A 111972-nucleotide genomic window follows, 5' to 3' on the forward strand; every position below is an offset into this window, starting at 1 on the left:
TAACCGGAGTCGACTGTCTGCTCGATGAGGAATACGAGTCCTGCCGGCGACCCGGATATCGAGTGGAGCAGAACCTCGGTGGTTTCCTAACGTATGCAGGGATCGTCGAGGGGCGCCTCTCGCGGCCTCAGCCGCCGCGAGAGAGCGTCCACGGCGATGTTCAGCATGGCGGTGACTAGCAGCAGGAAGAAGGCCACGTCGAACATCAGGTAGTCGAAGCCCTCCTCGATGTAGAAGCCCAGGGTGGCGATACCCAGCATGCCGAGTATCGCCGTTTCGCGCAGGATCACTTCGGCACGGTAGTAGAGCAGCGCCAGCAGCCCCGGATAGACCCGCGGCAGCAGTTCGTAGGCCAGCCGCCCGCTGGCGGGAAGCCCCGGCATGCCGGGCGTGATGGCGTCGGCATGGCGTGCCACCAGGAAGGCAATCAGCGCACCGTTGTGCAGTGCCAAGGCCAGCCAGGCGGGCAGCAGCGAAGGGCCGAGCAGCAGCAGGAAGACGAACGCCAGCATCAATTCCGGCGTCGAGCGCAGGAAGATCAGCACGCCATGGCCGGCCAGACGAGTGCCGCGGTTGCCGAAGTGGCGGCTGGCCAGCGGCCATAGCACGAGCGCTACCAGTAGCGCCCCCACGGTACCCAGCAATCCCAGCAGCAGGGTGTTGCCGATGGCCGGCCCCAGCGCGGGGATTCGCGCCAGCCACCCGACGAACCCCGCCCAGTCACCGGCAAGCAGCGCCGCCGGCCAGATATCCTCGGAGACGAAACGCCACAGCAGCCCGCCGTCGACGCTCGGCCAGGGGCCCAGCAGCCAGGCGCCGCCCAGCAGCAGCAGAGGAATCAGGCGCTTGTGGCCCCACCAGGGCAGGCTTGCGATCAGCAGGTAGAACAACCACAGCAGGGCGCCTGCCTCGTGGTAGCGCCCTTCGCGAAAGGCGGTTTCGAGATGGAAGCCCAGGGTCGGCAAGCCGACGAAGCCGAGCAGCACGCTGGCGCGCAAGCCGCACTCGAAGCGGTAGCGGGTATAGGCGGCAAGCTGGGCCCAGGCCAGCGGCAGCTCGGCGTAGACGAAGCGCGCCAGCCGTCCACTCCCGGGTGGCAGGGCATCGCGCGGCGCGCGTGGGGTCTGCTCGAGGATCTCGGCATAGACCTTGGCGAAGATGCCGGCGTAGGGAATCGCCAGTGCCGCCAGGGCAGTGAGCGCCGAGAGCCCGAACACCTGCAGGAACAGCAGCGCCCAGAACAGCTCGTGGATGGCGCGCACGAAGGCGCAGCCGGCACGCACCAGGCGCGAGCGGGCGAACAGCAGCGCCAATGGAAAGCCCAATATCACACCGGCCAAGGTGCCCCACAGCGCCACGGCCACGGTGAGACCCAGCGCCGACAAGGGCGACTCCAGCGCACCCCAGGCGGGCCAGGCCAGGCCCGCTACCATGCGGCCGAGCTCGCCCCAGGGGTCGCGGGTGTGGATGGCAAGATCGGCGAACGGCACCAGTAGCACGGCCAGTGCCACCAGGCCCAAGGTGTGGCGGGCGAGGCGCCGGCCGGGCGAACCACCGCGCCACCAGCTCGGTGCCAACTCGCCGTGGCGCTGTGTCAGGCCATCCCTCACGGCCGCCCCCGGGCACAGGGCAACGCATCGGCGCTCGGCCCGACTGCACCATTGCCTTGCACTGCCTGGCTGGCGCCTGACCTGTCGGCATCGGGGTAGAGCGTGTCCAGATCGGCCAGGGTGAGCTGGTCGGCTGGTGCATCGATCACCAGGCGGCCGTCACGCAGCCCCCACACGCGGTCGAAGTGAGTCAGTGCCAGCTCACGCTGGTGCAGGGCGACGGCCGAGGTGGCATGGCGGTCGTCGATCAGGTCCAGCAGGCGCAGCGCCTGGTGGGGGTCGACGCTGGCTACCGGCTCGTCGCCGAGGAACAGCGGGCGCGCCTGGTAGAGCGCGCGGGCGATGGCCACTCGTTGGCGCTGGCCACCGGAGAGCTCACCCACCGGCCGGCGCAGCAGGCCGGCCAGGCCCAGCTCGTCGCACAGCACCGCCACCTCGCGCCAGGGGCCACGCAGGGGGCGCACCAGGTTCCACAGGTTGGCCAGTGCCGAGTGCTCCGGCAACCTAGCCATGAAGACGTTGTGATAAACCGCAAGCTGCGGCACCAGGCCATGATGCTGCGGGCACCAGGCAACCTGGCGGCCGAGCCTGGCACGCAGCTCGCCGAGCAGCGTCGACTTGCCGGCACCGCTCTGGCCGAGCAGGGCCACCCGCTCGCCTTCGTAGAGGGCGAGAGACAGATGCGGCAGGACGATGTGTTCGCCATGTCCCAAGTCCTCGCCATCGAAGCGAACCAGCGGGCGACGTTGCTCTCCCTCCATCAGCGCAGCAGGCCGAGCGCTTCGGCCACCTCCTCGATGGGGGCGTAGAGCTCGTTGTCGGCGGGGATGAACGCCTCGCGGGGGAAGGTGGCGAGCAGCTCCGGGTCGTCCATCTCAAGGAAGGCGGCCTGGACCTTGTCGGTGAAGCCCTCGCCGAAGCGCTCGTTGGCGTCGCCACGCAGGGTCCAGTTGTAGTCGGGATAAGATGGCGTGGCCCAGATCACGCTCACCTTGTCGGTATCCACCCGGCCGTCCTCCACGGCGGCTTCCCATACCGTGTAGTTGACCGCGCCGATGTCGTAGGTGCCGGCTTCTACCAGGGCGATGGTGCGCGAGTGATCGCCGGAATAGCCCACCCGGGAGAAGAAGTCCTCGGGGGCGGCATTGTCGAAGCGTTGGCGGAAGAAGTGCTCCGGCATCAGCCGGCCGGAGGTCGAGGTGCGTGAGCCGAAGGTCAGGCTCATGCCTTCGAGGTCGTCGGGCAGTTCGTCGGCGCGCGCAAGCCCTGTGGATTCATGGGCGATGAAGTAGCTGACGAAGGCATTGTCCTCGCTGCCCTGGGCCAGCGCCTGGGAACCCGGCACCAGGCGGCGCGCCTGCACCCCGGAAAGCCCGCCGAACCATGCCAGCTGCACCTGGTCGTTGCGGAAGGCGGTGACTGCGGCGCTGTAGGACTTGACCGGTACGTACTCCACCTCGACGCCGAGGCGCTCCTCCAGGTAATCGGCCACCTTGGAGAACCGCTCCACCAGGCGCGCCTGGTCCTCGTCGGGAATGGCGGTGAAGCGGAAGGTCTCGGCAACCGCCCCCTGAGCGAACAGGGTGAAGACGATGGCGGCCAGGGGAATGGCAGAGAGAGCGATCCGGCGCATGGGGGCTCCTTGCGTGGGGATGAGGTGGAGGCGCTATTGTTGTAGGCCTGCGCAGCGCTGGCAAGTCTGCTGCTGCATGAGCCGCTGCTTACGGCCAATGACTCTTGGTGATCGCCAGCCGGGGAAGTGAGCGGATGCCAAGCCTGCGCTCATGACTACAGATGCTCAATGTCCAGCCATCGTGTTGCCACTGCCATGCCTGGATTCCACCACCGGGAAGCAACCGAGCAAGCCTCGTTTCCAATACGCTAGTTGGCGGCAGGCCCGAGAGACTGTCGAGCTTGAACAGGGCCTCGTGCAGTGTCCAGGCACGATAGAACGCCTTCAGCGGGTTGGCCGCCTCGAGTATGGCATGTCGTACTCGAGCTTCAGGCAGAAGGTCGACCAGCTCCGCCAGGCGAGCCCCATGCCTGGGGCGAGAATGCTCGATGTCGATGCCGACCGGCACCGTGGCCAACCCCGCAACGACGCGTCGGCCACGATGGCTGAGGCAGGCCTGCCAGGGGAGAGGCAAAGACGAATGTCGTGGTGCCCCGTGGCCTCTGGGCGACCAGCCATCCACGGGGCAGTCGAAGCCATGGCGTGCAGCGAGCCGGGAGAGCGATTCTCTTCCCAGCCGCGACAGGAAAGCCCCGCTGCTGTCAGCGGGGGCTTGTGCCAGGAGCAGATCGAGACGAGGCGTCATTCCGCTCCGTTCAGGGTGACGACATCGCCACGCAAGGCCACTCCCGCCATGATCGCGCCGGCATGACATTCGTATTCACTGCGCGATGCCATGGATTGGCGCTTGTAGTAGCTTTCGATGTTGATCACGGCATTGCCACCTTCGGCCTTGACGCGGTCCTGCAGGCTGATCAGCGCGGATAGCATGACCCATTGACAGGCTGCCTCATCGCTCTTGTTGAAGGCATTGGTCTTCTTGTTGGTGACGAAATTACCATGCTGGGTAATGACCTCTCCATGTGGAGCATCGGCAAAGTAGAAGCGGATGTTGGGATCGAGTTGCTCCCTGGCCGCGGGGCTATTCATGGCCTCTTCAATGGAAAGCATGAGCGTGGTATCGCGTGCATGGCTCGTCGTGGCCAACAGCAGAGCGCCGAGCAGCATAGCGAATGAAATCAATCCCCTGGTCATTTTAGCGTTCCTTCTTCTTGGTTGGTTTATGTGTCGGGGTAGTACGGCACCGTGGGTAGCAAAGAATAGTGCCATCATGGCCAGCGCCGGAATATCAACGAGGTATTGATGCCTCCGAAGGCGAAGTTGTTGCTCATCACGTACTCGCAGTCGATGCGTCGTGCTTCGCCGCATAAATAGTCGAGATCCGCGCAAGCGTCGTCGGGTTGCTCAAGGTTGGCAGTGGCATGGAACCAGCCTTCGCGCATCATCTCGATGGCCACCCAGGCTTCCAGTGCGCCGCAGGCGCCCAGCGTATGGCCGGTAAAACTCTTGAAGGCGCTGATCGGCAGCCTGGAGCCAAACACGGCATGCGTAGCGTGGCTTTCAGCGATATCGCCACGATCGGTGGCGGTGCCGTGGGCACTGACGTAGCCGATCTGATCCGGCTCCACCCCCGCGTCATCGAGGGCCTGGCGAATGGCTCGTTCCATCATGCCGGCGTCGGGCTGGGTGACATGGCGGCCATCGCTGTTGGTGCCGAAGCCCACCAGCTCGGCGTAGATGTTGGCACCGCGCGCCATGGCGTGTTCGAGTTCCTCGAGGATCAGGGTGCCGGCACCTTCACCGATCACCAGCCCGTCGCGCTCGGCATCGAAGGGGCGTGGGGAGGTGTGAGGGGCGTCGTTGCGGGTACTGGTGGCGAACAGCGTATCGAAGACGGCAGCCTCGGAGGCCGATAGCTCCTCACAGCCGCCGGCGATCATCGCCGTCTGGCGGCCGAAGCGAATCGCCTCATAGGCGTAGCCGATGCCCTGGCTGCCTGACGTACAGGCACTGGAGGTGGTATGGATACGTCCGCGCACGCCGAGGAACACACCGATGTTGACCGGTGCGGTATGGGCCATCATGCGGATATAGGAGTTGGCGTTGAGGCCGTCGGTCGACTTGTTGATCAGCATGTTGCCGAAGTCGGCCACGGCGTCGGGCTCACCCGCCGATGCACCGTAGGCAATTCCCATCTGGCCGCTACCCAATAGCGGGGAGGCGAATAACCCTGCATCTTCCAGCGCCAGCTCGCTGGCTCGGGTGGCCATCTGTGCGCCCCGGCCCATGCTGCGCAGGGTTCGCCGGTTGTAGTGGTCAGGGAGGCTGAAGTCAGTGACCGGCGCCCCCAGGCGGGTGTTGAGCCCCTCGTATTTGGACCAATCGTTCATGTGACGAACGCCGCTCTCCAGACGCGCGAGGCGTGTCCTTATGCTTGGCCAGTCATTGCCGATCGGTGAGAAGCCGGCCATGCCGGTGACCACCACCCGGCGACCGAGGCCATCCTTGCGCAGCATATCGTCTGGCATCAGCACATCCCTCCATTGACGGCGAAAACCTGCCGGGTGATGTAGCCGGCGTCGTGCGAGCATAGGAAGCCTACCGTGGCGGCAACTTCCTCGCTGGTGCCGGTGCGACGCATGGGAATCAGCTTGAGGGCTTCCTCGATGACCAGGTCATCGGTCATGTCGGTGTCGATCAGCCCCGGAGCGACGCAGTTGACCGTGATTCGCCGCTTGGCCAATTCCACTGCAAGAGCCTTTGTCGCACCGATCAGGCCGGCCTTGGCAGCGCTGTAGTTGACTTGGCCACGATTGCCCATCAATCCCGATACCGAGGACATCACCACGATACGACCTGGCGCGCGACGGCGAATCATCGGCATGACCAAGGGTTTGACCACGTTGTAGAAGCCATCGAGATTGGTGTGGATGACGCTGTCCCAGTCCTCGTCGGAAAGGGCGGGAAAGGCCCCATCGGCAGTAATGCCGGCGTTGCAGACCACCCCGTAATAGGCGCCGTGCGCTTCGACATCGGCTTCGATGGCCTGGCGTGCGGCTTCACGGTCGGCGACGTCGAAGCACAGTACGCGGGCATTGCGCCCCTGGGTGCGAATGTCGTTGGCGACCGCTTCGGCAGCCTCCTTGCGTTGTCGGCAGTGCAGCACGATATCGAAACCATCCCGTGCCAGACGCAGGGCAATGGCACGACCGATGCCGCGGCTCGAGCCGGTGACCAGAATGGTGTCGGTCATGGGTTGCTCTCCTGTTGAGTGGCTTCCAGCGCGTCCCGTGACTCGGGCTGAAAGACGTTTAGCGTCGCGGTGGCGAGCTGTTGGCCCTCGCCATCGAGCAGTCGCCCGCGAAAGGCGCCCAGTCCGTTGTCGGAACGAAAATCGAGTTCGACTTCGATGCGGATCGGTTGGTCGAACGCGAATTGCGGTGTCTGGCAGCGGTAGCGTCGGGTACCAAGCAGGAAGCCAATTTGCGGTGTGCCACCGACTTCTATGGCCTGCACACCGGCCCAGGCGGCAACGGCTTGGGCGAGCCATTCGAGCCCTACCCAGCCGGGGATCCCATCGCTGCCGGCAAATAGGTCATCGCGGCGGGGAGTGACTTCGGCATGCAGGTATTCGTCACCCACCTCGAGCAGTGAGTCGAGCAGGCACATGCCATGGCGATGCGGTACGTATGGAGCAATGTCGCAGGGTAGCTCGAGCTTTGGGGAGGGCGGGGAATCAGTCATCACAACGCTCCAACAGTAGGGCGATATTGTTGCCACCGAAAGCGAAGGCATTGCTGAGCGCCCGACAACCGTCGTGTCTCCCGGCCGAGGCATAGTTCAGTGGCGGCAGCTGCGGATCGAGCTGGCCATCGTTGACATGGGGCGGCAGCCGGCCAGCGTCTAGGGTCATCCAGCAGAAGGCTGCTTCCAGTGCGCCACAGGCCCCCAGGGTATGACCGGTCAGGGCCTTGGTCGAGCTGCATGGCAGCGTGTCGCCAAAGAGCTGGGAGACGGCCAGGGCTTCCATGCTGTCGTTCTGCCGGGTTGCGGTACCGTGCAGGTTGAGGTAATCGATGGCCGTGGCTGGGAGCCGAGCCATGCCCAATGCCGCCTGGATGGCGGAGATGGCGCCCTGGCCGTCGGGACGCGGTGCGGAAATATGGTAGGCATCGCTTGTCTCGCCATAGCCGCTGAGCTGGATGCCACCGGTTTCGGCAGTGACCAGGAACAGTGCCGCGGCTTCGCCCAGGTTGATGCCGTCACGATTGATCGAGAAGGGTTGGCAGGGAGCATCGCTGAGCGCTTCGAGGGAGGCGAAGCCATTGACGGTCAGGCCGCAGAGGCTGTCGGCGCCGCCAGCGATCACCGCATCGCAGGCGCCACTTGCCAGCAGGCGTTTGGCACTGGCCAGGGCCCGCGCGCTCGATGTGCAGGCGGTGGATAGGGTGTAAACCGGTCCATCGAGGCCGAGCCACTCGGCGACGAAACAGGCCGGAGAGCCGATTTCATGGCGTTGATAATGAAAGTCGGCGGACCAGTCGCCTTCTCTCCGGCGCTTGGCCAAGGCAACTTCGGTCTCGCCGATACCCGAGGTGCTGGTACCGAGCACCACCCCGATGCGCGCCTGGGGACAACGTTGGCGAAAGGCATCGAGTGTCGGCGCGAGCCGTTCCAGTGCCGCGGCCAGCAACAGGTTGTTTCGCGAGCGGTGTACCGCCGGTAAGCGGCTGGCATCGGGCAGAGGGCTATTCACTCGTCCCAGCGGCAAGGGGCGGCCAGGGGTAAAGGCATCGTCGTGGACCAAGCCGCGGCGACCGCTGAAGAGAGCATCGGCGATCGTCTCCAGGTCGTCGCCCAGCGGGCAGACCAGCGCCGGGGGCAAGAGACGGCAAGGCTGTTCTTGTATGGGGCTCAATCGGCTGGGCATGTGGTGGCCGTGCGCTCGGTTGCGTCGTCAAGGGGTGCGATATACAGGCGATAATCACCCTCGAAATCGTCGATGATACGGCATTCGGCACTGCCGATGACGTGAGCGATGGTTTGGTTCCGGTAGCGGATGGTACGCTCCTTGCCGTCCTCCGCCAAAGACCAGCCGGTCCCACCGAAGGCCTGAGTCAATGCCGGCGACGGCCACAGGCTCCAGGCCAGACGACTGGCCAGCCACTCCGCCGAGAACGGTGGATCGAACGATGCATCGGCCAGGAAGCGTGCCCCCTGGTCGTCCTGGACCAAAGTCAGTAGACGCTGCCCTTGTGGGCTCAGCAGGGCCAGGCGCAATGATCGTTCGTCGTGGCGCAAGACACCGATCAATTCGTGGCGTTGGTCCTGTTGCAGAAACGTCAGGCGCTGCATGCGCGTGCCCATCTCGGAAAGGGCGGCCAGCTCGGGCGGCGGCGCATCGACGGGCCGGCCGGCACAACCGACCAGTAGCGCAAGGGCGGCGATCAATGGCGCCCGGTACAGAATGGAGCGTCGCACCTAGCCCACCTCACTGATGGTGGAGGGGACATCGCCGCTGCATGCCTCGGCCAGGCTGTTCAGACGGCGGCGGCTGGCGGCGACGAAAGGGTTGTTCTCGTCCCAGGCATAGCCGGCAAGCACCGAACTGATCATCGCGCGAATGCGCGGCGTTTGCCGTTCATTGAAGATGATGTGTGGCAGGCGCCCGTCGTACCAGGCATCGACGAACTCGCGGAAGGTAGCCACACCACGTCTTAGCGGCCGTTCGAACTCTTTGTCCCAGTCGACGGTTTCTCCGGCGAGCTGACGCTCGACCAGGGGAGCGGCACGTAGTGCCGAATCCAGTGCGATGGTAACGCCCGAGGAAAAGACCGGGTCGAGGAATTCACCGGCATTGCCCAGCAGGGCAAAGCCGGGGCCGTGCAATCGCAGGACATCGGCGGAATAGCCTTCCAGGCGGCCTATGTCACGAATCGCCTCGGCATCGGATAGCAACTCGGCAAGCCGGGGTTCGGCATGGACGAAATGCCACAGGCGTTCATCATCGTCGTTGCCAGCGGCTTCGAGCGTCGCCCGGTCGCCGACCACGCCGAGCGAGGCGCGCCCATGCCGGAAGGGAATCAGCCAGTACCAGACTCCCGGATGCGTGGGGTGCAGGCCGATCAGGATCTTCTCGCGGTCATATTGCGGACAGTCGATGCGGTCCTCGACGTGGGTGAAGAGGGCACAGCGCGATTCCAGGGTCGAGGGCTGGGCAAGGTCGGCGAGTCGTGCCAGGACGCGACCATAGCCGCTGGCATCGAGCACGAACCGGGCACTGAGCGAACGCCGCTCGCCACTGGTGTCGACCAGTGTCAGGCTGGGCCGCTCGGCATCGGCAACGAAAGCCTCGACGCGGGTGTCGAATTCGACCATGGCACCGGCCTGGCGCGCCCCCTCGATCAGGCGCTGGTCGAAATCGGCACGTTCGACCTGCCAGGTAGTACCGGGACCGGGGGTGAACTTGTCACGAAAGTCGATGGCGGTGTTCCGGCCGCGCCAGGTGAAGGCGGCACCGTTCTTGGGCTGAAAGCCACCGGCCTGTGCTGCCTCGAGCAAGCCGCAGGCCTCGAGATGGACCATGCATTGCGGCAGCAGGCTTTCGCCAATGGAAAAGCGTGGAAAGCGGCTGCGCTCGATGACCCGGACATGCAGGCCACGTCGAGCGAGCCAGGCGGCCGCGGCGGCTCCGGCAGGGCCTGCGCCGATGATGGCGACATCGGTAGTGTCATTCGATTCCATGCAATCATGTCTCCTGTTGGCCATCACGGCTGTGTGCGGGCGCGGAAATGCGCCGATCGGTCTCCGCCCTGGCGAAGGGCACCAGGGCCCAAGTCGCGGTGAGCCCGATGAGGCAGGTCAGGCCCAGATAGTGCAATGCCGGCGTGGCGCTTAAGGACAGCAAGCCGAAGGCCAGCAGGCTCGACGCGCAGGACAGGCTGATCGCCAGCCAGGCCGCCGGGCTGTCGGGGTGCTCGGTGCTGAAGATACCTGCGTCGAGGCCGATACCCAGTACCAGCAGCAGCCCCAGTAGATGAAACAGCGTCAGGCCGATATTCAGCGCGCTGAACAACGCCAGCGTCGTGACTACCGCTCCCAGTGGGGGCAGCAGTACACGCCAGGCCCGAAGCCGATAGCGCCAGCCGAACAGTAGCGCCAACCCCACTACGGCGACCGTCAACCATAGGGCGATCTGATCGCGCAGCCGTGCCAAATGCTCCGATAGGGTTGCCACCCGATCCTGATAATGGACATGTGCTGATGCCGCGAACCGGCCGAGCGCTAGGTGAGCGACCCCATCGGCATCGCCCAGTGCGATCAGGGCGGCCAGTTGGGGAGCCTCATCACCAGACGTGGATACTTCGCCAAGCCACAGCCTGTTATCGGCACGTCCCGCCGGCATCTTTAGCCAAATGTCGAGGGTCAGCTGCGGCACCGTGCGTAGCGGTTCGAGGGCGGACTCCCTCAGTGCCGGGGGCAGTCCGGCCTGGGCGATCAATTCGGGTAGGGCGGTGGCATAGGTCTGGCGCACCCGTTCCAGGTTGGCTCGCTGGGTTGCTGGCGAGGGTACCGCCTGGGCGAGATGCCGATAGTGGGACAGATGTCCCTGTGCCTGCAGCTCCGCGAGGGGGGCTTCCAGGGCTTCCAGTCGCTCCAGCAACTCGGCTTCGTGATCGGCGGTGACGACCAGGTAGCGGTTGCCGGACGGGCGTTCCAGCAAGGCCTGTACGCGCTGCTGCTCGGCGATCAGCCCGACGGGCGAAGGGTTGAGCTGGCGCAGGTCGTCGTTGGCTGCCAGGCGTGTGAGAATCAATAGCCCCGCGCCTAACCCCAGCATGGCCAGCAGGCACCAGCGATAGGGCGCTCGAGATGGCAGACGCAACCTGTTCAGCCGAGTCGCTAGGTTTACTGTCACGGGATGAGGACGCGGGGAGAACCACGGTAGCCACAGCCGCACGGTCAGCCACGCGCCGATCAATCCCAACGCGGCGAAGGTGGCCATCTGGCGCAGCCCCGGCATGGGGGTGGCCAGCTGGGCGAGATAGGCGGCCAGGCTGGACACCAGACCCAGCAGTAGACCGGGCCAGAGGCGTGCCAGCGGTTGCTTGGGCGTCAGTTGGCGAGCGCACTGCAGGTGCAGGGCGTAGTCGACCGCGATGCCGATCAAGCTGGCACCGAACGCCAACGTGAGCAGGTTGAGCGTGCCGAACAGCAGCCAGGTCAATGGCAGTGCGAACAGCACGCCGCAGGCGACCGGCAGCAACAGGCTGGCGAGGATCGCAGCGCTTCGAAACGTGACCCACAGCAGCAAGCCGATACCCAGCAGCGAGCCCAGCCCGATGGTGGAGATTTCCCGTTTGGCCTGTTGCGCCCCCGCGGCGGCATGGAATACCAGGCCGCTGCGCAACAATTCGGCCTCGGGGTGAGCATCGCGAAAGCTAGACAGCGCCGTGACAAGCCGCCGTTGCAGGGCCATGTCGTAAGGGCTGGCGGAGAGCTGGCCGCTGACGATGAACCAGTATTTCCCGCCCTCACTGATGGCAGGCAGGCCATCGATCAGGCGGACCGGAGTATCGAAGCGCTGTTCCAGCCAGGCATCGAGCAGGCCGAAAGGATCGCGCCGCGGATCGGCATCGCTGCCGGGGGTGAACAGCCGCGTCAGGCCGCGCCGCACCCAGGCCTCGCTATCGGCGCTGGCGAGGGGCTCGGCCAGCAGGCGATAGCGGTACGGCGCCAAGGCGCTGTCGGGCCGTTCCAAGTCGGTATCATCGAGGCTGCTGACGCTGGTGGAATCCCATAGACGGGCCTTCAGGTCGCTGATCAACTCGCTTGGGGACTCGCCACTGACCAGCAGCACGAAGCGATCCTCGAAGGCCTGTGTCAGGCGCTGTTCGGCCCGTTCGATCAGGCCCGCCTGGCGGGTTTCTGGCAGTAATGCGGTGATGCGCGTATCCAGTGGCCTCCCCTGGCTCAATAAACCGGCCAGTAGAATGGCGCAGCCCAGCAGCAGCCCGGCCCAACCCCAGGCGGCGAACCATTCGACTCGATTGGGACGTTGCGCATCGCTCACGGTGAAGCGTTACCCTCGTCGCGCTCTTCACAAGCGGTCGGTGTCAGGGTCAGGTCGAGTCGGTCGCCGTCGGTGAACTCGAGCTCGACCCGCTCCACCTGCCGGGAACCGCTCACCCGCAGTTGCGTGAGTCGTTCGGCAACCGCCGTCTCGTTGGGTGTCAGGTTGGCCTGCCACTCTTCCAGCTCGCCGCTGAGTTCGATCGTAAAGTGCCGCTCCAAGGCCCGCCAGTCGCCGGACACGAGACCGGAAAAGACCGGGGCGACGACCTGGAAGCCGCGCGGCAGATCGTCGTTGTCTTCACTCAGGACCACGCGATCATTCACTGGCGCGGTCGTCTGCCAGACGAGGCCATCTTCGTGGCGTTGGAAATGGCCGCGGCTATCCAGTCGTGTCTCGAGATCGGCCAGCCAGCGAGACTGCTCGAAGCGGCCGCATTGCGGGGCATGAGCGGCCAGGCGTTCGGCAAGCGCAGCGTCATTTGGTGTCGCCCCCACCGCGGCGGGAGCGGTCAGGCATAGGACGACACACATTCTCTGTGAGAGGCGCATCACGGATTGACCTCCTGCCAGGCGAGCAGTCGCTCGACCAGCGGCGGTGGCGATACCAGGCGCATCTCATGGTCGTCCAGCCCTACTGCGACCTGTACGCTCCAGGCCCGGGTCAGGCGCTTGCGCGACTCGGCATCGCGGATGGTGTAGTCGATCTTGAGTCGATGTTCCCACTCGCTCATGCGTGCTTCGATGACGATCCGCTGAGCGAAGGTTATCGGGGCGGCATAGCGCAGGCGCAGGTCGATCACTGGCCAGGCGAACCCCGAGGCCTGCATCTGTGGATAGTTGTAATCGATGGCATCTAGCAACTCGCAGCGGGCGATTTCCAGATACCGTACATAGTGGCCGTGCCAGGCCACCTGCATCATGTCGACATCGTGGAAGGGGATCGTCAGCTCGGTTTCGCAGCGCGGCAGCGGGCGGTCATCTGGCGTCATACAGGCTCCAGCGGCGTTGGCGAATCAGGTTACACAGGGTGCGCAGTTCGGATTCAAGGGCGCGATCTTCGCCCAAGGCCGGAAAAATCTCCCGACAGGCATCGAGAAAGCCGGCCAGGCGCTCGGGAAGCGGGGGCGCATCGGCAAGACGACCGCGCAGTTCGACGGCCTGGCAGGTGGCGTGCAGCGTGGCGGCGGCGACCTGTTCGACGAGAGTCAGTACACGCAGGGCATCGCGAGCGGCGATGGTCCCCATGCTGACCTTGTCCTGGTTGTGGCATTCGGTGGAGCGCGAGAAGACGCTGGCCGGCATGGTCAGTTTGAGCGCTTCGGCAGTCCACGCCGAAGCGCCGATCTGCACGGCCTTGTAGCCATGGTTGAGACTGGCCCGCTCGGGTGTGGCACCACTCAGGTTGCTGGGCAGGCCATGGTTGAAGCGGGAGTCGACCAGCAGCGCCAACTGGCGGTCGAGCAGGTCGGCCAGGTTGGCGCAGGCTTGCTTGAGGCTGTCCATGACGAAGGCGACGTGGCCGCCGTAGAAATGGCCACCGTGCATGACCTTGCCGTGCTCGGCATCGATCAGAGGATTGTCGTTGGCGCTATTGAGCTCGTTCTCGAGAAACTGGCGCCACCAGGGCAGGGCGTCTTCCACCACGCCGATCACGTGCGGCGCGCAGCGTGTCGAGTAACGGTCCTGCAGACGGGGTGAGTTGCGTGGCGTTGCGGAAGCATGCAGGTCGTTGCGCAGGCGCTCGGCCACGCGATTCTGGCCGGGATGCGGCTTGGCGGCGAACAGGTCGGCGTCGAAGTGATAGGTGTTGCCGTCCAGCGCATGGACCGACAGTGCCGTGATGCGTGTGGCAAGCTGCGCCAGATAGGCAGCCCGGGCGAAGGCGAACACGCCCAGCGCGGTCATCACTGCGGTACCGTTCATCAGTGCCAGGCCTTCCTTGGGTTTCAGCCGATAGGGTGCGAGGCCACGTTCGGCAAAGACCTCGGAGGTCGCGCGGCGTTGGCCTCGGTCGAACACTTCGCGCTCGCCACAAAGTACCGCAGCCAAGTACGACAGCGGCGTCAGGTCGCCGCTGGCCCCCACCGAACCCTCCTCGGGAATGACTGGCACGATATCGTGCTCGAGCAGCCAGGCCAGGCGTTCCAGGAGTTCGATGCTGACTCCCGAGACGCCGCGGCACAACGATACCAGGCGCACCATGACCACGGCTCGCGCGGCTTCCACCGACAGCACCTCGCCCAGGCCACAGCCGTGGAAGGTGTACAGCTGGCGCGGCAGTTGCTCCAGGTCGCAGGCCGGCACTTCGCGGGTGCAGGAGTCGCCATAGCCGGTGGTGACGCCGTAGACCACGCCATCTTCTTCCAGCAGGCGCTCGAGAAACGCATTGCCGCGGGCGATGCGCTCACGGAATTCGGCCGCTGACGACAGCACGACGCGACGGTGGCCTTCGGCAACGGCCAGTACGTCCTCGAGGGTGACGGTCGAGCCATCCAGCGTGAGCGGTTCGCTGGTGATGGGACCGGCAAGCGGGTCATGGAGAGTCGTCATGAAGGTATCCAGTGTCGTTCATCCAGAACGGATAGAAATTGAACCATTGCAGGGGATGTCGCCGAACGCGTTCGGCCAAGTGGTCGGCATGGCGCTGCATGGCGTCGGCGATCCATGCTTCGCGCTGGCGACGTGGCAGTTCCCCGGTGTCGTCGAGGGCTTCGAAGTCGATTCGGAACCTGCCGTCCTCGCGTACGCAGGCGAGGGTATACAGCGGGCAGCGCAATAACGTGGCAAGCCAGAACGGACCTTCGGGAAATCTGGCGCGATCGCCGAGAAAATCGAGACACTGCGACCGCCCCTCCGACAGGGAAAGACGATCGGCGGCGATGACCACATAGCCGCCGGCGTGAATGCGTTCGGCCAGCGCCTGGGCGGTGGCCGGCGTGATCTCGCTGACTTCGAGCACATGCGGGCGGGGTCGGCCTGTGACGCGCTCCAGCAGTGCATTGAACTTGCGCGCATTGCGGGTATGCATCATCACCGTCAGCTCGAGTCCGGGGTGCCGTTCGGCGAGGGCATTGACCACGTCGAGGTTGCCGTGGTGAGCGACCAGGATCAGGCCGCCCCGGCCGCCGTCGATGGCGGCACTGAACCGCTCGAAGCCCGTGCCGGTCAGGCGCTCGTCGGCGATATCCCCGCTCCACGCCGCGACCTTGTCCATCAGCGCATCGCCGAAGGCGAGAAAGTGGCGATAGCTGTGCCACCAGCGGACGAGCGGTCGTTGCCCGAGATGAGGATAGAGGCGTTGCAGATAGGACTGGGAAGCCTGTCGTGCCGTGGCATGCGCCAGGAAGTACCACAGCATGACCGGCCACAGCACGAGCCGGAAGGGCCAGCGTCCCAAGTGGCGCTGTATCGCCACCATCAGGGTCATGCCGGCGATGGTGCCGCGCTCACCGATCTGGGCCCAATGGCGATTCATGAGCCCACCTCAGCGGGTTGCCTTCGCAGACGTCGAGCCAGGAGGTGGGGCAGGCGTAGCAGCATGCCGAAGAACAGGCGGGTATGCATCATGGAGATCTGGCGATTGTCGCGCCACAGCGCGAAGTGGCTTATGCCATCGCGAGGGTAATGCACCCGTACCGGGCGCTGCGTCAGGGCGCCGCCAGCCCAGTGCCAGCGCACCAGTACCTCGGTGTCGAAGGTCATGCGGTTGCCGCAGGGGTGGCGTGCCAGTAGGCGGTTGAGCGCTGCGACCGGGTAGAGCCTGACGCCGCACATGGAATCACGAATTTCCAGGGACAGGGTGTTGATCCATACCCACACATGGGTCGCGTAACGGCCGTAGAAGCGTGCTCGCGGAACGCTGGCATCATAGCGCGGGTAACCGACCACCAACGTTTCGGGAGCCGACTCCAGTTCGGCAAGAAAGGCCGGCAGATCCTCGCAAGCATGCTGGCCGTCGGCGTCCACCTGCAAGGCATGGGTATATCCCAAACACTGGGCCTGCTCGAGTCCGGCTCGCACCGCAGCACCCTTGCCCTGGTTGGTGGTCAGGCGCAGCAAGTGGTGTCCGTTCCCGGCGAGGCGGTCGAGTTCGGCCGCGCATTCGGCATCACAGCCATCGTCCACCAGCAGCAGAGGAAGCCCCAGGATGGCCAGTTCGTCGCAGAGTGGGCCGATCGTGGTGGGGTGGTTATAGACCGGAATCAGGATGCAGGGACGCGGCTCAGCCATGGCCCCCTCCGGGCCGGGTCAGCAGGCGCACATGCCCGGCGCAATGCCGGCCCTCGTGCGAGTCGATGGCGAAAGCGATGCCGTCATCGCGACGCGTCAACTGCAGCGTGAAGCGCGAGCCCGGGCGTAACACACGCTGGAACTTCAAGCGCTCGATACCCTTGAACTCGCCTGTCTCACCGAAGCTGTCGTTGGCGAGTTCGATGGCCCATTGCACCATGACCACGCCTGGCACCAGCGGGTATTCTTCGAAGTGCCCTTCGAGAAAGACCAGGCGTTCCGGCACTTCCAGGGTCAGGAGGCAGGAAGCGGGGTTAGGGCGGCGCTCGCCCAGCCAGCGTGGCGTCTTGGTGTCGTCGAGATCGGCGAAAAGCCGGCTGACCAGACCACGGTCGAGCTTGCCCTGGGCATTGCTCGGCAGGGCATCGACGAAGCGCCAGTAGCGCGGGATGGCGACGCGTTCCAGGTGGCGTGACAGCTGCGTACGCAGGCGCTGAATCAGCTCATGGCGGGTATCGTGCCGGTGCGGCATGCATTCGTCGTGCAGTGCGACCACGGCCCCCAGGCGTCCATCGGATCGACCGAGATCGATACAACGGGCCTCACTGACTTCCGGTATGGCGGCGAGGGCATGCTCGATATGATCCAGCGAGACGCGTTTGCCGGCGATCTTGACCAAGCGATCGGCGCGGCCCAGCAGCTCGAATCCAGCGGTCGTCCGGGCGACGCGGTCGGGTTGTTGCCACCAGCTTTGTGGGGCTTCCAGGAACGGCGAACGCAGCGCCAGGCACTCGCCCATGAAGGATAGCTCTACACCTGGCAGGGCCTCCCAGGTTGAGTCCTGCGTTTGCCGGCGCTGAGCGATTCCTCCGGTCTCGGTACTACCATAAATCTCGATCACCGAAGTATGCAGCAGGTTCTCGGTGCGCCGGGCATGCTCTGCCGCGAGCGGGGCGCCGGAGGAAAACACGCGGCGGGATCGGGGCAAGTCGTGCCACGGCAGATGTTCCGGCAGTCGTGACAACTGGGCAGGAGAACTCACCACCACAGGCACGAGGCCGGTATCACCGGCCTCGTGAAGGCGTGCCGCCAGCACTTCCGGGTATCGGGATTCGTCGCCACTGAAAGGAACGCCGGCACACAAAGGGTGCAGCACGCCGGTAAGCAGGCCATAGATGTGCTGGTGGCTGACCTGCGAGATGACACAGCTATCGGCCAAGGGCCACAGTTCGGCGTGGACGGCCAGTTCCGCATCGAGTTGGTCGAAACGCTTGGCCAGGCGTATGGGGTCGCCGGTGGAGCCCGAGGTGTAAAGCACGATCGCCGTATCCGTGGGGGCGAGCGACTCGGGATATGCAGGAGTGGCAGGGTGGTTGGCGCTCTGCTCGCCAGGGGTCTCGGGCAGCGTGCCGTCGACATCCATGGCAAGCCGGACCAGGGTTTCGGGTCGATCATCGGCCGGTAATACTGCCACACGACCGCTTTCCCACAGCGCAGCCAGAGCCGCGCAGAATTCCCTGGGGTGACGTCGGCAGAGCAGCCACTGGCCAGCGGGTTGGTCGGCCAGCCAACGACGCCAAGCATCGATACGCTGGGTGAGCGAGAACGGATCGACCCAGTGCCGCGGGAGTGAGTGCTGATTCGTGATTGCTCTACGCCAGGGCAATCGAGTTAGCGGAACGAATGTCACGACAAGCTCCTTCGCAGCCGGTGGCGCAGCAGCCATTCACCGGCAAACATCATGGCGATCAGGGCGTAGCTGATAACGCCGTTGTATAGCGTCCAGGTCGCCAGGTCGGCAAACGCTGTCCAGCAGGCAATGGCTCCGTTGAAGACGAAGAAACCGCACCATGCCCAGGTGACCCGGCGGGTATAGCATATTCCGGCCGGTAGCAGATCGGGCTCGTGCAGGCGCGCCAGGCGCTCGGCGATCGGCATACCCCGCCACAGGCTGGACAGAAAAACGGCCAGCATGACGATGTTGACGGCGACGGGGTAGGCACGCATGCCGAGTTCGGCATGCCCCAAGCCCCCCAGGGCCAGCAACAGTGCCGCCGCCAAGGTGGCCAGATATCGAGCCTGTGGCATTCGCCAGGCGAGCAGCAAGGCGCCGATCGCCAATAGAGGCCAGCTACCCAGGCGGTCATGCAGGACGAAGACCAGTACAGGCCAGGCTAGCGCTATGCCGGCGCCGAGCCACTTGAGCGCTTGTCCCGGCATCTCTCAGCGGTGCATCAAACGTTCGACGGCGTTGACGACGTCATCGATAGTGCGCACCGATTTGAAGTCGTCGGGGTTGATGCGCCGGCCGGTAAACTGCTTGAGTTCGACGACCAGGTCCACGGCATCGATGCTGTCGATATCCAGGTCTTCGTAGAGCCGCGCTTCGGGGGTGATGTCAGCGGTATCGAGGTCGAACAACTCAACCAGTGTCTTGCGTACGTGAGCCAATATTTCGGTGCGATTTCCGGAGGCGGTATCAGTTGACACGACGGGCCTCCACGAGTGACTGCAAGGCAGTCAGGCTGGAGAAATGGTGGCGGGTTTCCTCAGCTTCGGCGTCAAGCTTGATGCCGTAGCGCTTTTGCAAGGCCAAGCCGAGTTCGAGGGCATCGATGGAGTCTAGCCCCAGCCCATCGCCGAATAGCGGGGCTCCAGGATCAATATCGCCGGGAGTGATGTCCTCGAGTTCCAGCGTGTCGATGATCAGGCGCTTGAGTTCAAGCGTCATGTCGCATGTATCGCTCATGGTCAAATCGTTCCAGTTCCCTGTTGAAGAGATCGCTTAGCCGATCTGTTAGTTGTCTGGCGAGCTGCCCGGTAGGCTGTTGGTTGTCATGGTTGATAGGCAGGTCGTCGAGAACACGCAGTTCCATATGGACCTTGCTCGCCGGGATATGATACCAAGGCTCGCCCTTGGTCAGTGTGGTGGGATTACAGCGTATCAGTACTGGCGTGATCGCCGTTTCCGTCCGCAATGCGATGTTTGCCCCACCGCGCCTGAATTTGATGGGACGCTGCGGCTTGGTGCGGGTGCCTTCCGGAAAGAGGACCAGCGAATGGCCTTTCCTGAGGCTCTCCCTCGCGGCCTCCAGCACCCCTTCGGGCCCGTTGTTGGTAATATAGCCTGCCGCGCGGATCGGGCCGCGTGTGAAGGGGTTGCTGGCCAGCCTTCCCTTGACGATACAGTTGGCTTGGGGCATGTGCGCCAGCAGGAAAATGACATCGATCAATGATGGATGGTTGGCCAACACCAGCAGGCCGGGGCGTTGCAGTCGTTCCTGGTGATCGAATTGATAGTCGAGTACTCCGAGGCCTTGCATCAGGTTGATAAAACCCCGGAAGCATCGCTGGATGAGGCGCCTTGCCAGATAATGTCGTCGCTCGTTGTCGCGCACGCATAGGCTCAACAAGGGGGCGATCACCAGGCCGATGAACAGGCCCCCGATGCCGAAGGTGATGAAGGAAAGAGTGGTGCCCAGTCCACGCCACCATCTGTTCAGATTCATTCCGCCCCCAGTTGCCACCGGTGCCGACCGACGAGGTAGGGGGTGTCGCCGCTGAGCCAGGCCATTACTTCGAGAGGTGACGGGCGGGCGCTGCATGCGGGATCAGAAGCCATGAGTCTGCGGCCCCGGTCCAGTGTCAGCCGCATGCCGACAGCACAGGCGGTACCTGGGTGCTCTGTGTGGCCTTGGTAAGCCGAGGGAAGTGGTCCTTCCGAAAAAACTGCGACGATGGCTCGGTGACCTTCCATGAGATAACCCCGAGCTTCATGAAGAATTGCGTCGAATTCATCGCCACAGGCCCCTAGAGCCTGTAAGGGGTGATGATCGCCGCAAGAAATGGAGTGAACGCCGAGAACCGCATTGTGCACCGACATGGAAAAGCGCGTCGGGGAGATGGGCTCGCCGCTCTCCAACGCTTCGAGCATACCCAAGGTGTGGGTGGTATCGCCATGGCGGGAAGCATGCACCAATGGTAGTTCCACCTCCGGATCCAGTGCCCTGAGGATTTCGCAGGTGGCGCGCCCGGTATCATCGAGGCGTCGTCGCAACATGGCCGGCAGGCTCTTGCCTGGCTGAGCCTCGACTCGATGGCTCGGGTCACAGATGGCCACTGTCTCATCGGGAAGCCACCCCCGCCAGTCTTCGAGATATAGGGATAGGGACACTGCTCTCACGGCTCGTGCGTAAAAAGGGGAAGGATTGTAACTTGATTGCGCGACCTGTGAAAGCGTGTGTTACAAAATCATTCATGAGAGTTTATTAAAGTATGGTTAGTGTATCCTCCGTCGGGCTCGGCATAAGCTTAACTGCAAGCTGCAGTGAGTAGCGCTGACAGTGCCGAGATAGGTTCGGTGTAATATGCGTATGCAGGGAAGAGTATTAATAGGGAAGGTTGTAAGTCCTGAGGTACATATTGTTACTGGTTTGGCGCAGCGTTTCAGTGAGGCAAGCGAAGAGTGACTGTCCATGCGAAGAAAAGTCGAAAAATTGCTACAGAGATGGCGCGTGGATCGAGTTAATTGAAAAAATTTTGAACGACTCTCGAAAGGACGTCATACAGTCGATGTTTGGGCTGTGATAAGTATTTTTAGTCTCGAGTTGCATGATTGATTGGTTAAATCATGTGAGCTCTGGTCTGGTCGAGAGTGCGGTCGGAGCTCTTTCGTACTCATGTCGCTGATGCTAAGCGCATTTGAGATCAACTGATCTGGAAAGGGTGGCCAGCATTTTTATAGCTCCTCCGGGGTCTGCTAGGCCCTAGGCTAGGCTGCAGCTAAATTTAAGCACGCACTGTCCCTTGGCTTGGTCTGCAGATAAGTAAATTTACATCATTTTTTTGGCTAAAGTTAGACTAAAGGCGTATGTGTTTGGTGTTGTGTTTGCCTAGAATATCGTAATTTCATCAATGTCAGACATTTTGTCTCTGACGCAACGGATTGCTCGCTGTCCGCAAGGGAGTGTACCTGCATGCATGCCTTGACCCTGTTGTCGTTCCTGTTCTTTACCGGCCTGGTGGCCCTCATCACTTGGCGCCTGACCCGACGCGACGATCATGAGAGTACCAGTGGCTATTTCCTCGCCGGCCGCTCGTTGACCTTTCCGCTGATCGCCGGCTCATTGCTGATGACCAACCTCTCCACCGAGCAGATGGTGGGGCTCAACGGGGCGGCCTTCAGCGATGGCCTGAGCGTGATGGCCTGGGAGGTGGTGGCGGTCATCGCCCTGGTCGCCCTGGCGCTGTTCTTCCTGCCGCGTTTCTTGCGCAGCGGCATCGCTACCCTGCCGCAAATGCTGCTGATCCGCTTCGACGCCGGTACCCAACTGATCTGCAACGTCATCTTCCTGATCGCCTATGCGGTGATCCTGCTGCCGATCATTCTCTACTCCGGCGCCATGGGGCTGCAGGGCATGCTCGATCTCTCCGGCCTGACCGGGATCGAATCGTCGACGCTGCTGCTGTGGCTCACTGTCTGGGTGGTGGGAATCATCGGCTCCATCTACGCCCTGTTCGGCGGGCTGCGCACCGTAGCCGTATCGGACACGTTGAACGGCGTCGGGCTATTGATCGGCGGCTTCGTCATCGTCTACTTCGGCCTGCAGGCGGTCAGTGGCGACGGTGGCCTGCTCGAGGGCTGGAATATCCTCAAGGAGAGCGATCCGCAAAAGCTCAACTCGATCGGCGGCTCCGACCAGCAAGTGCCGTTCTCCACCCTCTTTACCGGCGTGTTCCTGATCAACCTCTTCTACTGGACCACCAACCAACAGATCATCCAGCGTACCTTCGCCGCCAAGAACCTCGCCGAGGGCCAGAAAGGCGTCCTGCTGACCGGCTTCTTCAAGCTGCTCGGTCCACTGTACCTGGTGCTGCCGGGCATCATCGCCTATCACCTCTATGCCGATCAGGGCGTGCGCGCCGACGAAGCATACGGTCACCTGGTGTTCAACGTGTTGCCGCCGTACCTCACCGGCTTCTTCGCTGCGGTGATGGTGGGCGCCATCCTGTCGTCGTTCAACTCGGCGCTCAACAGTACCACCACCATCTTCAGCCTCGGCATCTACAAGGGCGTGCTGAAGAAGGATGCCACGGACGAGGAAGTAGTGAAGTCGGGCAAGGTATTCGGTTGGATCATGGCCATTGCCACCATGACCATCGCACCGCTGCTCGCCGGTCAGGAGAGCCTGTTCGGCTACCTGCAGAAGATGAACGCCATTTATTTCATCCCCATTCTCGCGGTAGTGATCGTCGGCCTGCTCACCAAGCGCGTGCCGCCCATGGCGGCCAAGATTGCCCTGGTTGGCGGCTGTCTGCTGATTGCCGCGGGCTATTTCGTGCCGCCGTTCGATCGGCTTCCGCTGGTCATGCACGAGTTCCACTTCGTGGCCGGCGTGTTCGTGCTGCTGGTCGTCCTGATGCTGGTGATCGGCAAGCTGCGTCCGCGCGAGACCGACTGGGTGCACGAGGACAGCGGCGCCGTCGATCTCACGCCCTGGCGTGGTGCCGTGCCCGTGGGGCTCTTGCTGGTGGTGCTGGTGGTCATCATCTACGCCACCTTCGCCGGCGGTTGAGGCTGCGCGTAGAGGCGGGTCGTCAGGCTCGCCTCTTTTTTATTTGTGACGGCAAATGTCTGACATTTATGGCGGCATTGTTCTATAGTCGCTGCACCACGTCATCATCAGGATCTTTCTCGGGAGGGCTGCAATGACACTGGTTTCGCTGCCACGTCATCACGGCGGTGCCGATGGCCTGGCCAGACTGCTGGGCCAGGCGCTGTTGGCGGGTCACTGGCACCCTGGCGAGACGTTTCCCCGCGAACGCGACCTCTGCGCGCATTTCGAGGTCAGCCGCAACCAGGTGCGCAATGCCCTGGCGACCCTGGTTGCCCTCGGCCTGATCGAGCGCACCGCGGGGCGCGGCAGCGTGGTCTGCGAGATTGGCGAATGGCATCTGCTCGATCCGCTGGTCAGCACGTGGATGGCCGAGATCGAAGCGCCCGATCCCCAGCTGCTGCGCGAGATCTTCGCCTTTCGCCATTCGGCGGAACCTTCCGTCGCCCGGCTGGCAGCACGAGCGGCCGAGGCGGAGGATCTCGAACGCCTCGAGGCGGCCTTCCAGGGCATGCGGCGTACCGCCGGCAGGCCGGAAGCCAGTGCCCAGCACGCGGAATACGACGTGGCCTTCCATGACGCCATCTATCGTGCCAGCCACAACCTGGTGTGGCGCCAGATGGGGCACCTGCTGCGGCCCTCGATCGTTGCCTTGATCCAGCGTTCTCAGGCCCATCTGCAGCCACAGCGAGATGGTCTGGAGGACAGCCTGGCGCGCCATGGTCGTCTGCTCGAGGCGATCCGCTGCCGCGACGCTGACGCTGCCGAAGCTGCCGCCACCGATGTGCTGCGGCGTACCGCCGTCGACCTGGGCATCGTCGCCGACGCTCCGGCTCGATCCATCCTGGCGCCGATAGCCGAATACAACGTTCATGCCAAGGAGCGCTCAGAATGAAGATCACTCGACTCAAGACCTGGCAGGTGCCGCCGCGCTGGCTGTTCCTCAAGATCGAGACCGACAGCGGCTGCTATGGCTGGGGCGAACCGGTCATCGAAGGCCGCGCTGCCACCGTGGAGGCCGCGGTCCACGAACTCGCCGATTACCTGGTCGGCCAGGACCCGCATCGCATCGAACACCTGTGGAACACGCTCTACCGCGCCGGCTTCTATCGCGGCGGCCCCATCCTGATGAGCGCTATCGCCGGCATCGACCAGGCGCTGTGGGACCTCAAGGGGCGCGACCTGGGCGTGCCGGTGCATCAACTGCTGGGCGGCGCCGTGCGCGAGCGCATGCGCATGTACGCCTGGACCGGCGGCGACCGGCCAAGCGACGTGGGGGCGGGAGCCAGGGAGCTGGTCGAACGCGGCTTCACCGCCTTCAAGATGAACGGCACCGCCGAGATGCAGATCGTCGATTCGCACCGCAAGATCGACGAGGCCGTGGCACGCGTGGCCGAGGCCCGCGAGGCGGTGGGCCCCGAGGTGGGCATCGCCATCGACTTCCACGGTCGGGTGCACCGGCCCATGGCCAAGGCGCTGCTGCGCGAGCTGGAGCCTTATCATCCGATGTTCGTCGAGGAGCCGGTGGCCCCCGAGCACCTGCCGGCGCTCAAGCACATTGCCGGCGGGCTCGGCTATCCGCTGGCCACCGGCGAACGGCTGCACACGCGCTTCGAATTTCGCGACCTGCTCGCCGACGGCATGATCGACATCATCCAGCCTGACCTCTCCCACTGCGGCGGCATCAGCGAGGGGCTGAAGATCGCCATGCTGGCTTCGGCCCATGACGTGGCCCTGGCGCCGCACTGCCCGCTTGGCCCGTTAACCCTGGCGGCGTCGCTGCAGCTGGATGCGGTGAGCCACAACGCCTTCATCCAGGAGCAGAGCATGGGCATCCACTACAACCAGGACAACGACGTGCTCGACTACCTGGTCGACAAGTCGGCGCTGGCCATCGAGGACGGCTTCTGTGCCATTCCCCAGGGGCCGGGTCTCGGCGTGGAGATCGACGAGGCGTTCGTCGAGGCGCGGGCCAAGGTGGGGCATCGCTGGCGCAACCCGGTATGGAGCCATGAGGACGGCTCCATCGCCGAATGGTGAAGGGGGTGGCCATGAACGACGAGGTGCGCAAGCGGCTGGCGTGGGTCGCCGTGGACTGGGGCTCGAGCCATCTGCGTGCCTGGGCCATGGACGCGCAGGGCGGGGTGCTGGTACGGGCAGGCAGCGACAAGGGCATGCTGGCCCTGGCGCCCGAGGACTACGAGCCCGCCCTGCTCGAGGCGATCGGTGACTGGCTGCCCGCTTCCGGTCGCGTGCCGGTGTGGGTCTGCGGCATGGCCGGTGCCCGCCAGGGCTGGCGCGAGGCGGCCTACCTGCCGGTGCCGGCACCCCTGAACGACCTCGCCCGCGGCGCCGTCGTGCCAACGGTGCGCGACCCGCGGCTGGCCGTGCGTCTGCTGCCCGGGCTGTGCCAGCACGCCAACGAGGCAGGGCGCGGTTTCGACGTGATGCGCGGCGAAGAGACCCAACTGGCCGGCCTGGTAGCCCTCGAACCCGGCTTCTCGGGCCTGGTCTGCTTGCCCGGTACCCATGCCAAGTGGGCCTGGCTGGATGAGGGTTCGGTCGTGCGCTTCGCCACGGCGCTTACCGGCGAACTCTACGCTCTGCTGGCCAGCCAGTCGGTGCTCAAGTACTCCGTGGACGATGCCGAACTCGCCGAGCCTGGCTGCCGCGAGGCGTTCGTTGCCGCAGTGCGCGAGGCAGCCACCGAGCCCGGGCGCTTCAGCCAGTGGCTGTTCGCGCTGCGTGCCGCCGATTTGCTCGACGATTCGCTTCCGCGCGGTCAGGCGCGGCACGCCCGTCTGGGGGCTCGCCTCTCGGGTCTTGCCATCGGCCTGGAGCTCGCCGGCATGCGTCACGACCTGTCCGACGCGTCGGTCACCCTGATTGGCAGCGAGGCGCTGAACACCCGCTATGGCCTTGCCCTCGAGGCGCTTGGCCACGATAGCCGCCGCCTCGACGGCGAAGCGGCAGTGCTGGCCGGCCTGGGGCTGGCACAGGCCGGCTCATGACGTCTGCAAGGAGGTTGCCCATGACTCTGTCCAAGACTCTGCCGTTAATCGGTATCCTGCGTGGTATCACCCCGGAAGAGGCGGTCGCGGTAGGCGAGGCGGTACTCGCCGCTGGCATCGAGACCCTCGAAGTCCCACTCAACTCGCCCGAGCCGCTGGAGAGTATCCGTCGCCTGGTCGACGCCCTGGGCGATCGTGCCCTGGTAGGTGCCGGTACCGTGCTCAGCCTGGGCCAGGTGCGTGAGGTGCATGCTGCCGGGGGGCGCCTGGTGGTTTCGCCCAACTGCCGCCCCGCGGTGATCGAAGCCTCGCGCCAACTCGGCATGCAGAGCTGGCCAGGCGTGCTGACACCGTCGGAGGCCTTCGATGCGCTGGATGCCGGTGCCACCGGCCTCAAGCTGTTTCCCGCCGTTCAGGTGGGCGTGGAGGGGATGAAGGCGCTGCGGGCCGTGCTACCTGGCGACACCCGGCTCTATGCCGTGGGAGGTATCGGCGCGGACGAGTTCGCCGCCTGGCGCGCTGGCGGTATCAGCGGTGCCGGCCTGGGGAGTGCCCTCTATCGCCCCGGACAGTCGCCCGAGCAGGTGGGCAAGCAAGCGCGGGCGCTGGTGGCAGCCTGGCGGGCTGCTGACAGCGAGGCGTGAACCCGAACTCGGCATTGATCTTTTCCTTGCATTTTTTCTGCTGCGACGCGGCTGGATTCAGCCGCGGGGCGGGTAGCGGGTGTCGCGCAGGCTATCCTTGATCTTCTTCAGGTGGGGCAGGAAGTCCTCGCCGCGGCGCAGGGTGACGCCGGTGGCCAGCACGTCGATCAGGGTGAGCTGGATCATGCGCGAAGTCATCGGCATGTAGACGTCGGTGTCCTCAGGCGTGGGCACCTCGAGCGTCTCGGTGCACTCCGCAGCCAACGGCGATCCAGGGGCGGTGATGCCCAGCACCACGGCACCGCTCTCGCGCGCCAGTTGGGCGATGTCGACCAGTTCACGGGTGCGGCCGGTCCAGGAAATGATCACCACCACATCGCCGGTGTGGCAGGCCGAGGCGACCATGCGCTGCATCAGCACGTCGACGTAGGAGGTGACCGGCAGGTTGAAGCGAAAGAACTTGTGCTGGGCGTCCTGGGCCACGGCACCGGAGGCGCCCAGGCCGAAGAAGTGAATCTGCTTGGCCTGGATCAGGTAGTCCACCATGCGCTCGATGCGGGCCGGGTCGAGCGTGCGGCTGGCCTCGTCCAGGGCGGCGATGGTGGCGCCGAAGATCTTGCGTGTGTAAGCCTCCGCTGCATCGCCGGGCTCCACCGACTGGCTGACATAGGGCGTGCCGCCGGCCAGGCTCTGGGCCAGCTTGATCTTGAAGTCGGGATAGCCCTTGGCGTTGAAGCTGCGGCAGAAGCGGTTGACCGTGGGTTCGCTGACCGAGGCCGCCTGGGCCAGACTGGCAATGCTCAGGCCGGTGGCCCGGGCCGGGTCGGCCAGAATGACGTCTGCTACCTTGCGCTCGGAGCGATTGAGCTCCTCGAGGCGTTGACGGATTCGTTGCAGCAGGTCGTGGGCCATGATGGTTGAGACTCTCCGGGAATGATGATGTAGTGATTTAACAACATGATCGCCAGCTATCCTATCGCGGAGTGCCGGCCGGGGCGAATTGACCTATAGGTATAGACGATTTTGAGTGTAATATTACAAAATATTTGTTGATCGGAAGGGCGTTTTTACGTATTTTTTGTGTAAATTAACCAGATGGGGGCGGATATGAAAGCAACCAAGCGGCCAGAGGAAGAGAGTCGGCCGGTCATCGATCTCGCGCTGTTTGGTGCCCTGGGCGACCTGTCGCTGCGCAAGCTCTATCCGGCGCTCTATCACCTCGACCGCGAGGGTCTGCTGCATGACGACACGCGCATCCTCGGGCTGGCCCGCCAGGAGCTGAAGCCCGACGCCTTCCGCCGGCAGGTTGCCGACACCCTGCAGACCTACGTCAAGCCCGCGGAACTCGACCGCGAAGCCGTCAAGCGTTTCATCGCGCGCCTCGATTACCTGCAGCTCGATTTCGCCACCCCTGAGGGCTATCGCGGCATTGCCGAGTGGCGTGAGGCCGTGCGCCATGGCACCGTGGTCTGCCCCCTGGTGGTCTACCTGGCCGTACCGGCGAGCCTGTACGGTGATATCTGCCGTAATCTGCAGGCCGGCGAATGCCTGGACGAACTCTCCCGCGTGGTGGTCGAGAAACCGATCGGCTATGACTTCGAATCCTCCTGCGAGATCAACGATGCCATCGGTGAAGTGTTCCCGGAGTCCCGGGTCTACCGCATCGATCACTATCTGGGCAAGGAAACCGTCCAGAACCTGATCGCGCTGCGCTTCGCCAACCCCTTGTTCGGCACCCAGTGGAACCAGAACCATATTTCCCACGTAGAGATCACCGTGGCCGAGCAGGTCGGCATCGAAGGGCGTTGGGGGTACTTCGATCGTGCCGGCCAGCTGCGCGACATGGTGCAGAACCATTTGCTGCAGTTGGTCTGCCTAATCGCCATGGATCCGCCGGCCAACCTGGACGCCGACGCCATTCGAGACGAAAAGGTCAAGGTGCTCAAGGCGCTGCAGCCGTTCAGCGAAATCAAGCTCAACCGAGACGTGGTGCGCGGCCAGTACATCGCCGGCACCATCAAGGGCAAGGGGGTGCCGGGCTATCTGGAGGAGGAGGATGCCAACCGCGACAGCGACACCGAGACCTTCGTCGCCATAAAGACCGGCGTGTCGAACTGGCGCTGGGCCGGGGTGCCATTCTACCTGCGCACGGGCAAGCGGATGCCGGAGAAGCTGTCGCAGATCGTCATCCATTTTCGCCAGCAGCCGCACTACATCTTCGACCCCGACCAGCGCAACCTGGCGGCCAACAAGCTGATCATCCGCCTGCAGCCCGACGAGGGTATCGCGCTGGAGGTACTGACCAAGGATAGCGGCCTGGACCGGGGCATGCGTCTGCGCCGCGGCCCGCTGCACCTGGATTTCGGCAGCGCCTTCCCCCAGACGCGGATACCCGATGCCTACGAGCGATTGCTGCTCGAGGTGATGAAAGGGCAGCAGTACCTGTTCGTGCGCCGCGACGAGGTGGAGCATGCCTGGCACTGGTGCGATAGCCTGATCGCCGCCTGGAAGGAAATGGGTGAGCCACCGCGGCGCTATCCGGCCGGCTCCTGGGGGCCGGTAGCCTCCATCGCCATGATCACCCAGGATGGGCGCAGCTGGTACGAGGACTACTGAATATGACGCAAGCGAATGCCAGGCCGCGCGAGCAGCTTGCCGAGCAGCTCGCCGAAGCCACCAGCGAAGCGCTGCGCCAGGACCTGGCGCAGCAGGAGCGGGTTCTGCTGGTACTTTCCGGAGGCTCGACGCCGGTGCCCTACTTCCAGGCCCTCTCTCGGCAGGAGCTGCCCTGGGAACGGGTCGACGTGACCCTGGCCGACGAGCGCTGGGTGAACGAGTCGGACGAGGCGAGCAATGCCCGCCTGGTACGTCGTCATCTGCTGCAGGGCAACGCAGCAGCGGCCAGCTTCGTACCCCTGACCACCGATGACGAGACACCGGAGCAGGGTGTCGAGGCGGTCACCCAGCGTATCGAGGCGCTGAGTTGGCCCGCCAGCCTGGTGGTGCTGGGCATGGGCGGAGACGGTCACACCGCCTCGCTGTTTCCCGATAGCCGCGAGCTGGAGCTGGGGCTCACCACCGATGCCCCGGTGCTGGCTGCGCGCACGCCCAGCCAGCCCCAGCCACGTATCACCCTGAGTGCCGACCGGCTGCACCAGGCGCGGCGTCACGTGCTGCACATCACCGGCGACGACAAGCGCAGCGTGCTGGCCCGGGCCATGTCCGGTGACGATTCGCGTGAACTGCCGATCCGCGCCTTCCTTTCCTGCCCGTTGGCCGTCTACTGGGCCCCCTGAACTTGGAGTCTTGCTCATGACCATCGACAAACAGCTGCCGTCTACACGCACCACCGAGCTCGACAGCATCTGCCTCAAGGCCGAGGTCATTCCGGTGCTGGCCATCGAGCGCATCGAGGACGCCGTGCCGCTGGGCCGCGCCCTCGTCGAAGGCGGACTCACCGTGCTGGAAGTGACCCTGCGTACCGACTGCGCACTGGAAGCGGTGAAGCGCCTCAAGCAGGCTCTGCCCCAGGCCAGCATCGGGGTGGGAACGGTGCTCACGCCGGCTCAGTATCGCCAGAGCGAGCAGGTGGGCGCCGACTTCGTGGTCACCCCTGGTACCACCGAGGCGCTCTATCGCTACGGCGTGAGCAGCCCGGTGCCGATGCTGCCCGGCGTGGCTACCGTGTCCGAGCTGATGACCGGCTGGCAGTACGGCTACCGTCGCTTCAAGTTCTTCCCCGCCGAAGCCAGCGGCGGCGTCAAGGCGCTCAAGGCCTTCGCCGGACCGATTCCCGAAGCGCGTTTTTGCCCTACCGGTGGCATTACCCTCGACAACGCCGAGGACTACCTGGCACTGAAGAACGTGATGTGTGTGGGCGGCTCCTGGCTGACGCCGAAATCCCTGGTAGACGCCGAGGACTGGACCGGCATTCGCCAGCTCGCCAAGGAGGCTGCCCAGCGCTTCCATCACTGAGCATTGGCTGTGTAACGAATCTCGTTGTGCTCTGCTCTCTCGACAGCCCGTTGCTGTCATTGTGCCCGGCCTGTTGGCCGGGCTTTTTTATCTGTCGGCCAGGGCACCGTGAACGAAGCTGGAAAGTCTGGCTTGCCGAGGGGGCGCTGAACGAGAAAGCGCCGGTGCATGCCGCTACAGGTGCAGCATGAACCAGCGCTTCGGTTCTTGTCGTGGTGGTATCAGGCGTTGGCGGCGACGGCCACGGGTGCCGCACCACGCTTGATCGCGGCGTAGCCCAGGCCGGTGATCAGCGAGCCGATGATGATGGTGCCGAGGTAGAGCAACGCGGGGTTGATGGCATTGGGAATCAACAGCACGAAGATGCCGCCGTGGGGTGCCATCAACTGAGCGCCGACCAGCATCGAGAGGGCGCCGGTGGTTGCGCCGCCCAGCATGCAGGCCGGGATCACCCGCAGCGGGTCCTTGGCGGCGAAGGGAATGGCGCCCTCGCTGATGAAGCACAGTCCCAGCACGAAGGATGCCTTGCCCGCTTCGCGTTCCGGTTCGGAGAACTTGTGGCGCGCGGCGAAGCTGGCGATACCCATGCCGATGGCCGGCACCATGCCGGCGGCCATGATCGCCGCCATCGGCGCGTAGGTCTGGGAGGCCAGCAGGCCGACGCCGAAGGTGTAAGCGGCCTTGTTGACCGGTCCGCCCAGGTCGAAGCACATCATGGCACCGAGCAGAATGCCCAACAGTACGGCGTTGGCCGAGCTCATGCCGGCGAGGAAGCTGGTCAGGCCGGCGAGAATGGCCGCCACCGGCTCGCCGATCAGGTAGATCATGGTCAACCCGGTGACCAGGCTCGCGATCAGCGGAATGATCAGGATCGGCTTGAGCGACTCCACGCTCGACGGCAGCCGGACGTGGCGGGTCACGGCCAGCGCCACGTAGCCGGCCAGGAAGCCGGCGATGATGCCGCCGATGAAGCCGGCGCCGATGTCGGCCGCCAGCATACCGCCGATCATGCCCGGGGCGATGCCGGGGCGGTCGGCAATGGAGTAGGCGATGTAGCCGGCGAGCACCGGGATCATCAGGGCGAAAGCGGTGCCGCCGCCGATCTGCATCAGCGCTGCGGCCAGCGTGCCTTCTTCCTGGAACGCCTCGATGCCGAAGACGAAGGAGAGCGCGATCAAGAGGCCGCCGGCCACCACCATGGGCAGCATGAAGGAGACACCGGTGAGCAGGTGCTTATAGACGCCCTTTTCCTTGATGCTCTTCTTCGAGTCGGCTCCGCGCGAGGCGCCGGCGGCATCCTCGATCTCGGCTTCGGCCAGCGCCGCCTCGATGGTGGGGCGCGGCTTCTTGAGCGCATTCCCGGTAGAGGTACGGTAGATACGCTTGCCGGCGAAGCGGGTCGGATCGACTTCGATGTCACAGGCGAGTATCACCACGTCGGCCGCGGCAATCTCCTCGTCGGTCAGCTTGTTCTGGGCGCCTACCGAACCCTGGGTCTCGACGCGAATGGCGTGGCCCAGGCTCTTGCCGGCCTCGCTGAGCGCCTCGGCAGCCATGAAGGTGTGTGCCACCCCGGTAGGGCAGGCGGTCACGGCAACGATGCGGCTGCCGCTGGCTGCGGGTGCGATGCTTGGAGCAGCGCTCGTGGCGGGCGGCGCATATTCGCCGGCTTCACGCTGGGCGCGGGCGAGAAAGGCTTCGGGGTCGGGTAATGCCTCGCCGATGGCGGCCTGGAACAGGCGCTTGCCGCGGAAGCGCTCGGCAGCAGGGACGTGGTCGGCGGCAACCACGATCAGCTCGGCTTCGGCAATGGCCTGGGCCGAGACGGGTTCGACGGCCTCGAGCTGACTGTGCATCTCGACGCTGGGTTGCCAGCCGAGGCGTCGGGCGGCCTGCTCGAGGCGGCGGGCGGCGAGGAAGGTGGTGGCCATGCCGCTGGGGCAGGCGGTGACGATGATCACGTTCATGCGAGGGCTCCCCCTGCGTCGACGTCGTTGAGGCGACGTACGCGGGTCTGTTGTTGGAGTTGCGGGAAATCGTCGGCGTGGACGTTACCCACGCCCAGGTGACGAACCGATTCGGCGGAGAGTGCGGTGGCCAGGCGCAGGGCCTGATCGGGAGGGTGGCCCGAGAGCACGCCATGCAGCAGGCCGGCGAGCAGGGTGTCGCCGGCACCCACGGTGCTCGACACCGACAGGCGTGGTGGCATGGCCTGCCAGGCGCCACGGCGGCTGACCCACAGCACGCCAGCGGGGCCGGCGGAAACCACGGCTTCCTCGATGCCGGCAGCATAGAGGCGCAGCGCTGCCTTCAGTCGTGCCTCGGCGGTCTCGAGGCTTTCGCCGGCCCAGGCCGCGAGTTCCTGCTCGTTGGGCTTGACCCCGGTGGGGCGGGCGTCGATGGCCTGGTCGAGAGCTTCCCCGCTGGTATCGACCCAGACCGGCAGCCCGGCGTCGCGCAGCCGGGCGGTCAGCTCGGCGAGATTGCCTGGCGATACGCCCGGCGGCAGGCTGCCGGCGATCACCACGGCATCGGGGCGCCGCCGGGAATCGCCAATACGCGTATCTAGACCGGCGAGCAGCCGCTGCCAGGCCGTGGTGTCGATCGCCGCGCCGGGGCCGTTGATATCGGTGACGCGGCCGTCGGCCTCGGCGAGCTTGGCATTGATGCGGGTCTCGCCAGGTACGCGCAGGAAGGCATCCTCCACCGCCATGGCTTCGAAGGCGCGCAGGAAGGGGCCGTCGTTGTCGGCACCGAGAAAGCCCGACACGGTGACGTCGTGACCGAGGTCGGCCAGCACCCGGGCCACGTTGACGCCCTTGCCGGCGGCCGTCAGGTGGGTCTCCCGGGTACGGTTGACCTTGCCCGGCACCAGCCGCTCCAGGCTTACGGAGAGATCCAGCGCCGGGTTGAGCGTCAGGGTGAGCACGCGGGCCATCAGCGCACCTCCAGGGCGTCGCGGGCCGCCTCACTGGTGGCCTGGGCCAGGGCCAGCTCGGCTTGGGCGCGGGCCTCGGCCAGGTCGAACTCGCGCAGCCGCGCTTTGACCAGCGGTACCTGGCGCGCGCTGACCGAAAGTTCGTCAACGCCGAGCCCCACCAGCACCGGTATGGCCAGGGCGTCGCTGGCCAGCTCGCCGCACACTCCCACCCACTTGCCGTGGGCATGGGCCGCCGCCACGGTCATCTCGATCAGGCGCAGCACTGCCGGATGCAGGCCGTCGGCCTGGGCCGAGAGCGCGGGGTGATCGCGGTCGATGGCCAGCGTGTACTGGGTCAGGTCGTTGGTGCCCACCGAGAAGAAGTCGACCTCGGCGGCCAGCGTCGGAGCCAGCAGCGCCGCCGAGGGCACCTCGATCATCACGCCGAGCTGAACGTCAGTGGCGCGCTCGGTCTCGGGAATCTCTGCCAGCAGGCGCTCGAAAATGGCGCGAGCGGCACGGAATTCACCCACGTCCTTGACCATCGGCAGCATGATGCGCAGCGGCCTTGGCGTTCCCTCCGAGGCGGGCGCTGCGGCCATCAGCAGCGCGCGCAACTGGGTCTCGAGCACCTCGGGGCGGGTCAGTGTCAGGCGAATGCCGCGCAGGCCGAGGAAGGGGTTGTCCTCCTTCGGTACCGGCCAGTAGGGCAGCGGTTTGTCGCCGCCCACGTCGAGGGTGCGGGCGACCAGTGGGCGGCCGCCCAGGGCGTCGAGGGCCTCGCGATACTCGGCGATCTGGGTGTCGAGATCCGGCTCCTGGGCGTGGGCCATGAACAGGAATTCGGTGCGCAGCAGGCCGATACCCTCGGCACCGCGTTCCACGGCGTCGGCGGCGTGCGTCGTGTTGCCCAGGTTGGCGGCCACCTCGACGCGATGGCCATCGCGGCAACGGGCCTCCTCGAAGCGCGTCTCCCAGGCCTCGGCCTCGCGCCGCTGGCGCTCGGCCAGGCGCTGCTCGGCGGCGGCACGACGTTCGGCGGAAGGGGCCGGGACTACGCGGCCTCGCTCGCCGTCGAGGATCAGTTCACAGCCGTTGGCAAGGGTCAGCACCCGCTCGCCGGCGCCTACCACGGCGGGGATGCCTAGCGCCCGGGCCAGGATCGCGCTGTGCGCGGTGGCGCCACCGCGGGCGGTGAGCAGGCCGCGTACACGGCGAGTGTCGAGACGCGCCACGTCGGAGGGGCCGATGTCGTCGGTCACCAGGATATAGGGCGTCTCCGGCGGCTCGGGCAGGCTCACGTGACACAGGATGCCGAGCACGCGGCGGCCGACGTCACGCAGGTCGGCGGCACGCTCGGCGAGCAGGCGGTCGGCCAGCATCTCCTGGGCGTGGGCAGCGGTCTCGATGGCCTCCCACCAGGCGGCCTCGGCAGAGCGCCCTTCATGGATGCCCTCGCGGGCCGCCTCGAACAGCTCGGGGTCGCGCAGCATCTCCTCGTGCATGGAGAGGATCTGGGCCACTTCGCCGCCTCGGGCTTCGCGTTCCAGCGCCTCGAGCTGGGCTACGCCCTCGGCAATGGCACTCTGCAGACGCCGTTGCTGTTCGGCCGGATCGGCGGCACGCTCGGGATAGTCGAAGCGTGGGGTCTGCAGCACGAAGACCGGGGCGATGGCGAGCCCCGGCGAGGCAGCCACCCCAAGGTGGGGCGCATCGTCGGGCAGCGGTTCGGCAGGCGTGGCGTCGGCCTGCGGCACGATGCGCTCGCGGCTCTCATCGAACGGCAGGACCTGTTCGCCGAGGCCATCGGCTACGGCCCGGCATACGGCATCGAGTGCCGCCTGGGCGTTGCCGCCCTCGGCGGAGAAGGACAGCTGCTGGCCGCGCCGGGCACCGAGGTTGATGATCTTGGTCAGGCTGGTGGCGGGTACCGCGGCACCGCCGCCTTCGGCCAGTCGCACATGGACGGGGATGCCTTGCTGGCGGGCTACCTGTACCAGATGCTTCGCCGGGCGGGCGTGCAGGCCGTGAGCATTGAGCACCCGGGCGAGCCGGGTATGGGCCGCGGCGGATTCGCCGGCCAGCCGCGCCAGCACGGTGGTGGCGTCGGCGCCGGGCAGCTCGGCAGCGGCACCGCTGTCGAGCAGCGCCAGGATTCTCTCCAGCAGGCCGCGATGGGCATCGCCCTGGGCGGCCAGGCAGAAGACGCCTTTTACCTCTTCGTCTTCGTTTTTCAGCTGCGCATCGGGTGTCGCCAGGGCCAGCGCGGGTGCCTCAACGCCCTGCTCGCTCGCGGCCAGCCACAGCCCCTGGCCGAGACGGATCAGCTCGCGCTCGGCTACTGCGGCGACGAACTCGCTGCCCACGCAGCCGAGCTGGCGCAGCCGGGCGGCGCCGGCCAGGGCCAGCTCGCGGGCGTCGCGGGCGGGAAAACCGAGGCACAGGGTCTCGGCGTCCAGGCGTGCCTCTACCACTGCCTTCGACAGCAGGGCGGCGACTTCCACGGCCGAGCGGGCTTCGGCCAGACGTTGGCCGACGCTGTCGTCGTCGAGCACGTGGGTAAGCTGGCGCAGGATACCGAGGTGCTCGTCGCTCTGGGCGGCGATGCCGACCAGCACGTGGACGCGCTGGCCGTCGTGCCACTCGACCCCGGCCGGGAACTGCAGCACGCGCACGCCGGTCGTGCGCACGTGTTCGCGGCTCTCAGGCGTGCCATGGGGGATGGCGATGGCGTTGCCTAGGTAGGTGGAGGATTGCGCCTCGCGCTGGAACAAGCCATCGCGATAGGCCGGGGCGGTCAGCCCCGCCTGGTACAGCGATTCGGCAGCTTGCTCCAGGGCCGTGCGCCAGTCGGCGGCTTGGCAGTCGAGGCGGATGTCCTCTGGACGTAGCGTGAGCATCATGGAATCTCCTGATTACCTAGCTAGGCGACATGCAGCCTTGAATTCGCCATGACATGGCTGATGAATGATACTTGCTGAATCGTGTCACCTTTCATGTTTACCATGCTGGATCGATTCATACAGTTTCGCAAGCTGCTATTTCTTAGACTTTGGCAGGGGGCGGAACGGGTCATGTGTGACGTAGAATCGGCTCCTGCACACTGAGGAATACCATGACACTCGCTGAAATCGCCCGGCTGGCCGGGGTCTCGCGTACCACCGCCAGCTACGTCATCAACGGCAAGGCCGCCGAACGGCGCATCAGCCAGGACACCGTCGACAAGGTGATGGCGGTGGTGCGCCAGCATCGTTACCGGGTCGATGCCCAGGCCGCAGGGCTGCGGCGTGGCTCGAGTCGTACGCTGGGGCTGATCGTGCCCGACCTGGAGAACGTCAGCTATGCGCGCCTGGCCAAGCGACTGGAACGCGGTGCCCGGGAGCAGGGCTACCATTTGCTGATCGTGGGCTCCGACGACCAGCCGGATACCGAACGCGACTTGGCGCTGTCGCTGCGAGCCCAGCGCTGCGAGGTACTGATTACTGCCAGCTGCCTGCCGATGGACGATCCTTTCTACGACGAATTGCTGCAGGACGGCTTGCCGGTGGTAGCGGTGGACCGTGGCTTCGACCCGCAGCGTTTTGCCAGCGTGGTGAGCAACGATCGCGAGGCTGCCGAGCAGTTGACCCGTTCGGTTCTCGACGATTCGGTGAGGCGCATCGCCTGGCTGGATGCGGTGCCGGCGCTCTCCATCAGCCGCGAGCGGCGGGCTGGCTTCCTGCAAGCCGTGAAGGGGTATGCGGCTGAGCCACTGGTCTATGGCGCCGAGCGCTATGACCGCGCCGATGGCGCCCAGGTGATGCGGGAAATCCTCGACCGACACGGCCTGCCGGACGCCTTGGTCACCGCCTCGTATACCTTGCTCGATGGCGTCTTCGACGTACTGCTAGAAGATGGCGGCCTGCCGCAGGCGTTACGCATGGCGACCTTCGGCGACAGCCGGCTGCTGGATTTCCTGCCGCTGCCGGTCAACTCGGCGGTACAGGATCACGACCGCATCGCCTCGACGGCGCTGGCCTGCGCCCTGGCGGCTTCGCAGGGCGACTATCGGGTGGGACAACACGTGGTGCCGCGGACCCTGAGGCGTCGGCTGCCGGTCAGGCTTTCGGGAACTGCCTAGCCCCTCAGCCTGGCCAGGTCTTCCCGATCGGGCAGGGCAGCATAGGCGCCGGGGCGGGTTACGGCGTGGGCGCCGCAGTTGGCGGCGGTGCCCAGCGCACGCTGCAGGAAGGCGTCGTCCTGATGCCAGCTATCCTCGATACCGTGCTCGGCCAGCTCAGCGAGGAGTCCGCCGATGAAGGCATCACCGCCGGCGGTGGTATCCACCGCTTCGACCGAGGGCGGGGTATGACGCAGCTTCCTGTCCACACCCACGGCGCGTACCTCGCCGGGGCCATCCGTGATCACCAGAAGCTTTACGCCAACCGCGAGGCGCTCGGCCAGCCAGGCATCGGCCGGATGGTCGGCGCGCAGGTAGTCGAGTTCGTCGGTTGACAGCTTGACCAGGCCGGCGCGGTCGATCAATTGGGTGACCAGGGTGATGTCGGCGTTGCCGCTCGCCCAGAGATTGTGGCGCAGGTTGGCATCGACACTGACCAGGCAACCGGCGCGGCCGGCCATTTCGGCCATGGCCAGGGTGGTGTCGGCGATCTCGGGTTCGGTCAGGCTGTTGCTGCAGAAGTGCACGATGGCGGGTTCGGCGAATATGCCGGCTGGCAGGTGCTCGAGGCGATAGAGCAGGTCGGCGGCGGGTGGGCGGTAAAAATCGAAGGTGCGCTCGCCGTCGGCATCGCGTGAGACGAAAGCCAGCGCCGTGCGGGCCTTGCGGGTGCGCGCCACGCCAGAGAGGTCGACGCCGTGGGCGGCCAGTTCCGTGGCGAGGAAGTCGCCGAAGTGATCCTCGCCGAGCATGCCGAGGAAGCGGCTCGGTACGCCTAGGCGCGCGCAGGCCACCGCCACGTTGGCTGGGGCACCGCCGGCGTAGGGCGTAAAGGTTTCCGGCGCGCTGCCGGCCTGGTCGCCCAGCCGGCTGGAGAGCATGTCGACCAGGGCTTCGCCGAAGGCGATGACGGGTGTCATGGAGGGCTCCTCAATTGTCGTTGTCGTACTGCAGCCGTTCAGGCCACTTCGTGGCCGCGGGCTGCTTCGAGCAGGGCATACCAGGTGGGATGATCCAGCGCTGCCTGGGCATCGGCCTGCAGGGCGGCAATGCGTTCGCTGCGCAGGCTGCCGATCACCGGGCGTGGCCGGCCTGGGAGCGCGCGCAGCCAGGCCAGTGCCAGCCCGGCCGGGGTCATGCCCCGCTCCTCGGCGAGCCCGATCAATAACCGTTCGGCGGGCCCCTGGAAGACCCGCCCGCCGCCCAGTGGCGACCATGCGAGCGGTACCAGGCCGTCGCCGACCAGGGCATCGAGAGTGCCGTCGAAAAGCGATTGGGTGTGGTCCAGCGAGAGTTGCAGCTGGTGCACTGCCAGGCGGTGGTGCATCGCTGCCTGCAGGCGCCGCCATTGGGCGGGCAGGAAATTGGAAACACCAACGGCGCCGACCTTGCCGGCATCGATGGCGTCATCCAGCGCCCGGCCGGTGGCTTCGGCGTCCATCAACGGGCTGGGGCGATGCAGCAGGAAATGGTCGAGGCGCTCGACACCGAGGCGGGTCAGCGAGGCATCGATGCTCTGGGCAAGATATTCCGGCGAGCTGTCGTAGTGCTTGACGCGAAAGGGCGAGGCGTCCCGCGCGGGCGTGACGATGCTGGCCTTGGTCACGATCTTGACGCGTGCCGCGAGCCCAGGGCGGGCACGCAGGGCGGCACCGAATAGGGCCTCGCCCTGGGTGTCGCCGTAGATGTCGGCATGATCGAACCAGTCAAGCCCCTCATCGAGGCGGGCCTCGATCCAGTCGGCCAGGCATGCGGGTGGGTGCAGCTCGGCCACGTCGTGAAGGCGCATCATGCCCAGCAAGAAGGGCGTCTCGATCGGCGCGGCATTGCTCACTGTGTGCTTGCCTCGCAGGTCAACGTGGTACCCAGCAGGTGCTGGGCGCCAGGCACCAGCCACACCGGGTCGAGGCGGGTGTTGGCCGACTCCACGCAGAGAAACCGACGCGCGGCCTTGGCGGAGGTGTCGTCGGGCAGTGCCTCGCCCGGGTGCCACACCACCGCCGAATCGCTACCCTGGCGCGCAATGCGCAGGCGACGCTGGCCATCGTCGAGCACCACCTCGGCATTGCTGTGGTAGATCCGGTCGAGCCCGCCGCGTACGGCCAGCTCGCCTTGCTGCTCGCGCTCGGCGAAGCCGGCCAGCTTGTCCAGGTAGCGGGCGCCGGCCAGTCCCGTAAGGCGACAAGCGAAGCTGTCGGCCACGGCCAGGTAGCTGTGCAGGGCGCCGCTGAGCTTGGTCGGCGTCTCGCCGACGTGTTCGGTGATCAGCTCCACGTGGAGGCGCCGGGCGTTGGCCTGGATCACCGCGCGGGGAATCAACTGGCTGTGCAGGCGCTCGGTGGGCGAGAGGTGCAGTTCGACGCCGCCCTCGTCTTCGTCGACCGCTTCCAACTGCCACTGCGCCTTGCGCGCCGGGCCGTGCATGGGGCCGGAACGATCCGGGCTCTCGTCGGCGCCGCGCTCGTCGGCGAACCAGGGCCAGCACAACGGGATGCCGCCGCGAATGGCGCCGGGCTGCGCCTGCGGCGTCGGCGTGACCCATAGCCAGCCGCCGGGGATCAGCGCCTCTTCATGCGCGAGAGAGCCAGAAGCGTCGGCTCTGCCGTGGTCGTGCGGGCGCGCGGTTTCGGGCGCGCTGGAGAGCGGCGCCGGTAGAAAGTGAAGCACCTGGGCGCCCTGCAGCGATACGGCAAGCTCCCCCCAGGGTTCGCGCGCCAGCCATACTCGGCGGCCGGCCCATTCGCACTCACGCTGGCCGTCGGTGTCGTCGAGCAGGGCTCGCAGGCTTTGCGGAATCATTCGCTCTCCTTAATCCTTGCTTCACTTCATTCCACTTCTTCGTTGCGCAGGGCCTCGGCGGCGCCCAACAGTCCCGGCCAGGGGGCGGTGACCACCCGTACCGGGATGGCGCGAGTGTAATCGCTCATGCGGCCCTTGTCGGTGAAGGCTTCCACGAAGCGGCTCTGGGGCAGCCAGTCCAGCAACCGCGGCAGGATGCCGCCGCACAGGTAGACCCCACCGCGTGCACCCATGGTCAGGGCGGCATCGCCGCAGACGTCGCCGAGGATCTTGAGAAACCTCAGCAGGGTATCACGGGCGATGGCATCGCCGCCCGCGGCCGCGGTGGTGACCTCGGCCGGGGTCTGGCAGGTGGGGTTGGCGCCCTTCAGCGAGCAGTGCGCCAAGTAGAGGTCGAGCAGCCCCTGGCCGCACAGGATGCGTTCCACCGAAACCCGTCCATAGCGATTGCGGAAATGACGTAGCAGATTCTCTTCGCGCTCGTCGGTGGGGGCGAAGGTGACGTGGCCGCCCTCGGTGGAGAGTGGAATCCAGGCCCTGCGGCCCGGAAAGATGCCGCCCACCCCAAGGCCTGTGCCGGGGCCGATCACCAGGCAAGCGGCGTGCTCGCGCGCAACGCCCGGCTTGATCTCGACCAGCTCGTCGGGGGCAAGGTGGGGTACGCCCAGGGCCTGGGCGGTGAAGTCGTTGATCACCTTGAGTCGCTCGAGGCCGAGCGCCGTCTGGGCTTCACGGCGGGAGAACGACCAGTGATTATTGGTCATCTTCACCCGGTCGTCGCCGATGGGGCAGGCGAAGGCCAGGCACGCCTCCCGCGGCGCCGCATCGGCCGCCACCCCGACCCGGGACAGGTAGTCGCGTACCGCTTCGACCAGGCCGGGATAGTCGGCACAGGGCAGCGCCTGGACGTCGTGGGGCGCGAATTCACCGGGAGTGACCAGGGCGAAACGGGCGTTGGTGCCACCGATGTCGCCGATCAGGGCCGGTCGCGTCATTGATCCTCCTGCTCGATCTTCTCCAGTTCCCGCGACAGGACCTCGGCCTCGAAGCCGCCGAACACGCCGGCACCCAGCTCGGCGCCTGCGGCCAGATGACGGAAGCTGCCGAACAGTTCGCGGCCCATGCCGAAGTGGTAGCGCTCCAGGTTGGGGTCGATGATGCTGCGGCTGGCGAACTCGCTGGCATCGACCTGCACGCTCAGTTCGCCGCGCTCGGCGTCGAGGCGCACCACGTCGCCGTCGCGCAGCCGCGCCAGCGGGCCGCGGTCGACTGCCTCAGGGGTGACGTGAATGGCGGCCGGCACCTTGCCCGAGGCACCTGACATGCGTCCGTCGGTGACCAGCGCCACCTTGTAGCCGCGGTCCTGCAGTACGCCGAGGAAGGGAGTGAGCTTGTGCAGTTCGGGCATGCCGTTGGCCTTGGGGCCCTGGAAGCGCACCACCACCACCACGTCGCGGTCGAGGTCGCCGGACTCGAAGGCGGCCTTGACCTGGTTCTGGTCGTCGAAGATGCGTACCGGTGCCTCGACGATCCGATTTGCCTGCTTGACCGCCGAAACCTTGATCACGCCGCGGCCGAGGTTGCCGTCGAGTACCACCAGCCCGCCCGTGGAGGCGAAGGGGTCGGCGACCGGGCGCAGCACGTCGCGGTCGAGGCTCTCCGTCGGCCCCTCGCGCCATACCAGCTTGTCGTCTTCCAGGAACGGCTCCTGGGTATAGGCGGTGAGGTCGGTGCCGAACACGGTGGGGATGTCGCCGTGCAGCAGCCCGGCGCCGAGCAGTTCACGGATCAGCAGGCTCATGCCGCCGGCAGCCTGGAAGTGATTCACATCGGCGCTACCGTTGGGGTAGATCCGCGTCATGCTCGGCACCACCGCGGAGAGCGCGGTGAAATCGTCCCAGTCGATGGTAACCCCGGCAGCGGCGGCCATCGCCACCAGGTGCAGGGTGTGATTGGTCGAGCCGCCAGAGGCGAGCAGACCGATCATGGCATTGACGATCGCGCGCTCGTCGATCTGCTTGTAGAAGGGACGATAGTTGCCGCTCTGCTCGGTATTGCGTACCGCCTGTTCGGCGGCGTAGCGGGTGAGCGCCTCGCGCAGCGGCGTGCCCGGATTGACGAACGAAGCGCCGGGCAGGTGCAGTCCCATCATCTCCATCATCAACTGATTGGAGTTGGCGGTGCCGTAGAAGGTGCAGGTGCCCGGGCTGTGGTAGGAGCGCGACTCGGCCTCGAGCAGCTCTTCGCGCCCCACTTTGCCCTCGGCATAGAGCTGGCGCACGCGGGCCTTCTCGTCGTTGGGCAAGCCGCTGGGCATGGGGCCGCCAGGCACGAACATCGCCGGCAAGTGGCCGAAGCGCGCCGCGCCGATGAACAGCCCCGGCACGATCTTGTCGCAGATGCCGAGGTACAGGGCCGCATCGAACATGTTGTGGGACAGCGCCACGGCAGTGGCCATGGCGATCACGTCGCGCGAGAACAGCGACAGCTCCATGCCGGGCATGCCCTGGGTGACACCGTCGCACATGGCCGGCACACCGCCGGCGAACTGGGCGGTGCTGCCCATGCCGCGGACGGCCTGCTTGATGATCTCAGGGTAGCTCTCGAAGGGCTGATGGGCCGAGAGCATGTCGTTATATGACGAGACGATAGCCAGGTTGGCGCTGTTGGTCAGCTTGAGGCGGTCCTTGTCGCCGGCATGATCGCAGCCGGCAAAGCCGTGGGCCAGATTGCCGCAGGAGAGTTCGCCGCGATGCACGCCCTGCTTGTGCTGTGCGGCCATGTGCGCCTCGTAGAGCTTGCGGCGCTCGCGCGAACGGTCGCGAATGCGGCCGGTCACCTGCTCGACGGTGGGATTTAGTGCGGTGGGGCGAGCCATGGAAGCACCTCGCGTCGTTGGGTGATGAATGTAAATTTACACAATTGTCTCCCATCGCATGGCAAATTTGAAGGCGCCTGGCCGAAAGTATGTAGTTTTATTACGGCGATGGAAAAGAGTTGGTGGGTCTGGGCACAATGTAGGCGGCCGTCGGCCAGTTGTCAGCCGGCGCTTCGGTTACTTCCTGACAGGAACGCCATGTCCGAGCTGATTCTCAAGCGGCTGCCCGCCATCGAGGCGGTGGCGGCTACGTCATGGAATGCGCTGATCGGCGATGACCACCCGTTCCTGCGTCATGAGTTCCTCCATGCATTGGAGGCGAGCGGGGCGGTGGGTCGTTCGACCGGCTGGGTGCCGAATCATTTGACGCTGTGGCGCGGTGAGATCCTGGCCGGCGTCATGCCGTACTACCACAAGTTCCACTCCTACGGCGAATACGTGTTCGACTGGAGCTGGGCCGATGCCTGGGAGGGTGCTGGCGGGCGCTACTACCCCAAGGGGCTCACGGCGATCCCGTTTTCGCCGGTGCCGGGCCCGCGGCTGGCATTGGCCGAAGGGGTCGATCCGTTGGCGGCGCGCGAGGTGCTGGCCGAGGCGTGGGAGGACAGCACTTTGTCGAGCTGGCATCTGCTGTTTGCCAAGGATGACGAGGTCGATGCCTGGCTCGCGGCAAGGCCGGCTCTGCTGGTCCGTCACGGCGTGCAGTTCCAGTGGCAGGACCGCGGCTACGGCGACTTCGAGGGCTTTCTCTCCGCCTTGACGTCAAAGCGGCGCAAGACGGTCCGCCGCGAACGGCGGCGGGTGGCCGAGCAGGGCCTGAGTCTGCACCGTCTGGCGGGCGAGGCGATCGGCGAGAGCGACCTCGAGCATTTCTTCCGCTGCTACGAGATCACCTATCTCGAACGCGGCCGCCATGGCTATCTCAATCTCGATTTCTTCCGCCGCCTTCGCCGCACCATGCCCGAAGCGCTATTGCTGATACAGGCGCGTCTCGACGACCAGCCGGTGGCCGCCGCGCTTTGCCTGCAGGGCAGTCGCACCCTCTACGGACGCTACTGGGGCAGCGAGGTGCTGGCCGACTGCCTGCACTTCGAGGCGTGCTACTACCAGGGCATCGAGCACTGCCTGGCCCACGGCCTGACCTGCTTCGACCCCGGTACCCAAGGCGAACACAAGCTTACGCGCGGCTTCGGTCCCAGGCGGCTGCGCTCGCTGCACTACATCGCCGACCCAAGGCTGCACGATGCCCTGGTGCGCTTCTGCGACGAGGAGCGCCGTCACGTCGACGCTTACTGCCGGGCTGCCGAGCGGGCTTTGCCCTTCAGGATGTGAGGCGTTCAGGGCGTGAGCCGGGCGGGGGATGATGGCATAATGCCGGGCATTCAGAATCATGAGGACCTGAGCCGATGCTCAAGTGGCTTGCCATCGCCCTGGCCCTGCTGCTGGCGCTGCTGCAGTATCGCCTGTGGCTCGGTGACGGCGGTATCCATGAACTGCGCGAGATACGCGAACGCGTGGCCATGCTCGATGCCGCCAACAAGCCGCTGCGCGATCGCAACGAACGGTTGGCCGCCGAGGTGGTGGATCTCAAGACGGGACTCGATGCCATCGAGGAGCGGGCACGCAGCGACATCGGCATGGTACGTACCGACGAGCAGTTCTACTGGGTGCCTGGCGTGGTGATCGAGGGCAGCGTGGGTCAGGCCGCAGCATCAAGTGCTCGCACGGGAGTGCCGAATGAATGAACACAGCGCCGAGCGCCTGTGGCTGGTGGTTCCCGCGGCTGGCCGTGGACGGCGCATGGGCACCGAACTGCCCAAGCAGTACCTGATGCTGGCCGGGCGGCCGGTGCTGGCGCATACGCTCGCACGGCTGCACCAGGCCTTTCCCGCGGCGCGGCTGTGCCTGTGCCTCGACCCCGACGATGCCCACTTCGATTCGAGCTGGGTGCCCTTCACCCAGTGGTGGCGGAGCCCCGGCGGTGCGGAGCGTGTCGACTCGGTGCGCCAGGCCCTGGTGATGCTGGCCGACGTCGCCGAGCATGACGACCTGGTAATGGTGCATGACGTGGCGCGCCCCTGTGTGGCGCTGGCGGATCTCGAGCGTCTGTTTGCCGCGCTGTGTGAAGACGAGGTGGGCGGGCTGCTTGCCGCTCCGGTGGCCGACACCATGAAACGTGACGACGGCCAGGGTCGCGTGGCGCGTACCGAGACGCGACGCGGGCTATGGCATGCACAGACGCCCCAGGGGTTTCGCTACGGCCTGCTGCGCCGGGCGCTGGACGAAGCCGTCGCGAGCCGACTCGAGGTGACCGACGAGGCATCGGCAGTCGAGGCGCTGGGCCTCTCGCCGCGGCTGGTTCCCGGCCGGCGCGATAATATCAAGATCACTCACCCGGAGGATCTGGCACTGGCGGGCCATATCCTGGCCGCGCAGCGGGATGACCCCTTGTCGAGCCCCGGATACGAGCACGAGGAGACTTCCTGAATGCTGCGCATTGGTCATGGCTTCGACGTTCATCGTTTCGGCGACGGTGACCACCTGATGATCGGTGGCGTTGCCATTCCCTTCGACCACGGTTTCGTGGCCCACTCCGACGGCGATGTCCTGCTGCACGCCATCAGCGATGCATTGCTCGGCGCCTGCGCGCTGGGCGACATCGGCCGTCATTTTCCCGACACCGACCCGGCCTGGGCCGGTGCCGACAGTCGCGCTCTGCTGCGCCATGTACTGATGCTGGTGCGCGAGGCAGGCTACCGGGTCGGCAACGTCGATGCCACGGTGATCGCCCAGGCCCCGAGACTGGCGCCCCACGTTGCCGCCATGTGCGGCCACATCGCCGAGGATCTCGAACTCGCTTTGAACGCCGTCAACGTCAAGGCCACCACCAGCGAGCGGCTGGGCTTCACCGGTCGCGGCGAGGGCATTGCCGCCGAGGCCGTGGTATTGCTGACGCGCGAGGGGGCTGCCACGTGAGCGAACCTTCCCGGCCGGGTGACTGGCCCCTCGCCACCGCAGCCGAGTTCGGCCCCCCGCGCGCCGGGGAATTCCGTGCCACGCCCGAGGACTTCGTGGTCGAGGAGGTCCTCGGCTTCGTCCCCGAGGGGCAGGGCGAGCACCTCTGGCTGTGGGTCGAGAAGCGTGGGCTCACCACCGCCGAAGCGGTGCGGCACCTGGCGCGGGTCTGCGGGGTGCCGGTGCGTGCCGTGGGCTACTCGGGCATGAAGGATCGCATTGCCGTGACCCGGCAGTGGCTCTCGGTGCACCTGCCAGGGCAGCAGGCGCCGGGTGACTTGGCCGAACAACTGGCCAACTGCGGCGTGCGGGTGCACGAGCAGGTGCGCCATCAGCGCAAGCTCAAGCGTGGCGTGCACCGGGCCAATCGCTTCTCGCTGCGCATCTCGGGAGAAGCGATAAACGACGACCTCGAGGCGCGCTGGGCCTGGCTGTGCCGCCATGGCGTGCCCAATCTGTTCGGCCCGCAGCGCTTCGGGCCCGGGGGACGCAATCTGGCCCGTGCGCGTGCCGTGCTGGCGCGTGGCTGGCGCAAGCGCGACGATCGCGAGGGCATGCTGCTTTCCGCCGCACGCAGCTATCTGTTCAACGAGCTGGCATCCATGCGCCTGGCGGATGGCAGCTGGCAACGCCTGGTGCCGGGAGACGTGGCGATACTCGACGGCAGCGCGAGCCAATTCACGGTCGAAACGCCCGATGCCGAGCTGGACTCGCGTGCTGACAGGCTCGACCTGCACCCTTCCGGCGTGCTGTGGGGGGTGGGCGCCTCGCTCGCCGCGGGCGAAGCCATGCACTATGAGCGCGTCATCGCCGAGCGCAATACAGCGCTTTGCCAAGGCCTCGAGCGGGCCGGCGTGAAGATGGCGCGGCGCGCCTTGCGCATGCGCCTGGACCAGCCGCGGCTGGCGTGGGAAGGAGGCGGTGCATGGCTTGACTTCCACCTGCCGCGGGGCAGTTTCGCCACGGCAGTGCTGCGTGAACTCATCGACCATCCAACCTTGACGTTACCGGCAGAGGGCTAATCGAATGCGCAGACTCCTGCTTTCCAACGATGACGGTGTGCATGCGCCGGGCCTGCGCGCCCTGTACGAAGCCCTGGAACCGCATGCCCGGCTACGCGTGGTGGCGCCCGACCGCGACCGCAGCGGCGCCAGCAACTCGCTGACCTTGAGCCGCCCGCTGGCGTTGACGTCGCTGGACAACGGCTTCCATTGCGTCGACGGCACGCCGGCCGATTGTGTCTACCTGGGCGTGAACGGGGTGTGGGACGAGCGCCCCGACCTGGTGATCTCAGGGATCAATCACGGCGGCAATTTGGGCGACGACGTGCTCTACTCGGGGACCGTGGCGGCAGCCATGGAGGGCCGTAACCTGGGTATGCCGGCCATCGCCATGTCGCTGGTGGGCTCGCGCCATTTCGATACCGCCGGTCGCGTGGCGGCCAGCCTGGTGGGGGCGGCCGACCAGCTCTCGCTACCGCCGCGCAGCCTGCTCAACGTCAACGTGCCGGACCTGCCCTGGGGGGCGATCCAGGGCTTCCGTGTGACCCGCATGGGCTACCGCGGCCCGGCGGAACGGCCGATGGAAGTGCGCGATCCGCGGGGCCGGCTGCGCTACTGGATTGCGGCCGTAGGGCAGAATGCCGATGATGGGCCGGATACCGACTTTGCCGCCATCGAGGCAGGCTACGTTTCGATCACGCCGCTGCAGACCGACCTGACGCAGCGTGCGGCCATTGCGGATGTGCAGGGCTGGTTGGATGCATTCACCTGAGCGATTACCCGAGCTGTTGCGCGGCGTCGGCATGACGTCGCAGCGAACCCGAGACCGAATGGTGGCGCGCCTGGCCAGGCAAGGCATCGTCGACGAACGGGTGCTGCGAGTGATGGCCGCCGAGCCACGCCACCTCTTTCTCGACGAGGCACTGGCCCACCGCGCCTATGAGGATACCTCGCTGCCCATCGGCCACGGACAGACCCTGTCCCAGCCGTGGATGGTGGCGCGCATGACCGAGCTGGTGATGAACGAGGCGCCAGGACGCGTGTTGGAGATCGGCACCGGTTCCGGCTATCAGACGCTGATCCTGTCACGCCTGGTACCGGAACTCTGGTCGGTGGAACGAATCAATGCCTTGCATCACCGGGCAGCCAAGCGGCTGCGTCTGTTACGGGCGCATAATGCACGTCTGCGCCTGGCGGATGGCGGCCACGGCTGGCAGGAGGCGGCCCCGTTCGATGTCGTGCTGCTCACCGCCTGTGCCCACGAACTACCCGAGGTGCTGATCTCGCAGCTCTCCGAAGAAGGTGTGATGATCCTGCCCCTGGCCGATCCCAACGGCGAGCAGTGGCTGACCCGGGTGAGCCGCGCAGGCTCTCAACATGAGGTTCAGCGGCTGGAGCGCGTGCGCTTCGTGCCGCTGCTGCAAGGAGTGATTCGTTGAAGCGACAGTTCAGTGTCTTCCTCAAGGGCGCCGGTATGGGGGCGGCCGATGCCGTGCCTGGGGTTTCTGGCGGCACCATCGCCTTCGTCACGGGCATCTACGAGGAACTGATTCATACCATCAAGCAGTTCGGCCCCAGTGCCTTCTCGGCCTGGCGCCGTGGCGGTCTGGCAGGACTCTTCGCCCATCTCAACCTGTCCTTTGCGATACCGCTGCTGCTCGGTATCGGGGCCAGCCTGGTCAGCGTGGCGCATCTGGTCGTCTGGCTCATGGACGATTACCCACTACTGCTCAACGGCTTCTTCTTCGGCCTGGTAGCGGCTTCGGCCATCGTCGTCAGCCGTCATCCGGCAGACTGGAAGCTCTGGCATCTGGCCCCGCTGATCGTGGGCCTGTTGCTGGCACACGGGTTGCCATCGTTGATGCCACTGGTCACCCAACTGGGCAGTCCCTCGCTGGTATTGGTCGTCGGTGGCGCGATTGCCATCAGCGCCTTGCTGCTGCCTGGCGTATCCGGCAGTTTCCTGCTGTTGACCATGGGCCTCTACGGCACCGTGATGCAGGGCATCCGCAGCTTCGATCTGTCGTTGCTCTCGACCTTTGCCGTGGGTTGCCTGATAGGCCTGTTCGGTTTTTCGCGGCTGCTCTCCTGGCTGCTGCGCCATCATCACACCGCGACCCTGCAGCTATTGATCGGCTTCATCGTCGGTTCACTGCCGGTGCTGTGGCCCTGGCGCGAGCTGGTACGCTATCAGCTCGGGCCAGAGGGCCAGATGATTCCGCTCGATTACCGCTATCTGCTGCCCGGGGACTACGCCAACCTGACCGGAGAGCCCGGCCTGCTGGTGCCCGTGGTGGTCGCCATGGTGGTCGGGGCGGCACTGGTATTGGCACTGGGCCGTCAATCAGGGGGCAGTACGCCTGGCAAGGCAGGGAGCGGCTCTCACAAATCGTCTGACAAGGAGGAGGGCTCCAATGCGTAAGGTATTTCTCGTCTCGGCCTTGGCTGTGGCAATGGCCGGCTGCGCCGCTCAGCAGGAGTACTCCACTCCCCAGGTGCGCGATCTTTCGGTGAGTCGCGAGCGGGCTCCGGCCAGCCATTACACCGTGGAGACTGGCGACACCCTGTATGGTATCGCCTGGCGTCATGACATGGATTACCGCGACCTGGCCAGGCTCAACCAGATCGGCCCGCCTTACCGCATCCAGCCTGGCCAGCAGCTGCGCCTGAACGACGGTGCGGCAGCACCGTCCGGCGAGACCCGGCCGCGTGAGCTGGGGGAGACGCAGGTGGCGACGGCCACCGCTCTCGGTGGGGGCAGCGCAGCCCAGTCGGCTGATGACGATTGGCTGCTGCCCGATGAAGATGCCATCGAACGCAATCGACGGCTGACGGCCGAGCCGCTCGAGGAGAGCGCGCGCGTTCCCAGCGATACCGCGGTGGCCGGTGCTCAGAGTATTGCCGAGGCCCCGGCCCAGACGGAGCCGCAGGCCCAGCCTGAACGTGAGCCGGAGCCCAGGGTCGAGCCCGAGGTGGCCGTTGCCGCGCAGCCCGATCCTGAGCCCCAGCAGGAACCGGCAGCCCAGCCCCAGGCGGACGCCGGTACCCAGGTGGCAGGTGAACCGGAACGTCAAGCCGAAAGCGGTGGTCGTACCTATACGCCGGTCGACGAGGTGCCTTGGCAGTGGCCCACCGACGGTGAACTGATCGGCCGTTTCGGTGAGGGTGGAAGCATCACCGCCGGCATTGATATCGCCGGGCAAAAGGGGCAACCTGTCAGAGCAGCCGGACCCGGTATCGTGGTCTATGCCGGCAGTGGGGTGCGGGGCTACGGCAACCTCATCCTGCTCAAGCACAATGACCAGTACCTGAGCGCCTACGCCCACAACGATAGCCTCCGGGTAACGGAAAACGATGTGGTCGAGGCGGGTCAGGTGATTGCCACGATGGGCAATAGCGATGCCGAGAGCGCCAGGCTGCACTTCGAGGTGCGCAAGGATGGCCAGCCTCAGGACCCCCTGAAATACCTGCCGGAACGGTAATCAATGTAGTTGAAGTTGCCGTCATCGGGACGTTACAGGTGGGCATTGGTACCGATGGGTACCGTGAGGAGTCATAACAAATAGAACTCTGCGTGCTGCAAGCCATGCCAGAGCAACAGGCATTTCAGGACGAAACCACGGGGTAGCAACCGATGAGCATACTTGAACGGGACCTTCAGGATGTGGATCTCGAGGACGTCACCGAGGCCGACCAGGACCTCGAGACGGAATCGGACAATTCGGCCAGTGACGATGATGCTGCCTTCGAGAAGGCGCTGAGTCGCGAGGACAAGCACTACCACCATAGCCTCGACGCCACCCAGATCTATCTCAACGAGATCGGCTTCTCGCCCTTGCTGACGCCCGAGGAGGAGGTCTACTACGGCCGCCTGGCCCAGAAGGGCGACCCCGCGGGCCGGGCGAGGATGATCGAATCCAACTTGCGCCTGGTAGTCAAGATCGCCCGGCGCTATCTCAACCGGGGGCTGACGCTGCTCGACCTGATCGAGGAGGGCAACCTCGGCCTGATCCGGGCAGTGGAAAAATTCGACCCCGAACGCGGCTTCCGCTTTTCCACCTATGCTACCTGGTGGATCCGCCAGACCATCGAGCGGGCGCTGATGAACCAGACCCGCACCATCCGGCTACCGATTCACGTCGTCAAGGAACTCAACATCTATCTGCGGGCGGCACGTGAACTGACCCAGAAGCTGGATCACGAGGCCACCCCGGAAGAGATCGCCGACCACCTCGACAAGCCGGTCGAGGCGGTGAAGAAGATGATGGGGCTCAACGAGCGTGTCTCCTCGGTGGACTACCCGATGGGCGGCGACAGCGACAAGCCGCTGATCGAGACCCTGGCCGACGACAACGAGCTGGGCCCCGAGTCGTCGCTGGTCGACGTCGACGTCAAGCAGCATGTCGACGAGTGGCTGGCGGAGTTGACCGAGAAACAGATGGAAGTGGTGGTGCGCCGCTTCGGACTGCGCGGGCACGAGGCGGCCACGCTGGAGGAGGTTGGCGACGAGATCGGCCTGACCCGTGAGCGGGTGCGCCAGATCCAGGTGGAGGCGCTGAAGAAGCTGCGCCGCGTACTCGAGAAGCAGGGCCTCTCGATGGACAACATCTTCAACGAGTAGCGGAATCGATGCGCCAAGATGCAGCCGGTCGGAAGGACCGGCTGCATATTTTCTGCATGCTGATGCGTTATCATTAGCCTCCTTATCATGCAGGGATGAAAAGGGGAAAAGAACACATGCTTCGCCCACCTTTCGCACGGCGCTTTCCACGGCGCGGACTTGCCGCTTTTCTCGGCTGCTTCATGATCGGCAATGCCCAGGCAGCCGATCTCTGGACCATCGCCCAGGATGCGCTGGCCAACGATGCCGAACTGTCCTCCACCCAGGCCAGCTTCCAGGCTACCGAGGCCGCGCGGGACGTACAGCGCGGCACCCTGTTGCCCCAGGTCTCGATTGGCGGTAACGCCGCCCATTCGCGTATCTACTCGAGCTCCTTTCAGGGCCAGCAGGGCGCTCAAGTGCCAGGGCAAGGAGCAGATGCGGCCGCCGCCCAGGACGATACGGCCAACAGTGTCGGCCTGAGCTTGGACGCAGAGCAGGCGCTCTACGACCCGTCTCGTCGTGCCCAGCTCGAGCGGGCCGAACGCGAGATCGACCGCGATGCCTTGGGTGTCGATGCCGCCGCTCAGCAACTGCTCTTCAATGTTGCCAATGCTTATTTCGAGATTCTTCGGGCGCACGACATTCTCAGTGCGCGGCGCGCTCAGGAGATCGCCATCAGTCGCCAGTTGGAGCAGGCACGGGAGCGCTTCGAGGTGGGGCTGATCGCGATCACCGACGTTCACGAAGCGCAGGCCTCCTATGATTTGGCCCGCGCCCAGCGCCTCGCTGCGGAAGGGGCCATGCAGGTCAGCTTCGAGGCGTTGGAGCGGCTGACCGGGCATCGCTACGACAGCATCGAGGCGCTGGACGACGAGGTGCCCATTGCCCGCCCCGAGCCGGCGGATCGTGAAGAGTGGGTGGCGCTGGCCATGGCCAACAGCCCCCTCGTACTAGCGGCCGAAGCCGGTGTCGAGGTGGCACGTAGCAGCGTCGAGGTGGCCCGGGCTGGCCAGCGACCGGTGGTGTCGGCCTTCGCCAACTATGGCTGGTCGGATACCGACCGCAGCGGAACCAACCACCAGTCGGAGAGTCAGGTCGGCCTGCGCGCCAGCCTGCCGCTCTACACCGGTGGTTCGACCCAGGCGCAAATCCGCCAGAGCGGCTTCCTGCTCGAAGCCAGCCAATACGACTTCGAGGCGCAGCGGCGTGACACCATCCAACAGGTGCGCTCGCTGTTCACTCGGGTGAACAACGACGTAGAGACGGTCGAGGCACGGCGTCAGGCGATCGTTTCCAACCAGAGTGCACTGGAAGCGACGCGTTCGGGCTATGAGGTGGGCACGCGCAATATCGTCGATGTCCTCAATGCCGAGCAGAACCTGTTCAACGCCATTGCCGAGCATGCCGAGGCGCGCTACGACTATGTCCTCGGTTTGCTGCAGCTACAACAGCAGGCAGGGCTGCTCGGGCCGGATTCGATCCAGGCCGTCAACGCCTGGCTCTCCAATGACGAGCGCGTGTCGCTGGAGTTGCCCGACGAGGCCAATGACAGTCCCGTCATGAACATTGGCGAGCGTCCTCAGGTGCCTTCCTGATGAGTTGCTGAGTATGCGACGTTTTATGGCGTGATATTTTGGAAACCACCGAAAAATCGGTGGTTTTCTTCGTGAAATGGTCTCGAAGATAAAAGATAATTTTGCACCATTTCATTCTTCTGGGAGGTTGCCATGGCCAGGCCGCTGGTTGCCGACATCGACCTTGACGCCCTGCGTCACAATTACCTGCTGGCCCATGAACTGGCCGGTGACAGCCGTGCCTTGGCCGTGATCAAGGCCGATGCCTACGGCCATGGTGCCGTGGCCTGTGCCAGCGCTCTGGAATCGCTGCCTGCCGGTCAGCGCCCGCCGGCCTTCGCCGTGGCCTGCCTGGAGGAGGCCGAAACCCTGCGCGAGGGGGGCATCGAAACGCCCATCGTGCTGCTCGAGGGTATCTTCGAGGCGGAGGAACTGCACCGCGTCGAGGTGTTGGGCCTATGGATGGCGGTGCATAGCGAATGGCAAGTCGAAGCCCTGTTGTCCTCCCGGCCGGCCCGGCCTATCCCGGTATGGCTCAAGGTCGATTCCGGCATGCATCGGCTGGGTTTCCCGCCCGAACAGGTGCCGGCGGTGTGGGAGCGCCTGGTCGCTGCGCCGTCGTGTGCCACTGGCTTGCTGCTGATGAGCCACTTCGCCACTGCCGATGCGATCGATTCCGCCTATTTCGACCGGCAGCTCGCGTGCATGGATGCGCTGGCTCGTCGCCTTGGCGCAGCGCTGTGCCTGGCCAATTCGCCGGCGACCCTGACCTGGCCCCAGGCGCATGGCAGCTGGGTACGCCCTGGCGTGATGCTGTATGGCAGCGACCCATTGGAGCGGCCCAGCGAGGCCAGCCGCCGGCTCGAGCCGGTGATGACACTGCGCTCCGAGATCATTGCCGTACGTGACTTGGCTGCCGGTGAGCCGGTGGGCTACGCCGGCCGCTGGCGCGCACCGCGACCATCGCGCATTGCAGTAGTGGCCTGCGGCTATGGCGACGGCTATGATCGGCATGCCGTCGATGGCACGCCGGTGCTGGTGGCCGGGCAGCGCACGGTGCTGGCCGGCAAGGTCTCGATGGACATGCTGACGGTGGATGTCACCGATATTCCCGAGGCCGATATAGGCACCGAAGTGGTGCTGTGGGGCAGATCCCGTCATGGTGCGGTACTCTCGGTCGACGAAGTGGCTCGCCACTGCGATACCATCAGCTATACGCTGCTGACCGGCATCCTGCCGCGAGTGCCCAGATGCTACTTGCGGCGCGAGTGAGCGTCAGCGACCTTCGTCCCAAACTCGAGCTGAACGGAAACCCTGCATGTCCAAGCGCAACTGGCCCGCTTCCTTCGCCCACCCACGCTTCTGGCCGGCCTGGTTGGCCATCGGGTGCATGCGGGTCGGGGCCTGGCTGCCCTGGCGGCTCAGGCTGGCGATCGGTCGCGGGCTTGGCCTGCTGGCCTGGCGGGTGGTGCCACGCCGCCGGCATATCGTCGATACCAACCTGCGGCTCTGTTTCCCGCATCTCGACGACAACCGGCGCGACCGGCTGGTGCGCGACACCTTCAAGGCCAACGGCATCGGTATCCTCGAGACCGCCACCGGCTGGTGCCGTGATCCCGAGCACCTTCGTCACCGGGTGACCTACAAGGGTCGGCATCACCTGGAGGCCGCCTACGCCCAAGGCAAGGGTGTGCTGATCGTGGGTATCCACTTCTCCACCCTGGACTTGGGCGGAGCGCTGCACTCGCTCTATTTTCCCTCCGACGTGGTCTATCGACCGCACAACAATCCCCTGTTTGACCGTTTCATGACCCGGGCGCGAAGTCGCATCTTCGGCGAGGCAATCGACCGTCACGATCTGCGTGGCGTGGTACGCCGGCTCAAGGCGGGGCACATCGTATGGTATTCACCGGACCAGGATTTCGGCCGCAACGTCAGCGTCTTCGCCCCGCTGTTCGGCATCGAGGCGGCGACGATCCGCCTGACGGCCAAGATCGCGCGCATGACCGGAGCGCCGGTAGTGCCGCTGATGTTCCATCGCAACCCCGACGACCATACCTACACCATCGAGAGCCGCCCACCCCTCGAAGGCTTTCCCAGCGGCGACGAGGTGCGTGATGCGACGCTGGTCAATGCCTTCATCGAGCAGGCGATAGGCAAACATCCGGAGCAGTACATGTGGCTGCACCGACGCTTCAAGACCCGACCGGAGGGAGAGCCGGGCTTGTATTGAACGGTTGCTCTCGGAGCGGGAATGTTTGCTCTGGACTCTGCGGGGATACAAGGCGTAACCGGCGGTAACTTGACGGTTCGATCAGTTCACGCAAGTCTGAAAGACACCTGATTGGGTAACTGCGCCTAGGGATGGCGCCAAGACAGTCAAGGAGGTCTGTTATGCTCGGCAATGCAATGCTGTTCCTGATCATCGCCATCATTGCGGGGGTGCTCGGCTTCACCGGTATCGCGGGTGCGGCCACCACCATCGCCCAGATTCTGTTCTTCCTGTTCATCGTGTTGTTCATCGTTTCGCTGATTACCGGAAGAAGAAAACCGTAGCGCTTTGCGCGTTGTGAACGAAAAGAGGCCTCGCATCAGCGAGGCCTCTTCTTTGCCGCCACTCTTCTTTCCGAGGGCGCGCACGCCGCATTCAGGCGTCGATGCGCTTGTACTTCATGCGATGCGGCGTATCGCTGCCGACCCGCTTGCGATGATCCGCATCGTAGTCGGTGTAGTTGCCTTCGAAGAACACCACTTGGGAATCGCCCTCGAAGGCAAGGATGTGGGTGGCGATGCGGTCGAGGAACCAGCGGTCGTGGGAGATCACCAGGGCGCAGCCGGGGAAGGCGAGCAGGGCCTCTTCCAGGGCACGCAGGGTCTCGATGTCCAGATCGTTCGAAGGTTCGTCGAGCAGCAGCACGTTGGCGCCCTGCTTCAGGGTCTGGGCCAGCTGCAGCCGGCCACGCTCACCACCGGAAAGATCCTTGAGGAACTTCTGCTGGTCGTTGCCCTTGAAGTTGAAGCGGCCGACATAGGCGCGCGAGGAGACCTCGTAGCCGTTGATGTTGAGAATGTCCTGACCGTCGGAGACTGCTTCCCACACCGTCTGCTTGTCGTCCAGCGCGTCGCGAAGCTGCTCGACGTAGGCGATATCGACGGTCTCGCCGACCACCACCTCGCCGCTGTTCGGCTGCTCCTTGCCGGTGATCAGCTTGAACAGGGTCGACTTGCCGGCACCGTTGCCACCGACGATGCCGACAATGGCGCCCTTGGGCACGGTGAAGGTGAGGTCTTCGTAGAGCAGCTTGTCCTCGAAGCGCTTGGACACGCCATGGAACTCGATGACCTTGTCGCCCAGGCGGGGGCCGGGCGGAATGTAGATCTCGTTGGTCTCGTTGCGCTTCTGGAAGTCGCCGGACTGCATTTCCTCGAAGCGATTGAGGCGTGCCTTGCTCTTGGCCTGGCGGCCCTTGGCGTTGCTGCGCACCCACTCCAGCTCGTGCTTGATCGCCTTCTGGCGCGAGGCTTCCTGCTTGGCTTCCTGCTCCAGGCGTTTTTCCTTGGACTCCAGCCACTGCGAGTAATTGCCCTCGAAGGGGATGCCGTAGCCACGGTCGAGTTCGAGGATCCAGCCGGCCACGTTGTCGAGGAAGTAACGGTCGTGAGTGATCGCCACCACGGTACCCGGATAGTCGTGGAGGAAGCGTTCGAGCCATGCCACGGATTCCGCATCCAGGTGGTTGGTCGGCTCGTCGAGCAGCAGCATGTCGGGACTGGAGAGCAGCAGGCGGCACAGCGCCACGCGGCGGCGCTCCCCGCCGGAGAGGTTGCCTACCCGAGCTTCCCAGGGCGGCAGGCGCAGCGCCTCGGCGGCCACTTCCAGCTTGCGTTCGAGGTTGTGGGCGTCGGCGGCTTCGATGATGTTCTCCAGGCGCGCCTGCTCGGCGGCCAGGGCATCGAAGTCGGCATCCGGCTCGGCGTAGGCGGCATAGACGGCGTCGAGCTTGGCCTGAGCCTCCTTGATCTCACCCAGGGCCTCTTCCACGGTCTCGCGGACGTTCTTCTCGTCGTCGAGCTGAGGTTCCTGGGGCAGATAGCCGATGTTGATGCCGGGCATGGGACGCGCCTCACCCTCGTACTCCTTGTCGACCCCGGCCATGATGCGCAGCAGGGTCGACTTGCCGGCGCCGTTGAGGCCCAGTACGCCGATCTTGGCACCGGGGAAGAAGGACAGCGAGATGTCCTTGAGGATCTGCTTCTTGGGCGGAACGACCTTGCCCACCCGATTCATGGTGAAGACGTATTGCGCCATGGAATTCCACTGGGGTTGAGGGTTTCAGTGGTCCCGATGATAGTGGGCGTGCCGGGCAAAGGCCAGCGCTGCAATGCTTGAACGCCTCGCGCTACGTCCCGTGATGAGGTTTGGTGATTGGCTTGCTTGACGAGGCATCCGCGGATGCCTCGTGCCGAGGAAGATGTTGCCTATTCCTCTTCTTCCTCTTCTTCGCCGAGTAGCATCCAGTCGTCTTCGATGGCGCGCTGCAGGCGTCGCTCTTCCAGCAGGGCCTCGACGCGGCGTCGGGCACGCAGGGTGTCGGCGCGACTGGAGGCGCGGGGGCGAACGTACTCGTCGTCGTTCACCGCTTCGAGGAAGTCTTGCTCGTCGTCGTGAGTGTCGCTGACAAGGGGTTCATGGCTCATGCGAAAATCCTCCCATGGCCCAGTGTCGACCGCTCTGCGATCGACGTATCGCACATTCGCTTCGCGTCCGAAGCGACGGACCTGAAGCGCCATCGGCGCCAATGACCGGCACCTGACGGCTATATATATCCGGGAGGAGCCGAGAGCAAGTCCTTTGAGGAATTTTTTTGCAGCACTCGAGCCTGTCAGGTCAGGACGGACCGTACTTGGCCTTGAGCCGTTCCAGCTCCATCTGGGCCTCAACGCGTTCCGTCACGTCCTTCTGCACCCCGATGTAATAGGTCAAGTTGTCGTCGGCATCGAAAACCGGGGTGATCGACAGCTCGTTCCAGAACATGGTGCCGTCCTTGCGGTAGTTGCGCAGGACTTCACGACATGGGCGACCATCACTCAGGGCCTTGCGGATATTGGCCAGCGCCGGCTGGTCGCGATCGTCGCTCTGCAGGAAGCGGCAGTCCTGGTAAAGAATCTCGTCAGTACTATAGCCGGTGAGTCGCTCGAAGCCCTGGTTGACGTAAATCAGAATATTCTCGTCACCTTCCTGCTCGGCGACCACGATACCGTCCTCCGAGGCATCGACGATGCGCTCGAGAAGCTCAGGGCTGATCAATGGGGCGCGTTTCATTCAAGGCATTCCTGGCTGAGACGTGGCGGTAACACAACGTGACTATGCTACATCATGGCCAGCCTTCGCCACGTTGACAACGCTGTGGGCTACTCGACTTCCGGCAAGCGTGCGGCCGAGGCGGCGGCGGCCAGCGCCATGGCGGCCAGCATCACCAACAGCCAGTCGGTACCCAGCCAGTGGGCCAGCAACCCCGTTGCACCGCCCACCAGCAGCATCATTGCGCCTGTAATGGTGTTGGACAGCGCTACGTAGAGGGCACGCCGGTCCTGGCCTGCCATGTCGACCAGGTAGGTCTTGCGGCCCAGGCGTACGCCGGCATGGACGATCACCAGCAGGGCGTAGACCAGCGCGTAGGGCCATACCGTGGCCGTCCACTCGCCTGGTAGCCAGGCAATGCTTGCGCCAAGCAGGCAGCAGGCCGCGGCACCCAGACCGCTATCGCGCAGCACACGGCGGCTCGAGGCGTCGGAGCGCTTGCCCCAGACAGGGCTTGCCACCATGCCGGCAAGGCCCGAGACCACGATCAGCACCCCCAGGCCGCCCAGTTTGGTGCCGCTCTGCTGCTGACCGAGCAAGGCCACGTAGGGCAATGCCAAGGCGCTGGCCAGCAGTAGCGCGCGCGACAGGTTGAAGTGCAGGAAGTCGCGATCGTCGCGCAGCAGGCGCAAGCCCAGCTTGATGCTGCTCCAGGCGTTCTCGCCACCCTCCACCGCGCCCGGCGTCTCTTTGATGCGCGCCGCGCAGAGGGCATTGAGTGCCCAGCCGAACGCGGCAATACCCAGCAATACCGCCAGGGCCAGCTCGCCGGGGCGGTCCTCGAACAGCATCAAGGCGCCACCGGCCGCCAAGGTGACGGCGCCGGCCACGCTGCCGCTCCAACCCATCAGGTTGCCACGGCGGCGCTTGGCGATGGTCTTGCCCAGTACGTCCTTGGTGGCGATGGAAGAGAGCCCCCGGGCCAGCGATAGCGCCACCAGCGTGACCAGTACCAGGGCGCCACCAAGACCACCCTGGCCGAACAGCGCGAGCAGGGCCAGCATGGCAGCGGCCAGGGCCTGCAGGCAGCCGCCGGCGACCCATACCCACTTGCGCTGTGGCTTGAGCCGAATGAAGCCGGCGACGAACAGCTGCGGGAGCAGGGCGCCCGATTCGCGGATCGGCACCAGCAGCCCGACCATCCACAGCGGGGCGCCGATCACCCCAAGCAGCCAGGGCAGCACCAGGCGGGCGCTGGAAAGCTCGTCGGCCAGCTTGTTGCCCAGCGCGGCGAACAGGTGCAGGAAGAAATTTCGCGGCTGCTCCTGACAGGCTTCGTCGGCGATGTCACGGCACATGCGGCTGTCTTCGTCGCCGGTCAACCATTCGTACAGGCGCGACTGGCTGATCTCGCGTTCGGCCATTCTGGCTCCTTGGCTGCTATCATCGTGGTTTTCATTGTTGCGACAGGGTCTTCGCATGTCACGTATCCGCATCCATTACTGCACTCAGTGCCAGTGGCTGCTGCGCAGTGCCTGGCTGGCCCAGGAGTTGCTCTCCACCTTCGGTGAAGAGCTGGAGGAGGTCGCCCTGGTGCCCTCGCATGGGGGCTATTTCGAGATCTTCTATGACGACGAGTCGCTATGGGAGCGCAAGCGTGACGGTGGCTTCCCCGATAGCAAGCAACTCAAGCAACGGGTGCGCGACCGCCTCGCGCCCGGGCGCGACCTGGGGCACATCGACCGATGAGGGCGGAAGCAACGAACGCAGAGGTGCTGAGCCAGGATCGCCAGGCGATCCTGTTCGGCCTGGGAGCGGTGGCGCTGTGGTCCACGGTGGCCACTGCCTTCAAGGTGGCGCTGAGCTACATGTCGCCGCTGGAGCTGATGTGGCTGGCGTCGCTGGTGTCGTGGCTGCTGATGGGCGCGCTGGTGGTTCGCCAGGGCCTGCTCGGCGAGGCACTGCGAGGTGGTTGGCGCACCGCCGCCTGGGCCGGGTTGATGAACCCGGTGGCCTACTACCTGGTGCTGTTCGGCGCCTACGACCGCCTGCCCGGGCAGGAGGCCATGGCGCTCAACTATACCTGGGCGCTGGCCATGGCCTTCCTTGCGGTCCCCCTCCTGGGCCAGCGCCTCACCCGCATCGACGTGCTGGCGGGCTTGGTCGCCTACTCGGGCGTATGGGTGATTGCGACGCGTGGCCAAGTCTTCGACGTGGCCTTTGCCGATCCGCTGGGCGTGGGGCTGGCATTGGCCTCCACGCTGCTATGGGCGCTCTACTGGCTGCTCAACGTGCGCGACCGGCGTCCGCCGCTGGTGGCACAGTGGCAGAACTTCAGCGTCGGCCTGCCGGTGCTCACGCTGCTGATGCTGCTCGGCCCCGGCTTTTCCTGGCACGGTTGGGCGGCCTTGGGGGCTGGAATCTACGTCGGCCTGTTCGAGATGGGCATCGCTTTCGTGCTGTGGCAGTTGGCCGTACACCGGGTGTCGCGCACGGCTCGGGTCTCCAACCTCATCTTCCTGTCGCCGCCGGTGTCGCTGCTGTTGCTCTACCTGGTAGTGGGCGAGCCGATCCTGGCCTCCACCCTGGTCGGCCTGGTGCTGATTCTCGGCGGGCTGGGGTTGCAGCAATGGCAGAAGAGCCCGAGCGCAGCGGATCAGTCGTGAGTGGCTTCGGCCAGCTCCACGCCGTTGCTCTCCAGCAGCGCGGCAAGCTCGGGCCAGACGTTGTCGAGGATGATCGGCTGGGCATCGGTGGTGGGATGGATACCGTCGTCCTGCATCATGCCCTCCTCGAGCGCCACCCCTTCCAGCAGGAAGGGTACCAGCGGCGTATCGTAGGTGTCGGCCAGGCGGGTGTAGACGTCGGTGAAGGCGCGACGATAGGCCTGGCCATAGTTGGGCGGTATGTCGATGCCGAGCAGCAGTACCTCGGCGCCTGCGGCCTGGCTGGCTTCGATCATGGCGGCGAGGTTGGCCTCCAGCTGGCTCGGTGGCAGGCCGCGCAGGCCATCGTTGCCGCCCAGTTCGAGCAGAACGATGTCCGGGGCGTGCTGTCCGATTAGCTCGGGGAGCCGACTGGCGCCGCCGCCGCTCGTCTCGCCGCTGATGCTGGCGTTGACGACTCGCGCGTTGCCGTCCAGCCGCTCTGCCAGCAGGTTGACCCAGCCCGCCTCCTGCTCGAGGCCATAGGCGGTACTCAGGCTGTCGCCCATGACCAGCAGGACCGGCCGTTCGGCTGCCTGGGCTGGTGTCGCCGCCAGGGTCAGGGCAACCAGGAGGCCAGCGGCAAGGCCAATGGTGCGGGAAGGCCACCGGGCCAGCCGGGCACGACATACGCTTACCAAACCAATGGGGAAACCTACCACCATGACCGACTCCTCGACTCGAGATGCTGTTTCGCTTGCCACCGCCCCCGGGCAGGAGGCTAAACCGATTCTACATGCTCGCCAGCTGAGCAAGCAGGTCGTGAGTGGCGAACGGCGGCTCACCATTCTGAGTGGATTGACGCTTGAAGTGTTCCCTGGTGAGAGCGTGGCGATCCTGGGGCAGAGCGGGGCGGGCAAGTCGACCCTGCTGGGCTTGCTGGCGGGGCTTGATGAGCCGAGCGGCGGCGAACTGGCACTGTTCGGCGAATCGCTCGGCAAGCTCGACGAGGACGGACGCGCGCGGCTGCGGGCCGGCCGGGTCGGTTTCGTGTTCCAGAACTTCCAACTTCTGCCTACCCTGACGGCGCTGGAAAACGTGCTCTTACCCCTCGAACTCTCGCCGCTGCCCGATGCTGCGGCCCGGGCTCACGACTGGTTGGCACGGGTAGGCCTAGGCGAGCGCCTGGAGCACCTGCCGAAGCAGCTTTCGGGCGGCGAGCAGCAGCGGGTGGCGCTGGCGCGTGCATTCGTTACCGGCGCCGAGCTGGTCTTCGCCGACGAGCCCACCGGCAATCTGGACCAGGCTACCGGCGGGCGCATCATCGACCTGCTGTTCCAGCTCAATCGTGAAGCCGGTACCACTCTGGTGCTGGTCACTCACGACCATGCCCTGGCAGCGCGTTGTGACCGCTGCCTGCGCCTGGAGGAGGGGCAGTTGATCGAACTCGTGCGCGACGAGGTGGGGGCATGAGTCGGCCGTCGAACCAGGCGGCCGGCAGCAACCTGCTGCGTCTCTCGGGGCGCGGGCTGCTGCGCGACCTGCGTGCCAGCGACGTACGCGCGCTGTTCGTCGCCCTGGCGCTGGCGGTGGCCGCCTCGACCATGATCGGCTTCTTCCTCGACCGCCTGGATCGGGGCCTGACCCGGCAGGCCGGGCAACTGCTCGGCGGCGACCTGGTGCTCGAGCAGGGGCGCCCCTTCGATGACGAGCTGCGCCGCACCCTGGAGGAGGCCGGCATGGCGCTGAGCGATCAGGTCGATATGGTGACCATGGTCAGTCTCGGCGACGCCTTCCAGCCGGCCAGCCTCAAGGTAGTCGACAGCGTCTATCCCCACTATGGTCAGGTCCATGTCGATCGCGGCGAGGGCATCGAGACCGTGGCCCACGGACCCGCTCCCGGCGAAGCCTGGCTGGCGCCACGCCTGGCGCTGCTGCTCGAGGCCGAGCTGGGTGACCGGATTCAGGTCGGCGAGGGCGAATTGACGGTGACCGGCCTGGTCGAACGCGAACCGGATCAATCCGCCGGCTTCGCCAATTTCAATCCGCGCCTGATGATGCATGCCGATGACCTCGACGCTACTAACCTGGTGCAGCCAGGGGCCCGGGTGGAGTTCGAGCTGCTTGCCGCCGGGCCACCCCAGGCGCTGGAACAGGTGGGGCCGCTGATCGATAGTCTGCGCCGCGATGGGGTCGATGTGCGTGACGTCAGGCGCGACCGCCCGGGGCTTGGCAATGCCCTGGAGCGTGCCGAGAAGTATCTCAGCCTGGCCGGGCTTGCGGCCGTGCTGCTGGCCGGCGTGGCAGTGGCCATGGCGACACGGCGCTACGTCGAGCGTCACCTCGATACCGCGGCCTTGCTGCGCTGCTTCGGTGCCACCCAGCGTGACCTGGTCTGGCTCTTCGCATTGCAGCTGCTGTGGCTGGCACTGGCGGCATCGATCCTGGGGGCGTTGCTGGGCCTGATCGGTCAGGCCGCGCTGCTGGCACTGTTGACGGCCTTCCTGCCGCTCACCTTGCCGCCGCCGGGCTGGCTGCCGCTGTGGCTTGGCATACTGACGGCCCTGGCGGTGCTGGTCGGTTTCGCCGGCCCCACGCTGCTGCGACTCAAGCGGGTCAGCGCACTCAAGGTGCTGCGCCGCGAACTCGATCCGTTGCCGGCCTCGGCCTGGCTGGTCGTGCTGGTGGCCAGCCTGGTCTTCGGCGGCCTGCTATGGCTCTACTCCGGCGACTTCGGCCTGGCGGCGTCGCTGCTGATCGGCGGGCTCGCCATGCTGGTGATGCTGTGGGGGTTGGGGTCACTGTTGCTTGGCCTGGTGCTGCGCCTCGCCGCCCGCCTGCCTCAGGGCGATGGGGGCCAGGGCGAGTTGTCTCAGGCCGTGCGCCTGGGCGGGCGCCAGCTGGCCCGGCGCCGCAGTGCCAGCCTGGGCCAGCTGCTCGCCTTCGCGGTGACCTTTTTCGCCATGGCGATGATCGCCCTGGTGCGCGGGGATCTGCTTGCGACCTGGCAGGCTCAGCTTCCAGAGGATACGCCCAACTACTTCGCCATCAACATTCAGCCCGGCGAGCGCGAGGCGTTCATCGAGGCCCTCGAGGCCAATGCCGACGACCGCACGGCCCTGTATCCGATGGTGCGTGGTCGTCTCACGGCCATCAACGGCGAGCCGGCGCGTGAGGCGGTGCCGGCGGAGTCACGCGGCGATAACTCGCTGCGCCGCGAACTCAACCTCACCTGGCAGGCCGAGCTGCCGGAAGGTAACCGGGTGGTGGCCGGCCGATGGTTCGACGAACGGGAAGATGCGCGGGCAGGCTGGCTCGATGCCGTGGATGCCGAGCCCCACGATGCCGCGGTGCCGATCTCGCTGGAGGATGGTCTGGCCGAACGCCTGGGGTTGGCGCTCGGCGACCGGGTCTCCTTCACCATCGGCGGCGAGGAGATCGTCGGCGAGGTGGCCAGCCTGCGCAACCTCGACTGGGACAGCTTCCGGCCCAACTTCTTCGTCATCTTCCCCCCGGGAGTGCTGGAGCGCTTCGGCCACAGCTTCATCACCGCCTTCCATCTCGAGGCCGGGCAGGGAGAGACGCTGCGCCACCTGGTGCAAACCTTCCCCGGGGTTTCACTGCTCAATATCGATGCCATCCTGGCTCAGGTGCGCGACGTGGTCACTCAGGTAACCCGGGCGGTCGAGCTGGTGCTGGCATTCGTGCTGCTGGCCGGAGTCAGCGTGCTCTACGCGGCACTCACCGCGAGTCGCCCGGCCCGGGCGCATGAAAGCGGCCTGCTGCGGGTCTTCGGTGCGGGGGGCAGCCTCATCTCCCGCGTCCAGGGCGCCGAGTTTGCCATCCTGGGGCTGGCCAGCGGGATGATGGGGGCGCTGCTGGCCGAGCTGGCCACCGCCGGTATTTATGTGGCCTGGCTCGACCTGGCACCGCGCTTCCATCTGTGGCTGTGGCTGGTGCTACCGATCGGCGGTGCGTTGTTGATCGGGGCCATCGGTCATGCCCTGTCGCGCGGGCTGCGCAAGCAGGCGCCGGCGGCCAGCCTGGGTCTGCTCGGCGAAGCCTGAGACATTGGCCAGGCGCTGGCCATTGCGTTGAACTGTCATTGGCCAGTGTCGCGCACGAAGCGGCTGTGTCAGCGCCATTACGGTTACACTGTGTAATCGTGGCGCTGGCTAACATCGCCACCTTCCTTACCCAGAGGTGTCACAGGAGGTGATGTCGATGCACGCACTTCGCCCCCAGGCGGTTCGCCTGGGCCAGACCCTGGCCTTCGTTACGCTCATGAGCGCTTGCAGTGTGGCGGCCGCCAACGCCGAACGGCTCGAAGCCGACCTGCGGGCCCTGTTCGGCGAGGGCGGTAGTCTCTCGTTGGGCGAGGTCTCGAGCGCCATGCTTCGCTCGCGCGTCACCGCCGAAGACATCGTCTTCGAAGCGCAGGAAGGTGAGCGCCTGTTGATCGAGCGTTATATCGTCAGCGGCGATTATGACGCACCTGACGAGGTGACGCTGGAAGGCATTCGCATCGAGGACAGCCTCACCGAGCTGACCCTGATGAGCGCGGAGCGCATCGTGATGGGTGAACCCTCGCGTGCCGTGTTCCCGCTGCACATGGAGCTGGACCCTAATGAAGTGCGCCTCGGCAGCCTGGCCATCGATGGGATGGTGATCGAACTGGCCTCGGAGTTTGCCGAAGAACTCTTCCTCGACACGCCGCTGCAGTCGGGCCAGGGACGCATGACCATCGACAAGGTGCGCGGTGAGGCGCTGACCCATGATGCCATCGGCATGCTCGAACTCACCGATGTGGCCGGGGTGGCCGAGGAGCTGGACGAGTTCGGATCGGGCTCCTTTACCTTGGCCTCGCTGCGCCTCGAGGGGCTGACGGGAATCGATACCCAAGGCGAGGAGAAGCTGGCTTCGCTGGTGTTGCGCGACCTTGTCGTGGAAAGCAGTGAACTGGTGGGTAGCCTGACCCTGCTCGATGTCGATGGCGATTTCGAGGATGGCAAGGGTGGGATGCGCCTCGAGGGGCTGCACGTCGACCTGGCACGCATGATAGAGCTCGCTCCCGAGGCGGAGCGCACCCAGTTGCGCATGGTCAACAATGTCTTGACCAATGGCAGCGGCGAGCTGCGGCTTGACGCTGCTTTTCTCGGCAGCTGGAAGGAGAAGGGCGACCACCATGTGCTGGTCAGCGACAGCCATGTCGACCTGCATGACGCCCTGCGCCTGGTCTTCGACATCAACCTGCCGCTGCGGCTGCCGCCGGGAATCGAACCGGTCGACGCTTTCACCGGTGCGGAGTGGCTGGAGGCCGCGACCCTTCTGGGGGGCGACTTGCGCCTGGCCCTGACCGACCTGGGCCTGTTCGCCCGCCTGGCCACCCTGGGCGCGGCCACGGAGGGCATCACCGAGGCGCAATATGTCGAGCAGGCCCGCACCCAGGCACAGGGTTTCGGCATGATGTTCGGCCCGGAAGCTCAAGCGGTCCTGCTGGGACTGGTGGAGCTGCTGGAGGGAGCCGCCGAGCAACTGGAAGTGCGCATGACGCTGCCATCGGAAAGCACCATGTCCAGCTATACGAGCGATCCGCTGGAGGTGCCGAGCAAGCTCAAGGTAAAAGTCGAAACCCGCTAAACCCAGCATGAGAATTTCTGCACTGACCCATGATGGCCTTTCATGTGAAAGCCGTCATGGGCTGGGGTATCATGGCGCATCCCGATTCTCCCGTGATGCGAGGTTTCCCGCCGATGTTCAGCCGTGACATGACGATTGCCGGTTTCGATGACACCCTGTTCGATGCGATGCAAAACGAGGTCGCTCGCCAGGAAGTACACATCGAGCTGATCGCCTCCGAGAACTATGCCAGTCCTCGGGTGCTCGAAGCCCAGGGCAGCCAGCTGACCAACAAGTACGCGGAAGGCTACCCCGGCAAGCGCTACTATGGCGGCTGCGAATACGTCGACATCGTCGAGCAGCTGGCCATCGACTACGCCAAGCAACTGTTCGACGCCAGCTATGCCAACGTCCAGCCCCATTCCGGCTCACAGGCCAACAGTGCCGTGTTCCAGGCGCTGGTCAAGCCGGGCGACACCGTACTGGGCATGAGCCTCGACGCGGGCGGGCACCTGACCCACGGCGCCAAGCCGAACTTTTCCGGCAAGCACTACAACGCCGTGCAGTACGGTATCGACGACACTGGCCGCATCGACTACGAGGAAGTGGCTCGTCTGGCCCGTGAACACCGGCCGAAGATGATCATCGCCGGCTTCTCCGCCTACTCCCAGATCATCGACTGGGCCCGGTTCCGCGAGATCGCCGACGAAGTCGGCGCCTACCTGCTGGTCGACATGGCACACATCGCTGGCCTGGTGGCCGCCGGTATCTACCCGACCCCTCTGCCTCATGCCCACGTGGTGACTACCACCACCCACAAGACCCTGCGCGGTCCGCGCGGCGGCCTGATCCTTTCCGCCGAGGGCAACGAAGAGATCGAGAAGAAGCTGCAGTCCGCCGTCTTCCCGGGTGGCCAGGGCGGCCCGCTCGAACACGTCATCGCTGCCAAGGCGGTGTGCTTCAAGGAAGCCATGGCGCCCGAGTTCAAGAGCTATCAGCAGCAGGTGGTCAAGAACGCCCAGACCATGGCCGGCGTGTTCATCGAACGCGGCTATGACGTGGTCTCCGGTGGTACCGAGGACCACCTGTTCCTGCTCTCGCTGATCAAGCAGGGCTTGACCGGCAAGGACGCGGACGCCGCCCTGGGTCGCGCCCACATCACCGTCAACAAGAACGCCGTGCCGGGCGACCCGCAGAGCCCGTTCGTCACCTCCGGCCTGCGCATCGGCACCCCGGCGGTGACCACACGCGGCTTCGGCGAGAGCGAGTGCCGTGAGCTGGCCGGCTGGATCTGCGACATCCTCGATACCATGGCCAAGGGCGGGGATACCGCTGGTATCGAAGCGGAAGTGAAGGGCAAAGTGGAGGACGTTTGCGCCCGCTTCCCAGTCTATCGCTGATCGCGTGCGAGAATCGCCCAACACCCCGCGCCGTGTCACACGGCGCGGGGTGTTTCGTTAGAACAGCTTGCCAGCGGCCCGGTGGTGCAGGCGTCGCTGGATCATTCGATGATCAAGTTGCCGCTATCGAGCATCTTGGTCATCAGGTCGGCCGCATCGGAGGCTTCGAAGGCCAGCTGCAGCTCGGCGAGGGAAGCGTTGTCGAAAACGATCTTCTGATCGACGCCGCTGCCCTGTGTTTCGATATGCAGTTCGGCCTTGCCGTCCACTTCGGTAAAGAGCAGTTCGGCATCGCCGCCGAGCAGGTCTTTGAGGTCGATCTTGTCATCTTCTGTCTTGCTGAAGTCCATGATCCTGTCGACGGCGGGAGTGGCCACGCTGCCCTGATCGCCCAGCATCCACTTGAAAGTGTCGGCGCCCGCACCGCCCCAGAGAATATCGTCTCCCTGGCCGCCAATGAGGGTATCGCCGCCATTGCCGCCGAACAGCTGGTCGTTGCCGTCCCCGCCATACAGAGTGTCGTTGTGTTGGCCACCGAACAGGATGTCGTCGCCGCTGGAGCCATTAATGACATCAACGCCTCGGAAGCCGAAAATGATATCGTCGCCGGTAGCCGGGTCGCTTTCAGTTCCTTCTCCGCCTAACAGAGTCCCATCGAGATTTTCAGGATTCTGCTGATTTTGCCCTCCAGACGTGCCCGCAATAAAGGTGAACGTTTTATAGTAGCTCGCGCCCTCACCATCTTGGTCCGTTACCTTGATGGTCACCGTAAAGCTACCCTCTGCCTCTTCAATGACCTCGCCGGTCTTGAGCTTCAGCTGGTTCCCGTTGACGATCTCGAAGCGGTCGTCTCCATCCTCGATTTCGAAGGTGTGGGTATCATCAGCATCGGGATCAACGGCAGATAGGGTGCCGATGACTGCCCCCGAGAGGGTCTGTCCGCCATCAGCGGCATTGCCAGCTCCATTCAGGCTCTGAGAGAAGTCAAGGTCGATATCGAGGCGAATATCGGTTGGCGCCTGATTCTCGACCTCGCTGCCCGGCACGGAGTAGCTATCGAAGAACCAGCGTTCCTGAGAGGTTTTACCCTTGTACCACAGGAAGGAATCTTTCTCGCCGCTGAAAAGCTCTGTCAGCTCGAAGCTCCCGCTATCGCCGAAGGTCAGGTAGGGCGCGCCATCGATACTGTTCTGGTTGAGTTCTACCTTGTAGTTGCCCTCCAGGAAGGCATCGAGCTGATCGCCCTCGAGCTGGGCCTGTAGCCAGGCCGTGACGCCTGGATCACCGAGTACGACGCTGCTGAGCCATGCCGTGTACTCCTTGGAAAAGACGTTCTGGCTATCCAGATTGGTGTCACCGAGGTACTGATAGAAGGATGTCATCGTACGAATCCTCAATGCCTGATCTTGGTTCGAGTTGGAACAGGCATTGGCCAAGTCGGGCTCGCTGCCTGTTTCGCCGCCTTGTGTTTCTTCTGGTTATATCAAGGCGCCTGGTTCAGGCGGCCCGGCTGTCTCGCGAGGATGAGACCCGTGGCTTTCCGTCCCTGCATCGCTGCAGGTTTGGCGGTACTGATGGCGCTAAGCGCAGCGTCTGTAGAGGAGTAAGCTCCCTGCGGGCGACCGGCTCAATTCAAATTGTTGCCTAAAAGTAAATTTGTGCAACTGATTTGTTGTGAGGCGGTGGCTGTCGGTTTCTTTCAAGCATGAAGAGAATCACGCGCATCGATCATTTTTCTACAGCTCGGAATCTCTTTTGCCCACCGCGTGCTACCGTGAACGAAACGGCTTGTATCTCTTCGTAAAGGGCTTTTCGCGCCAACGTCAGTCTTGCAGGTGACCCTCGATGGGCAGGAAGCAGGAAGTTTCGGAACTTCAGCATGCGCTGCATGCCTGCCGGGCTTCCTTTGCCTCGGTGGGCCTCTTCAGCCTGTTCGTCAACCTACTGATGCTGGTACCGGCCGTCTACATGCTGCAGGTCTACGACCGCGTACTTGCCACCATGAGCGGCGAAACCCTGCTGATGCTCACCTTGGTGGTGGTCTTCCTGTTTCTCGTCATGGGGCTGCTCGAGCTGGTGCGTTACCGCATGTTGGTGCGTATCGGCAATCGCCTCGATCTCCGGCTCAGCGGAAGGCTCTATCAAGCCATGTTCCGGCACGGCCTGCTCACAGGGAGCCGGCAGTCGGCTCAGCCGCTTACCGATCTGGCCACCCTGCGGCAGTTTCTTTCCGGCAATGGGCTACTGGTCTTCTTCGATGCCCCTTGGGTACCGGTCTACCTGGCAGTGCTGTTTCTCTTTCACCCCTGGCTGGGGTTGTTCGCCACGCTGGCCGGCCTGTTGCTCCTGGTACTGACCGCTGTAGGCGAAAAGATCACCCAGCCGCTGCTGAGTGAAGCTGCTGCCGATCAGATCAGGGCGAATGAGCTGGTCGATGCCAACCTGCGCAACGCCGAGGCGCTGCATGCCATGGGTATGCTGCCTGGCATGCTGGCGCGCTGGTCACAGCGTCATCAGCGCTACCTGGCCGGGCAGTCGCTGGCCAGCGACCGGGGTGAGGCGCTGGCCAGTACTGCGCGCGTGCTGCGCTTGCTGGCTCAGTCGCTGATCCTGGGGTTGGGGGCTTGGCTGGTGCTGAGGGCGGAGCTGACGCCGGGAATGATGATCGCAGGCTCCATCGTCATGGGGCGGGCCCTGGCGCCCATCGATCGCATGATCGGCACCTGGAAGGGCTTCGTCTCTGCCCGTGGATCCTATCGCCGCCTTGCGGAGCTGCTATTCAAGGTGCCGCTGGAGCCCGAACGGATGCGGCTGCCAAGGCCAAGGGGCCAGCTGTGTCTCGAGAGCGTGACTGCGGCCGTACCGGGAGGGCGGATACCGGTCCTGCGCAATATCCAATTCGAACTGGCCCCTGGAGAGCACCTGGGCATCATCGGACCTAGTGCCGCCGGGAAATCTTCCCTGGCTCGGGTCATGCTGGGTATCTGGCCGGTCCTGGCCGGCAAGGTGCGCCTGGACGGTGCCGACATCGCCTGCTGGGATCGCGAGGTGCTGGGGCCGTGCATCGGCTATCTGCCCCAGGACATCGAACTGTTCGATGGCACTATCGCCGAGAACATCGCCCGCTTCGGAGATGTCGATGCGTCCCGGGTAGTGAGCGCGGCTCGCAAGGCCGGTGTGCACGAGATGATCCTGAGCCTTGGCGATGGCTATGACACCATGATCGCCTCCGGTAGCGGCCTTTCAGGCGGCCAGCGGCAGCGCCTGGCCCTGGCTCGCGCGCTCTACGGCGACCCTGTCCTGGTAGTACTGGACGAGCCGAATGCCAACCTCGACGACCGTGGCGAGCAGGCCCTGGCCGCGGCGATGTCGGCACTCAAGCAGGAGGGCGTCACGCTATGTGTCGTCAGTCACCGGATCAGCGTATTGAAGGGAATGGATCGGCTGTTGCTGTTGCGCGATGGCGAGATGCAGCTCTGCGGCCCGCGTGAAGAGGTGATGGCAAGCCTGGCCGTCAAGCCGGTGCCCGTCGCCACCGCAGAGACACCCGCAAGCGTAGCGACATCGGCAAGGATGCCCGTGGAGAGACGGCAATGAATATCAAGCATGACATGCACGAACGCAGCGGCACGAGGGCTGGTAATTCGATGACCGAGCCTGCACCGCCGTACGTTCCCATCGACGCACGCCGCTATCATCGCCTCGGTCTGCTGGTGTTGCTGCTGGGACTGGGGGGATTTGCCGGCTGGGCCTTTACCGCGGAGCTCTCCGTGTCGGTGGTTGCGCCGGGCCATGTGGCGGCGGAGTCCTCCCGGCGCACGGTTCAGCACCTCGAAGGAGGAATCGTGCGTGAGATTCTGGTAGAGGATGGTGATCGGGTGATGGCAGGCCAGCCGCTGATCGTGATCGATGATACCCACGCCCGTAGCCAGCTGCAGATCATGCGTTCGCAGTATCTCATGCAGCGGGCGACGGAGTTGCGTCTGCTGGCCGAGCAGCAGGGTAGCGAAATTCTGGCGATTCCCGAAGAGCTGGCAGCAAGCGACTTGCCGAGGGTTCAGGAGGTGCTGGCTCTGCAGCAGGCGCTGTTCGTCGCCAGGCGCCAATCTCATCGCGGCACCCTGGAGGCACTCGACGAGCAGGTGGTGCAGCTACGACGCCAGATCGAAGGGCTGGAGGAGACGGTACGCCTGGGCGAGCGTCACCTGGCCTCGCTGCGCGCCGAGGAGGACGACTTGCGCGGGCTCTTTGCCAGGGGGCTCGTCAACAATCTGCGGCTGCGAGAAGTCGAGCGAGACCTGCTGCAACTCGAGGGTGAAATAGCTGGCCGACGTGCCGAGATCGGCCGGCTTGGCTCGCAGCTGAGCGAGAACCGCATGCAGCGTGAGATTCGCATGCAGGAGTTTCACAAGGAAGTCGGCGAGCAACTGCGCGACGTTCAAGCTCGGGTGTCGGAGGCCGAGGAGCGCATTATCTCGCTGTCGGATCAGGTGCTTCGTACCACTATCATGGCGCCAGTGGACGGTACCGTGGTGGATCGCCGGGTACACTCGAGCGGTGATGTGGTTCGCCCCGGGGATCCGCTGCTCGATCTGGTGCCGGCGGGGGACGGATTCCTCATCGAGGCACGCGTGCCCGGACGCGACATCGACCGGCTTCATCCAGGCCAGGCGGCGGAGATCCGCTTTTCCGCCTTCAACCAGCGCCGAACCCATTCGATCCCGGCCGTGATCGTCTACGTCAGCGCAGACAGTCAGCTTGACGAGGCGACCAATGCCCGTTTCTACCGCGTGCGTCTGAGGGTATCCGACACCGGGCGCGAGGCGCTTGACGGTCAGATGCAACTGCTGGCGGGGATGCCGGCTGAGGTCATGATTCGCACCAGTGAGCGGACCTTCGCCAGTTACTTGCTCAAGCCGCTCACCGACATGTTTGCCAGGGCGGTGCGGGAAGATTGAGGGCACCCGCCCTGGCACGTGCATCAGGCAATGAATGGATCCTCGTTGAGCAGAAAGTCGTTGTACCAGATCTCCTTTGATTCCTGATTGCGCGCAAAGAGATAGAACATGCCATCGGTGGCAGCGCCCACGGCGTGTACTGGCGTCTGGGGATCGCTCATATTCTCCCCCTCACCGCTACTGGTCATGATTTTCGTACCGGGGTCCGAGGCATCGAAGCTTAGTTCAGTAGTGGAGGAAGCCTTGAAGTAAATATCGCCGTAGGGGCGGTTGGTATTCTCCTGATAGAACACGAAGATCTGTTGATTGTCCTCATCGAAAGCCAGCGTTGGACGGCTCCCGTTGTGGGTGGCCGCATGCACCAGCACGGGGCTGTCCCAGTCGCCCGGCACGCCCTTTATCGCCCAGATAGCGTTCTTGTCGTCCTTGACGGTCATGATGATGCTGCTTCCATCCCACAGCACGGCGAGGTGATTGTCTAGCGCGATGGCATCGTTGATCGTCTCGATGGTCCAGCCGCTGGCATAACCGTCAGGCGAGGATGGCGTGGCCTGGTAGGCGAGCTTCCAGTGACCCGTCGCATTGTCGCCATAGACGAGGCCGACATAGTCGACACCGCCTATCTGGAAGGCGACGAAATCGACCTTGTTATCGCCGTTGCTGCTCGATACCGTGCTGGGCCCGCTGTCGACGGTGACCGTTGCCCAGGTGGCAAGACTGGAAGAGGTGGGATAGGCCAGATGGAGCCCGGCTGCGCCGCCCGACGCTGAGGGGCCGATCATGGCCACGACCGGAGTCCCGTTCTGGTCCAACCCAAGGGCCATTTCCGTATTCTGCTCCCACTCGGCTCCCGCAAGCTTGCCGCCCGAACCTGCCAACTGCACGTTCAGGCTGACCGAGAACGTCTGAGACTGGTCGTCATAGCTCATCTGGTAGAGCCGAGGTTTCGTCTCGCTGGGGCCGAAATTGAGAACGTAGAGCGTGTCGCTCTCATCGTGCCAGGCGATGTCGGCGCGGCGTCCACTGGTGAGCATCGTGGGGCTGGCGCTGGTCCAGCCACCCATGGTGCCGGGCTCGGGGAGGGCTCCGTCGAAGCGGTAGACATGCCAGCCTGTCTGTTCCGGTAGTACCGCCCACCACATGCCGGCGTGGAAGAAGCTCTTGTTGCTATTGGTGTGCTCGAAATTACGCCTGTCGCTGGTGCCGAATGCCGTGGCGATATAGGAGGTCTCCAGCGGTAGGGGCGGGGGGACGTCACGAGTGACAGAAACGATGACGGTGGCGGATGCGCTCTCCAGGCTGCCGTCGGAGGCGCGATAGGTGAAACTGTCGCTGCCGATGAAACCCTGGCTCGGTGAGTAGGTGAGAGTGCCATTGGGGTTCAGCGTGACGCTGCCGTTGGCCGGCTGGGTGACGCTGCCCACCGACAGCGGGTCGCCGTCCGGGTCGCTGTCGTTGGCCAGTACGGCGATCTCGACGGCGACATCCTGCACGGTCGTGGCGCTGTCGTCGTTGGCCACGGGCGGGTTGTTCACCGGCGGTTCGCCATCGTCCTCGAAGCGGTACTCGACGACCAGCTTGGGCGGTACGCTGCCTTCCGCCGAATGGAAGTCCCAGCCGTCGGACCCCAGGGGCAGGAAGGCCCAGCCGTAGTTGGGTTGGCCGTCGGCCCAGGCCTGCAGGCTGGCGGTGACGTCGAGCTGGGTAGTGCCGACGGGCACGAAGCCGGTGTTGAGGTCATACTGCAGCATGGCTTCCTGGCCATCGGCCTGGATGCCGCTACTCAGGCTGTTCCAGGTATCGGTATCGTTCCACGGCATCAGCATGCGATGCAGCCGGGCGCCGTCGCCCTTGCCGGTGGTGTTGAGCTCCAGCGTGGCGGACACGATGACGGCGCCGAGCGGAATCTGTCCNCTGTCGACGACGAGCGACGTCGCCGTTGCCTGACTGGCGTTGGGCGAGGCTTGGTGCAGGTAGGTGTCCTTGATGCCGGCGTAGCCATCCTGCCCCTGCTGGAACTGAACGGTGACGGCGTCTGATTCTGCCTCATCCAGCGCGTCGAGCGTTATCAGGCCAGCCTCTTCCTCCTGCTCGCCCGGATGAACGGATGAGCTCATGACCAGTCCCTCCCCCCATGATCACATGCAATGTTTGTCACTGCATGTTAGGGAGCTTTCGCAGAAAGCCTCCACCTCAAAGACCCAACCCTTGGACTCCCAGAAATGCCATGCTGGAGGGGGGCTGGGGCCTATCTCGCATCGTCTGCTCTGTGTGAGTTTCGCGCCAAACCTGCTCGGGGCCAGCCTTTAGCCTCCTTTTTGCTGCTGTCGCCAAGGCCACCTTCCGGTATGCTTGAAGCAGGCCATTAAACTTGGCGGACCATGAGCTTATGTCGACATTGACGTTTCTAGGCGCGGTGGGAGAAGTCACCGGTTCGCGCTACCTGATCGAAGTCGAGGGGGGCGAACGTACCTACCGCATATTGCTGGAGTGTGGCCTGCACCAGGGAGGCAAGGAAGCGGATGCTGCCAACGCAGTTCCCTTCGGCGGCCTGGCGAAGCAACTCGATGCCGTAGTGATCTCGCACGGGCACCTGGATCATGCCGGGCTGCTGCCCAAGCTGGTCCGCGAAGGCTATGGCGGGCCGATCCACTGCACCCGCGGCACGCGTGATCTGCTCGATATCATGCTCGAAGACGCTGCTTTCATCATGGCCAAGGATGTCGAGTGGGAGAACAAATGGCGCAAGCGTAACGATAAGCCCCGGATCGAACCGCTCTATGAGTTGAAAGACGTGGAACGTACGCTGAAGCTGTGCAAATCCCATGGCTATGGCCAGCCCGTCCAGTTACCTGGTGGCGCAACGCTGGTATTCCGGGATGCAGGCCATATCCTGGGTTCGGGGATCGTCGAGCTGTCGGTGCCCTCCGGTGGGCAAACGAAGCGTCTCGTCTTTTCGGGAGACCTGGGCAATTCCAGCTCGGTGCTGATGAAGGAGCCCGAGAGACTCTACGATGCCGACCTGGTGCTGATGGAAAGTACCTATGGCGACCGCGACCACCGGCCTCTCGAAGAGACCCTCGAGGAATTTGCCCAGGTGCTGGAAGAGGCTCACGCCAGTGGTGGCAACGTGCTGATTCCCGCTTTTGCCGTGGGTCGCACCCAGGAGATCCTCTATCACCTGAGCGTGCTCTACCACGAGGGGCGGCTGCGCCAGCAGATGGTATTCCTCGATAGCCCCATGGCGATCAAGGTCACCGAACTCTATCATCGCGCGCGCAAGTCGCTGGACGCCGATGACCTCAAGGTGCTCAACATCGCCGCCAGCGGCGACACTAGCCGCTACCTGCCGATTTTGCGCATGACGCGCACGGTGGAGGAGTCCATGGCCATCAATCGCATCCACGGTGGGGCCATCATCATCGCCGGGGCCGGCATGTGCACCGGTGGCCGTATCGTTCACCATTTTCGCTACAACCTGGAGAAGCCCAATACCCGGCTGGTGATCGTCGGTTTCCAGGCAGCCGGCACCTTGGGTCGCCAGCTCGTCGACGGCGCCGAGCGCGTGCGCGTGCTGGGTCAGGAACTGGCGGTAAAGGCCAAGGTGCACACCATTGGCGGCTTCTCGGCGCATGCCGGCCAGAGCCAGCTCATCGGCTGGGCAGGTGCCTTCCGTGAACATCCCCGTTTTTACCTGGTGCACGGCGAACCGAAAACCCAGCAGACGTTGAAGGTCACCTTGGCCGAGAGCGGCATCGAGGCCGAAATACCCGCCTACGGTGACCGAGTCGAGCTTTAGGGTAGACAACGATCGACCCAACGGAGCCAGTTGCAGGTCCGGCTCGCTTTCCTTCAGGCCCGTTCTGCCTTGCAGGCTTGAGCTGGGAACATCCGCGATACCCCCTCTTGTTCCGCGAATGCCAAGCCACCAATCAGGTAGGGCGCATCTTGATACCGATCAAGATGCGTCAAGTTGTCGCGTGCCAGATCTCTTGTCATGCACTAGTCTTTGGGTTGAAGGTTATTAACTTATTCTTTTTTGATATAATCCGTTCCGACCAGGAACTCGCACGGTGTATCGCATGCAGAGCATTGTAGGCGGTATCGACAAGGTGGCGCATATCGTGCCGGTGCCGTGCTGATCGGCCTGGCACTGACCGGTGCCATGGGCGCCTGGGGTTGGATCGGGGTGCTGCCGCTGGCCACCGGGCTGTTCAATTTCTGCCAGGTCTACAGCCTGCTGGGTATCAATACCTGCAAGAGGTGACTGCCATGTCCAAGCCTATCGTGACCCACTTCTTCGACGAGCCTACCAATACTTTTAGCTATGTTGTGAAGGATCCTGAAAGCAATGCCTGCGCAATTCTCGACTCAGTGCTCGACTTCGATTATGCCGCTGGACGGACCGATACCCGATCAGCGGACGAAATGATTGCTTTCATTCGGCGCGAGGAGCTGAGCGTCGAGTGGATCCTCGAGACCCATGTCCACGCCGATCACCTCTCTGCTGCGCCCTACCTTCACGAGAAGCTGGGCGGCAAAACCGGCATCGGCGCCAGAATCACCGTGGTGCAGGATGTTTTTGGCAAGGCCTTCAACGCCGGCACCGAATTTGCCCGCGATGGCAGCCAGTTCGACCGCCTCTTCGAAGAGGGCGACATCTTCGGCATCGGCAATCTGGAGGGACGCGTGCTGCACACCCCGGGCCACACCCCGGCATGCCTCACCTATGTGATTGGCGATGCCGCCTTCGTCGGCGACACCCTGTTCATGCCCGACTACGGTACCGCCCGCTGTGACTTCCCCGGTGGCGATGCGCGTACCCTCTACCGCTCCATTCAGAAGGTACTGGCTTTGCCGGGTAAGACCCGCCTCTTTCTGTGCCATGACTACAAGGCGCCGGACCGTGAGGAATATCAGCACGAGACCAGCGTGGCCGAGCAGCGTGCGCACAACGTGCACGTGCACGAGGGCATTGGCGAGGATGAGTTCGTCAGGATGCGTACCGAGCGTGACGCCACCCTCGACATGCCCAAGCTGATCCTGCCTTCGGTACAGGTCAACATGCGTGCCGGCCATATGCCACCGCCCGAGGACAACGGCCAGGTCTACCTGAAGGTACCGATAAATCTCTTTTGAAACGGCTTTTTCGGGAAATACCCCGACGCTTGGAATTTGCAGTTATCTGAGGAGGAGACATGGACTGGAGCGTAAGCCTGCAGGGGCTGGTCGGTGGGATACTCATCGGTCTGTCGGCCGTGTGGCTGATGGCCACGCTTGGCCGTATCGCCGGTATCAGCGGCATCGTCGGCAGCCTGGTGACGACCCTGCCCAAGGGAGACAGTGCCTGGCGTGTGGCCTTCGTGCTGGGCCTGGTCAGCGGCCCGCTGCTGCTCATGCTGCTGGGCGGTGGCCTGGGTAACGTGGCCGGTGCGCCTGGCGAGGTGGTCGGCCAGCCTGCCGGTGGGGTAGGGCTGATGCTCGTCGCCGGGTTATTGGTGGGGGTAGGTACCGGCCTGGGCAGCGGTTGCACCAGTGGCCATGGAGTCTGCGGCCTGGCTCGGCTGTCGCCGCGCTCGATGGCGGCCACGATGACCTTTTTGGTGGCGGCGATCATCACCGTCTACCTGGTGCGGCATGTGATCGGAGGTGGTGCGTGAGGACGCTGATGGGCTATATCGCTGGGCTGCTGTTCGGCCTGGGGCTGGCGCTTGCCGGCATGACCGATCCCGCGCGCGTGCTGGGTTTTCTCGATATTGTCGGTGCCTGGGATCCGACACTGATGTTCGTGCTCGGCGGCGCCGTGGTGACGACCTTCATTGGTTACCGGCTCGTTTTCCGCCAAGAGCGGCCGATGGTTGGCGAGACATTCCAATTGCCCACCCGCCAGGATGTGGATGCTCGGCTGATCGGCGGGGCTGCCCTGTTCGGTATCGGTTGGGGACTTTCCGGCTACTGCCCGGGGCCGGCCATCGCCTCGATCGCCGGGTTGACCGCACCGCTATTCGCCATGCTGATCGCCATGGTGGCAGGCTGGTTCCTGGCCAGGGCCGTTCCCGCCCGTTCATGATCCTTGTTGCGGCCGCCTCATGGCTACCGCCATGGGGCGGCCGCATGACCTTCTCAGGGAGCCGCCCCGCCCATCATTTCCAGCAGACGCTCCTCGTCGGGCATGCCGTCCGCGCGTTCCAGGCGCCCGTTGTGCTGGAAAAGCGTGGTTGGCGTGGCGTATAGACCCAACTCCTCGAACAGCTGGTTGTTCCGGTAGACCTGTTCCTCGATGGCGCGAGGCTGTGCCGAGGGGGCAATGTCATCGCCGCCGCTATGGTCGTGCAGTGCCGCTTCGGGATCGTCGGCGCCCAGCAGGGCGGCGGCCTTGGCGGGGCTATTCTGCTGCAGTACGCCGACCATGACATGGCGCAGCTGGACGTGGCCGGCTTCCACCCAGGGGCGGGCGGTCTCCCAGAACTGTCGGCAGTAGGGGCAGTTGGGGTCGGTGAAGGTGTAGATCACACGAGGAGCATCGGCGCTGCCATCGGCGATCCAGTGGCTCTGCTCCAGTCGTTGCCAGAGTTCGCTCTCCTGAGGTACGCGCACCAGCTCGTCCAGCGAGGCCTCGGAAAGGTCGTTGCCTTCGGCATCGATCATGGTGCCGACCACGGCATGTTCACCGTCGGCAGTGACGAACACGGTCATCTCGCGGCCCTGATGGCTGGCAGCATAACCGGTAAGGCCTCCCGGGGCCTGGAATTCTCCATGAATCTCGAGCCCTTCCTCGACCAGGGCACGAATGGGCGCCGGCCTGTCGTCGGCCTGAACTTCCGAGACGGTGACGAGAGTTGCCGGGGCGGCGAGAATGGCCAGGGCAGCCGCGAGAAGTTTGAAGCGAAAATCCATGTCAGTTCCTTGAGCAAGTCCCTTGAGATAGCACTTTGAGATAGCACCTTGAGCGAGCCCCGTGAAGCACGATGATGCTTCCTCGAGTGGACCAGCATGAAGAGAGTCCGTTCCTTGCGGTGAGCGCTTGGCGTGTCGGGTTGACGCATCCGGTCTCCTTCCTCAAGGCCTCGTAGTATGCTGTTCGCTGCATTTCTCTGGTGCATGCCAAACGCTACAACAAGGAGTCCCAATATGGTGCTGTCCCGTTCACTGCTGGCCGCTGCCGGTCTGTCGCTGGTGTCGCTGACCGCGCTTGCCGACCCGCTGCTCGTCGAAGAGGCGCAGGTACGCGCCGTACCACCCGGCTCGCAGGCCTCCGCTGCGTTCATGACGCTGCGCAACCCGGGCGAGCGGGACAGGGTCCTGGTGGCAGCAGAATCCTCGGTGGCAGAAGTGGCGGAACTCCATGACCACCAAAACGTGGATGGAGTGATGCAGATGCGCCAGGTACCGCAGGTCGTCATACCGGCCGGCGGTAGTGCAGAGCTGGCACCGGGTGGACTGCACCTGATGTTGATTGGCCTGACCGCACCGCTGGTGGAGGGCGAGCCCGTCGAGATCGAACTCAGGTTCGAGTCGGGTGAGTCTCAGCGGCTCGAAGCGCCGGTCAAGCGTATCGTCGTGGACGGGAAGGGCAGCCACGGCCATGCACATGACAATCATGGGCATGGACACGACCACTGAAGCCGTTCTGACGGCCGCCCGGCATACTTGGGCGAACGCCTGTGCTGGGCGGCCAGCGGGGGAGCGGGTACAATGCCGGGTCAACAAGCTCTCACTCGTGACCATGCGCGACCACTGGGTCGCCCGCTTCACGTTCGGATCGATACCATGCATTGCCCCTTCTGTGGCGCCCATGACACCCGCGTGACCGACTCCCGCCTGGTGGCGGAGGGCGATCAGGTGCGCCGCCGCCGCCAGTGCACCGATTGCGGCGAGCGTTTCACCACTTACGAGACCGCCGAACTGGTAATGCCCAGGGTGGTGAAATCCGATGGCTCGCGGGAAACCTTCGACGAGCACAAGCTGCGCGCCGGTATGCTACGTGCGCTGGAGAAGCGCCCGGTCAGCGCCGAGGCCATCGAAGCGGCAGTGGAGAGAATTCGCCATCGGCTGCGGGCCACCGGCGAGCGTGAGATCCAGGCACGCGATATCGGCGAGGCCGTGATGCAGGCGCTCAAGCGACTGGATCAGGTGGCCTACATTCGCTTCGCCTCGGTCTATCGGCGCTTTCAGGACATCGATGAGTTCCGCGCCGAGATCGACCGCCTTTCACAGGAACCTGGTTTTCCGCCCGGCACCGCCGACGACTAGCGTGTAGGAGTGATATGGCCAAGCCGACCGATGCCGCCTGGATGGCCCGGGCGCTACAGCTCGCCCGTCGTGGCCTCTATACCACGCACCCCAACCCACGCGTGGGCTGTGTGCTGGTCAAGAACAGGCGCCTGGTCGGCGAGGGCTGGCACGTGCGCGCCGGCGAGCCGCATGCCGAGGTTCATGCGCTGCGCATGGCCGGGGAGACTGCCCGTGGCGCCACCGCCTATGTGACGCTGGAGCCCTGCTCCCATCACGGGCGTACCGGACCCTGTGCAGTGGCGCTGATCGAAGCTGGCGTCAAGCGGGTCGTGGTGGCGATGCAGGATCCCAACCCCGAGGTGGCGGGGCGTGGCATCGCCATGCTGCGTGAGGCAGGCATCGAGGTGGTGGTGGGGCTACTCGAGGAGGAGGCGCGTGCACTCAACCGCGGCTTCATCTCGCGCATGACTCGCCTGCGCCCCTACCTGCGCTTGAAGATGGCCATGAGCCTCGACGGCCGTACCGCCATGCAGTCGGGGGAGTCGCAGTGGATCACCGGACCTCATGCCAGGTCGGAAGTACAGCGGCTACGGGCCAGCGCCAGTGCGGTCATGACCGGTGTCGACTCGATCATCTTCGACAATTCGCGGCTGACGGTCAGGGCGTCTCAGCTCGGCCTTGACGATGCCGAGGCCATCGCGGCACGCCAGCCCCTGCGCGTGGTGGTCGATACTCAACTGCGCTTGCCCGAGGCCGCGGCCTGCCTGCGTGAGCCGGGGCGCACCCTGGTGGCCACCGTGTCGGGCTACGATACGCAGCGTCGCGCGCGCCTCGAGGCGGCTGGCGCCGAAGTGCTGGTTCTGCCGGCTGGCGAGAACGGACGCGTCGATCTGCACGCACTCCTGCACTACCTGGCCGAGCAGGAACTGGTCAACGAGGTGTTGCTGGAAACCGGTGCCACGCTCGCCGGTGCCATGCTGGACGCCGAACTGGTCGATGAGATGCAGCTGTTCGTGGCGCCGACCCTGCTCGGCGGCGAGGCACGCCCGCTGTTCGCCTTGCCGGGGCTGACGCGCATGGCTCAACAGCGGCCGCTGGAGATTCTCGATATCCGCGCGGTCGGCCGCGACTGGCGGATCACGGCGCGGCCGGAGCGAAGGCAGGAGTGAGCCGCGGCTTCCCGGGCAATGTGCTCCGGGGCAGGCCGCTGGGGAGGTCTTTTTCCAGGGATGGAAAAAGTAGCGTCCAGGGAGGGATTCACAGCGCCTCCCCAGCGGCCTTTGCCCCGGAGCGGTCAGGATGTGGTGGTATGCGCCGCGCCAATGTACTCGCTACTGGCGCCCGAAGCCGCGCCAATGTACTCTGACGCCCATTCAACGTGGTGCGATATCGGCGGCAACGTTCTGTTGCGGTGCACTGTCGCCCATGACGTCGTTCGAACATTCGGAGATTCCAGCGTGCAATCTTCCCCAGGGGGCCTGGCTCCCATCGAAGACCTGATAGAGGACATTCGTCAGGGCAAGATGGTGATCCTCATGGACGATGAGGATCGCGAGAACGAAGGCGATATCATCATGGCCGCCGAGAAGGTCGAGGCCGAGCATATCAACTTCATGGCGCGCCACGCGCGTGGCCTGATCTGTATGCCGATGACACGCGAGCGCTGCGAGCGCCTCAAGCTGCCGCTGATGGTGAGCGACAACGGGTCCGGTTTCGGCACCAAGTTCACGCTCTCTATCGAGGCCGCGGAAGGCGTCACCACCGGGATCTCGGCCGCCGATCGGGCACGCACCGTGCAGGTGGCTGCGGCGCGTAACGCGCGTGCCGAGGACATCGTCCAGCCGGGGCACATCTTCCCGCTGATGGCGGAGCCCGGCGGCGTGCTGCGCCGTGCCGGCCATACCGAGGCGGCCTGCGATCTGGCCGCCCTGGCCGGTTTCGACCCCAGCGGCGTGATCTGCGAGGTCATGAGCGACGACGGCAGCATGGCCCGTCGCCCCGAACTCGAGCGCTTTGCCGCCGAGCACGGCCTCAAGATGGGCACCATTGCCGACCTGATCCACTATCGTATCCACAACGAGCAGACAGTCGAGCCGGTCGAGTCCACCCTGGTCGATACGGCGGTGGGTAAGCTGACCCTGCACGTCTTTCACGACCGAATTCAGAATGCGCACCATGTGGCGCTGGTGAAGGGCGAGCCAAGCCCCGATGTCTTGACCACGGTGCGCGTGCATCTGGCCGATACCATGCGCGACCTGCTGGGCCTGCAGAAGGGCGAGAGCCGCAACTGGACGACCCACAGCGCGCTGGAAGAGATCGCCCGGGTCGAACACGGGGTGTTCGTGCTGCTCGACGACGGCCGGCCGCACCAGGACTTCCGCGACCAGTTGGAGGTGTTCCTGGAGCGCCGCCGTTTGCCGCGCACCAGCGACTCCGATGGCGCCGGGAACTACTTGACCATCGGTACCGGCTCGCAGATTCTGCGGCACCTGGGCGTGGGGCGCATGCGACTGCTCAGTTCGCCCTGGAAGTTCTCGGCGCTGTCCGGTTTCGACCTCGAGGTGGTCGAGCTGATCGCGCCGGGCGAAGAGGGAACGACTGCTCAGGGCTGAGCCCCCGCTCGCTCAATGTCCAAGGGGCCGGCACGAGCTGCCGGCCCGCTCGACTTCAGCCGGATCCATATTTTCAGCAGGACCATTTTCAGCAGGAATCAGCGATGCATACCCTGTCTCAACTGGAAGGCAACTTCGTCGACGTCGACGGTCGCTACGTGATCGTGGTAGGGCGCTTCAACCACCATGTGGTCGACAGTTTGGTCGAAGGTGCCGTGGATAGCCTGGTGCGTCACGGCGTAGACGCCGGGAATATCGATATCGTCCACGTGCCGGGTGCCTGGGAGCTGCCATTGGCGGTGAAGCGTGCCCTGCAGGTGGCGCGCCCCGATGCGGTGATTGCGCTGGGCGCGGTGATCCGTGGTGGCACGCCGCACTTCGAGTACGTGGCGGGTGGCTGCAACGCGGCGCTGGGCAATCTTCAGCTCGAATTCGAAACGCCCATCGCCAATGGCGTGCTGACGGTCAACACGATCGAGCAGGCCATCGAACGCTCCGGCACCAAGGCCGGCAACAAGGGGGCCGAAGCGGCGATGGCCGCCATGGAAATGGTCTCCCTGCTGCGCGGCTTCGGTGACAGCGACGGTCACAACGGAGAAACTTCATGAGTGCGTCGCGCCCGCAACGCACCCCTTCTGCAGGCCAGCAGGCGCGGCGTGCGGCTCGGGAACTGGCAGTGCAAGGTCTTTACCAGTGGCACATGACCGGCAAGTCGGCAACGGCCATCGAGGCGGAATTCCGCAGTCAGCAGCCCGACGATGATCTCGAGGATCATGAGAACTGGGCCAAGGTGATGCAGATCGCCGACCTGGCCCTGTTCCACGAACTGTTGCACAACGTGGTCCGCTTCCGCGACGATCTGGACGCCTCCATTGCGCCGCTGCTGGACCGGCGGCTGACGGAGCTGGATCCCATCGAACTGGCCATCCTGCGCCTGGGCGCCTACGAACTCAGCCGCCGGCTGGACGTGCCCTATCGTGTTGCGATCAACGAAGGTGTCGAACTCGCCAAGTCCTTCGGCGCCACCGACGGGCACAAGTACGTCAACGGCATTCTCGACAAGCTGGCCGCCCGGTTGCGTAGTGCCGAGGTCAGGGCGCGTCGCGGCTGAAGGTGCCAAAGGTGGCCAGTGAATTCGAACTGATCGCCCGCCATTTCACTCCCGTAGCACCCGGCGCGGATGCCGGCGTGCCGCTTGGCGTGGGTGACGACTGTGCGCTGCTCGCCCCTAGGCCGGGGCGGCAGCTGGCGGTCAGTGTCGACACCTCGGTAGCCGACGTGCATTTTCCTGCCGACGCGCCGGCCGAGGCGATCGGCTATCGCGCCCTGGCGGTGAGCCTGAGCGACCTGGCGGCGATGGGCGCCGAGCCGCGCTGGTGCCTCATGGCGCTGGCGCTCGGTAGTGACGACGAAGCGTGGCTGGCAGGCTTTGCCCGCGGTTTCCACTCGCTTTGCCAGGCCAGCCATGTCGCGCTGGTGGGGGGCGACGTGACTCGCGGCGAACTCGCCATCGGCGTTACGGTGATGGGCGAAGTGCCCGTTGGCGAGGCGCTGACGCGCAGTGGAGCGCGCGTCGGCGACATCCTGGCCGTAACGGGGGCTCTCGGTGGCGGGGCCGGGGGGCTGGCGCTCTGGCAGCGTGGCGTACGTGACCTCGGCCATCCGCTGCTGGCGCGTTACCTCAAGCCCACGCCCAGGCTCGCGGCTGGCCTGGCACTGCGTGGCCTGGCCCATGCGGCCATCGACATTTCCGACGGGCTGCTGGCCGACCTCGAGCACATCCTGGCCGCATCGGGTGTGGGGGCACGGCTCGAGCCCGAGGCACTACCCCTGGCAGCGGGCCTGAGCGAGGCACTGGGCGAGCCGGCCGCCTATCGCGCCGCGCTGTGCGGTGGCGACGACTACGAACTATTGGTGAGCCTGCCTGGCGAAGCCCTGGAAGAAGCCCGGCGGCGCCTGGCGGGGCAAGGCCTGGCCCTCACGGCGATCGGTACCGTCCGTGCCGAGGCTGGCGTAACGGGCGTCGATCTCGACGGTGCCCATGGCTGGCAGCACTTCCGCGGGGGCAGGCCATGAACCGCTGTCCATCGAGCGTCTGGCGGCGCCCCGTTCATTTCTTCGCCTTTGGCCTCGGGAGCGGCGCCGTACCGTGGGCACCGGGCACCTTCGGCACCCTGGCCGCGATTCCCTTCTACTGGCTGCTCTCGGAGTTGCCGCTGGGCTGGTACCTGTGGCTGGTGGGGATCTCCTTCGTGGTGGGGGTCTGGCTGTGTGACAAGACCTCCCGCGACCTTGGCGTACACGACCACTCCGGCATCGTATGGGATGAATTCGTCGGCTACTGGATCACCATGGCAGCGGTGCCGTTCTCCTGGGAGGCGGCGCTATGGGGCTTCGTGCTGTTCCGGATATTCGACGTGTTCAAGCCGTGGCCGATCCGCTGGGCCGACCGGCGTGTGGCGGGTGGGTTCGGCATCATGATCGATGACGTTCTCGCTGGCATCTATGCCTGGAGCACGATGCACCTCTGGCTCTGGTTGCACTAGATTACATTCCGTGTTCGTTTGAACGGGGTGGCGCAAGGAAAAGGATAAAAAAGGACAGGGGGAAGCTATGCGCAAGGAACGGCTCATCGTCCCGTTGCTGGTCGTGCTTCTGCTTGCCTGGCAGGCGGGCCAGGCAGTCTCGAGCTGGCTGTTCGAGCGCGAGATGACGCGCATGCTGGCCGATCTCGAGGCGCGCGGTGAACTCGACATCGAACGTGTGGACATTGAACAGGGCTGGTGGACCTCGACCGGACGCATTCACCTGGCACCGCTGTTCGGCCACATGTGGCAGCTGGAGCTGACCTATCGTGCCCGGCATGGCGTGCTCAGCACGCGCCTCGATGGTGAGGTGACGCTGCGTCATGGTCCCGATGGCGTGCAACTGTTCGGCGCTTCGCTGGCATCCTCGCCGCCTCAGTGGGAAGCGAGCTATCACACCCTGAGTGGCACCCTCGAGGGCCGGATCCAGCTTTCGCCCCTGCGTATCACCCAGCAGGAGCGTGAACTCACCTTCGAAGGCGGGCGCCTGCGCTTCAGCGGCGAGCAGGGCAACTGGCGGCTGCGTGCCCAGCTCGATTCGTGGACGCTCAGCGACGGTGCGGTTCGGCTGGAAATCGGCCCCGCCATGCTCAACAGCCAGTACGCCTACACCGAGGATGCCCATACCTTCATCCAGGAAGACCGCCTGCAGATCGAGTCGCTCTCCTGGCACCAGCCCCAGCTCAAGCTCGATGCCCATGGCATACGACTGGGGAACCGTGTTGCCCTGGACGACCAGGAGCTTCGCATGCAGCTCGACCTCGACCTGGGTGAGATCCATACCGCCGAACAGATCTTGCTGACCGGGCAGGTGGATGCGGAGTTGTCACGCCTCAATGCCGATGCGATTCGCAGCACCATGTCGCGGCTGCGCGAGTTGGCCGCCAGCGGTCGTCATGAGGGCGGGCGGGATGCCCTGCTGGCCGATCTCGAACCCTATCTATTGGCGATCCTTCGGGATTCGCCGCGCCTCGACCTGCGGCGCCTCGAGCTGGATAGCCCGATGCTGGGTCTGTCCGCCCAGGTCGATGGCTCGCTGTTCTTCGATGGACGCCAGCTGGAGGCGCTCAGCCTGGTCGACTTCGCAGAGCCTGAGGTCAAGGAGCGCTGGCGCCGCCGCCTCGATGGCGACTTCACCTGGCATGAATTGCCCACCGTGGTCGCGCTATGGCTTGGCCTGCCGCTGGACACCCGTACGCTGGAGATCGATATCGGGCGGGGGCAGGTTCGCGTCAACAGCCGTCCATTGCCACCTCTGTGGCGCTAATCTTGCGCAGCGGTATCTTGATTGACCGCTCTGGATAGGCCTTCGACTTGAAGTTGGCCGCTATCGCCCACATTGCTCAGCTCAGTGTGCATCCGGCTTTCATAGCTTCAGGACGAGGATTTCATGAGCGAGCATGATCAGGACGAACAGAACTGGCAGCAGGCAAGGACGGATTCCGACGAGACGCTGGGCTCCGATGGTGAGGTAGACGAAATCGCCAACGCCGTCATTCCCGCCAGCGACTACTTGCCCGAGCGCATCTATTTGCTGCCGATCCACAACCGCCCCTTCTTCCCCGCCCAAGTCCAGCCGCTGGTGATCAACCGTGAGCGCTGGGAAGAGACCATGCGGCGGGTTGGCAACACGCCTCACCATACGCTGGGTGTGGCTTTCGTCGGCGACAAGGCGGTGGATGAACTCGGCCATGATCATTTCCCCGAGATCGGCACGGCAGTAAAGGTGCACAAGATGCACGGCGAGGAGGGGCAGCTGCAGTTCATCGCCCAGGGTCTGCGCCGCTTCCGCATCCAGCGCTGGCTGTCGAAGAAGCCGCCCTACCTGGTCGAGGTCAGCTATCCGCGCGAGCCGGTCAAGGCCGACGAGGACGAGACCCGCGCCTATGCCATGGCGATCATCAACGGCATCAAGGAGCTGCTGCCGATCAACCCACTCTACGGCGAGGAACTCAAGCACTACCTCAACCGTTTCAGCCCGCACGAGCCGGGGCCGCTGACCGACTTCGCTGCGGCCATCACCTCGGCCAAGGGACGCGAGCTGCAGGCCGTGCTCGAGACCCTGCCGGTCCAGGCGCGCATGGAGAAGGTACTGCCGTTGCTGCGCAAGGAGATCGACGTCGCCCAGTTGCAGACCGAGATCAGCGAGCAGGTCAACGCCCAGATGCAGGAGCGCCAGCGCGAGTTCTTCCTGCGCGAGCAGCTCAAGGTGATCCAGCGCGAGCTGGGGATCTCCAAGGACGATCGCGAGAACGACGTCGATACCTTCCGCGACCGGCTCGAGGGGCTGACCGTACCGCCCAAGGTGCTGACCCGTATTGAGGAGGAGCTCGACAAGCTCTCGGTGCTGGAGACCGGCTCGCCGGAATACGGCACCACCCGCAACTACCTCGACTGGCTGACCTCGATGCCGTGGGGCGTGCGCAGCCAGGACCAGCTCGACCTGGCCCATGCCCGCACGGTGCTCGATCGCGACCATGACGGCCTCAAGGACGTCAAGGAACGCATCATCGAGTTCCTCGCCGAAGGCACCTTCAAGGGCGACGTGGGTGGCTCGATCCTGCTGCTGGTCGGCCCGCCCGGGGTGGGCAAGACCTCGGTCGGTCGTTCCATCGCCGAGGCGCTGGGGCGGGAGTTCTATCGCTTCTCGGTGGGTGGCATGCGCGACGAGGCCGAGATCAAGGGCCATCGCCGCACCTACATCGGCGCCATGCCGGGCAAGCTGGTGCAGGCGCTCAAGGAGGTCGAGGTCGAGAACCCGGTGATCATGCTCGACGAGATCGACAAGCTCGGCAAGTCGTTCCAGGGCGACCCGGCCTCGGCGCTGCTCGAGGTACTCGACCCCGAGCAGAACGTCGATTTCCTCGACCACTACCTCGACGTGCGCCTGGACCTCTCCAAGGTGCTGTTCGTGTGTACCGCCAATACCCTCGACTCGATCCCGGGGCCGTTGCTCGACCGCATGGAGCAGATCCGTCTCTCGGGCTACATTGCCGAGGAAAAGGTGGCTATCGCCAAGCACCACCTGTGGCCCAAGCTGCTCGAGCGCGACAAGATCCCGAAGAGGCGCATCAATCTCACCGATGCCGCCCTGCGCCAGGTGATCGAGGGCTACGCCCGCGAGGCCGGCGTGCGCCAGCTCGAGAAGCAGCTGCACAGCATCGTGCGCAAGTCCGCCGTCAAGCTGCTCGAGGGCGATCAGGAGTCGGTGCGCATCTCGGTCAAGAATCTCGAGGAGTTCCTCGGCGCCCCGCTGTTCCGCCAGGAGCAGGTGCTCAAGGGCGAGGGGGTCGTTACCGGCCTGGCCTGGACCTCGATGGGCGGTGCCACCTTGCCCATCGAGGCGGGCAAGGTGCATTCGCTGACTCGCGGCTTCAAGCTCACCGGCAAGCTCGGCGAGGTGATGCAGGAGTCGGCCAATATCGCCTACAGTTACGCGCTGGGCCATCTCGCCGAATATGGCGTCGAAACCGATTTCTTCGATTCGGCCTTCGTCCACCTGCACGTGCCGGAAGGCGCCACGCCCAAGGACGGCCCCTCGGCGGGCGTGACCATGACCACGGCGCTGCTGTCGCTGGGGCGACACCAGGGCATCGACCGGCCGCTGGCGATGACCGGCGAGCTGACGCTGACCGGCCAGGTACTGCCGGTGGGCGGCATTCGCGAGAAGATCATTGCCGCCCGGCGCAGCAAGATCTTCGAAGTGATCCTGCCGGAAGCCAACCGCCGCGACTACGACGAACTGCCCGACTTCCTCAAGGAAGGCATGACGGTGCACTTCGCCAAGCGCTATCGAGACGTGGCCTGGATCGCCTTCGGCCTGTGAGCAGAGGCGGCGTTGCGGAAAGCGTTACCGATTCCCCGGCGTCGCCCAGCACGGCCGTGGTAGGCAAGCTGGCCCTAAATTTCCCTTGTGCCAAAAAATCGGCATTATAGGCTTATGCAGGACGTTTCTTGATCCCTGTGAAATCCCCGACCATTACAAAAAGGGCATCGCCCCGCGATGTCGAACGCTCAAGGGAGAGCCTCATGACTCACCGCAAGCCTGCCTTCACCCGCAGCCTGCTGGCATCGGCTGCCGCCGTGCTGCTGGGCGCCACCGCACTTTCCGCTCAGGCCGAGACGCGAGTGACCTACAAGTCCGCCTCGGCGGGCACCGCCTATTACCAGATGGGGGTCGAACTTTCCGAAGCGATTCGTCGGGGTACCGACGGTGAGGTCGTGCTGACCCTGGAAGAGAGCCAGGGCTCGGTGCAGAACGTCATGGAGGTCATGGCGCGTCAGGGCAACTATGTCTTCACCACGCCGCCGGGGTTGATCGATCAGGCCATGGCCGGCGAGGGGCCCTTCGCCGAGCGCCAGAGCCCGCGCTTCGAGGAGATTCGCGGACTATTCCCGATTCCCGCCATCACCATGCACTTCGTGGCGGCCGGCGACGAGGGCGTCATTGCCCTGGAGGACCTCGAGGACAAGCATATTCTCATTGGCCGTGGCACCTTCGGTGCACGCGAGGCGGAGCGCTATCTGGAGCTGTTCGACATGCTGGACAAGGTACGCGTGGCCAACGCCGAGATCGGTAGCGGCCCCGATGCGCTCAAGAATGGCCAGATCGACGCCTTCGTCACGGCAAGCTCCTTCCCCACGCCCAACGTGATAGAGACCGCCGCCAGCATGCCGATCAGCCTGGTCAGCCTCAGCGACGAGCAGATCGAGCAGACCGGCGCGGCACGCCAGACCATCCCGGCCGGTACCTATGCTGGCGTCGATCAGGACGTGCAGACCACCTCGCTGCCGGTGATCGCTTATACCACTACCGGCATGGATGACGAGACCGCCTACACCCTGACCAAGACCTTCTGGGAGCGGCGCGACGCCATGGCCGAGGAGACCGCCTGGTGGGGCAGCATCACCCATGACATGATCGGCAACATTGCGGGTACCCTGCACCCGGGCGCCGTGCGCTATTACGACGAAGCCGGCATAGAAATCCCCGACGAGTTGCGCTAAGGAAACGCTGTACAAATGCCTACGCGGGCAAATCGCTGCGTTGCGCGGTACTCGGAATCCTCACCTATACCGCATAGGCTCCGGTTCCTGCGCTCCGTGCGCCTTGCGCTTCACTCCGCTCGTCGATTTGTTCAGCATTTCCCTAACCCCGGCTTGCTGGGCCGGCCCGGCCGCCCGTCGTCGCCGGCCCTGAGCCAAAGGCTCCCTTTCTATGCTTTCGATTTTTTCCGCTTCACCGACGGCCGGTTCGGCCGTCGGCAGTGACGTGCCGCGCATTCCTCCGGCCTGGGTGCTCCTGGGCTCGGTGACGGTGGCCTTTCACCTGGGGCTGATCTTCTACGGCTTGACGCCGGCGCTGGTCAGCCGGCCGATTCACATGGCATTGGCGTTGCCCTGGATCCTGATCTTTTCCGCCCGCTCGCCCTTCGAGCGCTGGAGCGGCTGGCTGCTGACCGGGCTCGGCATTGCCGCCTGCGGCTATATCGCCTTCAACGAGGAGGCCCTGGCGAACCAGTACGGCTTCATCGACAACGATTTCCAGATGGCACTGGGGGTTTTCCTGATCGTGCTGACGCTGGAAACGGCACGTCGGGCGATCGGCTGGCCGCTGCCGCTGGTCGCGGTGGCGGCGTTGGCCTATGCGGTATTCGGCGAGCACATTCCCGGTCAGTTCGGCCACCCCGGGCTACCGATGCAGAGTTTCGTCGGTACCCTGACCATTGCCGAGAGCGGCCTGTGGGGGTCGCTCACCGGGGTCAGCGTGGGCGTGGTGGCGATCTTCGTCATCTTCGGCGCGGTGCTCAACGCCGGCGAGGCGGGGCGCGGCTTCATGAACATGGCCAGTGCCTTCGCCGGGCGCCTGACGGGCGGCGCGGCCAAGGTGGCGGTGATCTCCTCGGCGCTGATGGGGTCGATTTCCGGCTCGGCCTCGGCCAACGTCGCCTCCACCGGTGCCATTACCATTCCCTCCATGGTGCGGTTGGGCTACCCGCGCACCCTGGCCGGCGGCGTCGAGGCCGTGGCCTCCTCCGGCGGGCAGATCATGCCGCCACTGATGGGGGCAGGGGCCTTCGTCATGGTCGAACTCACCGGCACGCCCTACACCCAGATCATGGCGGCGGCGCTGCTGCCGGCGATTCTCTACTTCGCCACCGTGTGGATGGGCATCAACGCCTACGCCACTCGCCACGACCTGCGCCCCATGGCGGCGGAGGACCGCGCCAGCGGCAAGGAGGTGGCGATCACCTCGCTGTTCTTCGCCGTGCCCTTCGTGCTGCTGCTCGAACGTATCTTCCTCGGCGGCTTTACGCCCCAGTACGCGGCGAGTGTTGCCATCTTCGCCGGCATGCTGCTGCTGTTCTTCGACGTCACGCTGACCTTCTCCCTGCGCGGTTTCGCTACGCGAATGGCCGAGGCCGTGGTCACCGCCGGCCGCCAGGTGGCGGTAATCGGGGCCATCATCATCTGTGCTTCTCTGGTGATCGGCGTGCTCTCGCTGACCGGGCTCGGCGTCAAGATCACCTCCGGCATCCTGTCGCTCTCGAATGAAATGCTGTGGCCGGCCCTGTTGCTCACCGCGCTGGCCTGCCTGGTGCTGGGCATGGAGGTGCCGACCACGGCGGCCTATGTGATCTGCGTCTCGGTAGCCGGGCCCGCGCTCACCGCGCTGGGGCTCGAACCGCTGCTGGCGCACCTGTTCGTGTTCTGGTTCGCCCTGCTCTCGACCATTACGCCGCCGGTGTGCGGGGGTGTGTTCATTGCCGCCGGCATGGTGGGAGAGAACTGGCTCAAGGTGGCGATGAAGGCCATGGCGCTGGGCATCGGGCTCTATATCATTCCGCTGGCCATGGTCGCCAACCCCGATGTGATCCGCCTGGCCTTCGACCCGCTCTGGGCAATCATCGATGCGATCAAGATCGCACTGGGCCTCGCCGCGATCTCCTATGGGGTGATCGCACGCCGTGCCATCTGGCTGCGGCTGGTGCTGGTCGCGGCCGGGGCGCTGGTGATCTTCGCGTTATGAGCCGAATGCTGAGGAGAATGAGATGATCGTTGCCACGCTGGGTCCCGAGGGAAACAATCATGTGCTGGTGCTGCGCCGCTATCTCGCCGCACGTGGGCTTGCCGATGCGCAGGTGAAGCTCTTCGATGACTTTCCGACGGCCTTCGCGGCGCTGGTGGCGGGCGAGGTGGACCGGGTGCTGCAATGCACGGCGCATTTCAGCCACGCCGACTGCGTGGGACGCTATATGCACCGTGCCTTTCCGGTGGATGTCTTCGTTGCCGGCAGCCACCCGCTGGCGCTGCTGGCGCGGCGCGAGGTCGCCGAGCCGCGCCAGGTGGCACGCCAGCCGGCCACTCGCTACTACACCGATCTCACATCTTTCGCAGAAGAAGTCGATTCGCCCACTACCGTGGCGGTGGCCGAAGGGCTGCTGGCTGGCCGCTTCGAGGCGGGCATTTGCGCCCGGCAGGTATTCGAAGATCACTCAGATGAGCTGCGCCTGCTCGAGGACCTGGGGCCGGCGCTGGATGTCTGGGTGCTCTATGGTACCGAGCCGCTGGCCAACGATAGCCCTCTATTAATCTAATCTAGCCGCCCCGGCTCGTGCATGACAGAATCGGATTGATTTCAGACATAGACCGTCGCCGCCCGCGGGTGGCAGAGACGGCGTTAACCGTATAGCGCGAACGCGCACGAAGAGGACACCATGCCCGAATATCGCTCCCGAACCACTACCGCCGGCCGCAACATGGCCGGTGCCCGCGCCCTGTGGCGTGCCACCGGCATGAAGGACGAGGACTTCCACAAGCCGATCGTCGCCGTGGCCAACTCCTTCACGCAGTTCGTGCCCGGGCACGTGCATCTCAAGGACATGGGCCAACTGGTGGCGCGGGAGATCGAGAAGGCCGGCGGGGTGGCCAAGGAGTTCAACACCATCGCCGTGGACGACGGCATCGCCATGGGCCACGACGGCATGCTCTACTCGCTGCCGAGCCGCGACATCATCGCCGACAGCGTCGAGTACATGGTCAACGCCCACTGTGCCGACGCGTTGGTGTGCATCTCCAACTGCGACAAGATCACCCCGGGCATGCTGATGGCCGCCATGCGCCTCAACATCCCGGTGATCTTCGTCTCCGGCGGCCCCATGGAAGCGGGCAAGACCAAGCTGCTCGACCACGGCCTCGACCTAGTCGATGCCATGGTCATGGCCGCCGACGACTCGGTGGACGACGCCACCCTGGCCGAGGTGGAGCGTAGCGCCTGCCCCACCTGCGGCAGCTGCTCCGGCATGTTCACCGCCAATTCGATGAACTGCCTGACCGAGGCGCTGGGGCTGGCGCTGCCGGGCAACGGCACGGTACTCGCCACCCATGCCGATCGTCGCCGGCTTTTCGAGACCGCCGGCCATCGCATCGTCGAGCTGGCCAAGCGCTACTACGAGGGCGACGAGGCCCACTTGCTGCCCCGCGCCATCGGCTCCAAGGCGGCGTTCAAGAACGCCATGACCCTGGACATCGCCATGGGCGGCTCCACCAACACCATCCTGCACCTGCTGGCCGCCGCCCAGGAGGCGGAGATCGACTTCACCCTGGCCGACATCGACCGGCTGTCGCGGGAAGTGCCGCAGCTGTGCAAGGTGGCGCCCAACACCCAGAAGTACCACATCGAGGACGTCCATCGTGCCGGCGGCATCATGGCGATCCTCGGCGAACTCGATCGCGCCGGCGTGCTCGATACCCGCGTGCCTACCGTCTACGGCGATAGCCTCAAGGAAGCGCTGGACGAGTGGGACATCATGCGCAGCCCCTCGCCCGAGGTGGTGGAGTTCTTCAAGGCCGGCCCCGGCGGCGTTCCCACCCAGGTGGCGTTCTCCCAGAGCGCGCGCTGGCCGAGCCTCGACGGCGACCGTGCGGGCGGCTGCATTCGCGATCTCGAGCACGCCTTCTCCCGAGAGGGGGGGCTGGCGGTGCTCTACGGCAACATTGCCGTGGACGGCTGCGTGGTGAAGACTGCTGGCGTCGACGATTCCATCCTGGTCTTCGAGGGTCCGGCCCACGTGGTGGAGTCCCAGGATCAGGCCGTCGAACACATCCTCGAGGGCAAGGTGAAGGAGGGCGATGTCGTCGTCATCCGCTACGAAGGGCCGAAAGGTGGGCCAGGCATGCAGGAGATGCTCTACCCCACCTCGTACCTGAAGTCCAAGGGCCTGGGCAAGGCCTGCGCGCTGCTCACCGACGGACGCTTCTCCGGCGGTACTTCCGGTCTCTCCATCGGCCACGTCTCCCCCGAGGCGGCGGCGGGCGGGGCCATCGGCCTGGTGCAGTCGGGTGACGTCATTCGCATCGACATCCCCAACCGGCGCATTGACGTCAAGCTCTCCGACGATGAGCTGGCTCGCCGGCGCGAAGCCGAGGAGGCGCGTGGCAGTCAGGCCTGGAAACCCAGCATACAGCGCTTGCGCAAAGTCTCGGCGGCGCTCAAGGCCTATGCGCTGCTGGCGACTTCCGCCGACAAGGGCGCGGTGCGCGACCTCTCCAAGCTCGATTGACGCGAGTGACGAACCGGGCCCTGGCCCGGTTCGTCGTTGCGGGCTTTTTCATGCAGCAGTAAGGAACGACGACATGCGCAAGCAGACCTTCGGTGTCGGCCTGATCGGCTTTGGCACTGCCGGCCGTATCTTCCACGCCCCGTTGATCCAGGCTACGCCTGGGCTGGAATTGCTGGCCGTGGTCAGCAGTTCGCCCGAGCGAGTGCATGAAGCACTGCCCGAAGTCGAGGTGCTGCCCAAGGCGGCGGCGCTGTTCGCCCGCTCGGATATCGACCTGGTGGTCATCGCCAGCCCCAACGAGACCCACTTCCCGCTGGCCAAGGCAGCACTCGCGGCCGGCAAGCATCTGGTGGTCGACAAGCCGCTTACCGTGTCGCTGTCCGAGGCACGGCTGCTCAAGGCCGAAGCCGACAAGGCCGAGTGTCAGCTCAGCGTCTTTCACAACCGCCGCTGGGATAGCGATTTCCGTACCTTGCATAAGCTGGTCGAGGAGGGCAGCGTGGGGCGGCCGGTCTCGCTCGAGCTGCGCTTCGATCGTTTCCGGCCCACGGTAGCCGAGCGCTGGCGCGAACAGCACAAGCCGGGCAGTGGTATCTGGTACGACCTGGGTTCGCACTTGCTCGACCAGACGCGCACGCTGTTTGGCATGCCGCGGGCGATCCTGCTCGACCTGATGGCGGCGCGGGATGGTGCTGAAGTGGACGACGAGTTTCATGCGCTGCTGGAATACGACACGCTTCGGGTCACCCTGCGGGCCAGTTCGCTGGTGGCGGAACCGACGCCGCAGCAGGCGCTGCATGGCACCCGGGGCAGCTTCGTCAAGTATGGCCGCGACCCCCAGGAGAACTGGCTGAAGGAGGGGCGCACTCCCTCGCGCGACTGGGGGGTCGACCCCCGCCCTGGCCAGCTGACGGTGGCTGGGGAAGGGAACGATGGGAATCTGGTCACGAGCGAGTATCCCGGGCTCCCCGGCGACTACCTGGCCTACTACGTCGGCATCGTCGAGGCGCTGACGAGCGGGGCGCCGGTCCCGGTCCGCGTGGAGGAGGGGATCGAGGTCATGACCCTGCTGGAAGCAGGGCTCGACAGCTATCGCCAGAACCGTTGGATCCGCCTCAAGGAGGGCAATGGCAACCTGCGTCAGCTTCACCGTCACGGCTGAGTTGCCGGGCCGGCACGGCTACCAGCTCAGCGGTGCCTCCTTGCCGCGGCGTTCGCGCAGGGTGTCGCGGGCGATGAACAGCGCGGCGATGGCCCGCGCCTCGTGGAAATCGTCGCGCATCAACAGCGCCGGTAGTTCCTCCAAAGCGTGGGTTTCGACCACCAGTGGTTCCGGCTCGTCCCCGGGCAGGCGCTTGGGATAGAGGTCGGTGGCGAGCAGCACCTGCATGCGGTGGCGCATGTAGTTGGGCGCCAGTGACAGTTCCACCAGCGGCTCGATACGCCGGGCGCCAAAGCCGCACTCCTCCATCAGTTCCCGATTGGCGGCGGTGACGATGTCCTCGCCCGGGTCCACCAGTCCCTTGGGCAGGGTCAGTACGTAATCCTCGAAGCCCGCCGCGTATTCGCGGATCAGCAGCACGTGATCCGGGTCGGGCATGGCGATGATCATGACCGCGCCCTGGTCGCTGCCGGTCAGGCGCTCGAAGGTGCGCTCGGCTCCGTTGGCAAAGCGCAGCTCCAGGGATTCGATATGGAACAGGCGGCTTCTGGCGACGGACTGACGCGCCAGCACCTGGGGTTTCTGCAGGGGTCGTTGCTCGGACATGAAGGCTCCGTTTCGTGCGGGCGGGCATCGGCATGCTCTTGCCGGGAATGCGCCGCCGGTATCCATTGAGTACAATATCACGCCTTCCACCGCTCAGACTTCACCGGGAGTCGCCATGATCGACTGGCGCGCCATCGATACCGTTCTGCTGGACATGGACGGTACACTGCTCGACCTGCATTTCGACAGCCATTTCTGGTTGGAGCACCTGCCGCGGCGCTACGTGGAGTTGCATCGCCTCGACGAGGCGACTCAGGAGCAGATACGTTCGCGCATCCTGCGCGAGCGGGGCACCCTCAACTGGTATAGCCTGGCCTACTGGAGCCGCGAGCTGGGCGTGGACATCGTTGCTCTCAAGCGCGAGATCCAGCACCTGATCGGCCTGCGCAGCGATGCGCTGGATTTTCTCAAGTGGTTGAGAAAGGCCCACCCGCGGGTGGTGCTGGCCACCAACGCCGATCGTGAAAGTCTCGAACTCAAGCTGCCCCTCACCGGCCTCGAGGCCTACCTGGATGCCATCGTCTCCTCGGCCGACCTCGGCGTGCCCAAGGAGGCCCAGGAGTTCTGGTTCGCACTGCAGGAGGTCGAGCCCTTCGACCCGGCACGAACCCTGTTCATCGACGACAACCCCGATGTGCTGGAGAGCGCGCGGGAATACGGCATCCGCCACCTGCTCGGCATCAAGCAGCCCGACAGCACACGGCCGGAAAAGGAGCTCGAGGAGTTCATTGCCCTGGACCGCTTCGCCACGATCCTGCCCGAGGAACTACCCTCGGAGGTACGTGGCGATGCAGGCAAGCATGCCGAGACAGGAGAGAACGGTGGATAGCGTACGACTCGACAAGTGGCTGTGGGCCGCCCGCTTCTTCAAGACTCGCGCGCTGGCCAAGAAAGCCATCGAAGGCGGCAAGGTGCACTACAACGGCGGGCGTGCCAAGACCAGCAAGAATGTCGAAGTGGGTGCCCTGATTCGCGTGCCCCAGGGCTGGGACGTCTGGGAGGTGGAGGTCGTGGCGCTTTCCGACCAGCGTCGCGGTGCGCCGGAGGCCCGCGAACTCTATCGCGAGACGGCCGAGAGCGCCGAGCGCCGGGAGCGCGAGGCCGAGGGCCGCCGGCTGACCAACCAGGCCATGCAGCACCCGCTCAAGCGGCCCGACAAGAAGCAGCGGCGCGACATCCAGCGTTTCCAGCGCAAGGGTGAATAGCCCTTCGGGCAGCTGCGGGCCACGAGCTACGAGCTAGTCTGCTGCCCGAAGCCCGAAGCCCGAAGCCCGAAGCCCGAAGCCCGAAGCCCGAAGCCCGAAGCCCGAAGCCCGAAGCCCCATAGGCAGACAAGTTCATGACCGACCAGATCCAGCGTTTCTTGTTCGAACGCACCAATGTACGTGGCGAGATCGTCACCCTCGAGCGGGCCTACGGCGACGTGCTCGAGCGGCATGGCTACCCGCCTGCCGTCAACCGCCTGCTGGGCGAACTGCTGGCTGCCGTGGCACTGCTCACCGACACGGTCAAGCTCGACGGCATCCTCAGTATCGAGGTGCGCGGGCAAGGCGCACTGTCGCTGCTGATGGCCGAGTCCAACCCCGGGGGTGAGCTGCGCGCCATCGCTCGCGTGGCGGAGGATGCCTCGCTGCCACAAGGACAGGCAGGTTTTCGCGAACTGGTGGGGGAGGGCCATATCGTCATCACCCTCGACCCGCGCGAGGGCAATCGCTACCAGGGCATCGTGGCACTCGACCAGGACAGCCTGGCCGGCTGCCTCGAGGCCTACTTCTCGCAGTCCGAACAGCTGCCCACCCAGCTGTGGCTGCGCGCCGACGACCAGCGTGCCGGCGGGCTGTTGCTGCAGCGGCTGCCTGACGAGTCGCAGAATCAGGATGACGACGCCTGGGAGCGCACCGTCCAGCTGGCGAAGACCTTGCGAACCGAAGAACTGCTGGGGCTCGAGCAGCACGAGCTGCTGCATCGCCTCTACCATGAGGAGACGGTACGGGTCTTCGAGCCCAAGTCGTTGCGCTTCGGCTGCACCTGCTCGCGGGAGCGAATCGGCGATGCATTGACGACCCTGGGCGCCGACGAACTGCGTGACGTACTGGCAGAGCAGGGCGAGATCGAGACCCAGTGCCATTTCTGTCATACCCACTACCGCTTCACGGAGAGCGAAGTCGAGGCGCTACTGCGCGCCCAGGGTGGGCCGCCCCCTACCCTGCATTGATGCAGGTCGCCGCCGGCGTGAATAGAGGTGCAAAAGGGCTTCGTTCGTTTGCCTGGAATTGCTGCGATGCACAAACACGAGCGGTGTCAACCTGCGGCGATATGTCCCGATGTAGTAGTAAAACTACAAGAACTTCGGTCAAAGTTAGCGTTTCCTGACGGCTCCCTTTTTGCCATAATGGCGCCGCCTCAAGGCCGATCGCCAGAAGACAAGACGGCATGCATCCGCACACGGACGATCGGAAACGCAACGCAATGGCGTATGACGCCTGGCACACGAGAGAGAACAGGCCGCAAGGCCCAGGAAACGACATGACCACATCCCAAGCCGCTCCTCAAGCACACGTCAATCTCAGCAGCGCCGAACTCATCGAGCGTGCCGTGGCACGCGGAGAAGGCCATCTGGCCGCGAACGGCGCCCTGGTGGTGAACACTGGCCAGCGTACCGGCCGTTCGCCCAAGGATCGCTTCATCGTCGACGAGCCCTCTACCAGCGATGAGATCGACTGGGGCAGCGTCAACCGTCCCTTCGATGCCGGCAAGTTCGATGCCCTGTGGGCCCGTGTCGAGGACTACCTGGTCAGCGGCGAACGCTTCGTTTCCGAACTCCACGTGGGCAGCGACCCGACTCACTACCTGCCGGTACGGGTGACCACCGAGACGGCCTGGCACAACCTGTTCGGCCGCACCATGTTCGTGCGCCCCGAGGGCTACAACCCCTCGGCCAAGCAGGAGTGGACCATCCTCAACGCGCCGTTCTTCGAGTGCGACCCGGATCGCGACGGCACCAACTCCGACGGCTGCGTGATCCTCAACTTCGCCCAGCAGAAGGTGCTGATCGCCGGCATGCGCTACGCCGGCGAAATGAAGAAGGCGATGTTCTCGGTGCAGAACTTCCTGCTGCCAGCCTCCGACGTGCTGCCCATGCACTGCAGCGCCAACGTCGGTGAAGACGGCGAGACCGCACTGTTCTTCGGTCTCTCCGGCACCGGCAAGACCACGCTTTCCGCCGACCCGGCGCGCTACCTGATCGGTGACGACGAGCACGGCTGGGGCCCCGGCACCGTGTTCAACGTCGAGGGCGGCTGCTACGCCAAGTGTATCGATCTCTCCGAGAAGAACGAGCCGGTGATCTGGAACGCGATCAAGTTCGGCACCGTGCTCGAGAACGTGGTGCTCGACGACCGCCGCGAGCCCGACTACACGGACGACAGCCTGACCCAGAACTCCCGCGCCGCCTACCCGCTGGAACACGTCGGCAAGCGCGTGCTGGAGAACCGTGCTGGTGAGCCCAACGCCATCATCTTCCTGACCTGCGACATGTCCGGCGTGCTGCCGCCGGTGTCGGTGCTGTCCAAGGAAGCGGCGGCCTACCACTTCCTTTCCGGCTACACCGCCAAGGTGGGCTCCACCGAAATGGGCTCCTCCGCTGGCCTGGAAGCCACCTTCTCCACCTGCTTCGGTGCGCCGTTCTTCCCGCGCCCGGCTCGCGTCTACGCTGACCTCCTGATCAAGCGCGTCGAAGCCAAGGACGCCCAGGTCTACCTGGTCAACACCGGCTGGACCGGTGGCGCCTACGGCGAGGGCGGTTCGCGCTTCTCGATTCCCACCACCCGCGCCATCATCAGTGCCATCCAGTCCGGCGTGCTGCGTGAGATCGAGACCAAGCGCATCGAAGGGCTCAACCTGGACGTGCCGGTATCGGTGCCGGGCGTCGACTCGAGCCTGCTCGACCCGCGCGAGACCTGGGAAGACAAGGCAGCCTACGATCGTAACTTGCGCGACCTGGCGGCCAAGTTCGTCGACAACTTCAAGAAGTTCGAAGGCGTCAGCGAAGCCATCACCAAGGCCGGGCCCAGCCTGACCTGATGTGAACCCGCGGTTACCGCAGTGGTCTGAAACGGGGAAGGGGCGTATGCCTCTTCCCCGTTTCGTTTTCGACCTGGCATGTCGGCTGGCTGACCAGGGGGAGGGTCCAATGAAACGCCGTCTTTTTCTTGGTCTGCTGGGTACGGCCGGTGCTGCAAGTCTAGTGCCCAGCGTCGGTTGGGGATTTCCCCGGCTCAGTCTCGAGCCCGCGCCGGGATTGGAGCGTCTCGAACTCTCACGCGACGAGTGGCGCGAACGCCTCACGCCCGAGCAGTTCGAGATCCTGCGCGATCACGGTACCGAACCGCCGTACTCGAGCCCCCTGGACAAGGAGTGGGGCGAGGGAGAGTACCGCTGCGCCGGCTGTGATCTGCTGCTGTTCGAGAGCGCCATGAAGTACGACTCCGGCACCGGCTGGCCGAGTTTCTTCGAGCACGTCGAGGGGCACCTGCTCAGCCAGCTCGACTTCAGCCTGATCTGGCCCCGGCGAGAATACCATTGTGCCCGCTGCGGCGGCCATCAGGGCCATGTCTTCAGCGACGGCCCCGAGCCCACCGGGCTGCGCTGGTGCAACAACGGCCTGGCACTGACTTTCGTGCCGGCGACTACCTGAACCCCTCCACGATATGTTGCGCCAGGCCGTCCACCGCGGGCGAGGTGGCCTCGGGTGAGCGCAGCAGCACGATGGAACCGTCCGGTAGCGGGGGGAAACCGTCGGCCTCGCCGAGGATGCGCATGCCGGGAGTGACCAGGCTCTTCATCAACGCGGACACGGCAAGACCCGCGCCCACCACTGCCTGCAAGGTGGCAAGGCTGGGGCTGGAGTAGGCGATGCGGTACTGACGCCCGGCCCGGGTCAGGGCGTTGCAGGCGTGGCGGCGGCAGAAACAGGGCTCCTCGAAGAGCGCCAGCGGCAGTGGCGACTGGCGATGTACGGTATGGCTCTCCGCCACCACCCAGACGGTCTCCTCGCGGCGCAGGATAGTACCGATCTCCTGGCCCACTTCGCGGGTCACGATGCTCAAATCGAGGCTGCCCTGCTGGCGACCGAGCAGTTCGGAGGAGGGCGCACACTGTACCTCGACGTCGACCAGCGGCCAGGTCTGCGAGAACGACTTGAGAATCCCCGGCAGGAAGCGCATGACGAAATCGTCTGGCACGCCGATCCGCACCCTGCCCACCATGTCCGGCTCGCGCAGCATGTTGAGCGCCTCGCCTTGCAGATCGAGGATTCGACGCGCATAGCCGAGCAGGGTGGTGCCCTCGCTGGTCAGGTGCATCTGGCGCCCCTGACGCTCGAACAGCGGGCGCTGAATCACGTCCTCCTCGAGGCGCTTGATCTGCATGCTGACCGCCGACTGGGTGCGGTTGACGGCCCGGGCGGCGCGGGTGAAACCGCCATGGTCGACGATGGCGACGAAGGTGCGCAGCAGCTCATGATCGATGGTATGCAGCATGGTCGTTTCCATCATGTACGATGATGCTAGGCATCAGGACTATTCGTTGGATTGATTCTAGCGCCTCGTCGAGACTTTCTCCATCTCCCGACATGACCTGGAGGAAGTCCGACATGAGAACCCCAGTTACTTGCTACGATTCGTCATCCTGTGCTGTGCCTGCAAGCGACAAGCGAGACTGGCCGCTCGCCTCGCTACTGTGGCATTGGATACGTCGCGTAAAGCATCAGGTGCAGTTGCGTCGCGAACGCACCCAACTGCAGGAACTCAGCGACCATCAGCTGCGTGACATCGGCTTGACCCGTCAGCAGGCCAATCGCGAGGCGCGCCGCCCCTTCTGGGACGACATCGGCTGGCGACGCTGATCGCGGCGGCGACGGCGTGGCGTTTGTGGTACCTTGGCGCGATCATTCGTTGCCGCAATACCAAGGAAGTCATGGACGCCACGACCCGGATCATTTCGCGCCTCGCCGAGGAACTTGCCGTTCGCCCGCAGCAGGTTTCAGCTACCGTGGAGCTGCTCGACGGCGGCGCTACCGTGCCCTTCATCGCCCGCTACCGCAAGGAGGTCACGGGTGGGCTCGACGATACCCAGCTACGCAACCTCGACGAGCGCCTGCGCTACCTGCGCGAGCTCGAGGAACGCCGCGCCGCCGTGCTCGTCGCCATCGACGAGCAGGGCAAGCTGACGCCGGAACTCAGCGGACAGATTCAGGCGGCCGATACCAAGCAGCGCCTGGAAGACCTCTACCTGCCCTACAAGAAGAAGCGCCGCACCAAGGCGCAGATCGCCCGTGAGGCTGGTCTCGAGCCCCTGGCCGATGCGCTGCTGGCCGATCCCACCCTCGACCCCGAGACCGAGGCGGCCGGCTATCTGCGCCCCGCCGAGGGCGACATCCCCGCCATCGAGGATACCAAGGCGGCACTGGATGGGGCGCGCCAGATCCTGATGGAGCGTTTTGCCGAGGATCCCGAGCTGGTCGGCACGCTGCGTGAGCGGTTGTGGCAGGAGGGTGAGCTCAGCGCCCGTTTGCTGCCCGGAAAGGAGCGCGAGGGCGCCAAGTTCTCGGACTACTTCGAGCACGACGAGCCGCTGGCCAAGACGCCTTCCCACCGGGCGCTGGCCATGTTCCGCGGTCGCAACGAAGGTGCGTTGACCTTGGCCATTCGCCTGCCCGGCGAAGACGAGGCGCCGGTTCATCCGGCCCAGGTGGCCATCGCCAGGCATTTCGGCATTCGCGACGAGGGGCGTGCCGCCGACAAGTGGCTGGCCGACGTAGTGCGCTGGACCTGGCGCGTCAAGCTCTACACCCACCTCGAGACCGAGCTGATGGGACGGCTGCGTGAGCGCGCCGAGCTGGAGGCCATCGAGGTCTTCGCCGCCAACCTCAAGGATCTGCTGCTGGCGGCACCTGCTGGGCAGAAGGCGACGCTTGCCATCGACCCGGGCCTGCGCACCGGCTGCAAGGTGGCGGTGGTGGATGCCACCGGTCAGTTCCTCGAGCACGCCACCATTTATCCTCACGCCCCGCGCAACGCCTGGGATGCCTCGCTGGCCGAGTTGGCCAGGCTGGTCGAGAAGCACGACGTGGCGCTGATCGCCGTGGGCAACGGCACGGCGAGCCGCGAGACCGACCGGCTCGCCGGCGACCTGCTCAAGCTGTTCGCCGGAAAAAGAACACTATCGAAGGTGATGGTCAGCGAGGCCGGCGCCTCGGTCTACTCCGCCTCGGAGTACGCCTCGAAGGAGCTGCCCGATCTCGACGTCACCATCCGCGGCGCGGTCTCCATCGCCCGGCGCCTGCAGGACCCGCTGGCCGAGCTGGTCAAGATCGAGCCCAAGTCCATCGGCGTGGGCCAGTATCAGCACGACGTTTCCCAACTGCAGCTCTCGCGGAGCCTCGAGGCCGTGATCGAGGACTGTGTGAACGCCGTGGGGGTCGACCTAAATACGGCGTCGAGCGCACTGCTGTCGCGGGTGGCCGGTCTCAACCCGGCGCTGGCCGAGGCCATCGTGGCACGGCGCAACGCCGAGGGGGCCTTCGCCAGCCGTAAGCAGTTGCTCGACGTCAGCCGTCTGGGGCCCAAGACCTTCGAGCAGTGTGCCGGCTTTCTGCGCATCATGAACGGCTCCAATCCGCTCGATGCCAGCGCCGTTCACCCCGAGGCCTATCCGTTGGTGGAGCGCATCGCCAGCCGCAGCGGGCGCCCGGTGGAGAGCCTGATCGGCGACAGCGCCACGCTCAAGGCGGTCAAGCCAGCCGAGTTCGCCGACGAGCGCTTCGGCGTGCCCACCATCAGCGACATTCTCAAGGAACTCGACAAGCCGGGCCGCGACCCGCGCCCCGAGTTCAAGGCCGCCGAGTTCCGCGAAGGCGTCGAGACCTTGCAGGACCTGGAGCCGGGCATGGTGCTCGAGGGCAGCGTGACCAACGTCACCCACTTCGGCGCCTTCGTCGACATCGGGGTGCATCAGGACGGCCTGGTGCATATCTCGGCGCTCTCCGACAAGTTCGTCGAGGATCCACGTTCGGTGGTCAAGGCCGGCGACATCGTCAAGGTCAAGGTCATGAGCGTGGATCTGGAACGTGCGCGCATCGGTCTCTCCATGCGTCTCGGCGACCAGCCGGGCGAGGCCGAGGGTGGCAAATCGTCGCGCGGTGGCCAGAGCGAGCGGCGGGGCGGGCAGGGCAAGGCGCAGCGCAAGGGCGCGCCGCGCGAACAGGCTCCGCCCAGCCAGATGGGTGCGCTGGGGGCCGCACTGCTGGCGGCGAAGAAGGGCAAATCTTGATCCCGGCACGCCTCTCGCCATACTCTCGACAAAAACCGCATGACCGGCCGCCACGGGCAGCCGGCATGCATCGACCGGGAGACCCGTTGAAGGTCTCCGAGACATGGGGTCCACGCCTTGTCTGATTCATACTCTGACACCGTTTCGCATCTCGCCGGGCTGGCGACCCAGGGGCGCTTCGGCCGCCTGCGCCGCGGCCTGGAGAAGGAGGGGCTGCGCGTCGATCGCCAGGGGCGCATCGCCGCCACGCCGCACCCTTATGCGCTGGGCTCGAAGCTGACCCATCCGCACATCACCACCGACTACTCCGAAGCGCTGCTGGAGTACATCACGCCGGTCTATTGCCGCCCCGGCGATGCCGTCGACTTCCTCGCCGACCTGCACCGTTTCAGCTACCGCCACCTTGGCGACGAGCTGGTCTGGCCGGCCAGCATGCCGGCCAGGCTCGACGGCAACGACAGCGTGACCATTGCCGACTATGGCAGCTCCAACGTCGGCACCATGAAGCATGTCTACCGCAAGGGGCTGGACGTTCGCTATGGCCGGATCATGCAGGCCATCGCCGGGATCCACTACAATGTCTCGCTGCCCGACGAGTTGTGGGAGCTGCTGCGCGAGCGTGATGGCGCCATGGAAATGTCGCTCGACGACTATCGCTCGAGCCGCTACTTCGGCCTGATCCGCAACTTCCGCCGCCACAGCTGGCTCTTGCTCTACCTGTTCGGTGCCTCGCCGGCGCTGGACCGCAGCTTCCTGCCCGAGGGCAACATCCCCGACAAACTGCGTTCGCATGGCAGCGAGACCCTGGTGTCGCCCTACGCCACCAGCCTGCGCATGTCGGACCTCGGCTACCAGAACAAGGTGCAGGAGCAGCTCAAGATCTGCTTCAACTCTCTCTCGAACTACGTGGGTACCCTGCGTCACGCCATCTCCACGCCCTGGCCCGCCTACGAGGCACTTGGAGTCAGGGACGGCCGCGACTGGCAGCAGCTCAACGCCAACATCCTGCAGATCGAGAACGAGTACTACAGCGATATCCGGCCCAAACGCGTCACCCGGCACAACGAGACGCCGAGCCAGGCGCTGGAGGCACGTGGCGTCGAGTATATCGAGGTGCGCTGTCTCGACCTCGATCCCTTCCTGCCGCTGGGCATCGACGAGGCGCGTCTGCGCTTCATCGATGCCTTCCTGATGTGGTGCCTGCTTGCCGAAAGCCCCTGGATACCCGACGAGGAGTGCGACCGGCTGGACGACAACCGACGCCTGGTGGTCGAGCGCGGGCGCGACCCCGAGCTGCGCCTGATCCAGGACGGCCAGCGCCGCTCCGTGGCCGACTGGGGCGGTGAGATCTTCGTAGAGATTGCCCGGGCTGCCGAACTGCTCGATGCTCTGGAGCAGGGTACACCCCACGCCGACGCCGTCGCCTCGCTCAGGCCCTGGCTCGAAGACCCGGCACTGACGCCTTCCGGGCGTCTGCTGGCGCGGCTCGAGTCGACCGGCGAGGAGTTCGTCGAGGCCATCCTGGCCCTTGCCGGGGAGCATGCCGAGCGGCTGCGGCGCGAAGCCGTCAGCCCGGCGCGTGAGGCGACCTTCGAACAGATGGTCGGTACCTCGCATCAGCAGCAACGCGACATCGAGGCCGCCGACACCCAGCGCTTCGAGCAGTTTCTCGAGCACTATTTCGCCAGCGCCAGCGAGCCCCGCGTGGCGGTGGCCAGCCAGGGGAATGCCTGATGATTGCGGGACTCCAACGTCTCTCCGTACGCCAGTGGAGCCTGGCCGGGTTGGCCTTCTGTACCCTGATGATGCTGGTGGCCCTGGGCCTGGAGCACATCGGCGGGCTCGAGCCCTGTCCACTATGCATCTTCCAACGGGTGGCAGTGCTGGCCGCTGCCGCGGTATTCGTCATCGCAGCGATCCATAACCCGCGCGGGCGAGTGGGCGCAGCACTCTACGGCGGGCTGTCGCTTGCCGCCGTGCTGGGCGGCATCGGCGTGGCCTGGCGCCACCTCTGGCTGCAGTCGCTGCCGCCGGACGAGGTACCGAGCTGTGGCCCCGGGCTCGACTACATGATGGACATCCTGCCGATGCGCGATGTGGTGTCCATGGTGTTATCGGGCTCCGGCGAGTGCGCCGAGATCGACTTCCTGCTGCTGGGCATCTCACTGCCGGGCTGGACGCTGATCGGCTTCGTCGTGCTCTCCCTGGCGCCGCTGGGGATCCTGCTGGGTGCCTTGCGCGAACGTCGATCGACCCTGAGCGGCTCCGGTCGTCCGGCATAACCGGCAAGAGACGCGCACAAGGACAGCTCATGCTCTATCGTGACTTCGCTACCCAGGAAGCCATCGACCGCGAGTACGATCCCATGCGCGGCCGCGAGCCGGCCGTGATACTCGCCGGCTGGCAAGCGCGCAGCCAGGCTGCCCGCGGGTGCTGCCGCGTGTCGCTGGACGTGGCTTATGGGCCGACGCTGGCCGAGCGCATGGATGTCTACCACGCCGAGGCCGAGGATGCGCCGCTGCATGTCTTCTTCCACGGCGGCTATTGGCGCTCGCTGGGTCATCGGGAGTTCGGTTTCGTTGCCGAGGGGCTGGTAGCGGCGGGCATCAGCGTGGCGGTGGTCAACTATGCGCTGTGTCCCACGGTGGCGTTCGGCGAGCTGGTGCGCCAGGCGCGTGCCGCCGTGGCCTGGGCGTACCGCAATGGAGCCGAGCTGGGTGTCGATACTTCCCGGCTCAGCGTCTCCGGCCACTCCGCCGGTGGGCACCTGGCCGCCATGCTGTTGGCCACCGACTGGCAAGGTGAGTACGGCCTGCCCGCAGAGATGATCAAGGGGACGCTATGCATCAGCGGGCTCTATGACCTGCGTCCCTTCCCCTGGTCGTGGCTGCAGCCCAAGCTGCAGCTGACCGGCCGCGACGTCAACGACTACAGTCCACTGTTCCTGCCGTGCCGGGTGCCTGCGGCAGTGCAGCTAGTGGCAGGGGGCGAGGAGTCAGGTGAGTTCGAGCGCCAGATGCGTGCGCATGCCGAGCATCTCGAGGCTCAGGGCATGTCCGTAGGCACTGAGCTATTGCCTGGCGACGACCACTTCTCCCTTCTCGATCACTACGCGCCGGGCGGGCGCTTCGCCAAGCGCATCGTCAACTTCCACGAGGTCTGATTAGACCTCTGGCAAGACCGCGGTGGCTTCAATCTCCACCTTGGCCCGATCCTCGATCAGGTCGGCCACCTGCACCATGGTCATGGCCGGGAAGTGCTTGCCCATCGCTTCTCGATAGGCGGCACCGACCTCCTTCAGCCGGGCCAGGTACTCCTGCTTGTCGGTGACGTACCAGGTCAGGCGCACCACGTGCTGTGGTCCGGCGCCGGCTTCCTTGAGCACTTCGACGATGTTGGCCAGCGCCTGGTGCACCTGGGCGACGAAATCGTCGCTCTCGAAGACCTGGTTGCCGTTCCAGCCGATCTGGCCTCCGACGAAGATCGTGCGGCCGGAGGCGAGTACGCCATTGGCGTAGCCTACGGCAGCTTTCCAGTGGCTGGGATGAAGCTGTTCGTGCAAGGTGGCGTCCTTCATCTTGGTATCCTTGTTAGCTTTCAATGGCGAAATGGCGGCGCATGGCATCGGGCCAGGGCAGGGGACGGCCGTTGTCCAGGTCGACGTACACCAGGGTGGCGTCGCAGGTCAGGCGAGGTTCTTCGCCACACTGGACCTTAGTGCGCAGGGTCAGGCTGGTGCGGCCGACGTCGCGGATCGTCAGCGCGAAGTCGAGCGTTTCGCCCAGCCGGCTGGGGGCGTGGAAATCGGTCTCGATATGGGCCGTTGGCACGCCGGTGCGAGACTCCACGTGCAGCCGGTTGAAGTCGTGGCCCACCGACTCGGCGAAGTAGTCCTCGACCACCGAGTTGAGCATCTCGAAGTAGCGCGGGTAGAAGACGATGCCCGCCGGGTCACAGTGCTGGAAGCGCACCTTGCGCTGGGTGGTGAATGGCATGGTGGCTTCCTCTATACGCCGAGATAACGGTCGCGCAGATCGTCGTCGAGTTCACCGGGCTCGCCCACCCATACCGTGCGTCCTTTTTCGAGAATGGTGCAGCGGTCGGCTACCGGCAGCAGCTCGGCGAGCGACTTGTCGACGATCAGGGTGGATTGACCCTGGGCCTTGAGCGCGCGGATGGCGGCCCAGATCTCCTGACGGATCACCGGGGCCAGGCCCTCGGTGGCCTCGTCCAGCACCAGCAGCCGAGGGTTGGTCATCAGTGCGCGGCCGATGGCGAGCATTTGCTGTTCACCGCCGGAAAGCGTCACTGCCATCTGACTGCGCCGTTCGGCCAGCCGGGGGAAGAGTGCTTCCACACGCTCGAGGCTCCAGTGGCCGGGCCGCGCCGTGACCACCAGGTTCTCGCGTACCGAAAGGTTGGGGAAACAGCGGCGTCCCTCGGGTACGAGCCCAAGGCCGGCCTGGGCGATGCGGTACGACGGTAGGCGGCGCAGGTCCTGCGACTCGAAGGTGATGCTGCCGCTGCGCGCCGGAGTGAGACCGAAGATGGAGCGAATCGTGGTGGTCTTGCCCATGCCGTTGCGCCCCATCAGCGCGACCATCTCACCGGCCTGGACGCTCAGGTCGACCCCGAACAGCGCCTGGGAGGGGCCGTAGAAAGTTTCGATGGCGGTGACGTTCAGCATGGTGCCTCTCCTAGGTAGGCTTCGCGAACTTGCGGATTGGCGCGTATCGCGGTGCTGTCGCCGTGGGCGATCACGCCGCCGGCCACCAGCACCGAGATGCGGTCGGCCAGGCGGAACACGGCGTCCATGTCGTGCTCGATCAACAGGATCGGCACCTCCTGCTTGAGCGCCTCGAGCAGTTCGGTCAGGCGTGCCGTGCCCTCGGGGCCTAGGCCGGCCATGGGTTCGTCGAGCAGCAGCACCTTCGGCTTCAGCGCAAGCGCGCAGGCCACCTCGACCTGGCGGCGCTCGCCGTGGGAGAGTTCGGCCACCGGTGTATCGGCACGCTGGCTGAGCGCCATGCGCTCCAATGCCTCCAGGGCCGGGGCGAGCAGACTTTCGTCGCGGTGCACCGGCTTCCAGAAGCGAAAGCTGTGCCCCTGCAGTGCCTGAACGGCGATCATCACGTTGCGCTTCACCGAAAGCGGCTCGGCCAGCGAGGAAACCTGAAAACTGCGACCGAGCCCCAGCCGTGCGCGCTGGGCCACGCTGAGCGAGGTGATGTCCCGGCCGGCGAGCACGATGCTGCCGGAATCGGGCTTGAGGC

At 65.2% G+C, this 111972-nt stretch carries 107 protein-coding genes and 1 riboswitch (1 of these 108 running past the window's edge); of the genes, 61 read left to right on the forward strand and 46 right to left on the reverse strand.

The window, feature by feature from the left end; all coding sequences use genetic code 11:
- Positions 1-86 precede the first annotated feature (86 nt).
- The 23 genes from ACUY1T_RS13780 to ACUY1T_RS13890 form a co-directional block, all read right to left on the reverse strand.
- Positions 87-1610, reverse strand: a complete 1524-nt coding sequence (locus ACUY1T_RS13780; RefSeq protein ID WP_446023709.1) for a PhnE/PtxC family ABC transporter permease — start codon at positions 1608-1610, stop codon at positions 87-89.
- The gene (locus ACUY1T_RS13785) at positions 1607-2371 is read right to left on the reverse strand and encodes an ATP-binding cassette domain-containing protein (RefSeq protein WP_446023710.1); all 765 of its coding nucleotides are present in this window, start codon (positions 2369-2371) and stop codon (positions 1607-1609) included. Before ACUY1T_RS13785 ends, ACUY1T_RS13780 begins: the two co-directional genes overlap by 4 nt.
- Positions 2371-3243: a putative selenate ABC transporter substrate-binding protein gene (locus ACUY1T_RS13790; protein ID WP_446023712.1), complete on the reverse strand. Its 873-nt coding sequence runs from the start codon at positions 3241-3243 to the stop codon at positions 2371-2373. Before ACUY1T_RS13790 ends, ACUY1T_RS13785 begins: the two co-directional genes overlap by 1 nt.
- Before the next feature lie 88 nt (positions 3244-3331).
- On the reverse strand, positions 3332-3928 hold the full coding sequence (locus tag ACUY1T_RS13795; protein ID WP_446023714.1) for a 4'-phosphopantetheinyl transferase family protein: 597 nt from the start codon (positions 3926-3928) through the stop codon (positions 3332-3334).
- Positions 3925-4455: an excinuclease ATPase subunit gene (locus tag ACUY1T_RS13800; RefSeq protein WP_446023715.1), complete on the reverse strand. Its 531-nt coding sequence runs from the start codon at positions 4453-4455 to the stop codon at positions 3925-3927. The genes ACUY1T_RS13795 and ACUY1T_RS13800 overlap by 4 nt, the downstream gene beginning before the upstream one ends.
- Entirely contained in the window at positions 4452-5711 is a 1260-nt protein-coding gene (locus tag ACUY1T_RS13805) for a beta-ketoacyl-ACP synthase (RefSeq protein ID WP_446023717.1), read from the reverse strand. The genes ACUY1T_RS13800 and ACUY1T_RS13805 overlap by 4 nt, the downstream gene beginning before the upstream one ends.
- Complete coding sequence (gene fabG, locus ACUY1T_RS13810) at positions 5711-6436, reverse strand: 3-oxoacyl-ACP reductase FabG (RefSeq protein ID WP_446023718.1); 726 nt, start codon at positions 6434-6436, stop codon at positions 5711-5713. Before fabG ends, ACUY1T_RS13805 begins: the two co-directional genes overlap by 1 nt.
- Positions 6433-6927, reverse strand: coding sequence for an ApeP family dehydratase (locus tag ACUY1T_RS13815; RefSeq protein ID WP_446023720.1), 495 nt, complete (start codon positions 6925-6927; stop codon positions 6433-6435). The genes fabG and ACUY1T_RS13815 overlap by 4 nt, the downstream gene beginning before the upstream one ends.
- Positions 6920-8113 (reverse strand): beta-ketoacyl-ACP synthase, encoded by a 1194-nt coding sequence (locus tag ACUY1T_RS13820; protein ID WP_446023722.1) that lies wholly within the window; start codon positions 8111-8113, stop codon positions 6920-6922. Before ACUY1T_RS13820 ends, ACUY1T_RS13815 begins: the two co-directional genes overlap by 8 nt.
- Complete coding sequence (locus tag ACUY1T_RS13825) at positions 8098-8664, reverse strand: DUF3261 domain-containing protein (RefSeq protein WP_446023724.1); 567 nt, start codon at positions 8662-8664, stop codon at positions 8098-8100. Before ACUY1T_RS13825 ends, ACUY1T_RS13820 begins: the two co-directional genes overlap by 16 nt.
- Positions 8665-9927, reverse strand: coding sequence for an NAD(P)/FAD-dependent oxidoreductase (locus ACUY1T_RS13830; protein WP_446023726.1), 1263 nt, complete (start codon positions 9925-9927; stop codon positions 8665-8667).
- A 4-nt stretch (positions 9928-9931) separates the two neighbouring features.
- Positions 9932-12256, reverse strand: coding sequence for an MMPL family transporter (locus ACUY1T_RS13835; RefSeq protein WP_446023728.1), 2325 nt, complete (start codon positions 12254-12256; stop codon positions 9932-9934).
- Positions 12253-12807, reverse strand: coding sequence for a LolA-related protein (locus tag ACUY1T_RS13840; protein WP_446023971.1), 555 nt, complete (start codon positions 12805-12807; stop codon positions 12253-12255). The genes ACUY1T_RS13835 and ACUY1T_RS13840 overlap by 4 nt, the downstream gene beginning before the upstream one ends.
- Positions 12807-13247 carry an acyl-CoA thioesterase gene (locus ACUY1T_RS13845; protein WP_446023730.1) on the reverse strand — a complete coding sequence of 147 codons (441 nt, stop codon included), beginning with the start codon at positions 13245-13247 and terminating at the stop codon, positions 12807-12809. Before ACUY1T_RS13845 ends, ACUY1T_RS13840 begins: the two co-directional genes overlap by 1 nt.
- Positions 13234-14808, reverse strand: a complete 1575-nt coding sequence (locus tag ACUY1T_RS13850) for an HAL/PAL/TAL family ammonia-lyase (RefSeq protein ID WP_446023731.1) — start codon at positions 14806-14808, stop codon at positions 13234-13236. The genes ACUY1T_RS13845 and ACUY1T_RS13850 overlap by 14 nt, the downstream gene beginning before the upstream one ends.
- Positions 14792-15733 (reverse strand): LpxL/LpxP family acyltransferase, encoded by a 942-nt coding sequence (locus ACUY1T_RS13855; RefSeq protein ID WP_446023733.1) that lies wholly within the window; start codon positions 15731-15733, stop codon positions 14792-14794. Before ACUY1T_RS13855 ends, ACUY1T_RS13850 begins: the two co-directional genes overlap by 17 nt.
- Positions 15730-16488 (reverse strand): glycosyltransferase family 2 protein, encoded by a 759-nt coding sequence (locus tag ACUY1T_RS13860; protein WP_446023735.1) that lies wholly within the window; start codon positions 16486-16488, stop codon positions 15730-15732. Before ACUY1T_RS13860 ends, ACUY1T_RS13855 begins: the two co-directional genes overlap by 4 nt.
- Positions 16481-18178: an AMP-binding protein gene (locus ACUY1T_RS13865; protein ID WP_446023737.1), complete on the reverse strand. Its 1698-nt coding sequence runs from the start codon at positions 18176-18178 to the stop codon at positions 16481-16483. The genes ACUY1T_RS13860 and ACUY1T_RS13865 overlap by 8 nt, the downstream gene beginning before the upstream one ends.
- Entirely contained in the window at positions 18175-18708 is a 534-nt protein-coding gene (locus tag ACUY1T_RS13870) for a hypothetical protein (RefSeq protein WP_446023738.1), read from the reverse strand. The genes ACUY1T_RS13865 and ACUY1T_RS13870 overlap by 4 nt, the downstream gene beginning before the upstream one ends.
- 3 nt (positions 18709-18711) lie before the next feature.
- The gene (locus ACUY1T_RS13875; protein ID WP_446023740.1) at positions 18712-18978 is read right to left on the reverse strand and encodes an acyl carrier protein; all 267 of its coding nucleotides are present in this window, start codon (positions 18976-18978) and stop codon (positions 18712-18714) included.
- Positions 18968-19237, reverse strand: coding sequence for a phosphopantetheine-binding protein (locus ACUY1T_RS13880; protein ID WP_446023742.1), 270 nt, complete (start codon positions 19235-19237; stop codon positions 18968-18970). Before ACUY1T_RS13880 ends, ACUY1T_RS13875 begins: the two co-directional genes overlap by 11 nt.
- The gene (locus ACUY1T_RS13885; protein ID WP_446023743.1) at positions 19209-19997 is read right to left on the reverse strand and encodes a lysophospholipid acyltransferase family protein; all 789 of its coding nucleotides are present in this window, start codon (positions 19995-19997) and stop codon (positions 19209-19211) included. The genes ACUY1T_RS13880 and ACUY1T_RS13885 overlap by 29 nt, the downstream gene beginning before the upstream one ends.
- On the reverse strand, positions 19994-20671 hold the full coding sequence (locus ACUY1T_RS13890) for a beta-ketoacyl synthase chain length factor (protein ID WP_446023745.1): 678 nt from the start codon (positions 20669-20671) through the stop codon (positions 19994-19996). Before ACUY1T_RS13890 ends, ACUY1T_RS13885 begins: the two co-directional genes overlap by 4 nt.
- Positions 20672-21464: 793 nt before the next feature.
- Between ACUY1T_RS13890 and ACUY1T_RS13895 the strand changes: the two genes are divergently transcribed.
- From ACUY1T_RS13895 to ACUY1T_RS13915, 5 genes are all read left to right on the forward strand, one after another.
- The gene (locus ACUY1T_RS13895; RefSeq protein ID WP_446023746.1) at positions 21465-23063 is read left to right on the forward strand and encodes a solute:sodium symporter family transporter; all 1599 of its coding nucleotides are present in this window, start codon (positions 21465-21467) and stop codon (positions 23061-23063) included.
- A 133-nt stretch (positions 23064-23196) separates the two neighbouring features.
- A complete protein-coding gene (locus tag ACUY1T_RS13900; protein ID WP_446023748.1) occupies positions 23197-23997 on the forward strand; it encodes a FadR/GntR family transcriptional regulator in 801 nt (266 codons plus the stop codon).
- Positions 23994-25142, forward strand: coding sequence for a galactonate dehydratase (gene dgoD / locus ACUY1T_RS13905; protein ID WP_446023750.1), 1149 nt, complete (start codon positions 23994-23996; stop codon positions 25140-25142). Before ACUY1T_RS13900 ends, dgoD begins: the two co-directional genes overlap by 4 nt.
- A gap of 11 nt (positions 25143-25153) precedes the next feature.
- Positions 25154-26113: a 2-dehydro-3-deoxygalactonokinase gene (locus tag ACUY1T_RS13910; RefSeq protein WP_446023752.1), complete on the forward strand. Its 960-nt coding sequence runs from the start codon at positions 25154-25156 to the stop codon at positions 26111-26113.
- Between the two features lie 20 nt (positions 26114-26133).
- Positions 26134-26757 carry a 2-dehydro-3-deoxy-6-phosphogalactonate aldolase gene (locus ACUY1T_RS13915; RefSeq protein ID WP_446023754.1) on the forward strand — a complete coding sequence of 208 codons (624 nt, stop codon included), beginning with the start codon at positions 26134-26136 and terminating at the stop codon, positions 26755-26757.
- 57 nt (positions 26758-26814) lie between these two features.
- On the opposite strand, the gene ACUY1T_RS13920 is transcribed toward ACUY1T_RS13915, so the two are convergent.
- A complete protein-coding gene (locus ACUY1T_RS13920; protein WP_446023756.1) occupies positions 26815-27669 on the reverse strand; it encodes a MurR/RpiR family transcriptional regulator in 855 nt (284 codons plus the stop codon).
- A 195-nt stretch (positions 27670-27864) separates the two neighbouring features.
- Here ACUY1T_RS13920 and zwf point away from each other — a divergent pair, with 195 nt between their 5' ends.
- The 3 genes from zwf to ACUY1T_RS13935 are packed head-to-tail and all read left to right on the forward strand — an operon-like array spanning position 27865 to position 30732.
- Complete coding sequence (gene zwf, locus ACUY1T_RS13925; protein ID WP_446023758.1) at positions 27865-29373, forward strand: glucose-6-phosphate dehydrogenase; 1509 nt, start codon at positions 27865-27867, stop codon at positions 29371-29373.
- A gap of 2 nt (positions 29374-29375) precedes the next feature.
- Positions 29376-30053, forward strand: a complete 678-nt coding sequence (gene pgl, locus ACUY1T_RS13930) for a 6-phosphogluconolactonase (protein WP_446023760.1) — start codon at positions 29376-29378, stop codon at positions 30051-30053.
- 16 nt (positions 30054-30069) lie between these two features.
- A complete protein-coding gene (locus ACUY1T_RS13935) occupies positions 30070-30732 on the forward strand; it encodes a bifunctional 4-hydroxy-2-oxoglutarate aldolase/2-dehydro-3-deoxy-phosphogluconate aldolase (RefSeq protein ID WP_446023762.1) in 663 nt (220 codons plus the stop codon).
- 221 nt (positions 30733-30953) lie between these two features.
- Here the strand turns inward: ACUY1T_RS13935 and ACUY1T_RS13940 are convergent, their stop codons facing one another.
- Genes ACUY1T_RS13940 through ptsP form a run of 3 tightly spaced genes read right to left on the reverse strand, consistent with a single transcriptional unit; the run spans position 30954 to position 36552 of the window.
- The gene (locus tag ACUY1T_RS13940) at positions 30954-32699 is read right to left on the reverse strand and encodes a PTS fructose-like transporter subunit IIB (RefSeq protein ID WP_446023764.1); all 1746 of its coding nucleotides are present in this window, start codon (positions 32697-32699) and stop codon (positions 30954-30956) included.
- On the reverse strand, positions 32696-33670 hold the full coding sequence (gene pfkB / locus ACUY1T_RS13945; protein ID WP_446023766.1) for a 1-phosphofructokinase: 975 nt from the start codon (positions 33668-33670) through the stop codon (positions 32696-32698). Before pfkB ends, ACUY1T_RS13940 begins: the two co-directional genes overlap by 4 nt.
- Entirely contained in the window at positions 33670-36552 is a 2883-nt protein-coding gene (gene ptsP / locus ACUY1T_RS13950; RefSeq protein ID WP_446023973.1) for a phosphoenolpyruvate--protein phosphotransferase, read from the reverse strand. Before ptsP ends, pfkB begins: the two co-directional genes overlap by 1 nt.
- A gap of 215 nt (positions 36553-36767) precedes the next feature.
- Between ptsP and cra the strand changes: the two genes are divergently transcribed.
- Positions 36768-37772: a catabolite repressor/activator gene (gene cra, locus ACUY1T_RS13955; protein WP_446023768.1), complete on the forward strand. Its 1005-nt coding sequence runs from the start codon at positions 36768-36770 to the stop codon at positions 37770-37772.
- Here the strand turns inward: cra and ACUY1T_RS13960 are convergent.
- Genes ACUY1T_RS13960 through edd form a run of 5 tightly spaced genes read right to left on the reverse strand, consistent with a single transcriptional unit; the run spans position 37769 to position 43488 of the window.
- Positions 37769-38731 carry a carbohydrate kinase family protein gene (locus ACUY1T_RS13960; protein ID WP_446023769.1) on the reverse strand — a complete coding sequence of 321 codons (963 nt, stop codon included), beginning with the start codon at positions 38729-38731 and terminating at the stop codon, positions 37769-37771. The genes cra and ACUY1T_RS13960 overlap by 4 nt on opposite strands.
- 38 nt (positions 38732-38769) lie before the next feature.
- A complete protein-coding gene (locus tag ACUY1T_RS13965; protein WP_446023771.1) occupies positions 38770-39645 on the reverse strand; it encodes an aldo/keto reductase in 876 nt (291 codons plus the stop codon).
- Positions 39642-40610 (reverse strand): aldose epimerase family protein, encoded by a 969-nt coding sequence (locus ACUY1T_RS13970; RefSeq protein ID WP_446023773.1) that lies wholly within the window; start codon positions 40608-40610, stop codon positions 39642-39644. The genes ACUY1T_RS13965 and ACUY1T_RS13970 overlap by 4 nt, the downstream gene beginning before the upstream one ends.
- Positions 40611-40636: 26 nt before the next feature.
- On the reverse strand, positions 40637-41605 hold the full coding sequence (gene glk / locus ACUY1T_RS13975) for a glucokinase (RefSeq protein WP_446023775.1): 969 nt from the start codon (positions 41603-41605) through the stop codon (positions 40637-40639).
- Positions 41602-43488 (reverse strand): phosphogluconate dehydratase, encoded by a 1887-nt coding sequence (gene edd / locus ACUY1T_RS13980; RefSeq protein ID WP_446023777.1) that lies wholly within the window; start codon positions 43486-43488, stop codon positions 41602-41604. The genes glk and edd overlap by 4 nt, the downstream gene beginning before the upstream one ends.
- Before the next feature lie 198 nt (positions 43489-43686).
- Here edd and ACUY1T_RS13985 point away from each other — a divergent pair, with 198 nt between their 5' ends.
- The 14 genes from ACUY1T_RS13985 (at position 43687) to ACUY1T_RS14050 (ending at position 56237) form a co-directional block, all read left to right on the forward strand.
- The gene (locus tag ACUY1T_RS13985; protein ID WP_446023779.1) at positions 43687-44820 is read left to right on the forward strand and encodes a GNAT family N-acetyltransferase; all 1134 of its coding nucleotides are present in this window, start codon (positions 43687-43689) and stop codon (positions 44818-44820) included.
- Positions 44821-44894: 74 nt separating this feature from the next.
- Positions 44895-45233 (forward strand): cell division protein FtsB, encoded by a 339-nt coding sequence (gene ftsB / locus ACUY1T_RS13990; protein ID WP_446023781.1) that lies wholly within the window; start codon positions 44895-44897, stop codon positions 45231-45233.
- Positions 45226-45975: a 2-C-methyl-D-erythritol 4-phosphate cytidylyltransferase gene (gene ispD / locus ACUY1T_RS13995; protein WP_446023783.1), complete on the forward strand. Its 750-nt coding sequence runs from the start codon at positions 45226-45228 to the stop codon at positions 45973-45975. The genes ftsB and ispD overlap by 8 nt, the downstream gene beginning before the upstream one ends.
- Positions 45976-46464, forward strand: a complete 489-nt coding sequence (gene ispF, locus ACUY1T_RS14000; protein ID WP_446023785.1) for a 2-C-methyl-D-erythritol 2,4-cyclodiphosphate synthase — start codon at positions 45976-45978, stop codon at positions 46462-46464.
- Entirely contained in the window at positions 46461-47525 is a 1065-nt protein-coding gene (gene truD / locus ACUY1T_RS14005; RefSeq protein WP_446023787.1) for a tRNA pseudouridine(13) synthase TruD, read from the forward strand. The genes ispF and truD overlap by 4 nt, the downstream gene beginning before the upstream one ends.
- A gap of 4 nt (positions 47526-47529) precedes the next feature.
- Positions 47530-48276, forward strand: coding sequence for a 5'/3'-nucleotidase SurE (surE, locus tag ACUY1T_RS14010; protein ID WP_446023789.1), 747 nt, complete (start codon positions 47530-47532; stop codon positions 48274-48276).
- Entirely contained in the window at positions 48263-48943 is a 681-nt protein-coding gene (locus tag ACUY1T_RS14015; RefSeq protein ID WP_446023791.1) for a protein-L-isoaspartate(D-aspartate) O-methyltransferase, read from the forward strand. Before surE ends, ACUY1T_RS14015 begins: the two co-directional genes overlap by 14 nt.
- The gene (locus ACUY1T_RS14020; protein WP_446023793.1) at positions 48940-49926 is read left to right on the forward strand and encodes a DUF368 domain-containing protein; all 987 of its coding nucleotides are present in this window, start codon (positions 48940-48942) and stop codon (positions 49924-49926) included. The genes ACUY1T_RS14015 and ACUY1T_RS14020 overlap by 4 nt, the downstream gene beginning before the upstream one ends.
- Positions 49919-50986 carry a peptidoglycan DD-metalloendopeptidase family protein gene (locus ACUY1T_RS14025; RefSeq protein WP_446023795.1) on the forward strand — a complete coding sequence of 356 codons (1068 nt, stop codon included), beginning with the start codon at positions 49919-49921 and terminating at the stop codon, positions 50984-50986. The genes ACUY1T_RS14020 and ACUY1T_RS14025 overlap by 8 nt, the downstream gene beginning before the upstream one ends.
- Before the next feature lie 152 nt (positions 50987-51138).
- Entirely contained in the window at positions 51139-52125 is a 987-nt protein-coding gene (rpoS, locus tag ACUY1T_RS14030) for an RNA polymerase sigma factor RpoS (protein ID WP_446023797.1), read from the forward strand.
- Positions 52126-52241: 116 nt separating this feature from the next.
- Positions 52242-53702, forward strand: coding sequence for a TolC family outer membrane protein (locus ACUY1T_RS14035; RefSeq protein ID WP_446023799.1), 1461 nt, complete (start codon positions 52242-52244; stop codon positions 53700-53702).
- A 132-nt stretch (positions 53703-53834) separates the two neighbouring features.
- Complete coding sequence (gene alr / locus ACUY1T_RS14040; protein WP_446023801.1) at positions 53835-54953, forward strand: alanine racemase; 1119 nt, start codon at positions 53835-53837, stop codon at positions 54951-54953.
- 46 nt (positions 54954-54999) lie between these two features.
- Positions 55000-55914: an LpxL/LpxP family Kdo(2)-lipid IV(A) lauroyl/palmitoleoyl acyltransferase gene (gene lpxL / locus ACUY1T_RS14045; RefSeq protein WP_446023803.1), complete on the forward strand. Its 915-nt coding sequence runs from the start codon at positions 55000-55002 to the stop codon at positions 55912-55914.
- A 161-nt stretch (positions 55915-56075) separates the two neighbouring features.
- Positions 56076-56237: a DUF1328 domain-containing protein gene (locus ACUY1T_RS14050; RefSeq protein ID WP_086509399.1), complete on the forward strand. Its 162-nt coding sequence runs from the start codon at positions 56076-56078 to the stop codon at positions 56235-56237.
- Positions 56238-56328: 91 nt separating this feature from the next.
- Here ACUY1T_RS14050 and ettA read toward each other — a convergent pair whose 3' ends face one another.
- From ettA to ACUY1T_RS14070, 4 genes are all read right to left on the reverse strand, one after another.
- Positions 56329-57990: an energy-dependent translational throttle protein EttA gene (gene ettA, locus ACUY1T_RS14055; RefSeq protein WP_446023805.1), complete on the reverse strand. Its 1662-nt coding sequence runs from the start codon at positions 57988-57990 to the stop codon at positions 56329-56331.
- A gap of 170 nt (positions 57991-58160) precedes the next feature.
- The gene (locus ACUY1T_RS14060; RefSeq protein ID WP_167116619.1) at positions 58161-58379 is read right to left on the reverse strand and encodes a PA3496 family putative envelope integrity protein; all 219 of its coding nucleotides are present in this window, start codon (positions 58377-58379) and stop codon (positions 58161-58163) included.
- A gap of 190 nt (positions 58380-58569) precedes the next feature.
- Complete coding sequence (locus ACUY1T_RS14065) at positions 58570-59004, reverse strand: PAS domain S-box protein (RefSeq protein WP_446023807.1); 435 nt, start codon at positions 59002-59004, stop codon at positions 58570-58572.
- 89 nt (positions 59005-59093) lie between these two features.
- Positions 59094-60407 carry an MFS transporter gene (locus tag ACUY1T_RS14070; protein WP_446023809.1) on the reverse strand — a complete coding sequence of 438 codons (1314 nt, stop codon included), beginning with the start codon at positions 60405-60407 and terminating at the stop codon, positions 59094-59096.
- A gap of 55 nt (positions 60408-60462) precedes the next feature.
- Here ACUY1T_RS14070 and ACUY1T_RS14075 point away from each other — a divergent pair, with 55 nt between their 5' ends.
- A complete protein-coding gene (locus ACUY1T_RS14075) occupies positions 60463-60732 on the forward strand; it encodes a SelT/SelW/SelH family protein (RefSeq protein WP_167116628.1) in 270 nt (89 codons plus the stop codon).
- A gap of 26 nt (positions 60733-60758) precedes the next feature.
- Complete coding sequence (locus tag ACUY1T_RS14080) at positions 60759-61649, forward strand: DMT family transporter (protein ID WP_446023975.1); 891 nt, start codon at positions 60759-60761, stop codon at positions 61647-61649.
- On the opposite strand, the gene ACUY1T_RS14085 is transcribed toward ACUY1T_RS14080, so the two are convergent.
- Positions 61640-62353, reverse strand: a complete 714-nt coding sequence (locus tag ACUY1T_RS14085; protein ID WP_446023812.1) for an arylesterase — start codon at positions 62351-62353, stop codon at positions 61640-61642. The two genes, ACUY1T_RS14080 and ACUY1T_RS14085, sit on opposite strands and share 10 nt — an antisense overlap.
- Here ACUY1T_RS14085 and ACUY1T_RS14090 point away from each other — a divergent pair.
- From ACUY1T_RS14090 to glyA, 4 genes are all read left to right on the forward strand, one after another.
- Positions 62352-63101 (forward strand): ABC transporter ATP-binding protein, encoded by a 750-nt coding sequence (locus ACUY1T_RS14090; protein WP_446023814.1) that lies wholly within the window; start codon positions 62352-62354, stop codon positions 63099-63101. The genes ACUY1T_RS14085 and ACUY1T_RS14090 overlap by 2 nt on opposite strands.
- Positions 63098-65695: an ABC transporter permease gene (locus tag ACUY1T_RS14095; protein ID WP_446023815.1), complete on the forward strand. Its 2598-nt coding sequence runs from the start codon at positions 63098-63100 to the stop codon at positions 65693-65695. Before ACUY1T_RS14090 ends, ACUY1T_RS14095 begins: the two co-directional genes overlap by 4 nt.
- A 157-nt stretch (positions 65696-65852) precedes the next feature.
- The gene (locus tag ACUY1T_RS14100; RefSeq protein ID WP_446023817.1) at positions 65853-67268 is read left to right on the forward strand and encodes a hypothetical protein; all 1416 of its coding nucleotides are present in this window, start codon (positions 65853-65855) and stop codon (positions 67266-67268) included.
- 113 nt (positions 67269-67381) lie between these two features.
- Positions 67382-68647, forward strand: a complete 1266-nt coding sequence (glyA, locus tag ACUY1T_RS14105) for a serine hydroxymethyltransferase (RefSeq protein WP_446023977.1) — start codon at positions 67382-67384, stop codon at positions 68645-68647.
- Between the two features lie 101 nt (positions 68648-68748).
- Here glyA and ACUY1T_RS14110 read toward each other — a convergent pair whose 3' ends face one another.
- Positions 68749-70029: a type I secretion C-terminal target domain-containing protein gene (locus ACUY1T_RS14110; RefSeq protein ID WP_446023819.1), complete on the reverse strand. Its 1281-nt coding sequence runs from the start codon at positions 70027-70029 to the stop codon at positions 68749-68751.
- 115 nt (positions 70030-70144) lie between these two features.
- Positions 70145-70224: riboswitch (cyclic di-GMP riboswitch) on the reverse strand.
- Positions 70225-70492: 268 nt separating this feature from the next.
- Here ACUY1T_RS14110 and ACUY1T_RS14115 point away from each other — a divergent pair.
- Together ACUY1T_RS14115 and ACUY1T_RS14120 are read left to right on the forward strand one after the other, a co-directional pair.
- Entirely contained in the window at positions 70493-72244 is a 1752-nt protein-coding gene (locus ACUY1T_RS14115) for a type I secretion system permease/ATPase (protein ID WP_446023821.1), read from the forward strand.
- Positions 72241-73605, forward strand: a complete 1365-nt coding sequence (locus ACUY1T_RS14120; RefSeq protein WP_446023823.1) for an HlyD family type I secretion periplasmic adaptor subunit — start codon at positions 72241-72243, stop codon at positions 73603-73605. The genes ACUY1T_RS14115 and ACUY1T_RS14120 overlap by 4 nt, the downstream gene beginning before the upstream one ends.
- A 23-nt stretch (positions 73606-73628) precedes the next feature.
- Here ACUY1T_RS14120 and ACUY1T_RS14125 read toward each other — a convergent pair whose 3' ends face one another.
- Positions 73629-75722: an Ig-like domain-containing protein gene (locus ACUY1T_RS14125; RefSeq protein WP_446023825.1), complete on the reverse strand. Its 2094-nt coding sequence runs from the start codon at positions 75720-75722 to the stop codon at positions 73629-73631.
- A gap of 272 nt (positions 75723-75994) precedes the next feature.
- On the opposite strand from ACUY1T_RS14125, the gene ACUY1T_RS14130 reads away from it, so the two are divergent.
- From ACUY1T_RS14130 to ACUY1T_RS14150, 5 genes are all read left to right on the forward strand, one after another.
- Complete coding sequence (locus tag ACUY1T_RS14130; RefSeq protein WP_446023827.1) at positions 75995-77404, forward strand: MBL fold metallo-hydrolase RNA specificity domain-containing protein; 1410 nt, start codon at positions 75995-75997, stop codon at positions 77402-77404.
- A 336-nt stretch (positions 77405-77740) separates the two neighbouring features.
- Positions 77741-77872, forward strand: coding sequence for a YgaP family membrane protein (locus ACUY1T_RS14135; protein WP_446023829.1), 132 nt, complete (start codon positions 77741-77743; stop codon positions 77870-77872).
- 5 nt (positions 77873-77877) lie between these two features.
- On the forward strand, positions 77878-78744 hold the full coding sequence (locus ACUY1T_RS14140; protein WP_446023831.1) for an MBL fold metallo-hydrolase: 867 nt from the start codon (positions 77878-77880) through the stop codon (positions 78742-78744).
- Positions 78745-78803: 59 nt separating this feature from the next.
- Positions 78804-79265, forward strand: coding sequence for a YeeE/YedE family protein (locus tag ACUY1T_RS14145; protein ID WP_446023833.1), 462 nt, complete (start codon positions 78804-78806; stop codon positions 79263-79265).
- An 8-nt stretch (positions 79266-79273) separates the two neighbouring features.
- Positions 79274-79675, forward strand: a complete 402-nt coding sequence (locus tag ACUY1T_RS14150; RefSeq protein WP_446023979.1) for a DUF6691 family protein — start codon at positions 79274-79276, stop codon at positions 79673-79675.
- Positions 79676-79728: 53 nt separating this feature from the next.
- Here the strand turns inward: ACUY1T_RS14150 and dsbG are convergent, their stop codons facing one another.
- A complete protein-coding gene (gene dsbG / locus ACUY1T_RS14155; RefSeq protein ID WP_446023835.1) occupies positions 79729-80502 on the reverse strand; it encodes a thiol:disulfide interchange protein DsbG in 774 nt (257 codons plus the stop codon).
- Between the two features lie 234 nt (positions 80503-80736).
- Here dsbG and ACUY1T_RS14160 point away from each other — a divergent pair, with 234 nt between their 5' ends.
- The 15 genes from ACUY1T_RS14160 to ACUY1T_RS14230 all read left to right on the forward strand — a co-directional run bounded on the left by ACUY1T_RS14160 (position 80737) and on the right by ACUY1T_RS14230 (position 97762).
- Entirely contained in the window at positions 80737-81228 is a 492-nt protein-coding gene (locus ACUY1T_RS14160) for a copper chaperone PCu(A)C (RefSeq protein ID WP_446023837.1), read from the forward strand.
- 147 nt (positions 81229-81375) lie between these two features.
- Positions 81376-81858 carry a transcriptional regulator NrdR gene (nrdR, locus tag ACUY1T_RS14165; RefSeq protein ID WP_167116950.1) on the forward strand — a complete coding sequence of 161 codons (483 nt, stop codon included), beginning with the start codon at positions 81376-81378 and terminating at the stop codon, positions 81856-81858.
- Positions 81859-81872: 14 nt separating this feature from the next.
- On the forward strand, positions 81873-83009 hold the full coding sequence (ribD, locus tag ACUY1T_RS14170; protein ID WP_446023840.1) for a bifunctional diaminohydroxyphosphoribosylaminopyrimidine deaminase/5-amino-6-(5-phosphoribosylamino)uracil reductase RibD: 1137 nt from the start codon (positions 81873-81875) through the stop codon (positions 83007-83009).
- A gap of 288 nt (positions 83010-83297) precedes the next feature.
- On the forward strand, positions 83298-84452 hold the full coding sequence (ribBA, locus tag ACUY1T_RS14175) for a bifunctional 3,4-dihydroxy-2-butanone-4-phosphate synthase/GTP cyclohydrolase II (protein ID WP_446023842.1): 1155 nt from the start codon (positions 83298-83300) through the stop codon (positions 84450-84452).
- A gap of 104 nt (positions 84453-84556) precedes the next feature.
- Positions 84557-85060: a 6,7-dimethyl-8-ribityllumazine synthase gene (ribH, locus tag ACUY1T_RS14180; RefSeq protein ID WP_446023844.1), complete on the forward strand. Its 504-nt coding sequence runs from the start codon at positions 84557-84559 to the stop codon at positions 85058-85060.
- Positions 85057-85563 carry a transcription antitermination factor NusB gene (nusB, locus tag ACUY1T_RS14185; RefSeq protein WP_446023846.1) on the forward strand — a complete coding sequence of 169 codons (507 nt, stop codon included), beginning with the start codon at positions 85057-85059 and terminating at the stop codon, positions 85561-85563. Before ribH ends, nusB begins: the two co-directional genes overlap by 4 nt.
- An 11-nt stretch (positions 85564-85574) precedes the next feature.
- Positions 85575-86528 (forward strand): thiamine-phosphate kinase, encoded by a 954-nt coding sequence (gene thiL, locus ACUY1T_RS14190; protein WP_446023848.1) that lies wholly within the window; start codon positions 85575-85577, stop codon positions 86526-86528.
- The gene (locus tag ACUY1T_RS14195; RefSeq protein ID WP_446023850.1) at positions 86525-86998 is read left to right on the forward strand and encodes a phosphatidylglycerophosphatase A family protein; all 474 of its coding nucleotides are present in this window, start codon (positions 86525-86527) and stop codon (positions 86996-86998) included. The genes thiL and ACUY1T_RS14195 overlap by 4 nt, the downstream gene beginning before the upstream one ends.
- A 67-nt stretch (positions 86999-87065) precedes the next feature.
- Positions 87066-88304, forward strand: a complete 1239-nt coding sequence (locus tag ACUY1T_RS14200; RefSeq protein WP_446023852.1) for a DUF945 family protein — start codon at positions 87066-87068, stop codon at positions 88302-88304.
- A gap of 123 nt (positions 88305-88427) precedes the next feature.
- Positions 88428-90863 (forward strand): endopeptidase La, encoded by a 2436-nt coding sequence (gene lon / locus ACUY1T_RS14205; protein ID WP_446023854.1) that lies wholly within the window; start codon positions 88428-88430, stop codon positions 90861-90863.
- Positions 90864-91066: 203 nt separating this feature from the next.
- Entirely contained in the window at positions 91067-92044 is a 978-nt protein-coding gene (locus ACUY1T_RS14210; protein ID WP_446023855.1) for a TAXI family TRAP transporter solute-binding subunit, read from the forward strand.
- Positions 92045-92255: 211 nt separating this feature from the next.
- A complete protein-coding gene (locus ACUY1T_RS14215; RefSeq protein ID WP_446023857.1) occupies positions 92256-94067 on the forward strand; it encodes a TRAP transporter permease in 1812 nt (603 codons plus the stop codon).
- A gap of 22 nt (positions 94068-94089) precedes the next feature.
- On the forward strand, positions 94090-94635 hold the full coding sequence (locus ACUY1T_RS14220) for a hypothetical protein (protein WP_446023859.1): 546 nt from the start codon (positions 94090-94092) through the stop codon (positions 94633-94635).
- A gap of 120 nt (positions 94636-94755) precedes the next feature.
- Complete coding sequence (gene ilvD, locus ACUY1T_RS14225; RefSeq protein WP_446023861.1) at positions 94756-96600, forward strand: dihydroxy-acid dehydratase; 1845 nt, start codon at positions 94756-94758, stop codon at positions 96598-96600.
- A 73-nt stretch (positions 96601-96673) separates the two neighbouring features.
- Positions 96674-97762: an oxidoreductase gene (locus ACUY1T_RS14230; RefSeq protein WP_446023862.1), complete on the forward strand. Its 1089-nt coding sequence runs from the start codon at positions 96674-96676 to the stop codon at positions 97760-97762.
- Positions 97763-97780: 18 nt separating this feature from the next.
- Here the strand turns inward: ACUY1T_RS14230 and nudE are convergent, their stop codons facing one another.
- Entirely contained in the window at positions 97781-98368 is a 588-nt protein-coding gene (gene nudE, locus ACUY1T_RS14235; RefSeq protein WP_446023864.1) for an ADP compounds hydrolase NudE, read from the reverse strand.
- 115 nt (positions 98369-98483) lie between these two features.
- Here nudE and yrfG point away from each other — a divergent pair, with 115 nt between their 5' ends.
- From yrfG to msrB, 5 genes are all read left to right on the forward strand, one after another.
- Entirely contained in the window at positions 98484-99197 is a 714-nt protein-coding gene (gene yrfG / locus ACUY1T_RS14240) for a GMP/IMP nucleotidase (RefSeq protein WP_446023866.1), read from the forward strand.
- Positions 99190-99573, forward strand: coding sequence for a ribosome-associated heat shock protein Hsp15 (gene hslR, locus ACUY1T_RS14245; RefSeq protein WP_446023867.1), 384 nt, complete (start codon positions 99190-99192; stop codon positions 99571-99573). The genes yrfG and hslR overlap by 8 nt, the downstream gene beginning before the upstream one ends.
- A gap of 134 nt (positions 99574-99707) precedes the next feature.
- Positions 99708-100583, forward strand: a complete 876-nt coding sequence (gene hslO / locus ACUY1T_RS14250; protein WP_446023869.1) for an Hsp33 family molecular chaperone HslO — start codon at positions 99708-99710, stop codon at positions 100581-100583.
- Between the two features lie 311 nt (positions 100584-100894).
- Positions 100895-102451: a phosphoenolpyruvate carboxykinase gene (locus ACUY1T_RS14255; RefSeq protein WP_446023870.1), complete on the forward strand. Its 1557-nt coding sequence runs from the start codon at positions 100895-100897 to the stop codon at positions 102449-102451.
- 109 nt (positions 102452-102560) lie between these two features.
- Positions 102561-103064: a peptide-methionine (R)-S-oxide reductase MsrB gene (msrB, locus tag ACUY1T_RS14260; RefSeq protein WP_446023872.1), complete on the forward strand. Its 504-nt coding sequence runs from the start codon at positions 102561-102563 to the stop codon at positions 103062-103064.
- Here the strand turns inward: msrB and ACUY1T_RS14265 are convergent.
- Positions 103057-103908: a LysR substrate-binding domain-containing protein gene (locus ACUY1T_RS14265; RefSeq protein ID WP_446023874.1), complete on the reverse strand. Its 852-nt coding sequence runs from the start codon at positions 103906-103908 to the stop codon at positions 103057-103059. The genes msrB and ACUY1T_RS14265 overlap by 8 nt on opposite strands.
- A gap of 113 nt (positions 103909-104021) precedes the next feature.
- On the opposite strand from ACUY1T_RS14265, the gene ACUY1T_RS14270 reads away from it, so the two are divergent.
- From ACUY1T_RS14270 to ACUY1T_RS14290, 5 genes are all read left to right on the forward strand, one after another.
- On the forward strand, positions 104022-104273 hold the full coding sequence (locus tag ACUY1T_RS14270; RefSeq protein WP_446023876.1) for a DUF1127 domain-containing protein: 252 nt from the start codon (positions 104022-104024) through the stop codon (positions 104271-104273).
- Positions 104274-104344: 71 nt separating this feature from the next.
- On the forward strand, positions 104345-106699 hold the full coding sequence (locus ACUY1T_RS14275; protein WP_446023878.1) for a Tex family protein: 2355 nt from the start codon (positions 104345-104347) through the stop codon (positions 106697-106699).
- Positions 106700-106816: 117 nt separating this feature from the next.
- Positions 106817-108433 carry a glutamate--cysteine ligase gene (gene gshA / locus ACUY1T_RS14280; RefSeq protein ID WP_446023880.1) on the forward strand — a complete coding sequence of 539 codons (1617 nt, stop codon included), beginning with the start codon at positions 106817-106819 and terminating at the stop codon, positions 108431-108433.
- Positions 108433-108981, forward strand: coding sequence for a disulfide bond formation protein B (locus ACUY1T_RS14285; RefSeq protein WP_446023882.1), 549 nt, complete (start codon positions 108433-108435; stop codon positions 108979-108981). The genes gshA and ACUY1T_RS14285 overlap by 1 nt, the downstream gene beginning before the upstream one ends.
- A gap of 29 nt (positions 108982-109010) precedes the next feature.
- Complete coding sequence (locus ACUY1T_RS14290; RefSeq protein ID WP_446023884.1) at positions 109011-109862, forward strand: alpha/beta hydrolase; 852 nt, start codon at positions 109011-109013, stop codon at positions 109860-109862.
- Here ACUY1T_RS14290 and ACUY1T_RS14295 read toward each other — a convergent pair whose 3' ends face one another.
- The 4 genes in view from ACUY1T_RS14295 to ACUY1T_RS14310 are tightly spaced (at most 13 nt apart) and all read right to left on the reverse strand, a layout consistent with a single transcriptional unit that may run on beyond the window.
- On the reverse strand, positions 109863-110276 hold the full coding sequence (locus tag ACUY1T_RS14295) for a RidA family protein (protein WP_446023886.1): 414 nt from the start codon (positions 110274-110276) through the stop codon (positions 109863-109865).
- Between the two features lie 13 nt (positions 110277-110289).
- Complete coding sequence (locus tag ACUY1T_RS14300; protein ID WP_446023888.1) at positions 110290-110694, reverse strand: acyl-CoA thioesterase; 405 nt, start codon at positions 110692-110694, stop codon at positions 110290-110292.
- Positions 110695-110705: 11 nt separating this feature from the next.
- The gene (locus ACUY1T_RS14305; RefSeq protein ID WP_446023890.1) at positions 110706-111386 is read right to left on the reverse strand and encodes an ABC transporter ATP-binding protein; all 681 of its coding nucleotides are present in this window, start codon (positions 111384-111386) and stop codon (positions 110706-110708) included.
- A protein-coding gene (locus tag ACUY1T_RS14310) for an ABC transporter ATP-binding protein (RefSeq protein WP_446023892.1) crosses the window boundary here: on the reverse strand, positions 111380-111972 show its 3' portion. The gene runs 160 nt beyond the window's last position; the window shows 593 of its 753 coding nt (coding positions 161-753); its start codon lies off the right edge, out of view; the stop codon is at positions 111380-111382. Before ACUY1T_RS14310 ends, ACUY1T_RS14305 begins: the two co-directional genes overlap by 7 nt.

The sequence above is a fragment of the Billgrantia sp. Q4P2 genome (assembly GCF_052806135.1).

Excerpts from the sequence above, each read along its gene's own strand:
- ACUY1T_RS14025 (WP_446023795.1), top strand. The coding sequence starts at position 49,919 with ATGCGTAAGGTATTTCTCGTCTCGGCCTTGGCTGTGGCAATGGCCGGC.
- ACUY1T_RS13870 (WP_446023738.1), bottom strand. The coding sequence starts at position 18,708 with ATGCCGGGACAAGCGCTCAAGTGGCTCGGCGCCGGCATAGCGCTAGCC.
- ACUY1T_RS14230 (WP_446023862.1), top strand. The coding sequence starts at position 96,674 with ATGCGCAAGCAGACCTTCGGTGTCGGCCTGATCGGCTTTGGCACTGCC.
- ACUY1T_RS14140 (WP_446023831.1), top strand. The coding sequence starts at position 77,878 with ATGTCCAAGCCTATCGTGACCCACTTCTTCGACGAGCCTACCAATACT.
- pgl (WP_446023760.1), top strand. The coding sequence starts at position 29,376 with ATGACGCAAGCGAATGCCAGGCCGCGCGAGCAGCTTGCCGAGCAGCTC.
- ACUY1T_RS14060 (WP_167116619.1), bottom strand. The coding sequence starts at position 58,379 with ATGAGCCATGAACCCCTTGTCAGCGACACTCACGACGACGAGCAAGAC.
- ilvD (WP_446023861.1), top strand. The coding sequence starts at position 94,756 with ATGCCCGAATATCGCTCCCGAACCACTACCGCCGGCCGCAACATGGCC.
- ACUY1T_RS13960 (WP_446023769.1), bottom strand. The coding sequence starts at position 38,731 with ATGACACCCGTCATCGCCTTCGGCGAAGCCCTGGTCGACATGCTCTCC.
- ACUY1T_RS13800 (WP_446023715.1), bottom strand. The coding sequence starts at position 4,455 with ATGATGGCACTATTCTTTGCTACCCACGGTGCCGTACTACCCCGACAC.
- ACUY1T_RS14115 (WP_446023821.1), top strand. The coding sequence starts at position 70,493 with ATGGGCAGGAAGCAGGAAGTTTCGGAACTTCAGCATGCGCTGCATGCC.
- glk (WP_446023775.1), bottom strand. The coding sequence starts at position 41,605 with ATGACGCGACCGGCCCTGATCGGCGACATCGGTGGCACCAACGCCCGT.
- ACUY1T_RS14090 (WP_446023814.1), top strand. The coding sequence starts at position 62,352 with ATGACCGACTCCTCGACTCGAGATGCTGTTTCGCTTGCCACCGCCCCC.
- ACUY1T_RS13915 (WP_446023754.1), top strand. The coding sequence starts at position 26,134 with ATGACTCTGTCCAAGACTCTGCCGTTAATCGGTATCCTGCGTGGTATC.
- ACUY1T_RS13820 (WP_446023722.1), bottom strand. The coding sequence starts at position 8,113 with ATGCCCAGCCGATTGAGCCCCATACAAGAACAGCCTTGCCGTCTCTTG.
- ACUY1T_RS14070 (WP_446023809.1), bottom strand. The coding sequence starts at position 60,407 with ATGGCCGAACGCGAGATCAGCCAGTCGCGCCTGTACGAATGGTTGACC.
- ACUY1T_RS14215 (WP_446023857.1), top strand. The coding sequence starts at position 92,256 with ATGCTTTCGATTTTTTCCGCTTCACCGACGGCCGGTTCGGCCGTCGGC.
- ACUY1T_RS13880 (WP_446023742.1), bottom strand. The coding sequence starts at position 19,237 with ATGAGCGATACATGCGACATGACGCTTGAACTCAAGCGCCTGATCATC.
- ACUY1T_RS14210 (WP_446023855.1), top strand. The coding sequence starts at position 91,067 with ATGACTCACCGCAAGCCTGCCTTCACCCGCAGCCTGCTGGCATCGGCT.
- ACUY1T_RS14220 (WP_446023859.1), top strand. The coding sequence starts at position 94,090 with ATGATCGTTGCCACGCTGGGTCCCGAGGGAAACAATCATGTGCTGGTG.
- nudE (WP_446023864.1), bottom strand. The coding sequence starts at position 98,368 with ATGTCCGAGCAACGACCCCTGCAGAAACCCCAGGTGCTGGCGCGTCAG.
- ACUY1T_RS13860 (WP_446023735.1), bottom strand. The coding sequence starts at position 16,488 with ATGGCTGAGCCGCGTCCCTGCATCCTGATTCCGGTCTATAACCACCCC.
- ACUY1T_RS14150 (WP_446023979.1), top strand. The coding sequence starts at position 79,274 with ATGGGCTATATCGCTGGGCTGCTGTTCGGCCTGGGGCTGGCGCTTGCC.
- rpoS (WP_446023797.1), top strand. The coding sequence starts at position 51,139 with ATGAGCATACTTGAACGGGACCTTCAGGATGTGGATCTCGAGGACGTC.
- nrdR (WP_167116950.1), top strand. The coding sequence starts at position 81,376 with ATGCATTGCCCCTTCTGTGGCGCCCATGACACCCGCGTGACCGACTCC.
- zwf (WP_446023758.1), top strand. The coding sequence starts at position 27,865 with ATGAAAGCAACCAAGCGGCCAGAGGAAGAGAGTCGGCCGGTCATCGAT.
- ettA (WP_446023805.1), bottom strand. The coding sequence starts at position 57,990 with ATGGCGCAATACGTCTTCACCATGAATCGGGTGGGCAAGGTCGTTCCG.
- ACUY1T_RS14200 (WP_446023852.1), top strand. The coding sequence starts at position 87,066 with ATGCGCAAGGAACGGCTCATCGTCCCGTTGCTGGTCGTGCTTCTGCTT.
- ACUY1T_RS14270 (WP_446023876.1), top strand. The coding sequence starts at position 104,022 with ATGAGAACCCCAGTTACTTGCTACGATTCGTCATCCTGTGCTGTGCCT.
- ACUY1T_RS13845 (WP_446023730.1), bottom strand. The coding sequence starts at position 13,247 with ATGACGCCAGATGACCGCCCGCTGCCGCGCTGCGAAACCGAGCTGACG.
- yrfG (WP_446023866.1), top strand. The coding sequence starts at position 98,484 with ATGATCGACTGGCGCGCCATCGATACCGTTCTGCTGGACATGGACGGT.
- hslO (WP_446023869.1), top strand. The coding sequence starts at position 99,708 with ATGACCGACCAGATCCAGCGTTTCTTGTTCGAACGCACCAATGTACGT.
- ACUY1T_RS13815 (WP_446023720.1), bottom strand. The coding sequence starts at position 6,927 with ATGACTGATTCCCCGCCCTCCCCAAAGCTCGAGCTACCCTGCGACATT.
- ACUY1T_RS13790 (WP_446023712.1), bottom strand. The coding sequence starts at position 3,243 with ATGCGCCGGATCGCTCTCTCTGCCATTCCCCTGGCCGCCATCGTCTTC.
- ACUY1T_RS14130 (WP_446023827.1), top strand. The coding sequence starts at position 75,995 with ATGTCGACATTGACGTTTCTAGGCGCGGTGGGAGAAGTCACCGGTTCG.
- ribH (WP_446023844.1), top strand. The coding sequence starts at position 84,557 with ATGCATACCCTGTCTCAACTGGAAGGCAACTTCGTCGACGTCGACGGT.
- ACUY1T_RS13920 (WP_446023756.1), bottom strand. The coding sequence starts at position 27,669 with ATGGCCCACGACCTGCTGCAACGAATCCGTCAACGCCTCGAGGAGCTC.
- ACUY1T_RS13795 (WP_446023714.1), bottom strand. The coding sequence starts at position 3,928 with ATGACGCCTCGTCTCGATCTGCTCCTGGCACAAGCCCCCGCTGACAGC.
- ACUY1T_RS13830 (WP_446023726.1), bottom strand. The coding sequence starts at position 9,927 with ATGGAATCGAATGACACTACCGATGTCGCCATCATCGGCGCAGGCCCT.
- ACUY1T_RS14300 (WP_446023888.1), bottom strand. The coding sequence starts at position 110,694 with ATGCCATTCACCACCCAGCGCAAGGTGCGCTTCCAGCACTGTGACCCG.
- ispF (WP_446023785.1), top strand. The coding sequence starts at position 45,976 with ATGCTGCGCATTGGTCATGGCTTCGACGTTCATCGTTTCGGCGACGGT.
- ACUY1T_RS13985 (WP_446023779.1), top strand. The coding sequence starts at position 43,687 with ATGTCCGAGCTGATTCTCAAGCGGCTGCCCGCCATCGAGGCGGTGGCG.
- alr (WP_446023801.1), top strand. The coding sequence starts at position 53,835 with ATGGCCAGGCCGCTGGTTGCCGACATCGACCTTGACGCCCTGCGTCAC.
- ACUY1T_RS14050 (WP_086509399.1), top strand. The coding sequence starts at position 56,076 with ATGCTCGGCAATGCAATGCTGTTCCTGATCATCGCCATCATTGCGGGG.
- ACUY1T_RS14275 (WP_446023878.1), top strand. The coding sequence starts at position 104,345 with ATGGACGCCACGACCCGGATCATTTCGCGCCTCGCCGAGGAACTTGCC.
- lon (WP_446023854.1), top strand. The coding sequence starts at position 88,428 with ATGAGCGAGCATGATCAGGACGAACAGAACTGGCAGCAGGCAAGGACG.
- ispD (WP_446023783.1), top strand. The coding sequence starts at position 45,226 with ATGAATGAACACAGCGCCGAGCGCCTGTGGCTGGTGGTTCCCGCGGCT.
- ACUY1T_RS13840 (WP_446023971.1), bottom strand. The coding sequence starts at position 12,807 with ATGCGCCTCTCACAGAGAATGTGTGTCGTCCTATGCCTGACCGCTCCC.
- ACUY1T_RS14065 (WP_446023807.1), bottom strand. The coding sequence starts at position 59,004 with ATGAAACGCGCCCCATTGATCAGCCCTGAGCTTCTCGAGCGCATCGTC.
- surE (WP_446023789.1), top strand. The coding sequence starts at position 47,530 with ATGCGCAGACTCCTGCTTTCCAACGATGACGGTGTGCATGCGCCGGGC.
- ACUY1T_RS14295 (WP_446023886.1), bottom strand. The coding sequence starts at position 110,276 with ATGAAGGACGCCACCTTGCACGAACAGCTTCATCCCAGCCACTGGAAA.
- ACUY1T_RS14120 (WP_446023823.1), top strand. The coding sequence starts at position 72,241 with ATGAATATCAAGCATGACATGCACGAACGCAGCGGCACGAGGGCTGGT.
- ACUY1T_RS14145 (WP_446023833.1), top strand. The coding sequence starts at position 78,804 with ATGGACTGGAGCGTAAGCCTGCAGGGGCTGGTCGGTGGGATACTCATC.
- ACUY1T_RS14195 (WP_446023850.1), top strand. The coding sequence starts at position 86,525 with ATGAACCGCTGTCCATCGAGCGTCTGGCGGCGCCCCGTTCATTTCTTC.
- pfkB (WP_446023766.1), bottom strand. The coding sequence starts at position 33,670 with ATGGCCCGCGTGCTCACCCTGACGCTCAACCCGGCGCTGGATCTCTCC.
- edd (WP_446023777.1), bottom strand. The coding sequence starts at position 43,488 with ATGGCTCGCCCCACCGCACTAAATCCCACCGTCGAGCAGGTGACCGGC.
- ACUY1T_RS13885 (WP_446023743.1), bottom strand. The coding sequence starts at position 19,997 with ATGAATCTGAACAGATGGTGGCGTGGACTGGGCACCACTCTTTCCTTC.
- fabG (WP_446023718.1), bottom strand. The coding sequence starts at position 6,436 with ATGACCGACACCATTCTGGTCACCGGCTCGAGCCGCGGCATCGGTCGT.
- ACUY1T_RS13850 (WP_446023731.1), bottom strand. The coding sequence starts at position 14,808 with ATGACGACTCTCCATGACCCGCTTGCCGGTCCCATCACCAGCGAACCG.
- msrB (WP_446023872.1), top strand. The coding sequence starts at position 102,561 with ATGAAACGCCGTCTTTTTCTTGGTCTGCTGGGTACGGCCGGTGCTGCA.
- dgoD (WP_446023750.1), top strand. The coding sequence starts at position 23,994 with ATGAAGATCACTCGACTCAAGACCTGGCAGGTGCCGCCGCGCTGGCTG.
- ptsP (WP_446023973.1), bottom strand. The coding sequence starts at position 36,552 with ATGCTCACGCTACGTCCAGAGGACATCCGCCTCGACTGCCAAGCCGCC.
- ACUY1T_RS13970 (WP_446023773.1), bottom strand. The coding sequence starts at position 40,610 with ATGATTCCGCAAAGCCTGCGAGCCCTGCTCGACGACACCGACGGCCAG.
- ACUY1T_RS14265 (WP_446023874.1), bottom strand. The coding sequence starts at position 103,908 with ATGCTGCATACCATCGATCATGAGCTGCTGCGCACCTTCGTCGCCATC.
- ACUY1T_RS14095 (WP_446023815.1), top strand. The coding sequence starts at position 63,098 with ATGAGTCGGCCGTCGAACCAGGCGGCCGGCAGCAACCTGCTGCGTCTC.
- ACUY1T_RS13935 (WP_446023762.1), top strand. The coding sequence starts at position 30,070 with ATGACCATCGACAAACAGCTGCCGTCTACACGCACCACCGAGCTCGAC.
- nusB (WP_446023846.1), top strand. The coding sequence starts at position 85,057 with ATGAGTGCGTCGCGCCCGCAACGCACCCCTTCTGCAGGCCAGCAGGCG.
- ACUY1T_RS14285 (WP_446023882.1), top strand. The coding sequence starts at position 108,433 with ATGATTGCGGGACTCCAACGTCTCTCCGTACGCCAGTGGAGCCTGGCC.
- ACUY1T_RS14255 (WP_446023870.1), top strand. The coding sequence starts at position 100,895 with ATGACCACATCCCAAGCCGCTCCTCAAGCACACGTCAATCTCAGCAGC.
- ACUY1T_RS13785 (WP_446023710.1), bottom strand. The coding sequence starts at position 2,371 with ATGGAGGGAGAGCAACGTCGCCCGCTGGTTCGCTTCGATGGCGAGGAC.
- ACUY1T_RS14075 (WP_167116628.1), top strand. The coding sequence starts at position 60,463 with ATGTCACGTATCCGCATCCATTACTGCACTCAGTGCCAGTGGCTGCTG.
- dsbG (WP_446023835.1), bottom strand. The coding sequence starts at position 80,502 with ATGGATTTTCGCTTCAAACTTCTCGCGGCTGCCCTGGCCATTCTCGCC.
- ribD (WP_446023840.1), top strand. The coding sequence starts at position 81,873 with ATGGCCAAGCCGACCGATGCCGCCTGGATGGCCCGGGCGCTACAGCTC.
- ftsB (WP_446023781.1), top strand. The coding sequence starts at position 44,895 with ATGCTCAAGTGGCTTGCCATCGCCCTGGCCCTGCTGCTGGCGCTGCTG.
- ACUY1T_RS14100 (WP_446023817.1), top strand. The coding sequence starts at position 65,853 with ATGCACGCACTTCGCCCCCAGGCGGTTCGCCTGGGCCAGACCCTGGCC.
- ACUY1T_RS14305 (WP_446023890.1), bottom strand. The coding sequence starts at position 111,386 with ATGCTGAACGTCACCGCCATCGAAACTTTCTACGGCCCCTCCCAGGCG.
- ACUY1T_RS14085 (WP_446023812.1), bottom strand. The coding sequence starts at position 62,353 with ATGGTGGTAGGTTTCCCCATTGGTTTGGTAAGCGTATGTCGTGCCCGG.
- ACUY1T_RS14290 (WP_446023884.1), top strand. The coding sequence starts at position 109,011 with ATGCTCTATCGTGACTTCGCTACCCAGGAAGCCATCGACCGCGAGTAC.
- ACUY1T_RS13805 (WP_446023717.1), bottom strand. The coding sequence starts at position 5,711 with ATGCCAGACGATATGCTGCGCAAGGATGGCCTCGGTCGCCGGGTGGTG.
- ACUY1T_RS13895 (WP_446023746.1), top strand. The coding sequence starts at position 21,465 with ATGCATGCCTTGACCCTGTTGTCGTTCCTGTTCTTTACCGGCCTGGTG.
- ACUY1T_RS13900 (WP_446023748.1), top strand. The coding sequence starts at position 23,197 with ATGACACTGGTTTCGCTGCCACGTCATCACGGCGGTGCCGATGGCCTG.
- ACUY1T_RS14160 (WP_446023837.1), top strand. The coding sequence starts at position 80,737 with ATGGTGCTGTCCCGTTCACTGCTGGCCGCTGCCGGTCTGTCGCTGGTG.
- ACUY1T_RS14035 (WP_446023799.1), top strand. The coding sequence starts at position 52,242 with ATGCTTCGCCCACCTTTCGCACGGCGCTTTCCACGGCGCGGACTTGCC.
- ACUY1T_RS13855 (WP_446023733.1), bottom strand. The coding sequence starts at position 15,733 with ATGAATCGCCATTGGGCCCAGATCGGTGAGCGCGGCACCATCGCCGGC.
- ACUY1T_RS14015 (WP_446023791.1), top strand. The coding sequence starts at position 48,263 with ATGCATTCACCTGAGCGATTACCCGAGCTGTTGCGCGGCGTCGGCATG.
- ACUY1T_RS13940 (WP_446023764.1), bottom strand. The coding sequence starts at position 32,699 with ATGAACGTGATCATCGTCACCGCCTGCCCCAGCGGCATGGCCACCACC.
- lpxL (WP_446023803.1), top strand. The coding sequence starts at position 55,000 with ATGTCCAAGCGCAACTGGCCCGCTTCCTTCGCCCACCCACGCTTCTGG.
- cra (WP_446023768.1), top strand. The coding sequence starts at position 36,768 with ATGACACTCGCTGAAATCGCCCGGCTGGCCGGGGTCTCGCGTACCACC.
- ACUY1T_RS14110 (WP_446023819.1), bottom strand. The coding sequence starts at position 70,029 with ATGACATCCTTCTATCAGTACCTCGGTGACACCAATCTGGATAGCCAG.
- glyA (WP_446023977.1), top strand. The coding sequence starts at position 67,382 with ATGTTCAGCCGTGACATGACGATTGCCGGTTTCGATGACACCCTGTTC.
- ACUY1T_RS13910 (WP_446023752.1), top strand. The coding sequence starts at position 25,154 with ATGAACGACGAGGTGCGCAAGCGGCTGGCGTGGGTCGCCGTGGACTGG.